Below are 115343 nucleotides of genomic sequence, written 5' to 3'. Positions count from 1 at the left end.
ATCATGGAGTATTGATGTGGCGCAGCTGCTGCTGGCATGGACCTGCTTTCTTGGGGCGGACGTTGCATTCCGCCGGAATAAACTGGTTGGCCTTGACCTGTTTACACGTAAGCTGCCGGAGAAGGTTCAAAAGGCAGTGACTCTGGTCATCCAGGTGATTATGCTGGGAGCCCTGGTGATCTTTATTGTATATGGCCTCCGCCTTAGTGTAGAAAGCTGGAAGCGGTCATTCCAGACCCTTACGATCAGTTACTCGTTTGTAACCCTCAGCTTGCCGGTATCCTCTGTTTTGATGAGCATAACCGCATTGCTGAAGATCAAAGAGTCTGTCAGCCAGCTGGTGGAAGCAAAGAAATAGAGTTTGGAGGTAGAAGTGTGGGAGTACTATTAATTACCTTTGTTGTCCTGTTAATCATAGGAATGCCGGTTTCTTTTGTGATCGGCCTGGCAGGTCTGGCCTTTTTTGCGGCAACTCCTGATATTCCCTTTTCCATTACAGTACAGAGGATCGTGGCCCAGACACAGTCCTACTCGTTCCTGGCCGTTCCCTTTTTTATCTTTGCAGGCAATCTGATGAATGAGTCGGGAATCACAAAAAGATTGTTGGGGCTGGCTTCTATGCTGACGCGCAGGATGTACGGGGGAATGGCGCAGGTGTCCGTAGTGATGAGTACCTTGATGGGAGGGGTTTCCGGTTCCGCCACAGCGGACGCTGCCATGGAGACCAGGATCTTGGGACCGGAAATGCTTAACCGCGGTTACTCAAAAGGATATATCACAGCGGTTAACTGCATGACCGGATTGATCACAGCTACAATTCCGCCCAGTTTGGGGCTGATCCTGTATGGTTTTATCGGTGAGGTATCCATCGGCCGTCTGTTCTGTGCCGGGATGATACCGGGAGTCCTGATGATGGTGGTGCTGATGGCTACCGTGAACATTACCTGCCGGATGCACGGCTTTGAGAAGCCGAATGCTGAGACACCTAAGCTGACGAAGGATGAGCTGATTACGAATCTCAGGGAATCCATATGGGCCTTGCTGTTCCCGGTCATCTTGATCGTGGGTATCCGTTTTGGCGTGTGCACGCCTTCGGAGGCCGGAGCATTTGCAGTATTTTACGCGATCATTGTAGGTGCGTTTGTATATCATGAGTTTACCTTTGACGGCTTTGTGAATGCGCTGTCCACCTCCATGATCGATACGGCGGCGGTTATGCTGATCGTCACCTTGTCAGGGCCGTTCAGCTATTCGGTAACTTATGTGAATTTGCCCCAGGCATTGTCTACACTTATTTTTGGAATCACGGAAAATCCTCAGCTGCTGCTGATCATTATCCTGGTGTTCCTCTTTGTGATGGGAATGTTCCTGGACAGCAATGTGAATTTCCTGCTGCTGACGCCCATTTTCCTGCCTATGGTGACAAGGCTTGGTGTTGACCCTGTCCATTTTGGCGTGCTGATGGCAACGATCGTAACAATGGGTGTTATGACACCTCCGGTGGGTTCAGCCCTGTATACGGTCTGCGGAATCCTGGAGTGTCCGGTGGAAGAGTATACCAAGGCGGCGATACCGTTCTTTCTGGCGATCATGCTGGAGATGATCGTACTGGTATTCCTGCCTGGAATTGTATTGTTCCTGCCGAATTTGATTTATGGGACCTATTAATGGCTGAGGTAAATGCTGCATGAAAACAATCTTATGCTTTGGCGATTCTAATACATTTGGAACAAATCCCAGCGGTGGGAGATGGCCTAGGGAGATCCGTTGGCCGGGAAGGCTTCAGCAGCTGCTGGGGAATGAGTTTTATGTGATCGAGGAGGGATGCGGCGGCCGCACGACCGTGTGGGAGGACAATCTGGAGCTTTACCGCAACGGACGTTCCTTTCTGCCAGTGGCCCTGGCCACCCACAAACCCCTGGACCTGGTGATCATCATGTTGGGTACAAATGATTTTAAAAGCCGGTTTAGGGTCCTTCCCTGTGATATTGCTGAGGGAATACGCCAGCTGGCTGAGCTTGTACAAAATTATACATATGGTCCTTATTATACGGTCCCCCAGATTTTGCTTGTTTCCCCAATTGTGATTGGGGAGGGGATTGAAAACAGTATCATGACAGGCTTTACCTCTGATGCGGCAGTGCTCAGCAGGAAGCTTGCGCCTCTGGTACAAAAGGCTGCAAAAAGGCAGGATTGTTTTTACCTGAACGCTGCCGAATATGCTGGTCCCAGTGCTGTGGACCAGCTTCATATGGAAAGAGAAGATCATATAAGGCTTGCAGAAGCCATGGCTTCAAAGGTCAGGACCATTTTATGACACATGTAAATGGCCGCGGATAAAAGCATCCCCGCCGGATTCAATGCCTATAGTATTGAAGATTCCGGCGGGGATGCTTTTTTGTGCGCCCATGGGCGCAGGTTATTTGCCCCAGTACAGATCAAAATTCGGATTGTTCTGAACAGAGGAAATACCTGAACTTTCAAGGGCAATGTCAGAGCACAATGTATAGATAGTTGGAAATATGTGGTAGGGACGGTACCCCAGGTAGCACATGTCAAGCATTTCCTTGGGAGAGTGCAAAATGGAATACCGTTCATTGATCTTTGTTAAATCATAATCTCGCTTCAGATCATCCACATATGTGTTACAAAACAGCAGCGGCATAAGGGACGGTGCTAAAAGCAGTCCTGGTAAGGTCCTAAAAACAATCCTGAAAACGGTTCAGAAAAGGGTTTTGAAACGGGTTCAGAAACGGGTTCAGAAAAAGGCTGCCGCATTTACGGTCATTCAACCGTTCAAGCGACAGCCTGGCTTATGTCTGTTAGTGGTACAGCTTTTTATGCTCATATACAGGTTCGGAGGTAAGTTCCACACCCAGCTTTTTAAATACTTTGATATCCACGTCCGACAGCATAACGGAGGTGTGTACCTGGCAGCCGCGCAGCTTGGGCAGCTGGGACAGGGCTTTTCTGGCAGTATCGTCCGTGGCCGCGCTCATGGACAGGGCGATCAGCACCTCGTCTGTGTGGAGCCTGGGATTCTTGCTGCCCATATACTGGATCTTTAAGGTCTGGATGGGCTCTATGGCCGAGGGGGCGATGAGATGCACATCATGGTGGATATTGCCCAGCACCTTGATGGCGTTCAGCAGCAGGGCGGCGGAGGCGCCCAGCAAAGCGCTGGTCTTACCGGTTACCAGCTGTCCGTCCTCCAGTTCCATGGCAGCGGCAGGGGAACCCAACTGCTGTGCCCGCTCCATACAGGGAGCGATCACGCGGCGCATGGCAGTGGTGATCTTTGCCTGGTTCATAAGAAGGTTGATCTTGTATACCTCATCTGAGCTGCCCTCCTCCTTGGCCAGACGGTTCAGGGCATGGTAGTAGCGGCGGATGATCTCCTGGTAGGATGCCTCCCTGCATGCCTCGTCATCTATGATACAGAAGCCGGCCATATTTACACCCATGTCCGTGGGTGACTTGTAAGGGCTGGTACCGTAGATTCCCTCAAATATGGCATTGAGCACAGGGAAAATATCCACATCCCTGTTGTAGTTGACCGTTGTCTTGCCGTAGGCTTCCAAGTGGAAGGGATCGATCATATTCACGTCATTCAGATCAGCGGTGGCAGCTTCGTAGGCCAGGTTTACCGGATGCTTCAGAGGCAGGTTCCAGATGGGGAAGGTTTCAAATTTGGCATACCCGGCCTTGATCCCCCGCTTGTTTTCATGGTACAGCTGGGACAGGCAGGTAGCCATCTTGCCGCTTCCCGGGCCAGGGGCAGTGATGATCACCAGGGGTCTGGTGGTTTCTATATAGTCATTCTTTCCAAATCCGTCATCGCTTACAATGAGGGGGATGTTGCTGGGATAGCCCTCAATGCAGTAGTGGCGGTATACCTTGATGCCCCGGTGCTCCAGCTTTATCTTAAACTGGTCAGCCCCGCCCTGGCCGCTGTACTGGGTGATCACAACACTTCCCACATACAGGCCCTTGTCGCGGAATTCCTGGATCAGACGGAGTACGTCCTCGTCATAGGTGATACCCAGGTCATGGCGCATTTTGTTTTTTTCAATGTCAGCCGCATTGATGACAATGACAATCTCAGCCTGGTCGGCCATCTGGAGAAGCATGCGAAGCTTGCTGTCCGGTTCAAATCCCGGAAGTACCCTGGAAGCGTGATAGTCGTCAAAGAGCTTGCCCCCGAATTCCAGGTACAGCTTATCCCCAAATTCCCCGATGCGCTTCTTGATGTGTTCTGACTGCATGGTCAGATATTTGTCGTTATCAAATCCGATTTTCATTTCCTTTGTAGTCTCCCTGTCCTTGGGCGTTATGAAAACACCCTGATTTAATCGCATACCTTTCAAGTATATCACAACTTGTTCATATGTGCCATAGATAGATTCCCATGATTATCAGTATTATTTATAAGAAGAGGCTGGATAAATAATTAAATATATTAATTTTACTAATCTATAATATTTGTGGTATGATAAGGACAGATAAAAGGGCGTCTGCCCTTTTTGTGCCGCGATAAATAAAAGAGGTCATGAAACAAGCAGGAGGTTGCTAAATGAGCGTAAGGCGAATATTTGTGGAAAAGAAACCGGATTATGCAGTTAAGGCAGGCGAGCTGAGGGAAGAACTGGAAAATTACCTGGGAATCAGCGATTTAAAAAATGTACGCGTTTTGATCCGTTATGATATTGAAAACCTGTCGGAAGAGATATATGAGAAGGCCCTGGTAACCATTTTCTCAGAGCCTCCGGTGGACGAGGTATATGAGGAAACATTTCCAAAGGATCCGGGGGACCTGATCTTCTCCGTGGAATACCTGCCGGGCCAGTTTGACCAGAGGGCGGATTCCGCGGAGCAGTGCGTAAAGCTTTTAAAGGAGGACGAGGAACCGGTCATCAGGTCTGCGGTCACCTATGTGATCACAGCACCTCTTACAAATGACCAGGAAGCCGCTATCAAGAGCTTTTGCATCAACCCGGTGGACAGCCGTGAGGCGGGAGAGGACAAACCAACCACCCTGGTAACTGAGTTTGAGGTGCCGGAGGACATAAAGTATTTTGACGGGTTAGCGGACTTTAAGGAGGAGGAATTAAAAGCCCTTTACGATACGCTGAACCTGGCCATGACATTTAAGGACTTCCTCCACATACAGAACTACTATAAGAATGAAGAACGCAGGGATCCCTCCGTCACGGAGATCCGTGTGCTGGACACCTATTGGTCTGATCACTGCCGCCATACCACATTTTCCACAGAACTTAAGAATGTGAGCTTTACGGATGGGGATTACAGGGAACCCATTGAAAATACCTACAGGCAGTATCTGGCTGACAGGGAAGTGATCTATAAAGGGAGGGATGACAAATACGTCTGCCTCATGGACCTGGCCCTCATGGCCATGAAGAAACTGCGCAGCGAGGGGAAACTGGAGGACATGGAGATCTCTGATGAGATCAATGCCTGCAGCATCGTTGTTCCCGTGGAGATCGATGGAATCACGGAGGAATGGCTGGTGAACTTTAAAAATGAGACCCACAACCATCCCACGGAGATCGAGCCTTTTGGCGGCGCGGCCACCTGTCTGGGCGGTGCCATCCGTGACCCGCTGTCAGGCCGCACCTATGTGTACCAGGCCATGCGCGTCACAGGAGCTGCAGACCCCACCAGACCGCTGTGCGAAACGCTTAAGGGTAAACTTCCCCAGCGTAAGATCGTCAACAGCGCTGCCCAGGGATATTCCTCCTATGGCAACCAGATCGGTCTGGCCACCGGATATGTAAAGGAGATCTATCATCCGGGCTATGTGGCCAAGAGGATGGAGATCGGTGCGGTGATGGGAGCTGCTCCCAGAAAAGACGTGATCCGTGAAAATTCCGATCCGGGGGATATCATCATCCTGTTAGGCGGCCGCACGGGCCGTGACGGCATCGGCGGGGCCACGGGTTCCTCCAAGGTACATACCACGGCTTCCATTGAGGTGTGCGGCGCTGAGGTGCAGAAAGGAAATGCTCCCACTGAACGGAAGATCCAGAGAATGTTCCGCCGTCCCGAGGTTAGCAGCATTATCAAAAAATGCAATGACTTTGGTGCTGGCGGCGTGTCGGTTGCCATCGGTGAGCTGGCGGCAGGGCTGAAGATCGATCTGGACCGGGTTCCCAAAAAGTATGCCGGCCTGGACGGCACGGAGATCGCCATTTCCGAGTCACAGGAGCGCATGGCTGTTGTGGTGGATCCCGCAGATGTGGAACAGTTCCTGGAGTACGCAGCAGAGGAGAACCTGGAGGCAGTGACCGTGGCAGTGGTGACAGAGGAGCCGCGTCTGGTCATGAGTTGGCGCGGGAAGACCATTGTGGATATCAGCCGCGGGTTCCTGGATACCAATGGCGCCCATCAGGAGGCGGATGTGACACTGGAGGTGCCAAGCCGTGAGGGAAATCCCTTTGAGCGCAGGGAAACAGGGGATGTCAAGGCAAAATGGCTGGAGGTGCTGTCCGGTCTCAATGTGTGTTCACAAAAGGGCCTGGTGGAGCGCTTTGACGGTTCCATTGGAGCCGGTTCCGTATTCATGCCTTACGGCGGAAAATATCAGCTGACAGAGACACAGTCCATGGTGGCCAAGCTTCCTGTGCTGAAGGGCCATACAGATGCCGTGACCATGATGAGTTACGGGTTTGACCCATACCTTTCCAGCTGGAGCCCGTACCATGGGGCCGTATATGCGGTGATGTCATCCGTGGCAAAGATTGTGGCTTCCGGGGGAGATTACAGGAAGATCCGTTTTACCTTCCAGGAATATTTCCGCAGGATGAATGCGGATCCCGCCAGATGGAGCCAGCCCTTTGCAGCCCTTTTAGGCGCTTACAATGCACAGATGGGATTCGGCCTTCCGTCCATTGGCGGAAAGGACAGTATGTCCGGCACCTTTGACACGGAGGATGGAGAGATCAATGTACCGCCCACCCTGGTGTCATTTGCAGTGGATGTGAGCAGCAGCAAGCACATCATCACTCCCGAGTTTAAGAAGCCGGGCAGCAAGATCGTGGAGTTCAGGATCGCAAAAGACCAATATGACCTTCCGGATTATGAACAGGTGATGGAGGGGTACGGAAAACTGTTTGAAGATATAAAGGCGGGCAGGATCATTTCCGCTTATGCGGTGGAAGGAAACGGCCTTGCAGAGGCAGTGAGCAAGATGGCGTTCGGCAATAAGCTGGGTGTGAAGATAGAGCACAGCCTGGATCCAAGGGATTTCTTTGGAGCAGGCTGGGGAAATATTGTGTGCGAGGCAGCGGACGGGAAAGTGGGAGAACTTTCTATATCCTATACGGTGATCGGTGAGGTGACTGAAAGCGGCGTATTGGAGTACGGAAGTACGTCAATTTCCATGGATGAGGCGCTGAAGGCATGGACAGGCACCCTGGAGGATGTGTTCCCAACAGTGACCGGCAAGGCGGAAATGGGTGACAAAGCTGTTATAGAGGAAAAGCTTTACCATACAGATGCGGTGTATATCTGCGACCACAAGATCGGCCGTCCCACCGTGTTCATTCCAGTGTTTCCGGGAACCAACTGTGAGTATGACAGCGCCAAAGCATTTGAGCGGGCGGGGGCAGCGGTGATCACCAAAGTGTTCAGGAACGTAAGCCCTGAGGATATCAGGCAGTCCGTGGATGAATACAGAAAGGCCATGGCCAAGGCGCAGATCGTCATGTTCCCGGGCGGCTTTTCCGCAGGTGACGAGCCGGAAGGCTCAGCCAAATTCTTTGCCACTGTTTTCCGCAATGAGGTGATGAAGGAAGAGATAGAGAAGCTGTTAAATGAGCGGGACGGCCTGATGCTTGGCATCTGCAACGGTTTCCAGGCGCTGATCAAGCTGGGATTGGTTCCGGAGGGAATGATCGTGGAGCAGGGACCGGATTCACCGACCCTTGCCATGAATACGATCGGACGCCATATCTCCAAGATGGTATACACCAAGGTGGTGACCGACAAGTCCCCATGGCTGGCCGGCGCCCGGCTGGGCGGCGTGTACTGCAATCCTGCATCCCACGGCGAAGGCAGGTTTGTGGCAAATGATGCATGGCTTCACAGGCTGATCGCCAACGGACAGGTGGCCACCCAGTATGTGGACGACAAGGGCAATGTGACCATGGACGAGTATTGGAACCCCAACGGCTCCTATATGGCCATAGAAGGCATCACCAGCCCTGACGGGCGTATCCTGGGCAAGATGGCCCACTCCGAGAGACGGGGAGAGGCAGTTGCCATGAACATTTACGGAGAGCAGGATATGAAGATATTTGAAAGCGGGGTTCAATATTTCCAGCTGTAAACAAGTACCCTGTGAAAAAAGCACAAAAAAGCAGGCTGTGTTTTCCTGCCGGTTCCCTCAATGGGACCGGCGGGATATTCATGGCCTGCTTTTGCTGGGCTGATTGGTAAACATCGGACCAATGGCAAGGCCCGGACCGGCCTTTTACAGCACCTTGTGATAGGCCAGCCTGGGGTCGCCTTTTTCCGTGCCCTCCGTGAGGGTGAGGCTGCCGCAGAGCGTGTATCCGCTTTTGGCAAGCGCCCGCTGCATGGAACGGTTGTCCGGATGGGTGTCGATGCGGATGTTGGTTAAGCCCATATGCCGCGCCAGGTCCTCAGACCGGCCAAACAGCTGTGCCGCAATGCCCCGGCCCTTGCATGATTCCTCCACGCAGACCCTGTGAAAGGCAGCATAGGGCTCTTGGTTTAACCAGGCGCCGTCAATCTGTGCATAGCTGGCTTCCGGCCCGGGGACCACTGTGATCATGCCCACGGCCTGTCCTTCCTGTTCCAAAACATGGATGGTCTTCTGTTCAATGGCGGCAGCAAGCCCCGGTCCGTCCGGATCGCCTTTCTGCCACTGATCAATGCCCCTGGCCCTGAATGATGCTTTTGCCTGATCCACCATATGGAGGAGCCTGGGCAGGTCCCTTTGTGTCGCTAACCGGTATATCATGTAATACCTCCCTGTCTGCAGCCAATCCTGCAATATCCGCCAATATAGGGCGGTTTTTTATCAGTATACATAATGGCGGGCGGTTTCGTCAACTTCCGGCTGAAATTGCAGGCATACTTGATTTTTTCCGCCTGGGTGCTATACTGAAATTAACATCATAAATATTACATATACCGCTGTGGTCCCATGGCGGAATGAAAGGGGATAATTGACATGGACACAAAACTTACAAGAGATCAGGCTTTGGAGACTCTTAAAAAATATAATACAGAGCCGTTCCACATCCTTCACGCGCTGACCGTGGAGGGAGCCATGAGATGGTTTGCAAAGGATCAGGGCTTTGAGGACGAGGAGGATTTTTGGGGACTTGTGGGGCTGCTCCATGACGTGGATTTTGAGATGTATCCCCAGGAGCACTGCATCAAGGCACCGGAACTGCTGAGACAGGCGGGGGCAGAGGAGGAACTCATCCGTGCGGTATGCAGCCATGGATACGGGATCATGGTGGATATCAAGCCGGAGCACCAGATGGAGAAGATCCTGTATGCGGTGGATGAACTCACTGGCTTGATCGGCGCAGCGGCCAGGATGCGTCCATCGGGAAGTGTGATGGATATGGAGGTGTCCAGCCTGAAGAAGAAATTTAAGGATAAACGGTTTGCGGCCGGTTGTTCCAGGGATGTGATCAAAAGCGGAGCTGAAAGCCTGGGATGGAGTTTGGAGGAACTGATGGAAAAGGCCATTTTAGCCATGCGTTCCTGCGAGGAGTCGGTGAATGAACAGATGGAAGCGTTGAAGTAAACGGACAGAAGTTTGAATGGAAGTAAACGGACAGAAGTTTGAACGGAAGTAAATGAACAGAAGTAAATGAACAAATAAAGGAGTTGAACTTGATCATGGTCCCCGATTGAATCTGACCGGGAAGTATCTGTTGCATATTCAGAAAGAAGGGGTGTTATGTATGCTATGTATTTCGTGGCAATTGGTTCACTGGCAGCGCTGGTCTTTGCAGCCTGCATGTTTGTCAGGGTAAAGAGGCAGCCCGGGGGCAGCCCGGAGATGCAGCGCATCTCCGGTTCGGTCCAGAAAGGGGCAAATGCTTATTTAAGGCGCCAGTACAAGGGCGTGGGGATATTTTTTGCCGTGGTTTTTGCGATCCTGGTTGTGATGGCATTCTGCGGCTTTTTGAGTTTTTTTACACCCTTTGCTTTTTTGACAGGGGGATTTTTCTCCGGCCTGTCCGGCTTTATCGGCATGAGGACGGCCACCATGGCCAACTGCCGTACGGCCCAGGGAGCTTCTGAAAGCCTGAACAAGGGGCTTAGAGTGGCGTTTTCCGCAGGATCGGTCATGGGATTTACCGTGGTTGGACTGGGACTTTTTGACCTGACTGTGTGGTATTTTATCCTGAACACGGCCTTTGGCAGTCTGCCTGAGGGGGAGCGGATCGCACAGATCACAGCCAACATGCTTACATTCGGCATGGGCGCCTCCAGCATGGCCCTGTTTGCAAGGGTTGGGGGAGGGATTTTCACAAAGGCCGCTGATGTGGGGGCGGATCTGGTTGGAAAGGTGGAAGCCGGAATCCCGGAGGATGACCCCAGGAACCCGGCAGTGATCGCCGACAATGTGGGGGACAATGTGGGGGATGTGGCCGGTATGGGCGCGGATCTGTACGAATCCTACGTGGGCTCCATTGTATCCACATCAGCCCTGGCAGTGGCGGCAGGGTATGGCGTCAGGGGCGTGGCTGTGCCCATGATGCTGGCTGCGCTGGGGGTGGTGGCATCCATTATCGGGACCTTTTTTGTGAACACAAAGGAGGATGCTTCCCAGAAGAATCTTCTTCAGGCACTGAGGACAGGAACCTATATCAGCGCGCTTTTAGTGGTGGCTGCGGCATTTTTTGCCATCCGTGTGCTGCTTCCCGGACACATGGGGATATATGCAGCCATCCTGTCCGGTCTTCTGGCCGGAGTGGCCATCGGGGCAATTACGGAATATTATACATCGGATTCCTATTCACCTACCAGAAAACTGGCAGGATCCAGCGAGACGGGAGGCGCTACCGTGATCATAAGCGGACTTTCCCTGGGCATGATGTCCACAGTGGCTCCTGTCATCATTGTGGGTGTTTCCGTGCTGGTGAGTTATTACTGCGCAGGCGGACAGGGGGATTTTAATGCGGGGCTTTACGGCGTGGGGGTGTCGGCAGTGGGAATGCTTTCCACTCTGGGAATTACCCTTGCAACCGATGCCTATGGACCGGTTGCGGACAATGCGGGGGGAATCGCCGAGATGACCCATATGCCCCCTGAGGTCAGACATAAGACGGACGCCCTGGATTCCCTGGGCAATACCACGGCTGCCACGGGAAAGGGATTTGCCATTGGTTCGGCGGCACTGACAGCCCTTGCTCTGATCGCTTCCTACATTGACAAGGTACGGCAGATCGCGCCGGATCTGTCCCTGGATCTTTCCATCACTAATCCCACGGTGCTCATCGGGCTCTTTATCGGCGGAATGCTTCCGTTCCTTTTTGCAGCCCTTACCATGGATGCGGTGGGGGAGGCGGCCCAGTCCATTGTGGTGGAGGTACGGCGTCAGTTTAAGGAGATCGCAGGGCTGATGGAGGGAAAGGCGGAGCCGGATTACAGCGCCTGTGTGGATATGTGTACCAAGTCCGCCCAAAGGCTTATGATCGCTCCGGCCATGGTTGCAGTGGCTGTTCCTGTGGCCGTGGGACTTCTTCTGGGGCCCCAGGGCGTTGCGGGACTTTTGGCCGGCAACACGGTGACCGGTTTTGTGCTGGCCGTAATGATGTCCAATGCAGGCGGTGCCTGGGATAATGCAAAGAAGTACATTGAAGGCGGTGCCCACGGAGGAAAGGGCAGTCCTGAACACAAGGCGGCGGTGATCGGAGATACGGTGGGCGATCCCTTTAAGGACACTTCAGGGCCATCCATCAATATCCTGATCAAGCTGACCTCCATGGTGTCCATTGTGTTTGCCGGGCTGGTGGTAGCGGTCCATTTGCTGTAATGCACAAAAACAAAAGAAATAAACCTGGATTTTCTGCAAAACAGTCCGCGGTATAAAAACATATGTCCTCTGTACGCAAATTTTTTCGTCTAAACCTATTGACATACTTGCTAAAGTAAGGTATCATTTGCACTTGTAACGCCATAGAGTATAAAAGCAGTTGATTTGTTAAGATATAAGCAGTGCAAAGTTAGAAGCAAGGGAGACGGATAAGATGAAAAAAGTGGTGAAGTTCGGCGGAAGCTCATTGGCCAGTGCGAGACAGTTCAAGAAAGTGGCGGATATCATAAAAGCTGATAAGTCCAGAAGATACGTGGTTCCTTCCGCGCCGGGCAAACGCAGTGACAAGGATGAGAAGGTTACGGATATGCTGTATGCCTGCTATGACGCTGTTGTGGAAGGCAGGTCCTACAAGAAGATCCTGGAGAAGATCAAAAGCAGATACCTGGATATCATTGACGGCCTCAACTTAAACCTGAACCTGGACCACGAATTCGAGAGGATTGAGGAGAATTTCCTGGCAAAGGCGGGAAGGGATTACGCCGCTTCCAGAGGAGAGTACCTGAACGGTATTGTGACCGCCAATTACCTGGGATATGAATTCATTGACGCAGCCGAAGTGATCTTTTTTGACGATAACGGAAACTTTGAGGCGGATCTGACCAACAGGGAGCTGTCTGAGCGCCTGGAGCATGTGGAGCGGGCGGTGATCCCAGGATTTTACGGTTCCAAACATGACGGCACGGTGAAGACATTTTCCAGGGGCGGCTCTGACGTGACCGGCTCCATTGTGGCCAAGGCGATCCATGCGGATATGTATGAGAACTGGACGGATGTATCCGGTGTCCTGGTGACAGACCCAAGGATCGTGGATGATCCTGAGGTGATCGAGACCATTACGTACAAGGAACTTCGGGAACTGTCCTACATGGGCGCAAGCGTCCTTCATGAAGATGCCATATTTCCGGTCCGCAAGGAGGGGATCCCCATCAATATCAGGAATACCAACCGTCCTGAGGATAAGGGTACGCTGATCGTGGAGAGCACCTGCCGCAAACCCCGCCATACCATAACAGGGATCGCGGGCAAGAAAGGATTCTGCTCCATCAACATTGAGAAGGCCATGATGAACGCCGAGGTGGGCTTTGGCCGCAAGGTGTTAAGCGTATTTGAGCAGTACGGCATTTCCTTTGAGCACATGCCCTCTGGCATTGATACCATGACGGTCTATGTGCACCAGTCTGAATTTGAGGAATATGAGCAGTCTGTGATCGCCGGGATACACAGGGCTGTGGAGCCGGATACCGTGGAGCTGGAGTCGGACCTGGCACTGATCGCAGTTGTAGGCCGGGGCATGAGGTCAAACCGGGGCACTGCGGGAAGGGTATTTTCCGCCCTTGCCCATGCCAGGGTGAATATTAAGATGATCGATCAGGGTTCCAGTGAGTGGAACATTATCATCGGGGTGAAGAATGATGACTTTGAGACAGCGATCCGTGCGATCTACGACATTTTTGTGATCACAGAACTGTGAGAAAGAACAAAGGATCCGGGATCGGGTCAATAACTTAAATATGCAACAAAAGAGTGGCACGGTAAAGCACCGTGCCATTTTTTCAGGAATATGTTGGAAAATCCATCCCCTTGTCATTATTTATTTTCTAATAGTAAAAAATATGGTATACTGGATAAAATAATAAGAGGTTGTCTGTCATCATGTGCCTGAGAACAAGGAGGATCTGCATATGTTGGAAAAAATTGATTTGAATAAAACCGTAGATAAGAAATCATACCGCAAGGTAATGGATGAGGCCTCTCAGAGACTGGGACTGCTGCAGCGGGAGTGCAAAGCTGCCGGGATTCCCGTGATCATTGTGTTTGAGGGAATGGGGGCTGCAGGCAAAGGGGTTCAGATCAACCGGCTGATCCAGGCCCTGGATCCCAGGGGATTTGACGTGTACGCATGTGACAGGCCCACTGAGGATGAGCAGATGCGCCCTTTCCTGTGGCGCTATTGGACCAAGACGCCGGCCAGGGGAAGGATCGCTATTTTTGACAGAAGCTGGTACCGCAGCGTGCAGGTGGACCGCTTTGACGGGCTGACGCCCGAGGATAAGCTGCCTGACGCATATCAGGACATACTGTCCTTTGAAAAGCAGCTGAGCGATGACGGCACGGTCATAATAAAGTTTTTCCTGTACATTGACAAAGAGGAGCAGAAAAAACGGTTTAAAAAGCTGGACGGGTCTAAGGAGACTGCATGGAGGGTCACCAGGGAGGACTGGGAGAGGAACAAGGAGTTTGAACGGTATCTCACCATGAATGAGGAGATGCTGGAGAACACGGATACGGATTATGCGCCATGGAGTATTATCGAGGCAGTGGATAGAGACTACGCTGCGCTGAAGATCGTGACAGCCGTCATGGACCGTCTGGAAAGCGAGCTGGAGGAGAGAAAGGCTGCCGGGGAGAAGCCGGCGGAGAAAACTCCTTTAAAGACAACCAGGGACCGCTTTAAAAACGGAGTCCTCTCAGGCATTGACCTGTCTAAAAGCCTGACGGAGGAAGAGTATAAGGAGCGGATGAAAAAGCTGCAGAAACGGCTTGCCCAGCTTCACAGTGAACTTTACCGGCTTCGGATCCCCGTGGTCATCGGATTTGAGGGCTGGGATGCCGGCGGCAAGGGCGGCGCCATCAAACGTCTGACAAGTCAGCTGGATCCACGGGGATACCGGGTGAATCCCACGGCAGCGCCCAATGACATAGAGAAGGTCCATCACTATCTGTGGCGTTTCTGGAACAATGTGCCAAAGGCCGGCCATATTGCCATTTTTGACCGCACATGGTACGGACGGGTCATGGTGGAGCGTATTGAGGGGTTCTGCACAGAGACCCAGTGGAAGCGGGCCTACCAGGAGATCAACGAGATGGAATCCCACATGGCCAATGCAGGCGCGGTGGTGCTTAAGTTCTGGCTCCATATCGACAAGGACGAGCAGGAGCGCAGGTTCAAGGAACGTCAGGCAGCCCCCTTAAAGCAGTGGAAGATCACGGATGAGGACTGGCGCAACCGGGAAAAGTGGGACCAGTACGAGGATGCGGTCAATGAGATGCTGGTCCGCACCTCCACCACCTATGCGCCCTGGATCGTGGTGGAAGGAAATGACAAGCACTATGCCAGGGTAAAGGTGCTTCAGACAGTGGTGGATGCCCTGGAAAAGAAAATCAAGAAAGTAAAAGAGAGCAGATGAGTGACACAAAAGAGATAATCGTAGTGGGAGGCGGGGCAGCCGGGATGATGGCTGCCATTGCCGCCGCAAAGGAAGGCGCCAAGGTGCACCTTTATGAAAAAAATGAGAAACTTGGAAAAAAATTATTCATCACAGGCAAGGGCCGCTGCAACATAACCAATGCGTGCGATATGGAGGAGCTTCTGGCATCGGTGGTGAGCAACTCCAAGTTCCTGTACAGCAGTTTTTTCGGCTTTACCAACCAGGATATGATGAACCTGCTGGAGCAGGCGGGGCTTAGGCTCAAGGTGGAGCGGGGGAACCGTGTGTTCCCTCAGTCGGACAAGTCGTCTGACGTAATAGCTGCCCTGACCTCGATCCTTAAAAGGGAGGAGGTCCGGATCCACCTTCAGCAAAGGGTGGAGGGCCTGGTGATAGAGGACGGTGTTTGTGTGGGAGTCCGTGTGGGCGGCCGCATTCACAGCGGGGAGGGCGTGATCGTGACCACAGGAGGCTTGTCCTACCCCACCACGGGTTCCACCGGTGACGGCTATGAGTGGGCCAGGGAAAGCGGGCACAAGATAACGGACCTGTCCCCTGCGCTGGCGGCCTTTGAGGTAAAGGAAGCGGATACTGTAAAGGAACTTCAGGGATTGTCCCTGAAGAACGTGGAGGCATGGATATCAGCTGGTAAAAAGGAGCTGTTCCGGGATTTTGGGGAAATGCTGTTTACCCATTTCGGAGTCAGCGGCCCCCTGCTTTTAAGCGCCAGCTCCTTTGGGGCAAAGGCAATCAGGAAGCAGCCCCTGGATCTGGTCATTGACTTAAAGCCTGCATTGTCCACGGAGCAGTTGGATGACAGGATCCTGCGGGACTTTACGGAAAGCATGAATAAACAGTTCCGCAATTCCCTGTCCCATCTGTATCCCTCCAAACTGATCCCCGTGATCATTGCGCGCAGCGGCATTGATCCGGATAAGAAGGTCAATGAGGTGACCAGGGAAGAACGGGCCAGGCTTGTGAAGGTGACCAAGGGGCTCACCTTCACCCTGACCGGTTTAAGGGACTACAAGGAAGCGATCATCACCCAGGGAGGCATCTCTGTCCGGGACATAAATCCCTCCACCATGGAATCCAAGCGGGTGCGGGGACTGTATTTTGCAGGAGAAATACTGGATCTGGATGCGGTTACCGGAGGGTTCAACCTGCAGATCGCATGGTCCACGGGATGGGCGGCAGGCAGGGGCGCGGCCCTGGCTTAGGGCCAGTCCGGCCAAGGCGCCGGAGGACGTTTGAAAACTCATTATAAGACAGGAGAGTAATGAAAGCATGAAGCATTTTAACATAGCAATTGACGGTCCGGCGGGAGCGGGCAAAAGTACCATTGCCAAATTGGTGGCAAAGAAGCTGGGATTTGTGTACGTGGACACGGGCGCCATGTACCGCACCATGGCCCTCCATTTTCTGAGAAAAGGCATTGATCCCGCGGATGAAGCATCCATTGCAGAGGCATGCCGTGATGTGGACGTGACGATCCGGTACGAGGACGGCGCTCAGCAGGTGATCCTGAACCGGGAAAATGTCTCAGACCTGATCCGCACCGAGGAGGTTGGCAGCATGGCCTCAGCCACCTCTGTTTACATGCCTGTCCGGGAAAAGCTGGTGGAACTTCAGCAGGAGCTGGCGCGAAAAACAAATGTTATTATGGACGGCCGGGATATCGGAACCTGTGTGCTTCCCGATGCGCCTGCCAAGATCTACCTCACAGCTTCGGTGGATGTAAGGGCAAAGAGGCGGTACGGGGAATTGGTGGAAAAGGGTGTGGAGTGCGACCTGGAGTCCATTGCAGAGGATATAAAAGAGCGGGATCACAGGGATATGAACAGGGAACATTCACCCCTAAAGCAGGCAGAGGACGCCGTGCTCCTTGACAGTTCCCTCATGACCATCAGCCAGGTGGCGGATGCCATCATTGCCATTGCCCGTGAACATGGGCTGGAGGTGTGACCATGGAGCGGGAAGTGGTGGTGGCTAAAAGCGCCGGCTTCTGTTTCGGCGTGGAGCGCGCCGTGGATCAGGTGTACCAGCAGATCCAGGCAGTGAAGGATGGGCGGGCAAAGGGGCCTATTTATACCTATGGACCCATTATCCACAACGAGGAAGTGGTAAAGGACCTGGAGAGCAAGGGCGTCCGGGTGCTGGAGACAGAGGCGGATCTATTGTCCCTGCCCAGGGGAGAGGGGACGGTCATCATCCGTTCCCATGGAGTCAGCCGTCACATATATGACATCCTCGGCCAGCGCCAGGTGGCGATTGTGGATGCCACCTGCCCCTTTGTGAAGAAAATTCACCGCATCGTGTCGGAACATTCCCAGGCAGGGGATGCGGTGGTGATCATCGGAAGCCCGGACCATCCCGAAGTGGAAGGAATCAGGGGCTGGGGAAATGAGTACACCACGGTCATAGAAGACGGGGAAGGGGTTGATAAATTTTCTCTTCTTAAGGGTCAGAAGCTGTGTATCGTGTCCCAAACGACATTTAATTACAACAAATTTAAAGAATTAGTTGAAAAATTTTCAAAAAAGGGTTATGATAGTAGTGTTTTAAATACGATTTGCAATGCAACACAGGAAAGACAAGTGGAGGCAGCGAGGATTGCTTCACAGGTGGAGGCCATGATTGTTATAGGTGGCAGGCATTCTTCTAACACCCAGAAGCTATATGAAATATGCCTCAAGGAATGTAAAAACACATGTTACATTCAGACACTCGGCGATTTAGATCCTGACAGTGTATCTTCTGTGCGCAGCGTAGGTATTACAGCTGGGGCATCCACCCCAAAAAAGATTATTGAGGAGGTTCATACCAGAATGGCAGAGCAGAGTTTTGCAGAGTTATTAAAGGAAGAGGAAGAATCAACCAAACCAATACGTACAGGAGAGATAGTTACCGGTCAGGTCATCGAAGTCAGCAAAGATGAGATTATTCTGAGTATTGCAGGGAATAAGTCGGAAGGCGTTATTACCCGTGATGAATACAGCAACGACAATAATGTAGATTTGACCACCAAAGTACAGATTGGTGAGGAGATGGAAGCCAAAGTCATTAAGCTGAATGACGGCGTGGGCATGGTTTCTTTATCCTATAAGCGTATGGCGGCTGACAGAGGCAATAAGCGTCTGGAAGAGGCGTTTGAGAACCAGGAGGTTCTGACCGCAAAGGTAGCACAGGTATTAGACGGAGGCTTAAGCGTTGAGGTTGAGGGCGCTAGGGTATTTATCCCGGCCAGCCTTGTATCTGACAGCTATGAGAAAGATCTGTCCAAGTATGCCGGACAGGACATTGAATTTGTGATTACAGAGTTCAATCCCAAGAGAAGAAGGATCATTGGCGACAGAAAGCAGCTGTTGGTTGCACAGAAGGCACAGCTGAAAGAAGAACTGTTCTCCAGAATCCAGATTGGTGATGCAGTGGAAGGAACTGTTAAGAATGTGACAGATTTCGGTGCATTCATTGACCTGGGCGGAGCGGATGGACTGCTTCATATTTCTGAGATGAGCTGGGGCCGTGTTGAGAACCCTAAGAAGGTATTCAAGGCCGGAGACCAGGTGAGGGTCCTGATCAAGGATATCCAGGGTGAGAAGATTGCCCTGAGTCTTAAGTTCCCTGAGGCGAATCCATGGGTACAGGCAGCAGAGAAGTATGCTGTTGGTAATGTTGTAGTAGGCCGTGTGGCGCGTATGACGGATTTCGGCGCATTTGTTGAGTTGGAGCCGGGCGTAGATGCTCTTCTTCATGTTTCCCAGATTTCCAGAGAACATGTTGAGAAGCCAGCAGACGTATTGAGGATCGGTGAAGAGATTGAAGCAAGAGTGGTAGACTTCAACGAAGCAGACCACAAGATCAGCCTGAGCATCAAGGCTATGATGGCTCCTGCGGCACAGGATCTGGATGTAGCTGACGTGGATATTGATGCGGTAGCACAGCAGGTAGAAGAATAATCGTATGTTATAAGACCGGTTGCAGACAGATGCCTGCAGCCGGTTTTTGTCTTTGGGCGGGAACTGGTTACCTGCGCCTTATAGTTACTTCATAAGCGGATTTAAAAGCAGGGATGCTTCAAAGATGCCTTCCTCGTAGGTGAATTTAAGGATTCCGTGATACCGGTCCACCAGGTAGCGCACCGATGATGTGCCGGTGCCCAGATCATCCCTTTTGGAGGACATGAAACGTCCGTCCTTCAGGCATATGACATGGGTGTAGGTATTGCGTACGGACAGGGCGATCATGGATTTGCCGGCCTGTCCGATATTGATGGCAATGGAGGCAGGGCCGCAGGTCTGGCGCATACAGGACTCCACCGCATTGGAGAGCAGGTTTCCAAGAATGGTGCAGAAATCGATCTCGGGAACGGGTAGGGAGGGCGGAAGCGAAATGGAGGTCTCCACATCGATTCCCTGATCCTGCGCCAGCTTGATGTAGTAATTGAGAAGGGCGTTGGAGGATACGTTGGAGCAGTATTGCACCATGGAAAGGGCTTCAAAGCTTCCCAGATATTCGTTGATATATTCCAGGGCCTGATCTGCCTTTTCTTCCTCCAGGAGTCCCTTGAGAGTGATAAGGTGGTGGCGGTAATCATGGCGCACTTTCTTAAGCTGGTCCAGGTTGTACTGAAGGGTCGCCATTTGGGAGGTCTGAACGCTGGCCAGGAGCCTGGTGGTCCGGTACTGTTCCTTGATGGCATAGCTTTGGGCCAGTCTGGAAAGGATTCTCAGGGTTACGTAATGCACCGCGTAAATACATACGGCCCAGCCCATAACAGAGAAGGCGGCATTGGGATGTCTGGCCAGGAATAGCTGGGCGGGAACACTTCCTGTATCAAAGTGATATACGATAAAGAACAGCACGGGAATGGAGACCAGATGCTTCCACACCGGCAGGGGGCGCGTGTAATCCACAGCTTCCAGCAGATAACAGTGGAGCAGATAGTAGGCGCTGCTGACCATGACAAAGAGCAGCAGCAGGCGGTAAGCCAGTTCTGCGTTGGCGATGTGGAGATTTCCTTTGGGAAGGTTCCTGGAAGCATAGATCAGGCTGGCGCAAAAGACAGCAATATCAGCGAAGTTTTTAAACAGAAACAGCGTGTACACCACCACCTGCCAGTCTGCCTTTGAAAGCCATCTGCACAGCAGTACATTGGCCGTCATGGTGATGCAGACCCAGGGAAGATAAATCTGATCCCTGGAAAAACGAAGGGATGCAAAGGTAAAAAGGCACACAAAAAAAAGGTATCCTGCAAGAATACCTGTAATTTTAGCCGCAGAAAATCTCCATTCTTTGCGGAATGTAATGATAAACGGAAGGATTACAAATAAAATCTCAGCCAGGATCGTACAGACCAGCTGAATATCGATAGAAACCATCAGATACCTCCATTTAGCTTTGAAAACTGATAGTCTGCATACTGCTGATGGATCTGGGACCGCAGATTCCTGGTGATGGGAAGCTGTTCTCCTGTGGTGAGCACAAATTCCGTCTTTTCAAGGGCGGAAACCTTATCCATGTTGATGATACAGTTCCTGTAACAGCATATGAACTGGGGATAACACAGCAGCAGACTAGAAAAGTCATGGAACCTCATATAGGTTCTCACGGTCTTATCCTCCAGGTGGATCTGGATGTAGTGGTTGCTGTAGTCCGTGTACAGGATATCGTCAATGGGCAGCTTGACCATGATGCGGCTTTCTTTTACTTCGATATAGTGGCTGCGCTTTTTCTGGGACACGGATCTGAAATAGTCCATGGTCTGGCTGAACTTTCCGTAGCGCAGGGGCTTTACCATGTAGTCCAGGGCACGGACTTCATACCCCTTCAGGGCAAAATCTGTGCTGCTGGTGGTAAAGATAAGGGCGCATTGGTCATCATCCTTGCGGATGCGTTCTGCAACACGGATTCCGGATGCCTCTCCTTTCAGAAAAATATCTATAAAAACAAGGTCAAATGCATTCCTGTGCCATAAATGAAGAAAGTCAGCGGCAGTGTTAAATATTGTCGTTTGCTGGCAGATATGTGCATCCGTAAAATACGTGTTTATATAACCGGCCAACTGACGCGCCTCATCAATGGAGTCATCAATTACTGCGATATTCACGTTGTGCTTCCTTTCTACATTTAACATGAAATATATAGCCGATAGATTATGTGAAAATTTCGTCAAAATATTGTATATAATGGGACAATAAATATAGATTCAGTATAATATACAACAAGTTAAAAAGCAAGAGTAATTGGAATTAGTTGTAAAGACCGTATAGGGGGGCCTGTGCATGGGCATAATCCTTTTGTACTTAATTGAAAGATATGAAAGGAGCTGTAAATTAGCATGGGAAAAGCAAAAAAGGGAGATCCCTTTGATCCTCATAACTTAAGTCCCCAGGACCAGCTGAAATTTGAGATTGCCCAGGAACTGGGACTGGAATCCAAGGTCATCGAAGGCGGATGGAGAAGCCTGACGGCAAAGGAGAGCGGAAGGATCGGAGGATTGATCACAAAGCGCAAGCGCGAGATGAAGCAGGAGGCATTGCAGCAGGATTAAATATCCGTTATACTGGAGCGGGGGTTGGGCAGCGGAGGAATACAGATGAAGATAGGAATTATCAGTTTTACAGCCAAGGGAAGCCGGCTGTGCAGCCGGCTGGCTAACGGACTGGCAGGGGAAATGCTGGAATGCACCGGATATGTACCGGAGCGTTTCCGGGACGGGGAATGTGAAAATATTAATATACAGTGCCGGGAACAGTCCCTTGACCAGTGGACCGCGGCCATGTTTGGCGACCACAGGGCCATGGTGTTTGTGGGAGCGGCCGGGATCGCTGTCAGGGCCATTGCCCCCTTTGTCCGGGATAAGATGGAAGATCCTCCCGTGGTAGTGGTGGATGAGGCAGGGCGTTTTGTCATACCCATCCTGTCCGGCCATGTGGGAGGGGCAAACCGTCTGGCCGTCCGGATCGCGCGTCTGTTGGGGGCTGTTCCCGTCATCACCACTGCCACTGACGTGAACGGCCTTTTTGCAGTGGATGTGTTTGCAGCCGAGAACCGGCTTGTGATCGCGGACAGGGAAGCTGCAAAGCAGGTATCCGTGGATCTGCTGGAGGGGACGCCGGTAGGCTTTTTCAGTGATTTTGACCTGGGGACCGGCCGGGTGCCGGCTGGATGTGTCCGGGATGTCTGTGAAAGAAATATTTGGATTACGGTGAATGATGAGAGAATATGGAAAGAACGGTATCAAACGTCCGGGGAGAAACAGGACAAGCCCGGGCTGTTAAGACTGGTGCCAAAAGCTGTGACAGTGGGCGTTGGATGCCGCCGCGGAGTGGAGGTCCATGCTCTGGAGCACCGGGTAAGGGAGTGCCTGGACAGACATGGGATCGATCCGGCTTCTGTAAAAACATTGGCTACCATTGATGTGAAACGGGACGAAGCGGCCGTGCTTGCGCTGGCCCGAGACCGTGGGTGGGAACTGGCGTTTTACAGCGCCTGTGAATTGTCCGGGGTGAAGGGAGAGTTTCGGGAATCGGACTTTGTCAGACGGACCGTAGGCGTGGGCAATGTGTGCGAGAGAGCCTGTCTGGCAAAGGGGGGAGGCCTGGCGTTTGGCCGTGAAGCCGGGGACGGGATCACGGTGGCTGCCGCCGTGCTTCCGGTCAAATTAAACATTGAGAAATACATATAGATATGGTATACTTTTAGCTTATAAGTCAGAGGTTGGACAGCAGGTGATACGATGGGAGACTCATACATCTATAAGAATCAGAAAAAATTGCGATGGGGATATACCACGGGTACTTGTGCGGCAGCGGCTTCTTTGGCGGCTGCCGTTATGCTGCTTGGCGGCAGGCGGACAGAGCAGGTGGCCATTACCACGCCTAAGGGGATAGGGCTGGATCTGGAGGTGGAGGACATTTCCATGGGACAGGCCTTTGTTTCCTGCGGGGTGAGGAAGGACGCGGGGGATGACCCTGATGTGACCGATGGGCTGACCGTATATTCCAGGATCACAGTTTGCGGGGAGAGGGACATTTGTAAAAGTGGGTTTTATGAATATAAAAATGACCAATTTTGCCTGAGATTAGTAGGCGGAGTGGGAGTTGGAACTGTTACAAAGGATGGATTGAACTGTGAGGTGGGAAAAGCAGCTATTAATCCTGTGCCCCGGCAGATGATTTTCCGGCAGGTGGCTGACCAGTGCATGGAATACGGATTCAAAGGTTTTCTGCAGATCGAGATCAGCGTACCAGGGGCAGTGGAAGTGGCAAAGAGGACCTTTAACAGCAAACTGGGAATACAGGGAGGCATTTCCATACTGGGGACCAGCGGTATGGTGGAACCCATGAGTGAATCGGCCCTTTTGGAAACCATACGCCTGGAGCTGAGGCAGAAGGTGCTGGCAGGATATGAAAGGGTTATCATTGCTCCCGGGAATTACGGGGAGGCGTTTTTAGAGCATTCCCTGGGGATCGGGCTGGACCAGGCGGTCAAGTGCAGTAATTTCATCGGCAGTACCATTGATATGGCGGTGGAGGAAGGGGTAAAGGCCCTGTTCCTGGTGGGACATGGAGGAAAGCTGCTGAAACTGGCGGCAGGTATTATGAACACCCACTCATCAGTGGCAGATGGGCGCATGGAGATATTGGCAGCATATGGAGCGGCCTGCGGAGCCGGCTGCTCTTTGGTAAACCTGATACTGGATGCCATCACCGTGGACGAAGGGCTTCGGCTGTTGGAAACCAGGGAAGGTCTTCGGGAACAGGTGATGGAGCGGATCATGGAACGTATAACGGAACATCTGAAACAAAGGGCGGCGGGCAGACTGGATATCCAGGCCCTGGTATTTACCAATGAACGGGGGATACTGGGAATGACACCGGGAGCGTCCGGGATGCTTGCACGTTTGAAGGCGAATCAATGAAGCGGAAGGTGATATGGATGATACATATAGTAGGAGCAGGTCCGGGAAGCCCGGATCTGATAACAGTGCGAGGACAAAAACTGCTTGGCAAAGCGGATGTGGTGATCTATGCAGGGTCCCTGGTGAATCCTGAGCTTCTTGACATGACCAGGGAAGGCGCGCTTATCTATGACAGCGCCAGGATGACCCTGGAGGAAGTGATGGGGATCGTGGAGCGGTCCTGGGAAGCAGGCCTTTGCGTGGTGCGCCTTCACACAGGGGATCCCTGTATTTACGGGGCGATCCGGGAGCAGATGGACTGGATGGATGAAAAGGGGATTGCATATGATATATGTCCGGGGGTAAGTTCCTTTTGCGGGGCTGCGGCAGCCCTTGGAATGGAGTATACACTGCCGGATGTGACACAGAGCGTGGTGATCACCAGAATGGCGGGCAGGACTCCGGTTCCGGAGCGGGAGTCCATACGCGGTTTTGCGTCCCACGGTGCAGCCATGGTGATATTCCTGAGCACGGGAATGGTGAAGGAACTGTCCCGGGAGCTGATGGAGGGCGGATATAAGGCGGATACGCCGGCGGCCATTGTCTATAAGGCCACCTGGCCGGAGGAAAAGGTGGTGCGCTGCACGGTGGGAACCCTGAAGGAAGCGGCGGAAAAGGAGCATATCACAAAGACGGCTCTGATCGTGGTGGGGGACAGCGTGGCCCAGAAGGGGTATGAGCGTTCTAAACTGTATGATCCTGGGTTTACGACCATGTACAGGGAGGGAAAGCGCGCCCCGGGCACCATGTATGTGGTGGGCATGGGACCTGGAAACGTGGGACAAATGACCGGGGAGGCTCTGGAAACCTTAAGGCGCTGCCAGGTCATTGCAGGCTATACGGTCTATGTGGATCTGGTGCGTGAGCATTTTCCTCAGAAAGAATTTCTGACAACAGCCATGACACGGGAGGAAGAACGGTGCCGTAAGGCCCTGGAGTGCTGTATGGAGGGAAAGGACACGGCTATGATATGCAGCGGGGATGCCGGCGTCTATGGCATGGCAGGCTTGATGCTGGAGCTGTCCAAGGAGTATCCCGGGATAGAGGTTAAGATCGTGCCGGGAGTTACTGCCGCATGTGCGGGAGGAGCTGTTCTTGGAGCTCCCCTCATGCATGATTTTGCAGTTGTCAGCCTCAGCGACAGACTGACGCCGCTGGATACGATCTGGGACAGGATCGAGTCAGCGGCCCGGGCGGATTTTGTCATGTGTATTTATAATCCTGCCAGCAAGGGGAGACCTGATTATTTCAGACAGGCATGCCAGCGGATCCTGAAATACAGGTCCGGGGATACGGTCTGCGGTCTGGTGGCCAATATTGGACGGGAGGGACAGTCCATGGAGGTGTTGTCCTTAGAGGAGATAAAGGACAGGCAGGTGGACATGTTTACCACTGTGTACATTGGAAACTCGCACACCAAACAGATCGGGCCGTATATGGTGACGCCCAGGGGCTACAGGCATGGAGAAAAGTGAAAGTAAAAAAAAGAAAAAGGCAGTGCTTTTTGCGGGCACCACGGAAGGCCGCCTGCTGGCCGGATATCTCGTATCCATGGGATGCGAGACAGTGGTATGCGTGGCCACGGAATATGGGCAGTATATAATGGAATCCTGCACAGTGGAGCCAGATGCGCAGCCGGACGCGCAGCCAGACGCGCAGCCGGGCATGCAGCCGGACGCGCAGCCGGACATCCGGCAGGGCCGCCTTGACCGGGCCGGGATGGAGGCATTGCTGGACCAGGTAAAGCCGGGGATGGTAATAGACGCCACCCACCCCTATGCGGTTGAGGTTACGCGGAACATACGAACGGCATGTGAGACACGGCCGTGGATCCGTCTTCTGCGGTGTCAGAGGGACAAAGGCAGGGAGCGTGAGAACGTGGTCTCCGTCCCGGATCTGGGGACAGCAGTTTCCTGGTTAAAGCACAGGGAGGGCAATATACTGGTGACAACAGGCAGCAAGGAGCTGGCTTCCTTCTGTGAACTTAAGAATTACCGGCAGAGGGTATATGCCAGGGTCCTGCCGTCTGTGGAGTCTGTGCAGATGTGCAGGAACCTGGGGTATGAAGGACGCCATATCATTGCCCTGCAGGGTCCCTTTTCCAGGGAAATGAACCTGGCTATGATCCGTGAATATGATTGCCGTTACCTTGTTACCAAGGACGGAGGCCGGGCCGGAGGGCTGGAGGAAAAGCTGGACGCGGCTTCCAGGGCCGGGATCACGGCCGTTTTAATAGACAGACCGGACAGCGGCCAGGGAATTTCACTGGAGGAAGTAAAAAAACAGATAAAGGAGTGGATGGACCATGAGGGATGACAATGCATATATGGATGAGCTGCGTCCAATTGTATATCTGGTGGGGATCGGCATGGGGGGCGAGGACCAGCTGACAGGCCGGGCCATGGATTGCCTGGAGGCAGCGCAGGTGGTTACGGGAGCGGAACGCATGCTGGAAAGTGTTCGCTCATATACGGAGGGAAAGCGTGTGTTTTCCGCCTATAAACCAAGCGAGATGGTGCAGTGGCTGGGCAGCTTTAAGTGGGAGGAGGCAGCGCTGGTGCTTTCCGGGGACACCGGCTTTTACAGCGGCGCGGAGGCGGCTGCCAAAGCCTTTATGAGAGAGGGCTGGGATGTGGAGTATGTTCCGGGCATATCCAGCTTATCCTACTTCTGCGCGCGTCTGGGGAAAAGCTGGCAGAATGTCCATGCTGTGAGCAACCACGGACGGGAGTGTGATGTGGTTGCCCATATAAGGAACCACAGGTCCTGTTTTGTCCTTCTGGGAGGACCGGGAAGCGTGCCTTCCCTCTGCCGCCAGCTGGTGAGCAGCGGCATGAGCCATGTGAGCGTATGGGCGGGAGAAAATTTCTCCTATGAGGACGAGCGGATTAGCTGGGAGATGACACCGGCGGAACTGATCATGGAGGATGAACATCATCCGTTCGGAAGCCTTGCCTGTGTTTTGGTGGAGAATGAGCAGGCGCTGGAGGGACAGCTCTATCCCGCAGCAGGGCCTGAGGACAGTGATTTCATCAGAGGGCAGGTGCCCATGACAAAGGCTGAGGTCAGACGGCTTTCCCTGGAAAAACTTCGTATAGGCGATGGCGCTGTGTGCTATGACATCGGCGCAGGCACCGGATCCGTGGCCGTGGAAATGGGGATGGAGATCAGGCGCAGGGGCGGCACCGGAGAAGTGTATGCCATTGAGCGAAGCGGGGAAGCTCTGCAGCTGATCCAATCCAATGCCCAGAAATTCCATGGGGCCTGGCAGGGCTTTCATATCGTGGAGGGGGAGGCTCCCGGGGCGATGAAGGAGCTTCCTGCTCCCACCCATGCGTTTATCGGGGGAAGCGGGGGCAGGATGAAGGAGATCGTGGAAACCCTTTTGGAAGCCAACCCTGAAACCCGCATTGTGGCCAATGCCATTACATTGGAGACCGTGGGGGAGATCCTGGACTGTATCCGCGAATTCGGATTCCGGGAAACGGAGCTGGTCCAGGTATGGGCAGCGCCGGTGGAATCCGTGGGCAGATATCACATGCCCAAAGCCCAGAATCCCGTGTATGTGGCAGCCATGCAGTATCCGGCCGATGCGGAGGAACCGGCCGGCGGCGGGGGTGAGATACAATGGCAGGAGTTATGATCGTTGCAGGGAAAAGCGGAAGCGGAAAGACCATGGTGACCTGCGGCCTGCTGTCCCTTCTTGAAAGAAAGGGATGGGATCCCTGGGGATTCAAATGCGGACCGGATTATATTGACGGCCTGTTTCACCGCAAGGTGCTGGGCGTGGAAAGCGGAAATCTGGACAGTTTTTTTGAGACACCGGAGCATATGCGCAGAAAGTATTCAGGCGCTGCCATGGACCACTTTGCCGTGGTTGAGGGAGTGATGGGATATTTTGACGGCCTGGGAGGTATTTGCGTAAAGGGCAGCTCCTATGAGGTGGCCGGTATCCTGGAGATCCCTGTGATACTGGTGGTGGATGCAAAAGGGGCCAGTCTGTCCCTGGCAGCCCAGATCCATGGGTTCATGGAATATATCCCGCCGTATGACCGGAGGGAGAGTCCCTCCTGCCATAATCATATTGCAGGCGTCCTGTTTAACCGTATGTCTCCCATGATATATGAACGGATGGGTAAACTGGTGGAGGAACAGCTTCATATACCTGTGGTGGGATATGTGCCTGAGCTGGACTTCCTTCAGGTCCAAAGCCGCCATCTGGGATTGATCCTTCCCCATGAGATAGAGGGACTCAAAGGTCAGATGGAGCAGCTGGCCGATGTGATGGAGAGGACAGTGGATATAAAAAAGCTGGCAGCGGTTTCCGGCTATGTTAACGGACAGGCAAAAATACGAGAAAAAAACTCGCGAGAAAAAAACTCAAAAAAAGAATGTATACAAAAAACAGATTCCAAGAAAAATATTGAGAGATTTTCTCTTGGAGTGGCTATGGATGAGGCGTTCTGCTTCTATTACAGGGACAACCTGGATGCCATGGAGCAGGCGGGCGCAAGGCTTGTGTATTTCAGCCCTGTCCATGACAGGGAGCTGCCGGATGGGCTGGATGGGCTTCTGTTTGGCGGAGGGTATCCGGAAAACCATGCCGGGCAGCTGTCTGAAAACGTGACCATGCGCCTTTCGGTGTCCGAGGCGGCTAAAAGGGGAATGCCCATATTGGGAGAATGCGGAGGATACCTCTATCTGTTGGATACACTGGAAGGGGCGGATGGACAGGATTATCCCATGGCCGGGGTGTTTTCCGGCCGCGGCTATAGGGGCAGGGAAAAAGGGCGTTTTGGATATATCACCCTGTATCCGGAAAGGGAACTCCCCTATATGCCCGCTGGCGGATGGATCAAAGGGCACGAGTTCCATTACTGGAACTGTGAGGTGAAAAAAGAGGACTGTGTAATGACTGCCAGAAAACCTGTAGGTGACAGGTCGTGGCCGTGTATGAGATCAGAGGGAAATGTGATGGCAGGTTTTCCCCACCTGTATTATCCCTCCTGTCCTCAACTGGTGGAACGGTTTGCGGCGAGGTGTATCAAATTTGGAAAGGAAACAAGAGCATGACAATGGAGGAAGCGATTCATTCGGTCAGGGGAGCGGACCGCGGCGCCCTGGAGCAGGCTTTGTCACATTGGGACAGGGTGGCAAAGCCCCTTAACAGCCTGGGCGTCCTGGAGGAGGATATTGTCCGTATTGCAGGAGCCTCGGGGTCCCATCACATTTCCATTGATAAAAAGGCAATTGTGGTTATGTGCGCGGACAATGGAATTGTTGAGGAAGGGGTGACACAGACAGGGCAGGAGGTCACTGCCATTGTGGCCGGAAACATGGGAAAAGGCTGCTCCTGCGTATGCCTGATGGCTGAAAAGGCAGGGGCGAAGGTGATACCTGTGGACGTGGGCATGAACTGCTGCGGGGAGATCCCCGGAGTCATACCGGAAAAGGTTTCCATGGGTACAAAGAATTTCCTGAGGGAACCTGCCATGAGCCGTGAACAGACGGTGATGGCAATGGAAGCGGGGATACGGATCGCAGAAGGTCTGAAAAGCAGGGGATACAATCTGGCGGGCTCCGGAGAGATGGGAATCGGGAACACCACCACCAGCAGTGCGGTGCTGTCCGTTCTGCTGGATCAGGATCCTGGGCAGATGACCGGGCGGGGGGCCGGCCTTACCGCCGAGGGGTACAAAAGAAAGATAAGGGTCATAAAGGATGGGATCGCCCTCCACAGGCCGGACAGGGAAGATCCCGTGGACGTACTTTCAAAGGTGGGGGGACTGGACCTGGCGGCGCTGGCCGGTTTCTACATAGGCTGTGGGGCGGTGGGCCTTCCCGTGGTGATCGATGGACTGATCACAGGAGCGGCAGCCCTGGCGGCGGTGGGCATCTGCCCGCCGGTAAAGGATTATCTTCTGGCCTCCCACATTTCAGCGGAACCGGCAGGGGCAATGGTGCTGAAAGCCCTGGGTTTAAAGCCTGCCATCCAGGCCGGGATGTGCCTGGGGGAAGGGACCGGGGCAGCGGCCCTGTTCCCCCTCCTTGACATGGCGGCGGTTGTGTATGACCGGATGAGCAGCTTTGAGGAAATTCATGTGGAGCAATATGAACATCTGAAGTGATGGAACCGGATATGGATCGGATCCGGAGGAATGGGAGGAAGGAAATGATCTACCTGGTCACAGGCGGCAGCGGCAGCGGAAAATCGGAATATGCAGAAGGCCTTATAATGGGCTCCCCTTGTTCCAGGCGCTATTATGTGGCGACCATGGAGGTGTTTGGGGAGGAGGGCAGGGCTAAGGTAAAGCGTCATCAGGAACTGCGCCGGGGAAAAGGATTTATCACTTTAGAATGCCGGCGGGACGTGGGGAACGTTTTTTCCGGCCATGGACCTGACCATGAACGTTACCGTCAATCTAACCATGGACTTGGTTGTGGACCCGGTCAGCAGCCGGATACGGGACTGGACCGGGCAGTGCTTTTGGAATGTGTATCCAATCTGGCGGCAAATGAGATGTTTGGCTCAGGCGGCGCTGACCGGACACACTCTGAAAGGCCGGATGCCTGTTCCCTGGCCGAAGTCCTGGCTGAGGACATAAGATGTCTCGCAGCCCAGGTAAAAGATATGGTGATTGTCACCAATGAGGTGGCAATGGACGGCATCCTGTATGATCCGGAGACTATGGAGTATATCAGGCTCATGGGATTGCTGAACCAACGTCTGGCGGAAATGGCGGACCAGGTGGTGGAGGTGGTTTATGGGATTCCCGTGTGGCTGAAGAGGTGCGGGAACAGTGTTGAGAGGAGCGGCAGCGTCAAATGAATGGAATTTATTCCTGTATCATAGCCATTTCCATGTATTCCAAGATCCCCATGCCCACAGTGGAATGGACCCAGGAGCGGATGCGCTATGTGATGTGTTTTTTTCCCATGGTGGGAATTGTGGAGGGACTGGTGGTGGGAGCGTGGTTTTATGCCGGTCTGGATGTACTTGGCTTTGCTCCCTGGACCACGGCCCTGGTGGGAACCTGCGTCCCTGTTCTGGTAACAGGAGGAATCCATATGGACGGTTTTCTGGACACCATGGATGCCCTTCATTCCTATGGCGACAGGCCAAAGAAGCTGGAGATCCTGAAGGATCCCCATTTGGGGGCGTTTGCAGTTATTTCCACAGCTGTTTATATGATGCTGTACCTGGGGGCGGCCAATGAATACGCACTTCTTTTGGCTTCCCGTCAGAAGGGGGCGGGAATGGTCCTGTATGCCGTGCCGCTGTTGTATTTTGTTACGGAGCGGGCTCTCAGCGGTCTGTCCGTGGTATGGTTTCCGCCGGCAAAAAAGGACGGACTGGCAGCCGGATTTGCCCGGACATCCAAAAAGAGGCTGGACAGGCTGGTCCTGGTCCTGTGGCTGGTCCTGTGTACTGCCCTGGCCGCGGCGGCATGTCTCACCGCGGGGAAGGAGGCCGGGATCCTGGCCGCGTCCGTGGGAGGGGTACAGCTTCTGGTCTTTGGATGGTATTACAGGATGTCGGTAAAAGAATTCGGGGGCATTACAGGTGATCTGGCGGGATGTTTCCTGCAGATCTGTGAACTGGCCAGCTTCTGGGCGCTGGTAATACTGGTAAGGACAGGAGGTTTTGTGCTGTGATCTTGGTGATCGGAGGAAGATGTCAGGGTAAAAAGGCGTTTGTTGAAAAATTCCTTTTGCCCTCCCTTGAGGAATCCGTAGTTTCCGGGCCGTCCGCTGCATCCGGGCAATCCGGTCCATCAGGAATGCCCGGTCCGCCCGTTATCTGGACCCATGGGGCCGGTGCGGACTGGGGGTCCTTTATGGATGGTATGTATTGTGATGATCTTCACCTGTTCATCAGGCGTCTCATGCTGGGAGAATCAGTCTGCGGGGAAGGAAGGGGAGCGGATGGAATAAGGGGGATGGCGGACGCCCTTATGAAGGCGAACCCGGACAGGATCCTGGTAACGGATGAGATCGGGTATGGGATTGTCCCGGTGGATCCCTTTGAACGCCAATACCGGGAGACGGCGGGAAGAATCTGCTGCCAGGCAGCCGGGTATGCGTCCCAGGTGTGGAGAGTGTGCTGCGGAATAGGGCAGAGAATCAAATGACAAGGAGCAGGAAAGAACATGGGATGGCTTGAATTGTGGAAATTTCACAGCACAGCGCTGCTGGCAGGATGCGCGCTGGACTGGATGTTTGGGGACCCGGTTTGCATTCCCCATCTTGTCCGCCTCATGGGCCGGATGATAGCCCGGCTGGAGCTGGAACTGAGAAGGCGCATGAGGGGGAGGGAGCTTGCTGCGGGAGCTGTTCTCACGTTTATCATGTGTGCCGTCTGGTGGATGGTCCCATGGGGACTTTTCCGCCTGGTCCGCAGCGCCGGATTTCCCGGATCCTTCCTGTTTCTCTTTTGCCTGGAAACCTTCATATGTTATCAGATGATGGCAGCCAGGGGGCTGTGCACGGAGAGCATGAAAGTGTGCCGGAGCCTGGAGGACGGGGAGGTGGAAATGGCCAGGCATCATGTGTCCATGATCGTGGGCAGGGATACAAGCGTCCTTGACAGGGACGGCATTGCCAGGGCTGCGGTGGAGACAGTGGCTGAAAATGCCTCGGACGGGGTGGTGGCGCCGTTCCTGTTCATGGCTTTATTGGGTCCGGCCGGAGGAACGTTTTACAAGGCGGTCAATACCATGGATTCCATGATAGGATATAAAAATGACACATATCGGTTCTTTGGACGTACGGCCGCTTTGCTGGATGACGTCCTGAACCTGATCCCGGCCAGGGTCACGGGCTGTCTTATGGTGCTGGCCGCTTTTTTCATTCCGGGGATGGACGGAATGAACGGATGGCGCATATTCCTGAGGGACAGGAAAAAGCATGCCAGTCCCAACTCGGCCCATGGGGAGGCGGCCTGCGCCGGAATCCTCCATCTGCGCCTGGCAGGAGATGCCTGGTATTTTGGGAGCCTGCACAAAAAGCCTTTCATAGGGGAGGATGACAGGCCCATTGTCCCGGCGGATATCAGAAGGGCCAATCAGCTGATGTTTGCCGCACAAGGGATTTTAGCCGCCGTGTTGGCCGCTGCCCTGGCAGCTGTTTGAAATCGTCCGATTTATAACCGGGCCAATTTATAACCGGCCCAATAAAAGAAAACATATCTGCCCTGTGTACCAAGGGTAAGGAGAGGAGAAGAAATACATGGAATACCAGCACGGAGGAGACATTTACAGCCGGGAAATAGATCTGGATTATTCTGCGAATATCAATCCCCTGGGCTTGCCTGAGGGGGTTAGACGGGTGCTGGCCGGTTGCCTGGACACAGATGTGTGCGGCCTGTACCCGGACAGCCAATGCAGAAAGCTGAGAAAAGCACTGGGCAGACACCACCAGGTCCCGGAACAGTGGGTCATCTGCGGAAATGGGGCGGCGGATCTGATCTTTGGACTGGTGTATGCCTTAAAACCCGGACGGGCCCTGGTGACAGCGCCTTCATTTACTGAGTATGAACAGGCGCTGAGAGCATGGGGCTGCTGCCCGGACTACCTGTTCCTGGAGGAACAGGCTGGCTTTGTCCCCGACATGGACCGGCTTGTATCCACGGTTTTGCAAGCAGGACAGGAAGGAGCCCCCTATGATATGGTGTTCCTGTGTAATCCCAATAACCCCACGGGTATCCCGGTGCCCTCCCGGGCTGTGGCAAAGGCGGCATCTGCCTGCAGACAGACCGGCACCCTGTTGGTGGTGGATGAGTGTTTCTGTGATTTCCTGGATCAGCCCCAGCTGTATTCGGTTATACCGGATCTGGGAGACTACGGGAACTTGTTTGTGCTCAAGGCATTTACCAAACTGTATGCCATGGCAGGGCTTCGCCTTGGCTACGGGCTTTGCTGTGATGGGGCATTGATGGAAGCCCTTCAGATGGTCCGACAGCCCTGGTCAGTGTCCGGTCTGGCCCAGATGGCTGGGGAGGCTGCCCTTAAGGAACAGGCATATGTAGAGAGGACGAGAAAACTGATGGGGACAGAGAGGGCGTGGCTTACGGAGGGGCTGAAAAAACTGGGCTGTACCGTGTATGATTCCCAGGCAAACTATGTGTTTTTTAAAACAAAACTGGGGGAGGAGCTGGGCCGCCGCCTATTGGAGAAAAGGGTCCTTATACGCAGCTGCGGCAATTATCCGGGCCTGGACGGTTCGTTTTACCGCATCTGCGTAAAAAACAGGGAGGAAAATAAAGATTTGCTGGGGCATATGAGGGCTGTTTTTGCAGAAGCATCCGGGTCACGGGAAAAAACAGACTTCGGGACACAGGAGAATACAGATTTAGGAACACAGGAAAATACAGATCTCATAGGGGGAAATTCATAATGGCAAGATCGATCATGATTCAGGGAACAATGTCCAATGCGGGAAAAAGCATCCTGGCAGCCGGCCTGTGCCGTATCTTTATGCAGGATGGATATAAGACCGCTCCCTTTAAATCACAGAACATGGCGCTGAATTCCTATATCACCTCAGAGGGGCTGGAAATGGGCAGGGCCCAGGTGGTCCAGGCCGAAGCTGCAGGCGTCCCTCCCTCCGTGGACATGAACCCTATTCTGCTCAAACCCACCACGGACGTGGGCTCCCAGGTGATCGTCCACGGCATTTCCAGGGGGAATATGAAGGCAAAGGACTATTTTGCCATTAAGCGCAGCCTGGTGCCTGACATTATGGCATCCTATGAGCGCCTGTCCAAGGCGTATGATATTATAGTGATCGAGGGGGCAGGGAGCCCGGCTGAGATCAACCTGAAATCAGATGATATTGTTAACATGGGACTTGCGGCCCTTGTGGATGCCCCGGTGCTTCTGGTGGGGGACATTGACAGGGGAGGCGTGTTCGCCCAGTTGTACGGCACCATCGCTCTTTTGGAACAGGAGGAACGTGACCGGGTCAAGGGTCTTGTGATCAACAAGTTCCGGGGGGACAAGTCCATACTGGATCCCGGAGTCCATATGCTGGAGGAACTTTGCCATATACCGGTGGCCGGAGTGGTCCCCTACATGGATGTGGATATTGAGGATGAGGACAGCCTGAGTACACGGCTGGACAGCAGCCGGGATTTGGACAGCGGGGAATCGGGTATGATAGACCTGGCTGTTATCCGTTTTCCACGCATATCCAATTTTACGGATTTTAATGTGTTTTCAAGAATCCCGGGAGTGTCCCTCCGCTATGTGGCCAGGGTCTCTGAACTGGGAGCCCCGGACATGGTGTTCCTTCCCGGCACTAAGAATACCATACAGGATCTGCTGTGGATGCGCCAGAATGGCCTGGAGGCGGCTGTGTTAAAGCTGGCGGACAGGCAGGTGCCTGTGTGGGGGATCTGCGGGGGATATCAGATGATGGGGGAACGATTAAAGGATTCCCAGGGAGTGGAGTCTGACGGGAACAGGGAGATTGCCGGAATGGGGCTGCTTCCCCTTGGGACCGAGTTTTATGAAGAAAAGGTGAGGACACAGGTGGAAGGCTCCTTTGGGGAACTGGACGGAGTGCTCCAGCCATTGTCAGGCGCATGTATTGAGGGATATGAGATCCATATGGGGAGAACCGCCATAGACAGGGAAAACGGAGCCATGGACACAGCGCGGCTGGTATCCTGGCGCCGGGAGCCGGAAATCTGCCGGCCCATGGTGTACCTGATGGAAAAACAGACAGGGGAGGCAGGGGGAGGCGACCGGAAAAAGGTAAAGACAGACGGATGGAACAGGGGAAATGTCTACGGCGCGTATGTCCACGGCGTGTTTGATGCGCCCGGTATTGGGGAGAACATTATTAGCTGCCTGGCAAAAAAGAAGGGCTTGTCCATGGAGACGGTAACCAACGGGGACTACAGATCCTACCGCGGGCAGCAGTATGACAAGCTGGCGGATATACTCAGGGCCAGTCTGGACATGGACGCTGTCTATGGGATCATGGGCCTGCCGCCAAGGGGCAGGAACTGAATGATTGGCTGAAGGAGCCGGAAAAGGAGAAATCACAAAATGTTAAACATACAGTTGGAACAGGTGCTTCCTTCCCAGATCGAGCGCCGCAGCTTTGAACTGATACAGCAGGAATTGGACCACATGGGGATCAGGCTGGATCCGGAGAATGAACTGGTCATCAAACGCGCCATCCACACCACGGCTGATTTTGAATATGCGGACAGCCTGGTATTTTCCAGCCATGCGGTAAAAAAAAGCATGGAAGCCCTGAAGCAGGGGGCGGTCATTATAACGGACACGAACATGGGAAAATCCGGGATCAATAAAAGGGCGGCTTCTGCTTTGGGAGCAGAGGTGCTCTGCTTTATGGCGGATGAGGATATTGCCAGGGAGGCAAAAGAAAGGGAGTGCACCAGGGCGGTTGCCAGCATGGAAAAAGCAGTCCGGCTGTTTGGGGCGCCGGAGGGTACGCGCCCCTGTATATTTGCCATAGGCAATGCCCCCACAGCCCTGATACGTCTCTATGAGCTGGTAAAGGAGGGACGGATAAAGCCCTCGCTGATCATCGGTGCTCCTGTGGGATTTGTGAATGTGGTGCAGTCCAAGGAACTGGTCCTCACATTGGAAGATACCCCCTATATTGTGGCCAGGGGAAGAAAGGGGGGCAGCAATGTGGCTGCCGCCATATGCAATGCCCTCCTGTACCAGATAAAATAATATTATTTTTTGCCGCTCCAGCAGTAGGTGCAGAGCTTGCAGGGGGAGATTCCGATGGCTTCCACCAGATCGTCCAGCCTGTGATAGCGCAGTGAGGTGAAGCCCAGATGGTTCCTGACCACCTCCACCATCTCCCGGTAATTCCTGCTGTCAGGGTCGGCGTAATCGGCAAGGAGCTGGTCGGATACGCAGTCGCCCTCCCTGTCCTTTATGATCCTCCTGGTGATCAGATCCAGTTCAGAGGAAGATCGGGAAAAGTTCAGATAGGGACAGCCGTACATCAGAGGAGGACATGCGGGACGGATATGCACTTCCTTGGCGCCGCTCTGATAGAGCAGCTGGGTGGTCTCCCCCAGCTGGGTGCCCCTTACAATGGAGTCATCGATCAGCAGCAGTTTTTTGCCGCGGATCAGCGCATTCACAGGGATCAGCTTCATGCGGGCAATGAGGTTTCTGTCCCCCTGGTTCTGGGGCATGAAGGATCGGGGCCAGGTAGGAGTATATTTGATAAAGGGACGGGCAAAGGGAATCCCTGACGCATTGGCATAACCAATGGCGTGGGCAATGCCTGAGTCAGGCACGCCTGCGACAATATCGGGCTGGGACTCGTCCCGCCGGGACAGAAGCTTTCCGCATTGGTAGCGCATGTTCTCCACATTGACTCCCTCGTAGGTGGAGGTGGGGTAACCGTAATACACCCACAAAAAAGCACAGATCTTCATGTCCTGCCTTGGAGGACTCAGGGTCTCCACGCTCTCTGGCGTGATGTATACGATCTCTCCGGGTCCCAGTTCCATATAGTCGGAATAGCCCAGATTGATATATGCAAAACTCTCAAAGGAAGCACAGAAGGCGTCCTCCTTTTTTCCAATCATAACAGGAGTCCTGCCGTACTTGTCCCTGGAAGCGTAAATTCCCTGGGGGGTCAGGATCAGTATGGTCATGGAGCCCTCGATCCGTTCCTGGGCATAGAGGAGCCCTTCCACAAGTGTGGCCTTCTGGTTGATCAGGGCTGCCACCAGTTCCGTGGCATTGATCCTCCCGTGACTCATTTCCATAAAATGGATATGACCGTTTTGGTAAGCGTCCTGTACCAGTTCCTGCAGGTTGTTGATCTTGCCCACGGTGGTGATGGCAAAACTGCCAAGGTGGGATTGGATCAGCAGGGGCTGGGGTTCGTTATCGGAAATACAGCCGATTCCCAGGTAGCCTTCCAGTTCAGCTAAATCTCCATCAAATTTCGTGCGGAAGGGAGTATTTTCAATATTGTGTATGGACCGGGTAAATCCCTGTTCGCCGTACACGGCCATTCCGCCCCGTTTTGTTCCCAAATGGGAGTGATAGTCCACTCCAAAAAATAAATCCAGCGTACAGCTGTTCTTAGATGCAACACCAAATATTCCGCCCATGCTAGTACCTCTTTATTTTTGGTCTATAATTCTGTCTGTTACAGGACTAATCATAACATATATTAGCAGTGAAGGACAATATGATTGATATATTATTTATACTTATCATACATCATAAGCAGCCCGGACATTTCCGGCAATTGCAAAATACAGGGACTCATTGTATAATTTGATAGGATACCCTTGTCTGCTGAGGGTACGATCGGTTTGATCACTACGAAGAAAAGGGGCGTTCATACATGGATTTATACAGGATCATTCTGGTGGATGACGAGGAGGAAGTCAGACAGAGTATTATAAGAAAAATAAACTGGACAGAGGCCGGTTTTAAGGTGGTGGGGGATGCGGAGAACGGAGAGGATGCCCTGGAAAAGGTGGAAGCCCTGGAGCCGGACCTGATCCTTACGGATATCCGCATGCCATACATGGACGGATTGACCCTGGCGGAACGGGTGCGCCAGAAATATCCCTCCATTAAGATCGTGATCTTTTCAGGGTATGATGATTTTGAATATGCCAAACAGGCCATTAAGCTGAACGTGACCGAGTATATACTTAAGCCGGTCAATGTGGAGGAGCTGACAGCCATCTTAAAGCGGATCAAAGCCAACCTGGATGAGGAGATCGAGCAGAAGAGGAATGTAAACCTTTTGCGGGAAAATTATATTAAAAGCCTGCCCATCCTCAGGGAGCAGTTCTTAAATGAACTGGTGAGTTATCCCATGCCTGAGACGGAGGTGGAGGACAAGCTGAGGGAGTATGCGATCCCCCTTTCCGGCGCCAAAAAGTGGGTGGCCGCGGCCATTGATATAGAGCCTGAGGAGATCCGGGACGGTGTCCTGCTTCCCCTGCACAAGGAAAAGGACCTGATCCCCATATCCGTGATGCAGCTTGTGGAAGAAAAGCTTAAGAATTACTGCCGGTGCGCCCTGGCCACTTCAGCGCGCACCGCGGAGTCTGAGATCGCGGTCATTGCGGCAATTGATGAGGAAAACAGCCAGACCGGACTGATCGATGTGCTGGGTGATGTGTGCAAGGAAACCAGGAAGATCCTGGAGGTGCCCATCACCATCGGCATAGGGCACGGATGCCAGAAGCTTTCCGATATCAGCAGTTCCTATAAGGCGGCTGTGGATGCCCTTGGATATAAAGCCATTGTGGGCAGCGGAAGCACCATCTATATCAATGACGTGGAGCCGGTGAGCAGCGGAAAACTCCAATTTGACGGCAAGGATGAGGCAGAGCTGATATCCGCCATCAAATTCGGACCAAGGGAAAAGATAGAGGCAGCGGTCCAGACCATTATTGACAAGATGAGCGATGCCAAAGTCCATTTCCGCCAGTGCCAGGCGTACATGCTCAGCGTGTCCAGCAGTATTGTACAGATGATACAGCAATATGACCTGGATATGGAACAGCTGCTGGAAGAAGGGTCTGAAAGGGAGGATACCTTTGCCATCATACCCAGGATGCAGAAACGGGAGGATTTCAGCCAATGGCTTTTGTCCGCGTCCCTGCGCATGAACCAGGTGATGAACCAGGAACGTGACAACACCATGAAGCAGGTAATCCAGAAGGCCAAGCAGTATATCATGGACAATTACCAGGATCCGGAGCTTTCAGTGGAAAAGATATGCCGCCATCTGCACATGAGCCCGGCCTATTTTTCCACCATGTTTAAGAAGGAAACAGGACAGGCCTACATTGCATACCTGACCGAGGTGCGTTTGGATAAGGCTGTGGAACTTCTGGGCAAGACCGATGACAAGACATATATCATTGCCGCCAAGGTGGGCTACCAGGAACAGAACTATTTCAGCTATGTGTTTAAGAAACGGTTTGGAATCTCCCCCACAAAGTTCAGGGGAACTAAATAAGGAGTAAGACCATGCTTTTTAAAAAGCAGCAACTCAATCTGCAAAAGGCCAGTATCCGGTATATCATATTCATATATTTTACCCTGACGGCCCTGGCGGCCAGCGTGTTTATCGGCGTCTCCCTGTACACCAGGCTGTCGGGCCAGATGGCGTCTACCATTCAGGAGGAGAACCAGATCCTGATCAACCAGATCAACCGTTCCATGGACTCCTATCTGCGCACGGTCATGAAGCTGTCCGATTCCCTGTATTACGGCGTCATAAAGAATGCGGACCTGTCGGACGGTTCCATTGGCAGCGAGATCACACTGCTGTATGACAATAATAAGGATAATATAGAAAATATCGCCCTGCTGTCCAAGGACGGGCAGATGCTGGAGGCCGTTCCCGCGGCCCGTTTAAAGACCAATGTGGATGTGAGGTCTGAAAACTGGTTTCAATACACCCTGGAAAAGACGGAGAACCTTCATTTCTCCACGCCCCATGTGCAGACTATTTTTGATGCCAGCGAAAACCAGTACCGCTGGGTCATTTCCCTTTCCAGGGCAGTGGAGATCACCCAGGGGCCTTCCACGGACCAGGGGGTCCTGCTCATCGATATCCGATACAACAGCCTGGAGCAGCTTTTTGACGGGGTGAACCTGGGAAACGGGGGCTACGTGTATCTGATCAGCAGTGACGGGGAGATCATCTATCATCCCAGGGCCCAGCTCATAGACTCAGGTCTGGCCCAGGAAAACAACCTGGAGGCAGCCGGGCTGAGGGATGGGAATTATGAGACCGTATTTGGCGGAGAAAAGCGGATCGTCACTGTAAAGACCGTTGGATATACGGGCTGGAAGATCGTGGGCGTCACACCCTTGGATGGGATGTCCCTTAACAATATCAAGACAAAGCTCCTGATCATTTTTATCATTGCATTTGTTTTGTTCATTCTTTCCATTATCAACTCCTACATCTCCACCAGGATCACGGACCCGATTAAGGAACTGGAAAAGGCAGTAAATGAGATCGAGGAGGGAAACCTGGAAGCGGAGGTGAAGATGGTGGGCTCTTATGAGATACAGCATCTGGGCACATCCATCCAGAACATGGCCAGGCAGATACGCCGCCTGATGAATGATATTGTGGCCGAGCATGAGTCCAAGCGCAAAAGCGAATTTGACACCCTCCAGTCCCAGATCAATCCCCACTTCCTCTATAACACACTGGATATCATTGTGTGGATGATTGAAAATGAAAAGCAGTCCGAGGCCGTCAAGGTGGTGACGGCCCTGGCCAGGTTTTTCCGCATCAGCCTGAGCAAAGGAAAAAGTATCATCCCTGTCAGGGATGAGCTGGAGCATGTGCGCAATTACCTGATGATCCAGCACATGCGGTATAAGAATAAATTCACCTACACCATAGAGGCGGATGAGGATGTGATGGATCTGGCCAGCCTGAAGCTGATGCTGCAGCCCCTGGTGGAAAATGCCATCTATCACGGGATGGAGTTCATGGACGGGGATGGGGAGATACGGATCCGGGCGTGGCGCCGGGAGGAGGATCTGTACATGAGCGTGTCCGACAACGGACTTGGCATGACAAAGGAGCAGGTGGAGCGCCTGTTCTCAGCAGCAGACCATGCGCCTTCCCGCAGAGGGTCCGGCATTGGGGTTAAGAATGTGAACGAGCGCATCAGGCTCTATTTTGGCAGCGGCTACGGGCTTGCGATCCGGTCGGAGCCGGATGAGGGAACCACGGTGACAGCCCACCTGCCTGCTGTGCCCTACGAGGACCTGAAGAAGGAGGTATGATATGTCAAATAAGGAAAAACTTCTTTGGTGCATCTATGCCGGCGTGCTGATCCTCCTTTTTCTCATGTCCTCCACGGACCTGATCATCAAGGAAAAAAAGGTGGAGATCCTGCCCATATCCGTGATCATAGAGGATGCCAGCGATGATTATTACGTTAATTTTAAGAAGGGAATGGAGATGGCGGCAGAGGAATTCCACGGTGATGTCAGCTTTATCACTCTTTATGCCACCAACGACCAGGAACAGCAGATGGAACTGGTCCAGAGGGAGATACGCGATGGGGCAAAGGCCATTATACTGTCCCCTGTAAATGAGGCGGAAACCGTGATGGCGCTGGATGCCATGAGCCCCAACTGCCCCATCATTCTTTTGGGGGCGCCGGTGCCCAGTGAAAGCGTGGTGGATACCATTGCGGCGGACAGCTTTGGGATGGGGCAGTTGGCGGCCCTGGCAGTGACGGCCCAGGCGCCTTCCGATGTGCCCGTATATCTTTTCACCGAGGGCCTGTCCTATGGGGATAATACCAATGTATATGATGGGGTGAGGTCGGTGCTGGACGACCACAGATTTACCTACAGGCTGGTGGAAAAGAGAACGGATGACACCTACAGGCAGGCCATTGAGGAGACCGTGTATCCGGGGGACGGGCGGATCACCGTCATAGCCCTGGACACCCAGTCCCTGAATGAGGTCAACCAGATCGTGGACGGAAGTACGGTGTACCAGGCTCATGTGGCAGGGCTTTACGGGGTTGGCAGCACCACCTCCATACTGGGGGGACTGGACAAGGGGATCATAGACGGACTTGCCGCATACAATCAGTTCGATATGGGGTATCTCAGCGTGAAACGGGCGGTGGAAGCCATTCAGGGCAGCAGGCAGAGAAAGCAGACGCAGCTGGATGCCGTCTATGTCAATAAGGAGAACATGTGGGATAAGCAGTATGAGAAAATGTTTTATCCCATTGAATGACAAGGTGTACTTCCGGAATGATTGAGAAGTATGCCAAGGAGCAGGGAGGATGTTATGAAAAAACACTGGTTTTACGGAGGCGCTGTCTGCCTTGTTGCTTTAGCTGTCCTGTGGGGGATATGGTCTTACAGCAAAGGGCAGGAGGCTAGTACGCAGAAAAAAACCTCCATGCGCATCGGCGTTCTGCTGTACAGGGGGGATGACACATTTATCAGCACCCTGCGTACGGCCCTGGAAAAGCAGGCAAAGGAATACGAACAGGGGACCGGGATCAAGGTGACGCTGGACATTATGGATGCAAAGAGCAGCCAGAATACCCAGAACAGCCAGGTGGAGCGCCTGATCTCCCTGGGCTGCGATGCCCTATGCGTAAATATCGTGGACCGGTCCGCGGCCTCCATTATCATTGACAAGGCCATGGCGGCCGGAATTCCCGTGGTGTTCTTTAACAGGGAACCGGTGGAGGAGGATATGAACCGCTGGGAGAAACTGTACTATGTGGGGGCGGACGCCAAGGAGTCCGCGGTCCTTCAGGGACAGATCCTGGTTGATGCATACAGGAAGAATCCGGAAACCCTGGATATCAATGGGGACGGCATGGTCAGCTACGTGCTGCTGGAGGGGGAGACCAGCCATCAGGATTCCCTGATCCGCACCGAGTGGTCCATCCAGACTTTAAAGGACGGCGGCGTCCCCCTGGAAAAGATCACAGGCGGGATCGCCAACTGGGAACGCAGCCAGGCATCTGCGCTGATGGACCAGTGGCTGGACGAATATCCGGGTCAGATAGAACTTGTGATCTGCAACAATGACGATATGGCCCTGGGAGCCATTGATGCCATGGAGCGGAAGGGGATTGTGGGAAATTCCATCAAGCTGGTGGGGATCGATGGCACGCCCGTGGGCCAGGAGGCGCTGGAAGAAGGAAAGCTCTTCGGCACCGTGGAGTCGGACAAGCAGAAATACGCAAGTGTGATCTTTGATATTGCCTCCAGCCTTGCCATGGGAAAGGACGTGAAGGACAAGGTGGACCTGGAGGACGGCAAATATTACTGGTGTCCCCAAATTGCATTGACAAAGCAAAGATAGGGGATATGGATGGGAACGTCTTGTGCAATATGGCATAAAAAACATATGCACAAGGCGTTTTTGGCAATATATGGAAGATAAAATGCGAAAAAAATAAGAGAAAATATAAAAAAAAACGAATCATACGCTAAAAATCAAAGAAATTTTATAATGGTTCTTAGAAAATCATATGGAAAAATGCATAATCCGGACGTATAATATGCTTGTCGTTAAGGAAAAACCACCAAACCCGCTTGCGGTTTACTCCATTGTGGATATTCCTGATCACGGCAAAATAATACTTTATGTAAGGGAGGATTTATAGCATGAGATTATTTAAGAAGGCAACAGCAGTTGCAATGGCATCCATGATGGTTCTGTCCATGGCAGGATGCGGAAGCAAACCGGCAGAAACCACAGCAGCCCCAACAGAGGCAAAGACCGAGGCAGCAACCGAGGCGGCTTCAGAAGCAGCCAGCGAGGCAGCTACCACAGCGGCAGAGGCGACTGGAGATGCAACAGATGTTGCTGATAAGAAGGTAGGCATCAGCATTTACAAGTTTGATGACAACTTCATGACACTGTACAGGACCGAGCTGGAGAGATATCTCACAGAGGATCTTGGATTCAAGAAAGAGAACGTAGTTATCCAGGACGGCAAGGGCGATCAGGCAGAGCAGACCAACCAGATCCAGAACTTCATCACACAGAAGTATGATGTTCTGATCCTGAACCTGGTGCAGGCTTCTTCCGCACCTGAGATCACCGATATGTGTAAAGATGCCGGGATCCCGGTTGTATTCATCAACCGTGAGCCGGATGTAGCTGAGGAAGAGAGATGGGCAAGCGAAAGCATCAACGCTACCTACGTTGGCTGTGACGCTAGACAGTCCGGTACATACCAGGGCGAGGAAATCCTTGAGACATCCAACAAGGGCGATATCAACGGGGATGGCAAAGTTTCCTACATCATGATCCAGGGCGATCCTGAGAACGTAGATGCTCAGTACAGAACCGAATTCTCCGTTAAGGCTCTTACCGATGCCGGCGTGGAAGTAGAAGAACTGTTAAAGCAGCGCGGTGACTGGGATCAGGCTAAGGCTCAGCAGATTGCACAGGATGCTCTGAACCAGTACGGCGATAAGATTGAAGTTATCTTCTGCAACAACGATGCTATGGCACTGGGCGCATTACAGGCAATCGAGGCAGCTGACCGCAAGGTTAACGAAGACATCTATCTGGTAGGTGTTGACGCTCTTACAGAGGCTGTTCAGAACGTACTGGAAGACAAGCAGACAGGTACCGTATTTAACGATCACTTCTCACAGGCTCGTATGGCGGCTGACAGCGCAGTTCAGTTCCTGAAGGGTGAGAAAGTAGAGCCGGTTAACATGGTAGACTATATCAAGGTTACCAAGGACAATGCTCAGCAGATTCTGGATCAGTTAAAGTAATAATTAACATCTAGTGATTGAAACCGGGTGTGTCCACCGACACACCCGATTTTTTGAAGAAGGACGGCTGTGGGGATGCGGCCATGTATATAAATTAGAATGTATTTGAAAGGAGTAACGGGATGGCAGATCAGTACAGACTGGAAATGGTAGGGGTCAGCAAGACCTTCCCTGGCGTAAAGGCACTGGATGGTATTAACTTGAAAGTACGTCCCGGAACCGTTCATGCGCTGATGGGTGAGAACGGAGCAGGTAAATCGACTCTTATGAAATGCCTATTCGGCATTTATAAAATGGATGAGGGGCAGATCTTCATCGATGGGGAGAAAGTGGAGATCACGAACCCGGATGACGCACTTCACAAAGGACTGGCAATGGTGCACCAGGAGCTGCAGCCCATACCGGAGCGTTCCATTGCAGAGAATATGTATTTGGGCAGATACCCTATGAAGGGAATTGGCCCCTTTAAGATGGTAGACCACAAGGTCATGAACAGCGAGGCCGAGAAGTGGTTAAAAGATGTTAAAATGAGTTTTAATCCCAAGGCAAAATTAGGGACACTTTCAATCGGACAGATGCAGTCAGTGGAGATAGCCAAGGCAGTGAGCCAGAGCGCAAAGCTTGTGATTCTGGATGAGCCGACCTCATCACTGACTGATAACGAAGTAGAAGCGCTTTTCCGTATCGTAAGGGATTTAAAGACCAGAGGCGTTTCTATGATATACATCAGCCATAAGATGGCGGAAATCCGTCAGATCGCAGATGACATCACCATCATGCGTGACGGTACCTACGTGGGTTCCTGGGAGGTAAAGGATATCTCGGATGATGAGATCGTTAAGCAGATGGTTGGACGTGAGCTGACTAATGTGTATCCTCCCAAGGATGATTACAGGACAGAGGAGACCGTGCTCAAGGTGGACCATCTGTGCAGCATTCATGAGCGTTCCTTCCAGGACTGTTCATTTGAACTGAAGCGCGGGGAGATCCTTGGCTTCGGCGGGCTGGTAGGCGCTCAGAGAACTGAGCTTATGGAAGCAATCTTCGGAATGCGCCACATTGCCAGTGGGCAGATTGAGATCCTGGGCAAAAAGGCAGCCATCAGGCGGCCTCAGGATGCCATCCACGACTCTGTGGGAATGATCACGGAGGACCGCCGCGGTACCGGGATCATCGGATGCCTGAGCATTGAGGACAATACAGCCATTGCCTCCTATAATAATTACACCCATCTGGGCAAGATCGATAAGAAAAAAGTGGATGAGGTAGTGAAAGACAGCATTGCGAAACTGAGTATCAAGACACCCAGCGGCAAGACACTGATCCAGTCCTTGTCTGGTGGTAACCAGCAGAAGGTTATCATAGCGAGATGGCTTGCCAACAACCCTGATATCCTGATTATGGATGAGCCTACCAGAGGTATTGACGTAGGCGCCAAATATGAAATCTACCAGATCATGATCGACCTTGTGAAACAGGGAAAATCCATTATCATGATTTCATCTGAAATGCCTGAGCTTATAGGTATGTCCAACCGGATCATCGTTATGTGCAACGGTCACATTACCGGGGAACTGGAAGGCGAGGAAGCGACCCAGGAGAGGATCATGTCCTATGCGACACAGTTTGATCTTCAGGGCAAATCAAAGAACGATTCCAAACAGGAGGTTTAAGTCATGACAGCTAAAAAATTTAATATAGTTGATTTTCTTATCAATAACGGTATTATTATGGTTCTGATCATTCTTGCCATTGTGACAGGTATTCTTCAGCCCACATTCTTTTCAACCGGAAACGCAAACAATATTGCCTTGAACGTGGCTCCCCGTTTTATCATTGCCTGCGGTGTATCAGGCTGTCTGATCACAAAGGGCACCGACCTTTCAGCAGGACGTATGGTAGGCCTTTCTGCGTGTATTGCAGGTACTCTGCTGCAGAAACCGGATTACAGTGGTAAATTCTGGGAGAATCTTCCTGACTTTGGTATTTGGTGGGTCTTTGTAGTGCTTTTGATCTGTATCGCCATCTGCGGTATTTTCGGATGCATCAACGGACTGGTGGTTTCCTTCCTTCAGGTTCCCGCATTCATCGGCACACTGGGCATGCAGCTGATCGTATACGGCGTCTGCCTTGTATATACGGATGCAACCCCCATCGGCGGTTACCGCGCAGCTTACACAGAGGTTGCCAAGGGCAAACTCTTTGGAATGATACCATACCTGTTCATCATAGCCCTTGTGGTGGGTATTGTGATGTGGTTCATCTACAATAAGACGCCTCACGGCAAATATATGTACGCCATCGGCGGCAATGAGCAGGCTGCGGAAGTATCCGGCGTGAACACCAAAAGAACTAAGATCGTCATCTACATCACGGCAGCGGCCCTTTACGCTCTGGGCGGTTTCCTGGTAGGCGCCAAGTCCGGCGGCTCCTCCGTTAACATGGGCCAAGGCTGGGAGCTGGAAGCCATTGCAGCTTGTACCATCGGCGGTGTTTCTGTAAACGGCGGTATCGGACGTGTGTCCGGTGTACTGATCGGCGTGCTTGTATTTGAAATCCTGAAAACCTGTCTCCAGTATCTGGGCGTTGACACTAACTACCAGTACATAGCACAGGGTATCGTTATCGTGGTTGCTATTGCCCTGGATATCAGGAAATACATTGCCAAGAAGTAATGAATATGGATGAAATGAAAAACCTGGAAGAACTGGCCGAGGAAAACCGGAGGCTGAAGGAAGAAAATGAACGCCTCCAGAATCTCTCGCCCAAAGAGCGCCTGTACGAACATATCCATGTGTCCGTAAGGACCATGAACATCATCATTGGCTGCTTGTGCGCCCTGTTTGTTTTGGTGATCATCCTGGGGATGATGAAATAATGATGATGAAATCAAATTGATAAAAGCGGAAAGAACGTGCCCTGCGAACCGGTTTGGAACAAGATCAAACCTGTTTGCAGGGTATGTTTGTATCTCCACAGGCCAGACGGCTGTTCTGGAACTCACCGGAAAAGGTGACATCTCTTCCGAACCATTCAGGCGCCTTAAAGGCCATGGCCTCCTCCTCTGTGGGGAATTCCACCTCGGCCAGGACAAGACCCTGGTATGAGCCCTCAAACACATCCATCTCAATGGTCAGATGGCCGGCGCCTTCCACGGGAATGAGATAGCGCTTTTTGGTAAGTATGATACCATCGGCTTTTGCCAGCAGATGGCGGTAGGCCTGCTCGTTCAGGGGCAGGTTGTATTCCTCCCTGGATAAAAGCCCTTTACCCTTGTACGTGAGATAATAACTGTCGTCCTCTCGGCGGACGCGCACCACCGGACCGGTGCACAGATAAGCCTGCTCAATGGCATGGCAGGGAAATGATTCATAGCTTTCAGGGACCTGCTTAACCAGATATTTCCGTTCGATTTCCATAAATACCCTCCTGATATTGTATACATAATGCAATTAGTGGATTTTACTAAGGAATTATATTTTTTCCATTTTACTATCATATCATTTATCAATTTTCAGGAAAAGGCTAAAATGATAAAATAATATGCATAGTGGTAAGAAAGGGAGATAATCATGGCAAAGGTTTATGCATTTCTTGCAGAAGGACTGGAAGAGGTTGAATGTCTTGCGGTAGTGGACGTGCTTCGCCGTTCTGAAGTGGATGTAACAATGGTTTCCATTACAGGAGCAATGGAAGTTACAGGTTCCCATGGGATCCGGTTTATGGCGGATGCGCTGTTTGAGGAAGTGAATCCCAATGTGGCGGACGTGCTGTTCCTGCCCGGGGGCATGCCCGGGACCAACAACCTGAAGGCCCATGAAGGCCTGAGAGAAGCGATCGAACGGGCCAACAAGCAGGGCAGAAGAGTGGCGGCGATCTGTGCAGCTCCCAGCGTCCTGGGGTCCATGGGGCTTTTAAAGGGCAGGACGGCAACCTGTTATCCCGGATTTGAAGAACAGCTCACCGGGGTATCCTACACAAGCCAGGGCGTTGTGACAGACGGGAACATCACCACGTCCAGAGGGCTTGGATATGCCCTGGATCTTGGCCTTGAACTGATCCGCTTGCTTCAGGGACCGCAGCAGGCGCAGAAAATAGCTGCATCCATCCAGCACAGCCGGGGATAGGGTGCGCACCAGAAAACTCCACTTCTTGCATTGCCCCGGTGTGGGGCCGGGGACAGAAGGGGAGTTTTTTTATGATATTTTCGTAACCGTACAGGACGGCGGGAAAATGGGTGCAAGAGCGGGAGTTAAGCTTGCTTATACGTCCGTTTTTGTACCCATTTTCACATCGGATGGACATCCGATTCTTCTTGACCGGCTTTTCCGGTCAAGAAGACGAGCCGTCCAGAACTGTTACATATTTTCAATGATTTTCAATGATATTGTAAAAAAATGCTGGTGTTTTTATTTTGAGCATGCTATAATGGTACATTGAAGTGTAGCGCCCTCAGGGATCATGGGCGAATCACATATATTTTAAGGAGGAACCCGTAAAAATGAGTGTACAAGTAGAAAAATTGGAAAAGAACATGGCCAAACTGACTATAGAGGTAGATACAGCGCAGTTTGAGGATGCAATGAAAAAAGCCTTCAATAAGAACAAGAATAAGTTCAATATTCCAGGCTTCCGCAAGGGCAAAGCACCAAGAGCCATGATTGAAAAGATGTATGGTGAGGGCATTTTTTATGAGGATGCTGCTGACGAAGCCATCAATGCAACCTGCATGCAGGCCATGAACGAGAGCGAACTGGAGATCGTATCCAGACCAGAGGTCTCCGTTGAGCAGATCGGCAAGGACAAGCCATTCATCTATACCGCAATTGTAGCCATCAGACCAGAGGTGACCCTGGGTGAGTACAAGGGCATTGAAGTGGAGAAGGCAGAAGCAGCAGTTGCAGCCGAGGATGTGGATGCAGAGCTTAAGAGAGTACAGGAGCAGAATGCAAGACAGATCACCGTGGAGGACAGACCGGTTGCTGACGGTGACCAGACTGTCATTGATTTCGAGGGATTTGTGGACGGCAAGTCATTTGACGGGGGCAAGGCAGAGGATTATGCTCTGACCATTGGTTCCCACTCATTCATCGATACCTTTGAGGAGCAGCTGATTGGCAAGAACATCGGAGAAGAGTGCGAAGTAAATGTAACCTTCCCGGAGGAGTATCATGCAGCTGAACTGGCCGGCAAGCCGGCTACCTTTAAGGTGACCGTAAAGGAGATCAAGGTAAAGGAACTGCCTGAACTGGATGACGAGTTTGCAGGTGAAGTTTCCGAGTTTGATACCCTGGATGAATACAAAAAGGATATTGAGGCAAAGATTCTTGAGAGGAAGCAGAAAGAAGCTGCCACTGAGAATGAGAACAGGGTGATTGAAAAGGTTGTTGCCAATGCAACCATGGAGATCCCGGATAAGATGGTTGAAGGTCAGATCGACAACATGGTTCAGGATACCGCCCGCCGTATGCAGAGTCAGGGCCTGTCCATGGAGATGTATATGAAGTATACAGGCATGACCATGGAATCCATGAGGGAGCAGATGCAGCCTCAGGCACTGAAGAGGATCCAGACCAGACTGGTTCTGGAAGAGGTTGCTAAGGCAGAGAACATCCAGGTTTCAGATGAAAGACTGGATGAGGAGATCGCCAAGATGGCAGCATCTTACCAGATGGAAGCTGACAAGTTAAAGGAATACATGTCAGATCATGATAAAGACCAGATGAAGGAAGATCTTGCTGTTCAGGAAGCAGTGGATTTCCTGGTAGCTGAAGCAAAACTGGTATAATTCACACTGGAAAGTCCACGATAGAACGAATCGTGGAAAGACTGGAAAGTCCACGATAAAAAGAATCGTGGAAAGATATGAAACGGGGGGTTTACGGCATGCTTTTTTTGTGCTGTAAATCTCCCGGGTTTCTGTAAGCATATAATAGTTCTAAGGACAGGAGGATGTTAATATGAGTTTAGTACCCTATGTCATTGAACAGACCAGCCGTGGAGAGCGTTCCTACGACATCTATTCAAGATTGTTAAAAGAGAGAATCATATTTCTGGGAGAGGAAGTAAATGACGTGTCCGCAAGCCTTGTGGTGGCACAGCTTTTATTTCTGGAATCTGAAGATCCGGGCAAGGATATCCATTTGTACATCAACAGTCCGGGAGGTTCTGTCTCCGCAGGCTTTGCGATCTATGACACCATGAATTACATCAAGTGTGATGTGTCCACCATCTGTATCGGTATGGCAGCCAGCATGGGAGCGTTCCTCCTGGCCGGCGGCGCAAAGGGCAAGCGTTTCGCACTTCCCAATTCAGAGATCATGATCCACCAGCCATCCGGCGGCGCAAAGGGCCAGGCCACAGAGATCAAGATCGTGGCGGAGAATATTTTAAAGACCAGGAAAAAGTTAAATGATATCCTGGCAGCCAACACAGGCAGGCCCATTGAGGTGATTGAGCGCGATACGGAGCGTGACAATTACATGTCTGCCGCGGAGGCGAAGGAATACGGTCTTATTGATGAGATCATTGAGCATCACTAAAAGACGGAAATGAATGAAAGGTTAGGTAAAGTATGCCGATTAGACCAGATGACACGATCCGCTGCTCCTTCTGCGGAAGGACTCAGGATCAGGTACGGAAGATGATTGCCGGAGCAGGCAACAACAATGTGTATATCTGTGACGAGTGTATTGAATTGTGCTCAGAGATCCTGGAGGAAGAGCTGGAGGGACAGGAAGATGCATCATCCCCCTCACTGGCAGACATCCGCCTTCTGAAACCCAAGGAAATCAAATCATTTCTGGATGAATATGTCATTGGACAGGACGAAGCCAAGAAAGTGCTGTCTGTGGCTGTTTACAACCATTATAAGAGAGTTACATCCTGCCAGAACATGGACGTGGATGTGCAGAAGAGCAATATTCTCATGGTTGGTCCCACTGGTTCCGGTAAAACTTACCTGGCCCAGACACTGGCCAAGATCCTGAATGTCCCATTTGCCATTGCGGATGCAACGGCTCTCACAGAGGCCGGCTACGTGGGCGAGGACGTGGAGAACATTCTCTTAAAGCTGATCCAGTCCGCTGATTATGATATTTCCCGTGCTGAGTACGGTATCATATACATTGATGAAATTGACAAGATCACCAAGAAGTCTGAGAACGTGTCCATCACAAGGGATGTATCCGGTGAAGGCGTTCAGCAGGCACTGTTAAAGATCCTGGAAGGAACCGTTGCCAGTGTTCCTCCTCAGGGAGGAAGGAAGCATCCCCACCAGGAGCTCCTCCAGATCGACACCACCAATATCCTTTTTATCTGCGGCGGTGCCTTTGATGGTCTGGAGAAGATCGTGGAACAGCGCCTCAGCGCCGGTTCCATTGGCTTTAATGCGGAGGTAGTCAATAAGAATGATATGAATATTGACGACCTGCTGAGAAAGGTTGAGCCAAAGGATCTTACCAAGTTTGGTCTGATTCCTGAGTTTATCGGCCGTGTTCCGGTAATGGTTTCCCTTCAGCAGCTTACCAAGGACGCCATGGTGCGAATCCTTTCCGAGCCGAAGAATGCTCTCACAAGGCAGTATCAGAAGCTGTTTGAGCTGGACAATGTAAAGCTGGAATTCACCAGGGAAGCCCTTGAGGAGATCGCACAGCTGGCAGTGGACCGCAAGATCGGCGCCAGGGGACTGCGTTCCATCCTTGAGTCCGTGATGATGGATCTGATGTACGAGATCCCATCGGATGATACCATCGGGATCTGTACCATTACCAGGGAGGTTGTAAAAAAGACAGGACAGCCGGAACTTGTGTACCGCGATATGCCGCCTGCTTCTGCCCGTAAGCCTCTGTCTGACAGAATGCGGGGAGACAACAAAACTGGTGAGATTGCCTGAGAAAGCCATCCCGGTCCCAGTGGACGGGAATAGGTGAGGTAAGTTTCTGTGACAATTTAGACAAAGAGAAAGGGCCGTTGCAAACCAGATATGACCCGGGGAGAGCGCTGATCTTGGCTCCGCCCGGCACCTGTATTGCAGCGGCTTTTTAGATGGTTTTAAATACAAGAGGTGAAGTTTAAGAATGGGAGAACAAGTGATTATAATGCCGGTAGTGGCCCTCAGGGGACTGACCATACTTCCGGGAATGGTACTGCATTTTGATGTCAACAGGCCTAAGTCAGTGGCAGCGGTGGAGAAGGCCATGGTGGGAGACCAGAGGCTCTTTCTCGTGGCACAGAGACATCCTGAGATCGTGGAACCGGAGCTGGGGGAGTTGTATCAGGTGGGCACCATTGCCGTTGTAAAGCAGTTGGTAAAGCTTCCCGGCAAAGTGGTAAGGGTACTGGTAGAAGGACTGGAACGGGGGGAACTGCTGTGTCTGGATTCCGAGGAACCTGCACTCATTGGCGAGATCGGCTCCATTGAAGTGGAGGAGGACGAGCTGGACCATCTGACCCAGGAGGCCATGCTGCGCATCGTAAGAGACAAATTAGAAGAATATGGAAGGGTGAATCCTAAGATCACAAAGGAAATCCTTCCCAATTTACTGGCGGTGGGCGGCCTGGGTGAAATGCTGGATCAGATTGCCATCCAGCTTCCGTGGGATTACACCATCCGTCAGACCGTATTGGAAAACAGTTCCCTGTCAGCCAGGTATGAGGTAGTGATGCATACCCTTATGACAGAGATGGAAATATATAGGATTAAGAAAGAGTTCCAGGAAAAGGTGAAGTCCGATATTGACCAAAACCAGAAGGAATACATCCTCAGGGAGCAGATGAAGGTCATCCGCCAGGAGCTGGGCGAGGACAATCCTCTCTCAGAAGCTGACGAGTACCAGAAAAAGCTGGACAACATAAAAGCCGACAAGGAAATGAAGGAAAAGCTACACAAAGAGATCGAGCGGTTCCGCACCATGCCGGCCGGAAGCCAGGAAGGCAATGTGCTGCGCACTTACATTGAAACCCTGTTAGACCTGCCCTGGAAAAAGATGTCCAGGGACAATGACGATATCCGACATGCCCAGAAGATACTCAATGAGGACCACTACGGCCTGGAGCAGGTCAAGGAAAGGATCCTGGAATACCTGGCAGTGAGGACTCTGACAAAAAAAGGCACCAGCCCCATTATCTGCCTGGTGGGACCTCCGGGAACAGGGAAGACATCCATTGCCCGCTCCGTTGCCCGTGCACTGAATAAGAAATATGTGCGCATCAGCCTGGGGGGCGTGCGGGATGAGGCGGAGATCCGGGGACATAGAAAGACTTATGTGGGCGCCATGCCGGGCCGTATTGTGGAGGGCATGAGACAGGCTGGTGTCAGCAATCCGCTGATGCTGCTGGACGAGATCGACAAGGTGAGCAGTGACTACAAGGGAGATACTTCATCGGCGCTTTTGGAGGTCCTGGACGGTGAGCAGAATGTAAAGTTCAGGGACCATTATGTGGAGGTTCCCATCGACCTGTCCCAGGTCCTGTTCATAGCAACTGCCAACACCACGCAGACCATTCCGGGACCGCTTTTAGACCGTATGGAGCTGATCGAGGTGAACAGCTACACGGAGAATGAAAAGTTCCATATTGCCAGGGATTACCTGGTGGGAAAACAGATGGAGCGCAATGGTTTAAAGGTCAGCCAGATCACATTTTCAGATAAAAGCCTGGGAAAGATCATCCACAACTATACCAGGGAGGCGGGCGTCCGCAATCTGGAACGGCGCATTGGGGATGTGTGCAGGAAAGCCGCCAGACAGTTCCTGGAGGACAACCGTAAATCCATCCGTATCACGGAGAATAATCTGGAGAAATACCTGGGCAAGGAAAAGGTCACCTTTGAGGATGCCAACGAGGAGGACCAGGTGGGCATTGTGAGGGGCCTGGCCTGGACCAGCGTGGGAGGCGACACCCTGCAGATTGAAGTGAATGTAATGCCCGGTAAGGGAAATCTCCTTATGACAGGACAGCTGGGGGATGTGATGAAGGAATCGGCCCAGACAGCCCTGACCTATGTGCGTTCCGTCTGCCCGCAGTATGGGGTGACGGACGACTATTTTGAAAAGCATGACCTCCATATCCATATTCCCGAGGGTGCCGTGCCAAAGGACGGGCCCTCCGCCGGCATCACCATGGCCACGGCCATGCTTTCCGCTGTTACGGGAAGGCGCGTCTTTGCCAAGGTGGCCATGACAGGTGAGATCACCTTAAGAGGCCGGGTGCTTCCAATCGGCGGATTGAAGGAAAAGATACTGGCCGCCAAGATGGCCCATATATCCAAGGTGCTGGTGCCGGATAAAAACAGGCCGGACATTGGCGAATTGTCCAAAGAGATAACAAAAGGCCTGGAGATCGTGTTTGTAAAGGCAATGGAGGACGTGGTCAAGGAGGCATTTCTGCCGGCGAATACCGCGTTGTAAAGAACATTTCCGGTTTCTGGGAATGGTGAGGAGATTAATATATGATTATTAGAGACGTAAATCTGGAAACTGTGTGCGGCGTCACCAGCAAGCTGCCGGAGAATACTCTGCCGGAATTTGCATTTTCAGGCAAATCCAATGTGGGAAAATCCTCTCTGATCAATGCGCTGATGAACCGGAAGGCATATGCCAGGACTTCCTCATCGCCGGGGAAGACACAGACCATAAATTTTTACAATATCAATGACGCCCTGTACTATGTGGATCTTCCAGGATACGGCTATGCAAAGGTCGCCCTGGAAGCCAAGGAAAAATGGGGCAAGATGATCGAACGGTACCTGAAAAACTCATCCATGCTCAAGATGGTGTTCCTGTTGGTGGATATCCGCCATGAGCCGTCTGCCAATGACAAGATGATGTATGACTGGATCATCTACAATGGATATCATCCAGTGATCATTGCCACAAAGCTGGATAAGATCAACCGCAGCCAGATCCAAAAGCATGTAAAAATGATCCGCCAGGGGCTTGGGATGGAGAAGGAGGGGATCCTTATCCCGTTTTCCGCAGAGACCAAACAGGGGCGGGATGAGATCTGGGATCTGATTGAGAGCAATCTGTAATTGAGGGGGAGAAATATGATATGAAATTTGCATTTATGATCATGGGTCAGTTTGACCCGGATACGGACAGGGCCCTTATGCATGGGGGAACGGTGCAGATGATCGGCGTGTCAAACATGGATGAGGCCTGCCGGACGGCCAGAGAGTTATGTGACCAGGGGGTGGACTGCATTGAACTCTGCGGCGCCTTTGAGGAAGAGGGAGCCCGCAGGGTGATTGAGGCAACAGGAAACAAGGTCCCGGTGGGATATGTGGTCCATCTGCCCTCCCAGGATCCTCTGTTCCAGGCACTGTTTGGGAAATGACCGGGAGGTACGATTGATGGAAGCGGGACCTATACGGGTGGCAGTCATGGCAGATACCCATGGCGTGCTCCGTCCTGAGGTGGAGAGGATCCTTGAGACCTGTGATATGGTCATCCACGCAGGTGATTTTGACAATCAGATGCTGTATCATAAGCTGGATGTCAGCCAGCCCCTGTTTGCGGTCAGGGGGAACAATGACAGGGGCTGGTCGGGAGGCCTTCCCAATGTGAAGCGGTTTGAGATCGGGGGAGTTAAGTTTATCATGGCCCATGAGAGGGTGGATATCCCCAGTTCCCTTCAGGGCGTGCAGGTGGCTGTCTTCGGTCATTCCCATATGTATTATCAGCAGGAGATCAGCGGAAGGCTTTGGCTGAACCCGGGAAGCTGCGGCTATAAGCGGTCCACCCTGCCTCTGTCCATGGCGGTGATGACCATTGAGGACGGAGCTTATGAGGTGGAGACTATCTGGCTGGAGAAGGGGTATGGAACTCCTGGAGCAGCCATGGCCCAGATGGAAAAGACCAAGGTGAGCAGGTACGAGAAACAGCAAAAGCGCTATAAGCAGAAGGCCTGTGAGAAGAAGGCGCCGGACCAGGACGGCCAAAAACAGAAAAAGCAAAAACAGGCAGATCCCGGAGAAGAGCGGGACCGCCTGTTCCTTATAGCCAAGATCCAGCGTTTGCGAAACGCCGGCCAATCCAGAACCTGGATTATAAAAAATCTTGGGACAGATTTAAAATACTGCGGTATGATCTATGACATCTGTGAGCGGAATCCGGATTTTAGTACACGGCAGATCCTGGACCTGCTCAAGGAGCATATCAGCTCCACCTAACATAGGACCGGCAGGATCATAAGACAAAGTCAGGATAGAAGAGAGCGCATTACATGCGCATAAATCTCCTGGCTTTTTGTTTTCCATGTATTGCACATGGATTCAGCCTGTTCTTTGTCGGGAACGGACAGATCCAGCCGTATAAGGGTGGTTTTGTTCTCGCGCACCTCGCAGTGTACAATGTAGTCCTGGTTGGTCCCTCTGTAAAAGTCGGCGGTGGTGCCCACCTCTTCCCTGAGACGGAACTTGTTTTCCTTCAGATACTGGTCCATGTCTTCTATGATGGCGGAGGAGATATTCTTGCCAAAGAAATTAAGGGTTTCCTCCCCTTCCTTGGTAATGTCATAGCGGGTGCTGTTGTGGCTGGCCTCCTTGCGGACCAGTCCGGCATCCTCCAGTTCGTTCAAGGCCTGTTGGAGTGTAAAATATGTGGTGTACTCATGCTCCGTAAAAAAGTTGGTCAGCTGAGCGTTGGTGAGAGGAAAATTCACCTGCTTTAACATATAAAGATTCATCAGTTTATATAAAGTCATAGGTTCAGTCAGCATATTATACACACTCCATCAGGTTATCCCTTATTCTCAGATATGATCCTTTACAGCCTGGCTTACCATGCGGGCAACCCTGGGGTCAAAGGCCTCAGGAAGGATATTGTCCTCATTCAGGTCCTTTTCATCCACCAGTCCCGCAATCGCGTTGGCGGCAGCCAGTTTCATCTCTTCCGTAATGGCAGTTGCCCGCCCCTCCAGGGCCCCCTTAAAGATCCCGGGGAATACGACCACATTGTTGACCTGGTTGGGAAAGTCGGAACGTCCCGTGCCAACCACCCGCGCTCCGGCAGCCTTTGCCAGGTCCGGCATGATCTCCGGAACAGGGTTGGCCATGGCAAATATAATGGCATCCTTGTTCATGGAGGCAACCATGTCAGAGGTCACAATACCGGGAGCTGAGACTCCGATCAAGATGTCCGCGCCCTTCATGGCATCTGCCAGAGAGCCTGTCCTGCGCTCCAGGTTGGTCACGTCCATCATCTTTTCCTGCATCCAGTTAAGGCCTTCGGCCCCCTTGCGCAGGATTCCCGATTTGTCGCACATGGTAATGTTGGGGAAGCCGTAGGTTAAAAGCAGCTTGGTGATGGCCACGCCAGCGGAACCCGCGCCGTTTACAACCACACGGCACTCTTCTTTTCTGCGGCCGGTTACCTTTAATGCATTGATGACACCGGCCAGGACCACAATGGCTGTTCCGTGCTGGTCATCGTGGAATACCGGGATATCCAGGCGTTCTTTTAAGGCTTCCTCGATCTCAAAGCAGCGGGGAGCAGCGATATCTTCCAAATTGATGCCTCCAAATGCAGGCGCGATGCGTACAACCGTCTCAATGATCTCTTCTGTATCCTGGGTGTCCAGGCAGATGGGAAACGCGTTGACTCCGCCGAATTCCTTAAACAGGACGGATTTCCCTTCCATCACAGGCATGGCGGCCAGGGGACCGATATTCCCAAGACCAAGGACCGCACTGCCGTCAGATACAACAGCAATGGTGTTGGACTTGATGGTGTAGAGATAGGCGGCCTCAGGGTCCTGGGCAATGGCCTTACAGGGCTCAGCCACACCGGGCGTATAGGCCAGGGCCAGGTCCTCCCTGGATGCTACCTTTGCTTTTGACACTGTTTCCAGTTTGCCTTTCCACTCTTCGTGAAGGAGCAATGCTTTTTCATTGGTTGTCATGATAAAATCCGTCCTTTTTCAATTTTATTTGTGGAATCAAAAAACACATTTTCCTATATCATAACAATTTTGACCAATAGAATCAAGTTCCTTTTCAGATAATAGCCAGTTGTTTTATTCAGATGACAAAGATTTGGAAGGAGCGGAGTCCGTGTCTGCAAGGAAGTCATAGGTGCTGTTTTTATAATAACGCCATACAAAGATAAAACCCAGCAGAGTCGCCAGGGTGGTGAGTATCCCTCCTTCAATCCCAAACATCCCGCCATTAAGCAGGTTGTTTGCGGTAAATTCCGTTTTCACCACTCCGGGAACCGTAAGTCCGCTGACCGGCATACCGTAGATGACGCCCTGAAAGGTATTCCATGTGAAATGATACCCCATGCACATCCACAGATTGCCTGACCGGATGAACATGTAGGAAAAGAGGATCCCCACCAGTATGATGTTTAAAATGGATAAAAAGGTCACATCCGGATTGGACAGATGGATCAGGCCGAATATGACAGAGGGCACCAGCGTGATGAAATAGAGATTCCGGCACCTGCGCAGGACTGCCATTAAGAATCCCCGGTTTAACAGTTCCTCGGCAGCGGCAACCAGAACAAAGACAAAGATCCACCAGAAGGTGAGGGCTGTGACATGGGGAACCCAGGATACCACGCGGCCATTGCCCACTGTAACGACCAGGAGAAAGACAATGGAACAGTTGATGATTCCAAGGGCCATGCCTGCCCATCCCTCACGCCTGCCCCGGTTACCTGTGGTAATCCCCATTTCTTTGCAGGGATGGCCCATGATCAGACGCCAGGAAATCAGCGGCACGGCGATCATGATGATTTCAGTGAGGATCTGCATGGCGATGGGCAGCACGGTATCATTGAGCCAGTTGGTAAAAGCAGACAGCTCGCCGGTGGCGGGATTGATATGGCCGGTTTGGACCAACAGGGCGCTGAGGGCCATAATGACCGCAGTACCGGAAAGAAACACAAAAACATAAAAGGCGGCCATTACCGCTAATATGATCCAACCGGAGCGGACCTCCCCGTACCGGTTCTTAAAAATTGGATTTCCATGATGAGTCATAATGAATTATCTCCTTTGATCAGTGTGATTTTAGTATATACGCAATCACTTCATGATACAAGTGCTGTTTGCATCCGGCCCGCCCAGCTTTCTAAGACAGTCCACCAGACGTGATGACAGGATAACGGTGGTGACTGTGAGAAATATTTCCAGGGCGCTGCTGACAATCCCTGCCACGGCCAGAAGCACGGCCGAGACCACTACGATCACGGCAAGGCCAAGGAGGAATGGCCGGTAAGCCCTGGGAGCGGAGGGATACTGGCTCCAGGAGACTAATGCTAAGAAGACCAGCAGCACCGTGGACACAAATGCAAATATAATGTGCAGAAATGATTTTAAGGGCAGCTGCTCCGGCAGATAGGGGGTGGTGACCGCGCAGAAAAGAAGGAGCAGGGCGGCGGGGAGCAGCCGGGCTGCCAGCGGTTTTAGGCGGATCTGTTTTCGGATCGCCCTGTAGATCATGTAATAGTATACACCTACCATCACACCCCACAGAAAAAAAGCAAGTTTCCGGTCAATCAGGTTGCCGATCACGGAAAAGTTGGTGGTAAACCAGTTATAACCCCTGGTAAAAAGAATGGTGTAGGCTGGGATCAAGAAATAAGCTAGTATTTTTATCATCATGGTTGTAATTGGCTGCTGCATGGGCGGCAGCGGATTCCTTTGCAAATATCCGTCAATTATAAAGTAGACAGAGTGCGTAGTCAAATAAAAAAATTATGAACCGCAAGGAGATACGGTCCATGGCCGGCAGGGGGAAGGTTACTGTCTGGAATTTTGATAGTATTTACATAAAGATTCAATTAAAACTTTTAAAACATATTAAAATGTGGTATCATGTTACGTAAGTGTGAACAATATACACATAAGGATAAAGATACAGGTGGTACTATGAGGGAACGGATTAACCGTCTGGCCAGGGGAATTATTGACAGCGGGATTCCGGAACTGGTGCTGGCTCCGGATCAGTTGGAGACAGTGGTTCCGGCGGGTGAGGTCATCCGTGGTGAGATTGTGGTGAGCAGCGCCAACAATCTGCATATCAAAGGACTGGTGTACTCCAGCCATGAGAGGGTGCAGGTGGTCAACAATGCATTTGGCGGGCTGCGAAACCGAATAATATACGAAGTCAACAGCAGATATACAGAGCATGGGGACGTCATTAAGGGATCTTTTTATCTTGTCACCAACGCAGGTGAGAGGGAGATTCCTTATTCTTTGTGCGTTCAGGCCGGAAATACAGGGGATGTGTACGGCGCCCTTGCCACACCCAGGGATTTTGGGCTGCTGGCAAAACGGGATCTGGAGTCCGCTCTGAGGATGTTTGAATACCAGGATTTTACAGAAGCTCCCTTTATGAAGGACGCCCGCGTCCGTACCATCTATGAGGGGTTAAAGGGCAGGGCGGGCAGGAGGAATCTTCTGGAAGAATTTCTGGTGGCCCTCCATGTAAAGGAGCCGGTAAAGCTGACACTGGACACCAGAGGCCGGGTATATGAGAACCCGCTGGAACCGGTGGGGGATTTTATTGATATTGCTTCCAGCGGCTGGGGGTATGTGTCCGCAGAGATCGATGCGGACGTGCCCTTTGTTGAACTGGTAAGCCGGAAGATAACGGACCGGGATTTTGTCAACGGCAGATGCCGGGTACATTACAGGATCGTACCCTCAAGGCTTCATAAGGGCCGCAACTTTGGCCGTATCAGGATACGGTCCCTGAGGGAAGACTTTATAATAGAGATAGAGGCTGAGGGCGATACCACGGTGGATATCACCGGGCGGGGCCTGAAAGAGGGGGACATGGACAGGGAAAGCCTGTTCCGGTATCTTTCCCTGCGCCTGAATTACGAGACAGGAATCTATGAGCCGGCTCTGATACTGAACCAGATGACAAAGGAGGCGGAGCACCTGCGCGCCGGTTTCCCGGATGACGAGAGGACACGCCTTCTTCAGGCGGAGCTTTTGATCCTCAACGGTAAGACGGACAGTGCATCCATGGTGTTGGACGAGGCCAGGGACAGTGTATTGAGAAGACGCGAGGAACGGGTGGATATCTACTGCTTTTACCAGTACCTGCGCCTACAGGTTAAGCCTGACCGGGAACAGAAGGATTCCCTGGTCCGCTACATCAGGAAACTGCTGTGGGAGGACGGGGCGGTCAGGCCCTACCTCTTCCTTTTGCTGATCAGGCTGGATGAGACCATGGCCCAGAATCCTCTGAAGCTTTATGAATCCATGGCCTCCCTGTTTGAGAACGGGTGCAGCAGCCCGTTTTTGTACACCGCGGCCTGCAGGCTTTTGGAGGAGCATCCGGACCTTTTGGTGCATTTGGGTGATTTTGAGATACAGGTCCTGTATCTGGGAATACAAAAAGGCATGGTAGGCCGTCAGACCGCAGTGAAGGCTGCGGGGATGGCCCTGGGTATCAAGCATTACAGGAAACTGGTGGAGCGCCTGATGGTAAAGTTATATGATGCCTATCCCCAGGTCTGCCTTCTGGAGGCGGTGTGCAGCATCCTGATCAAAGGGGAGCGCAAATCAGGGGAAGCGTTCCTGTGGTATGAAAAGGCGCTGCAGCAGGGAGTGAACCTGACCAGGCTGTATGAATATTTCCTGTACTCCCTGCCCGGGGATTACGGCCATCTTCTTCCCAAGGAAGTGCTGCTGTATTTCTCCTATGACAAGGATCTGGACAGCCACAGCCGTTCCGTGCTCTACAGGAATATTTTACTGTATATGAATCCGGCATCGGAGCTTTATCAGACTTATACAAGGCATATGGAACAGTTTGCCATGGAGCAGCTGTTCTGCTCCAAGATCAACAGCCGCATGGCGGTAATCTATGAGCATATGATCTACAGGGATATGATCGATGTCCGGGTGGCCAGGGTGCTTCCGGGGATCTTAAAGTCATGCCGCATCAGGTGTGATGACCCAAGGATGAAGTATGTGATCGTGCGCTATGAGGAACTGGAAGAGGAGGAGGCATATCTTTTGGAGGACCAGGCAGCTTATGTGCCTCTGTTTTCCGACAGGAATGTCCTGCTGTTCCAGGACTCATACGGCAACCGGTATCTGGATGTAAAGCACTGGAAGGTCCCGGTGATGGATAAGCCGGAACTTTTGGACCAGTGCTACAAGGTATATCCGGGCCATCCCATGCTCAGGCTCAGGGAGTGCAGGAATATACTGGACAAGGGCGTGGAGACGGACCGCCATGCAGAACTTTTGGAAGAGGCCATGGTGCAGATGGAACTGTCTCCCGTGTTTGAATCAGCCATCCTTCAGGCAGTGACGGACTATTACTGCAAACGGGCGGTTGGGGACAGGGAGGGGACAGGAGGATTTAACTGCACCTACCTGATCCAGCTGGATAAAAAACGGCTGGGGGTAAAGCAGAGGCAGCAGATCTGCGAGACACTGATCAGCCAGAACTATATGCGGGAAGCATATGACATGATACGGGAGTATGGAAGCCAGTATATAAGCCCCAACCGGCTGATGAAGCTGTGCGCCAAGACGATCCTGATGCGCTTGTTTGACCAGGACGACCTGCTGCTGCACATGGCTTACCAGGTGTTCCGGTCAGGCGCTTATGACAGCGTCATAATGGATTACCTCTGTGAGCATTTTAACGGAACCGGGTCCCAGATGTATGAAGTGCTTATACAAGGGGTAAAGGAACATGTGGAGACCTATGATCTGGAGGAGCGTCTGCTCTGCCAGATGCTGTTTACAGGCAACTGTGAACAGATGGATTCGGTCTTTGAACTTTATATGAAACGAAAGGCCACCAGGGAGATCATTGTAAAGGCATACTTTACCCAAAAAAGCGTGCAGTATTTCCTGGAAGGCCGGGAGATGGACCAGCGCGTGTTTGAGTACTTAAAGCATGCGGTGGCCGGTATCATTGAAAAGGACAGGATGCCCACTATTTATCTGCTGGCACTGACGCGCTATTTTTCAACCCTGGATCGGATCGATGAGGAGGATACGGCTCTGTGCAGGAGCATGATGTCCGTCTTGCTGGAGGAGAGCCTGGTATTCCCTTATACCAGGGAATTGTCCAGACATATTCCCATCCCTGAGGATATCATGGACAAGGCCATGGTGGAATACAGGGGCAAAAAGGACGGGCATCCCGAACTTCAGGTCAGGATCCTGCCCGAGGAGACGGATTGGCACGGCGAGGATTTCAGAAGGGTGTATCAGGGAATCTATGTAAAACAAAAAGTACTCTTTGAGGGTGAAACCATGGAGTACAGAATATATGACCATGTGGATGGAAAACGCATACTGGCGGCAGAAGGACAGGTGGAGTGCGACCATAAGCTGGAGGGCAAGGAGAACAGCCGTTTTGCCTGCCTCAACGAAATGGGGACCGCACTGAAGGAAAGGGACAGCAGCAGGCTGTCCGATGCAATGGAGGATTATCTCAAAAAATCAGCCGCACTTGGCAGGCTGTTCCCCATTGAGTAAGTGTTCCACACTGAATTTCAGGCACATCCCAGAGTAAAGTTATGGAGGAGTCGTCTATGGACGGGCTTGTGATTGGATTGGATCTGAATGATGATTACACTCAGATCTGTTGTTATGATAAAGAAAAGTCCTGGACCATTCCTACGGTGATCTGCCGCAGGAAGGAAGAGGAAACCTGGCTCTCAGGGGAGAACGCTTACGCAGCTACTCTCCTGGGGGAAGGGGTTATTGTAGATAAGCTTTTAAAGCTGGCTGCAAAGGATGGGACATCCACCATTGGAGGTATCTGCTACAGCGGAAGCACGCTTTTGAAGCTGTTTATCCAGAAGATGCTGGAATACCCCAAAAAAGAGTTTGGCAAGGACAAGGTGGCGCAGCTGGTCATCACGCTCCAGAATGTGGATGCAAGGCTTTTGGATACCCTGATGTACTGTGCGGATTTCCTGGGGATACCCAGGGAACGGGTTCATGTGATCAGCCATACGGAAAGCTTTATCTATTATGTGCTGAGCCAGAAAAAGGAACTTTGGACCAACCAGGTGGGGCTGTTTGAACTGTCCTCAGAACGTCTGTGTTATTATGAGATGAAGGTCATCAGAGGCATGAGAAGAAACATGGTACAGGCCGAGGCGCAGAACCAGGAGGAGGCATTTAACCTGGATATTCTGGATTCTCCCTCGGGAAGCAAGCTGGCTGACAAGATACTTTGTTCCTGCGGCGAAAAGCTTCTCAGCAGAAAGCTCTTTTCCACGGTGCTTCTCACCGGAAAAGGATTTGAGCGCCAGGACTGGGCCGGCGGTTTTATGAGACTGGCATGCAACAGGAGAAAGGTATTTGTGGAGTCCTATCTGTTTGCCAGAGGGGCTGCCTATAAGGGGGCGGATTACACCCACGAGGATACATCCTACCCCTATATATTCGTGTGCGAAGGCAGGCTCAGGGCTGAGGTGGCCCTGAAGGTACTGCGCCGGGGCAGGGAAAGCAATCTGGTAGTGGCCTCTTATGGGGATAACTGGTATGAGTCAAAAAGCTCCCTGGACCTGATCGTGGATGGGCAGAATGAGATTGAATTCACAATCACGCCCCTGGATTCCAAGAAAAAGAAACTGGTGCGGATCCCTTTAAGCGGATTTCCGGAACGGCCGCCCAGAACCACCAGAGTTGAGCTAAAGGTTGGATTTACTGATGAGGAAACCATGATGATGGTGATAGAAGATAAAGGATTCGGGGAACTTTTCCCGGCCACCAAAGCTGTGGTGAAACAAGAGGTAAGCTTATGAGTTTGATACTTTGCAGGCATGAGCCCGTAGAACATCCCTACTATATTGATGTGTTGGGAATCCATATCCACTCTTCCCAGGAACTGTGTTATGTGATCTACAACCATCCCATCCTTGTGATGGATGATTTTATGGATGAGCTTCTCATTGAATTCATACGCAGGGAGCTGGATGTGGATTATCTGGCAGGCAGGATGGAGAAGCTGATAGAGACAGGCAGCCGTTCAGAGGACGTGCTCATGCTGTTTTTGTCGGAATGCGATTATTACAGTGATAAGGAAATACAGAAGTTTAAGCAGACCGTGGCCGCTCTCCGGGCCCTGCATCCGGCGGAATATGAAAAGGAGAGGGCGGACTATATGTTCCGGGCCCGCCAGTACGGCAAGGCGGCCCAGAGATATACCAAGGTTCTGGAATATCCAAAGGACAAAAAGGTGGACGACCTATTCCTGGCCAGGGTCTACAATAACCTGGGTGCGTCCTACGCCATGATGTTCCAGTTCCGCAGGGCTCTTGCGTCCTACGATAAAGCATACGGCTTGGGAAAGGATCTGGATGTGCTGAAACGGATCTATTTCCTCTCTGTCTTTTCGCCGGAGCTGGATGTGAAGGAGCGCTACCAGTCCATTTTTACAGAGGAGCTGAGGAGCCGGTGGAAAAAGGAGATGGATGCGGCCAGCCTGGACGCCGGGCAGGATGAGGAGGTAAGGGCCCTGCGGGCTTTGTTTAAAAAGGATCCCATCAAGCGCATCAACGGGGCGGCCCAGATGGTGCAGCGGTGGAAGCAGGAGTACAGGATGATGGTTTAGGTCCCTGGTGATGCTGGTTTGACGGGACCGTATCGGATCAATGGAGGTAAAAGGACATGGCATTTGACATTGCAAAGGAACATCTTAAAAAAATGGGGCTGGAGGACAGGATTTATACCTTTGAGGTTTCCAGCGCCACGGTGGAGCTGGCGGCCTCGGCTGTGGGATGTGAACCGGCCCGAATAGCCAAAACGCTTTCTTTTATGGTGGAAGGCGGACCGGTGCTCATCGTGGCGGCAGGGGACGCAAAGGTGGACAACCACAAATATAAAGAACAGTTTAAGACAAAAGCCAAGATGCTCTCACCGGACGAGGTGACAGACCTGGTAGGACACAGCGTGGGCGGCGTATGTCCCTTTGGTGTGAAGGAGGGGGTAAGGGTTTATCTGGATGAGTCGTTAAAGCGCTTTGACGCAGTGTATCCTGCCTGCGGAAGCGCCAGCAGCGCGGTCCGGCTGTCCATACCGGAACTGGAAAAGGCCTCCGGTTATTTGGAGTGGATCGATGTGTGCAAAGCCTGGCAGATGGCAGTGATGGCCAGCTAAGCCTGCGGCTTAGTCTATCGCTGAGCTGCAAAGATGAAAACAGCTTGACAAATGGTAAAATAATCTTTATGATTGTTAAGTAAATCAATGAGATCAAAGGTTATGAGGAAGAGGAGTACACCATAACAGCCAACAGAGAGGGAGGCCCATGGGCTGAAAGGTATCCCGGGTGGATGGATGGTGGAAGGTAGCTTCTGAACTGGGACGGTGAAGGAACCGGGAGTTGTGGCTCCTGGGTTTTGTGTAACTGTCTGACGGGCGGCTCCGTTACAGGCTAAAGAGATTGCCGGATGAAGAGGTGCTTCCGGCAGAATAAAGGTGGTACCGCGAGTTATTCGCCCTTTGCACGGCTGATGCAGCCGAAGGAGCAAAGGGTGTTTTTTTATTTCATAGGGAAAAAGGAGATTAAAAGATGAAGGAACTGGAAAAAACCTATAATCCGGCGGCCATAGAGGACCGTCTGTACGAGAAGTGGTTAAAAGGAAAATATTTCCATGCAGAGGTGAACCGCAGCAAAAAGCCCTTTACCATTGTTATGCCCCCTCCCAATATCACAGGTCAGCTTCATATGGGACATGCCCTGGATAACACCATGCAGGATATATTGATCCGTTATAAGAGAATGCAGGGATATGAGGCGCTGTGGCAGCCCGGAACGGACCATGCAGCCATTGCCACCGAGGTCAAGGTCATAGACAAGCTGAAAAAAGAAGGTATTGACAAAAGAGATCTGGGACGGGATGGATTCCTGGAGGAGTGCTGGAAGTGGAAGGATGAATATGGGACCAGGATCGTGAATCAGCTTCATAAGCTGGGCTCCTCCGCAGACTGGGACAGGGAGCGGTTTACCATGGACGAGGGCTGCTCCGATGCGGTCCTGGAAGTCTTTGTAAAGCTTTATGAAAAGGGATATATCTATAAGGGATCCAGGATCATCAACTGGTGCCCGGTCTGCCGGACTTCCATCTCAGACGCAGAGGTGGAGCATGTGGAGCAGGACGGCTTTTTCTGGCATATCAATTACCCGGTGGCAGGTGAACCTGGAAGGTTTGTGGAGATCGCCACCACCAGACCGGAGACCATGCTGGGCGACACGGCAGTGGCGGTGAACCCGGAGGATGAGCGTTACAGCGACATTGTGGGCAAAATGTTAAAACTTCCTCTGACAGACAGGGAGATCCCCGTGATTGCCGATGCTTATGTGGACAAGGAGTTTGGAACCGGCTGTGTTAAGATTACCCCGGCCCATGATCCCAATGACTTTGAGGTGGGAAAGCGCCACAACCTGGAGGAGATTGTTATTTTAAACGATGACGCCACCGTGAATGTGGACGGGCCATATAAGGGAATGGACCGCTATGAGGCAAGGAAGGCCATTGTGGCCGACCTGGAAAAGCAGGGCTTGTTAGTGAAGGTGGTTCCCCACTCCCACAATGTTGGAACCCATGACCGCTGCAAGACCACGGTAGAACCCATGGTAAAGCAGCAGTGGTTTGTGAAGATGGAGGAGATGGCCAAGCCGGCCATAGAAGCCCTTAAGAACGGAAGCCTGAAATTTGTGCCCGAAAGCTTTGGAAAGACATATCTCCACTGGCTGGAAGGGATCCGCGACTGGTGTATTTCCCGCCAACTCTGGTGGGGACACAGGATTCCTGCCTACTACTGCCAGGAATGCGGCCGTATCGTGGTTGCAAGGGAAGCGCCCCATACCTGTCCGGACTGCGGGTGCACCGCCTTTAAGCAGGATGAGGATACCCTGGACACATGGTTCTCATCTGCCCTCTGGCCTTTTTCAACCCTGGGATGGCCGGAAAAAACAGAGGACCTGGATTATTTCTATCCCACGGATGTGCTGGTTACCGGATACGATATTATCTTTTTCTGGGTGATCCGCATGGTGTTCTCCGGCATTGAACAGACCGGCCGGAACCCGTTCCACACGGTTCTGATCCACGGCCTGGTAAGGGATTCCCAGGGCCGCAAGATGAGTAAGTCCCTGGGGAACGGCATCGACCCGCTGGAGGTCATTGACAAGTACGGCGCAGATGCCCTGCGCATGACCCTGATCACGGGAAATGCACCTGGCAATGATATGCGTTTTTACTGGGAGCGGGTGGAGAACAGCCGCAATTTTGCAAATAAAGTGTGGAACGCATCACGTTTCATTATGATGAATATTGAAAAGGCGCCGGATATAAGCGGCGTGGACGCGGACAGCCTTACCATGGCAGACAGATGGATCTTGTCCAAGGTGAATACGCTGACAAAGGATGTAACGGAAAACCTGGATAAATATGAGCTGGGGATCGCTCTTCAGAAGGTTTATGATTTTATTTGGGAAGAATTTTGCGATTGGTATATTGAAATGGTGAAGCCCAGGCTGTACAATGAAGAGGACGGGACAAAAGCAGCGGCGATCTGGACGCTGAGGACTGTCCTGATCCAGGCTTTAAAACTCCTTCACCCATTCATGCCATTTGTTTCCGAGGAAATATTCTGCAACCTTCAGGAAGAGGAGGAGACCATCATGGTTTCCCAGTGGCCCGCATACAGGCAGGACTGGGACTTCAGGGAGGAGGAAGGGTCCACGGAAACCATTAAGGAAGCGGTGCGGGCCATCCGCGGCGTCCGCACATCCATGAATGTACCGCCCAGCAAAAAGGCCACCGTGTACGTGGTTTCTGAGGATGAGGGACTGTTGTCCGTATTTGAGCACAGCAGAAGCTTTTTTGCAACCCTGGGATATGCGGGAGAAGTCATACTGCAGAGGGATAAGGCGGGAATCGCCGAAGACGCGGTATCTGCCGTGCTCCCCAAAGCGGTTATCTATATGCCTTTTGCCGAACTGGTGGATATTGAGAAGGAAGTTGAACGGCTCAGGGCTGAAGAAAAGCGCCTGGCAGGAGAACTTGCCCGGTCTAACGGCATGCTGAACAATGAGAAGTTCGTAAGCCGCGCACCGGAAGCCAAAATAGCTGAGGAAAAGGCAAAGCTTGAAAAATATACACAGATGATGGAACAGGTAAAGACACGTCTGGCACAGCTTCAGAAGTAGGAAAAGTACCAGACAGAGAGGGAGAACAAAGCATGATTGATACATCAGGAAACAATCCGGTGATCCAGGTGAACATGTTCGGAGGATTCACCATCACCATGGATAACAGAACCATGAGCGACAGCGATAACCGCTCCAGGAAAGCCTGGAGCCTGCTGAGCTATCTGATCGTCAACCGGCGCAAGGATGTGAGCATTAACGAACTGTTCAATGCCATATGGCAGGAAGGGATGCAGGACAATCCTTACGGGGCTTTAAAGACCCTGGTTTTCCGGGTGCGGAAGATGATGGAAGCTGCAGGCTTTCCCTCTCAGGAACTGATCCTGAACCAGAAGGGGGCCTATATGTGGAACCCCTCCTGGAAGCTGACCATTGACACGGACCGGTTTGAGTTTTTGTGCAAGCGCATATTAAACTCCCAGGATGACATGGGAAATCTGGAACCGGAGTGGAGGGATGCCCTTGGACTTTACAAGGGCACCTTTCTTCCAAAGTCTGCGGATGAAAGCTGGGTCAATCCCTTACATACATATTACCACTCCCTTTACCAGAAGCTGGTACGGGCTGTCTCGGAAGATCTGATGGAGCGGGGGGACTACGCACAGGTGGAGGAAATCTGTACACAGGCTGTTTCCATAGACCGGTTTACAGAGGATTTTCATTATTATCTGATCTATGCGGCTTACAAAAAAGGTGACCAGAAAAAGGCCCTCCAAAATTACAGGGATACCACGGAGATGTTCTACCGTGAGCGGCTGATGACCCCCTCGGAGCGTTTTAAGGAAATGTACCGGGTGATCAGTGACAGCGAACAGGAAGTGATCACGGACCTGAATGTGATCCAGGAGGCCTTGGACCGTAACAGTAGCTGCGGGGAGGAGAAAAACCGGGGCGCTTACCAGTGCGAATACGCCGTATTCAAACGTCTGGTGCAGCTGGAGAGGCGCGGGGTGGAACGCAGCGGCGATTCGGTTTATCTGTGCCTGCTCACCGTGGGTGACAGGAAGGGGCGCACCTTAAAGCCGGAGATACAGGCCAGGGCCATGGAACGTCTCAGGAATGTGATCAACAGTTCGCTGCGCTCCAGCGATGCATTTGCCCGCTATAGCGTCAGCCAGTTTATCATCCTGCTGCCCTCAGCCACCTATGAGAACGGGGAGCAGGTCATGCACCGCATCCTGTCAGCCTTTAACAAGGCCTATGTGCGCAAGGATGTGTCTGTTTCCTACAGCCTGAATGTGGTGCTGCCCCAGGAAGAAATCTTACAATAAAATTACAGCGAGGTTATAACTAACATGAAGATGAGAAATGCGGTCCTGCTGCTTTTGACAGCCACCATATGGGGAGTTGCATTTGTGGCACAGAGCGTGGGAATGGACTATGTGGGTCCGTTGACATTTAACTGTGTCCGAAGCCTGATCGGTGGAGTGGTTCTGCTGCCATGTATTTGGTATTTTGACAGGAAGCGGGCGAAAGCGCAACAGACCGTATCCATACCGGGAGCCGGAAAGACATTGGTGACCGGAGGCGTCTGCTGCGGTGTGTTCCTGTGTCTTGCCAGCAATTTCCAACAGTTCGGCATACAGTATACCACGGTTGGAAAAGCGGGATTTATCACCGCCTGCTACATTATCATTGTTCCGATCCTGGGACTGTTCTTTAAAAAGAAATGCAGCCCTGTGATCGTGGGCGCAGTGGCGCTTTCCGTGGCGGGATTGTACCTGCTGTGCATGACAGGAGGCGACCTGTCGGTGAACAAGGGCGACCTGCTGATGCTGGTCTGTGCCGCCCTTTTTGCAGTGCATATCATGATCATTGACTTTTTTTCACCGGTGGTGGACGGAGTTAAGATGTCCTGCATCCAGTTTTTTGTGTGCGGCATACTTTCGGGAATGGGAATGCTCCTGTATGAGACACCGGATATGGGGCAGATCCTGGCCGCATGGGCACCTGTGCTTTACGCAGGCGTCATGTCATGCGGTGTGGCTTACACCCTGCAGATCATCGGGCAAAAGGGAGCGGACCCCACGGTGGCGTCCCTGATCCTCAGCCTGGAATCCAGCATATCCGTACTGGCGGGATGGGCCATTCTCAACCAGAAGCTTACGGCCAAGGAGTTAACCGGCTGTGTCCTGATGTTTGCAGCCATTATCCTTGCACAGCTGCCCGTGGGCAGAAAGTCTGCGGCTAAGGCACAGGAGGCATGACGGCACGCGCCAAAGCAAGCAGATCCGTGAACATATAAAGCAAGGCTTGTCGGTTGGTGACGAACCCTGGCGAGAATATCCGGTTGATAATTACATAAAATTGGGTTAATATTATAAAAGCCTGTCTCTGGATGATCAATGGTCCATGGCAGGCTTATTAGAAAGAATGGTAATGAAATGGGAAGAGCAGAGGAATATTTGAATCAGATTCCTATGTGGACCAGAAAAAAGAATTCTCTGGAAGATGTCAGAAGCGTGCTGAATGCCATGGGCGCGCCTGACAGGGATATACCGGCCATCCATGTGGCAGGGACCAATGGCAAAGGCTCCGTGTGCGCCTTCCTTACATCCATGCTCAGGGAAGCAGGGTATCGGACAGGCACCTTTATTTCTCCTCATTTAGTGGAAGTAAGGGAGCGCTTTTTGATCAATGGGGCCATGGTGGGGGAACAGGACTTTGAGGAAGCCTTTGAGACTGTTCTCAGGGTCAGCCAAAGAATGGTGGAAACGGGCAAATGTCATCCCACTTTTTTTGAATTTCTTTTCTATATGGCAATGGAACTGTTTAAGAAACAGGAAGTGGATGTGATGGTCCTGGAAACCGGGATGGGAGGAAGGTTAGACACTACCAATGTGCTGGAGCACCCCTGTGCCTGTGTGATCACGTCCATCAGCTTAGACCACACCAAGTATCTGGGGGATACCCTGCAAAAGATTGCGGCAGAAAAAGCGGGTATTATCAAAAGCAGCGTTCCTCTTATATTTGACGACAACCAGCCCCAGGTATCCACGATCCTTGAGGGCTGCGCATTCCGCCGGGGCGCTGCCCGCTATCCTGTGGGCAGGGAAGACTACCGTGTGGAAGGTGTGGGGGAGGACGGGCTTACGGTCAGTGCCAGGATGAAGGATGATAAGCGGTTAAAGATCCAGATCCCTTTTGAGGCGTTTTATCAGGCGGAAAACGCCATGCTTGCCGTGCGTACCCTGGATGTGCTGAGACACACGGGGATGAGGTGCAGGAAGCACAGCCGGGTTTTAGGCCATAAACCTGAGGGAGCGGCCGGAGCCATTACGTGGAATATTACGGATGAGCAGATCGTCCGGGGGATCAAAAAGACCATGTGGCCGGGGAGAATGGAGCAGGCGGCCCCGGGCGTCTATCTGGACGGGGCGCATAACCCGGGAGGGATCGGCGCTTTTATACAGACTGCCCGGGAGATAGCAAAGCGGTTGGGGAAACATCCCTATCTGCTGTTTGCGGCTGTGTCGGACAAGGATTACGGGGAGATGGTGTCCCAGCTCTCCAAAGGAATTGCCTGGGAGACCATTGGAGTGGTTCATATGAACAGTGACCGTGGCTTGTCCTCGGAAGCGCTGGCCAGGGAATTTGAGAAAGACACGGACTGTCCCGTCCTGTCCTTTGAGGACACAGGGACAGCGGTGAGAAGAATGAGGGAGATCAGCGGGGAAGGGGTATTGTTCTGCGCAGGATCCCTGTACCTGATCGGGGAGATCAAAGCAGCTTTGGAGCGCCTGAAACAGAAGGAGGCCTGAAAGGAGTTGAACATACATGATTGATTTTGAAGAGGAAATTGAGCGTTTTAAGCCGAGCCTGGATGTGGAGGAAGTGGAGGACGCCATTGTAAAAAGTGATTTAACAGATATGACTGACATCATGATGGAACTGATTAAAGAGAGAGGCGAAAAGTAAGCGGTGAATATAGACTATGGAAGAAAGAACCAGCAGATCGCCAACAGCTTCTATAATCTGGGCCTGGAAAAGGCAAAGATCAGGGATCTGTCCGGCGCGGCCCAGTGTCTGAAGAAAAGCCTTCATTTTAATAAATTTCAGACGGACGCCCGTAATCTGCTGGGCCTTATATACTACGAGAACGGGGAGGTGGCCGATGCCCTGGTACAGTGGGTCATCAGCCTTAACCTCCAGCCTGAGGGAAACCTGGCCGACCATTATCTGGATGAGATCCAGAGAAAACCGGGACAGCTGGAGCGCGAGAGCCAGAATGTGAAGACATTTAACCAGGCCCTGTGGCACGCACAGAATGGAAGCGATGACCTGGCTATCCTGCAGCTGGCAAGGGTGGTGGAGTCGAATCCCCATTTTGTGAAGGCCCATCTGCTGCTGGCCCTGCTGTATATGAGCAGGGAGGATTACAACAAGGCGGGCCGCTCCCTGTACAAGATCCTTCAGATTGACAAAAGCAATCAGAAAGCCCTTTATTATATGTCCATTGTAAAGCAGAACACGGGCAGGGCGGACGCGGAAAAGAGGAAGATGGTAAAAGCGTTTTCCCACAGGCAGATGGAGGATGATGATGTGATCATCCCCAACAGCTACAAGGAGAGCACCGGGCTTTCCACCATCCTCCATATTATTATAGGCCTGTTTTTGGGGGTGGCGGTCTTCTTTGTCCTGATCCTTCCGGCCAGGACAAAGGCTCTTAACAGCGAGAAGAATCAGGAGATCATTGCCTACAGCCAGAAGCTGGGCAATGCCAACCAGCAGTACGATATGCTGAAATCAGAGTATGATAAGCTGGATGCCCAGGCCAAGGAAGTGCAGTCAAGGCTGGATGAGCTGACCAACGGCAATACCAGTGTCATGGCCCAGTACCAGGGGCTTATATGGATCCTCCAGAATTACAGGACAGGGGATATGGTGACGGCGGCCAAATCATTTGCTGAAGCCAGCTTTGACCTGATCGAGGATGAGAACATACAGGCCATTGTGGAAAGCATACGCCAGGATATGACGGCCAATATCTATCAGACCCTGGTGGAACGCGGCCTTACCCTTTGGAACGCGGGCAAGAAGACAGAGGCCATGGATTATTTCCAGGCCAGCCTTACCATCAGGCCGGACAACCCGGAGGCTCTTTTCTATGTGGGCCGTCTGTACCAGGATGCCGGTGATATGGACAATGCCAATACCATGTTTGACAAAGTGGTAAATGAATTCCCCAGTTCTGATTATGTGGACAGGGCAAGGAACGCCAGAGGATATTAACACAGTAAGATACTACAGAAGATAAGTTTTATACGTCTTTTGTAGTATCTTTTTTTATTATTACATCGCATAAGAAAGGAGTATGAGAGCATGGATCATACAATGTTTACCTATGAAGCCAGGGAACAGACGCTGGTCATCCATCTTCCAAAGGAATTGGACCACCACAATTGCAGGAATCTGAAAAGCGATACGGATCTGCTTCTTGACGAAAATTATATTAACAGGATCGTGTTTGATTTTACACACACATCTTTTATGGATTCCTCGGGGATCGGAGTGCTGCTGAGCCGTTACAAACAGATGGCCGCAAGCAGGGGGAAGGTGGCTTACTATGGGGCGGGAGCCCAGGTGAGGCGGATACTGGAAATGGGCGGGATGAACCGTCTGATACAGGGCTATGACGACAGGGAATCGGCCCTTAAGGGATGAAAGGGAAGAAGGAAGAATGGAGGATAAGAAAATGGAATCAATGATGGAAAGTCCCCGATTCAATCAATCAGGGAGCTGTAAGGAACATTTGAGGCTGGAGATGGACAGCCTTTCCCAGAACGAGGAGTTTGCCAGGGTCGTGACCGCTGTTTTCATGAGCAGGCTGAATCCTACCCTGGAGGAAGTGGATGATGTGAAGACCGCTGTGTCCGAGGCAGTGACCAATGCGGTCATCCACGGCTACCAGGGCCGGGGAGGGGTTATCCATATGGAAATCACGGCCGATACACAGGAAAATGTGCTGGAGGTGTGTGTAAAGGACACCGGGGTAGGGATCGCGGATGTAAAAAGAGCCATGGAGCCAATGTTTACCACGGATCCTGAGGGCGAGCGTTCCGGCATGGGATTTTCCTTTATGGAGGCATTTATGGATCAGGTGGATGTACAGTCAGAACCGGGTAAGGGAACCCTGGTATCAATGAAGAAATTCATCGGCAGGTGACGCAGATGGATGAGACCATGAAATTAATAGGTATGGCTCACGAAGGGGATAAAGCAGCCAGGGATCAGCTGGTGATGGACAATGTAGGGCTCATATGGAGCATTGTAAGGCGTTTTACAGGCCGGGGCTACGAGATGGAGGATCTGTTCCAGATCGGAAGCATTGGGCTTATAAAGGCCATTGATAAATTTGACACGGGATTTGACGTAAAATTCTCCACTTACGCGGTGCCCATGATAACCGGGGAGATCAAGCGCTTTCTCAGGGATGACGGAATGATCAAAGTAAGCCGCTCGATCAAGGAAATGGGGATACGGGTCAGGGCTGCCAGGGAGGAGATGACATACAGCCTGGGACGGGAACCCACCATTGAGGAGATCGCCAGGCATCTGGATACCAGCCGTGAGGAAGTGGCGGCATCCCTGGAGGCAGGCGCCGAGGTGGAATCTTTGTACCGGCCCGCGGGCAATGGGGATGACAATACCACGTTCCTGATGGACCGGCTGGAGGAGGAGAACAATGACCATGAGGAACTGCTAAACCGCATGGTGCTAAAGGAGCTCATGGAAGGCTTGAACGAGGAGCAGAGGGAGATCATTGTCAGAAGGTATTTTTACAACCAGACCCAGACCCAGATTGCCAAGGAACTGGGGATTTCCCAGGTACAGGTTTCACGTCTCGAAAAGCGGATCTTAAAAGAAATGCGAATGCGCTATGAAAAATAAAAAAGTATAAATTTAATTTTTCAAACCATACTAGTTATCAGAACCAATCAAACCAGTTTACGAAAAGGATGTGATCTATATGGGTTTTGGTAAGCGAGTATGTGAAATTCTGGCAGTTGTCGGGGCGCTTGTCCTGATAGGGGTCCTGGTGTGGTATCTTTCATCCGCCATGGGTGACAGGGGATATGAAAAGGAAGGAACCCTTGTGTGGGAGGAGCAGAATACGGTACCGGAAGAGGAGGCTTATCCGGCCTTTGTGACAGACCCTGCATCCAGGATGTACGGGGAGCAGGAACTGTCAAGGAGCGGACGGGGATTATGAAGCACACAGTCTATGTAAAACTTAGTCAGATAACAGAACTGACACACAAGGATGTGGTTTTAAAGGATGTGGCCCAGGTCTACTGTGATGACCAGAACGTAATGAACAAGTGCAATTCCATGAAGGTCATGACTGTAAAGCTGGATGAAAAAAGGCGCTATATTATGAGCGCCCTGGATGTGACACGCAAACTGATTGAGATGGATTCCACCCTGGATGTAAACCATGTGGGGGAAGTGGACTTTATCATTGCATATAAGCCGCCAGCACCTCCCACCTATGTCTGGGAATGGACGAAAACAATCTTTGTCTGCGGCATCTGCTTTTTCGGCGCAGCCTTTGCGATCATGACTTTTAACAATGACGTCAGCGTGACTGACGTGTTCAGCGAGATCTTTAAGCTTGTTATGGGATATGAATCAGGAGGATTCACCGTATTGGAGGCCAGCTACAGCATAGGCCTGGCAGTGGGGATCATCGGGTTCTTTAACCATTTTGCTTCTATAAAGCTGAATACGGATCCCACTCCTTTGGAGGTGGAAATGCGTCTTTATGAGGATAATATCAGTAAGACCCTGATTGCCGAGGACGGCAGAAAGGAGTCCAAAATTGATATTACTTAAAAAGATTCTGCTGGCTTTTTTCGGCCTGTGCGCCGGCGGCGTCATTGCAGCCGGCGTATATGCTTTTCTGGCTATTATCGGTGTATTCGTGCGCCTTATGGGAAAGACAGGCACCAGAAAACATATTATACTGTATGAGACAGTGATCGTGCTGGGAGGCGTGCTGGGAAATATTGTGGATATCTATGAGTTTCCCATCTATATGGGAAGCTTTATAGGCACCATTTTCCTGGCAGTGGCCGGCGTGTGCGTGGGGATCTTTGTGGGATGCCTGGTTATGTCCCTGGCGGAGACGCTGAAGGCGCTGCCGGTCATCAGCCGGAGGATCCATCTGGCCGTGGGGCTTCAGTACCTGATCTTTGCCCTGGCCGCCGGAAAACTTACAGGATCCCTGGTCTATTTCTGGTTCCGTATGGCCTCCATGGGATAAAGCGTACTCCCGGAGTCTCAGAGAGTGCACCAAAGTGAATGTGATGAAAAGGAGTGGGAAGCGATGGAAATTGATAAGCAAAAATATGGGGAATATGTAAAGGAGATCACACCGGTCCACAACCTGCCTAAAAGCATGGCATGCGCCTTTTTGGTGGGAGGCGTCATCTGTGTGATCGGGCAGTTTATCACCAATTTTCTGATGAACCGGATGGGGATGGAGCAGGAGCCGGCAGCCATATGGAATCTGCTGGCCCTGATCTTTCTAAGCATTGTGCTCACAGGGCTGAATATTTATCCCAAGATCGTAAAATTCGGCGGTGCCGGTGCACTGGTTCCCATTACAGGATTTGCAAATTCAGTGGTGGCACCAGCCATTGAGTTCCATGCAGAGGGGGAGGTGTTTGGCGTGGGCTGCAAGATATTTACAATTGCCGGACCGGTGATCTTATATGGGGTCCTTACCAGCTGGGTATTGGGACTGATCTACTGGGTTGGCGGATGGATGGGGATTTTCCAGCTATAACAATAGATATGGCGGTTGAAACAAGACAATGGGACGGAGTACGTTTGGTTGTCTTGTTTTTTTGTCTATATGCTGCTTAAGCCGCCCTTTAAAGCCACACCGGCCGTACATGCCATAACAGCCAGGCCTCCGCCTATGAGCAGGTACTGGATTCTGACCGCATCAGCCAGAGGGCCGAACACCATCATGCCCAGGGGAAGGGCACAGGAGGTGGATATCTGCATGAAGCTGAATACCCTTCCCTGCATGGAGGGCTCTACCCGTTCCTGGATGGACACGGTGACCGGAGATTGATAGCAGGGGGCGGTGATACCGATCATGGTGTTGAGCGCCAGATAGGCCCAGAAGGCGGAAGCCGTCCCCAGCCCCAGCATCAGTATGCCGTAAGCCGCACCGGCCATGAGGGTGGTGTTCAGCCGCTTTTTAAACCCGCCCCAGGAAGTGATGAGAAGCCCTCCCAGTACGGTACCAATGCTGTATGTCATTTCAGAAGCGGTCAGCCGCCAAACCTGGGAGCCGAATGTACGGCTTACCATCAGGGGAGTGAGGAAGGCGGAGGGGCTGATGAGGAAAAGGATTGCGATCTGGAACATCAGCAGACGGCGCACAAATGTATTGGAGCGCAGATACCGGAATCCTTCCTTTAAACTGTCAATTTGTGCATTTCCCTCAACCGTATTTTTACGGTACATGGGAATTGTCAGGGTGGATGTGATCCCCACGCCTATAAGCGCGGTGGCCACATCGATGAGCAGGGTGGCCTCCAGACCGGCTGCGGACAGAATGGCACCGCTGGCAGCCGGGGAGAGGAACATCATAAGGGAGGTTAAGGTGCTCTGGATACCGTTCACGCGCATCAGATGCCGCGGCGGAACGATTTGGGGGATAACGGCATTCACTGCCGGTGTCTGGATCCCTGTGCCCGCAGAACGCACAAAGAGCACGATAAAAAGCAGCCGTATTTCCCGGCAGCCGGATAAAAAGGCCGCAGCCAGGGCAAGGGTTGCAAGGGCAATCACCGCGTCCGATACCATGATCAGTTTTTTGCGGTCATACCGGTCAATCCATACCCCGGCAAACAGGGAGATGATAATCTGAGGCGCAAAGCCGCAGATGGTGGAGATGGTCAGCATCCTGCCCGAGGAGGTGGAGAGCGTGATGTACCATACAATGGCGTACTGCACCAGGGAGGAGCCGAAAAGCGATATGGTCTGCGCGGTCAAAAAGCGCGCAGTGGTCTGTTTCCAATGGGAATTCACGGTAATGATACCTCGTCTTTCTAAAATCCCATACTATCAGATATTCCCGGTTCTGTCAATTTCCTAAAGCCATTGGAATATCCTTTGGGCATCTCATGGATGATCATGACTAATTTTCAGGAAATGAGAGATACTGTTAATGAATATATCCTGTCAGAGGAAGGAGAATGCAAGAGATGGGACAGATGAAAGGAAAGGCTAGTATTGAATTTGAACATCCGCCGGTGATCATCAGCGCGGGTTCCGTAGTGGGAAAAAAAGAAGGTGATGGTCCGCTGGGGCAGATGTTTGACCAGGTGGAGCAGGACGACATGTTTGGCAAGGACAACTGGGAGCAGGCGGAAAGCGCCATGCAGAAAAGGGCGGCGGACCTGGTGATCGAAAAAGGGGGCGTCAGAAAAGGCGACCTGCGGTATCTGTTTGCCGGTGATCTGCTGGGGCAGCTGATCGCCACCTCCTTTGGCACCGTGGATCTGGAGATCCCCCTTTTTGGCCTGTATGGAGCCTGCTCCACCATGGGGGAGGCTTTAAGCCTTGGGGCCATGGCAGTGAACGGAGGATATGCCGATCAGGTCATGTCCATGGCATCCAGTCACTTTGCCACGGCTGAAAAGCAGTTCCGCTTTCCACTGGCTTACGGCAACCAGAGACCCATGTCCGCTACCTGGACCGTAACAGGCTGCGGAGCCGTGGTCATAGCCGGGAACAGAAAGGACGGCCTGGCCAGGATTGCGGGCATTACAACGGGACGGATGGTGGACATGGGAACCAAGGATTCCATGAACATGGGAGCTGCCATGGCTCCGGCTGCATTTCATACCATTGAACAGAACCTGGAGGACTTCCAGGTCAATGAGACATGGTACGATAAGATCATAACCGGTGACCTGGGCGAGATCGGAAGGACCATTCTGCTGGATTTTATGAAGAATAAGGGCAGGGATTTAAGCCAGATCCATATGGACTGCGGCATTGAGATCTATGATAAGGACCAGCAGGACACCCATGCAGGCGGAAGCGGCTGCGGGTGCAGTGCCGTTACCTTGTGCTCCTATATATTGCCCAGGGTCCAGGACGGTACATGGAAGCGGGTGCTGTTCGTGCCCACAGGAGCCCTTTTATCAACCGTAAGCTTCAATGAGGGACAGAGCATCCCGGGGATAGCCCACGGAGTCATCATTGAACACATTGACGATTAAGGAGGTAGAGGTCATGGATTATGTAAAAGCATTTTTGATCGGAGGCCTGATCTGCGCCCTGGTCCAGATCCTCATGGAAAAAACCAAGATGATGCCGGGCCGTATCATGGTTTTGCTGGTGGTAAGCGGAACCATACTGGGAGCGGTCGGAATTTATGAGCCCTTTGCAAAATGGGCCGGAGCCGGGGCAGGAGTCCCTCTTCTGGGATTTGGAAACACGCTGTGGAAGGGTGTCAAGGAGGCCATTGGAAAAGACGGGATCCTGGGGATCTTTAAGGGAGGACTTACGGCCAGTTCCGCCGGAATCTGCGGAGCTTTGGTGTTTGGATATTTGGCTTCCCTTGTGTTTAAACCTAAGATGAAGTAGGGTGTGGTATGCCCGGATATCAAAACAGCCGGAAACGGGGAGCTGCCGCCAGATGGTTATGGCCCGCAGCTTTGTTTCCGGCTGTTATTGCGTTCTTAATATGGGATATTACCCGGTCCATACCCTTCGGTTGTAGGGGATGGGGAGGTGGGGGACTGGTATCCTGGTCCAATGGGGGTCACCACAGGACCATCGCCGCCAGACTCATCGGGATTGGGGTTAATGATGGTGGACACATCGGTGTGGATGGGGCAGTAGCCCGGGATGGCAAATGCGGAATCATCCGTGGCATCATTTTCACCGTCCGGGAGCGCCATGCACACACGGGTTGTCTTAGTGGGGCAGTAGGGCGTTGGGCGCATGCCTGATTCAGCGCACACGGTCACGGCCACATGCTTGTCGCATACCTCGGTGGGAGCTGTGCCCTTTGCAAAGTATTCGGTGTACACCGCGTTGCCTCTTGGGTCAGCCGTACATACGCCTGCAACGGCACGTTTCCCTGACTTGCGGCAAATCTCCGCCGTCTCTATGCTGTCCGGGATGGTGAAGCCGGGATCCGACATTCCATTGTGGACACGGTTCATAATATTTCTCCAGATGTCCTTGTGGAAGCTGGTGCCTCCGTTTCCGTTGCTCAGTTTCTGGTTGCTGTCGCATCCGCCCCAGATTCCTGCCGTATAATAGGGGGTATATCCCACAAACCACACATCATTGTTGGCAGTGGTGGTACCGCTTTTACCTGCTGCGGACATGCCTGTGAGGGCAGCCCTTGTACTGGTGGAGTTGATGGAGATCCCCGACCGTGCAAACAGCCGGTTGCTCTTCATGGACTCTGACATGGCATCTGTTAAAAGGAAGGCGGTGGAATCCTTTAATACCTGCTTGGTTTCCGGTTCATTATCTATGAGCACCTTGCCGTTGTGGTCCAGTATCTTTGTAAAGAAACGTGGTTTTGTGTAAACACCCGCATTTGCAATGGAAGCATAGGCAGCGGTCAGCTCCAGGTTGGACACGCCCTTTGTAAGTCCGCCCAGGGCGGTTGCCGCGCCCAGGTCATCCTTGACCAGGGAGGAGATGCCCATATTTTCCGCGTACTCGATGCCCAGCTGGGGAGTAACGGTTTCCATCAGGGTCCTTACGGCCACAATGTTCATGGAGTAGATGATGCCGTCACGGATATTGTGGTAGCCCACAAACCCATACCCTTTATTCCACCAGTTCCTGAAGGTTTTGGTCCCGATGGTGTAGGGAGCGTCATAGTACACGGTTCCCAGGGTGGCGCCGCAGGCATCCATGGCCGGTGCAAAGGCTGAGATGACCTTAAAGGCGGAACCGGGCTGGCGGTATACGTTGCTGGCACGGTTTAGGGTAAGGCTGGCCTTTTTCTCGCCGCGGCCGCCGCAAAGGGCCTTGATCTCACCTGTATGCTGATCCATGAGCACAAAAGAGGTCTGGGGCTGAAGGATGAGGTTCTGCCGTTCACCGATGATCTCATCCCCGTCCTTTAACAGCCAGGCCTTGAACGCATCGATATCTGCCTGGACTGCCTCCTCGGTCTTATAAAGGCCGTCAAAGGAAGGATTGCCCAGTTCTGTTTTGTGGAAGGTCTTTAAGTTTTCCTCAGAGTAATGCTGGGTACTGCCGTCCGCATGGGTCACGGAAAGCCTGTATTCAACGGAGTACTTGGCAGCCGAATAGTTGTCCGGGTTGTTGATCTCCTCATCTACAATGGCCTGCAGGTCAGGGTCCTGGGTGGTGTAGATCTGAAGTCCGCCGGAATACAGCAGGTTGCTGGCCTGGCTTTCCGAATAGTCCAGCTTTTCCATCAGGGAGGAAATCACCTGTTCAATGAGCTCGTCCGTAAAATAGCTGTAATGGGTATTGCTCTCCTTGGTAGCTGTGTCCACATTCTGGATCCTGTCATAGACATCATCCGCCAGGGCTTCCTCCTGCTCCTCTTTTGAAATAAAACCCTGGTCATACATGTACTGGAGCACGATCTTGCGCCGCTCCGCATTGTTCTCCCTGCCGGAGATAGGGTTGAGCTTGGACGGATTCTTGGTAATGGATGCCAGCACCGCGCACTCGGAGAGGGTCAGGTCGGAGACATTCTTATTAAAATAGCGCTTGGCAGCTACCTTGACACCCAGGGTATTGTTGCCCAGGTTAATGGTGTTCAGGTAGTTGGTGATGATCAGGTTCTTTGTTTCCTCCTTGCTCATCCCGGAGTTTTTCTCCAGCTGGACGGCCAGGTACTGCTCCTGCAGCTTCCTCTCGATCTTGGCGCCCCATCCGGATTCCATACCGCCGGAGAACACATTGTTCTTAATCAGCTGCTGGGTAATGGTACTTCCTCCGCCCGCATAATCATCGCTGATCACGCCCCGCACGGCACGGGCAATGGAACGGATATCAATGCCGTTATGGCTCCTGAAACGGGAGTCCTCAATGGCGATAAAGGCATTGACCAGGTTCTGGGGCAATTCATCATAAGTGGCCGATTCGCGGTTGGAACCGCTGGTCACCAGGGTATCGGTCAGATTGCCCGCCGCGTCATAGACAGTGGTAGCAAAGCGGTCGGGCTGAATGTTTAAAATATCTACGGACGGGGCATTGTCAATGATGCCCTTAATCATACCAAAACCGATGGATGCACCCACTACTGCTAAAAACAAACACAGGACAAACAGGGCCTTAAAGATATTAAGGAAAAGCCGCGAGGCGTATTTGCCTGATTTGGAGTGGAGAGACTTGAGCCTGCGCTCCGTCTCGTACTTACCATAGTTCATAGATTCTCCTTTATTCAAGTAATGTCTACCCTTGTCCACTGAGGGTAAGCTTATCCTGTAGATTATACACCAGTTTTGTAAAAATGAAAAGGTTTAAATATTGCCTTGCCATCGCCGCTTTTCTATATTATGATAAAAAACAGGCGGAAACAGGTCGGATTGTGGGGAAGCTTGTCCACAAAACATGGCAAAGGAGCAACAGAAGTGGTAGAGAGTTACAAAATCGTGTATCAAGGCGGAAGCGGAGAGCTGGTGGAGAAGAAATCCAGGTTCATAGCAGACATAAGGCCGGTGTCCGGCGAGGAGGAGGCCCTGGCCTTTGTGGAGGAGATACGGAAAAAATACTGGGATGCAAGGCACCACTGTTTTGCCTATATCATAGGAGACAGGGGGCAGACAGCCAGGTGCAGCGATGACGGGGAACCGTCACAGACAGCGGGAAAGCCTATGATGGATGTGCTGGCAGGGGAGGGCCTTCATGACGTATGCGCCGTGGTAACCAGGTACTTTGGGGGAACCCTGCTGGGCACGGGCGGACTGGTGCGGGCCTATTCGGGAGCGGTCAAGGCAGGCCTGGAGGATTGTGTGATCGTGGAAAAAAAGCTGGCGGTCCGTCTGGAAGTGACGACTGATTATAATGGTTCCGGGAAAATACAGTACATTGCAGCCCAGGCAGGCATGGACACATTGGATGTGCAGTACACGGACAAGGTGGTTTTTGTGTTTCTTGTGCCCGTATCAGAGGAAGGGCGCTTCCGGTCCCAGATCACGGAGGGAACCAGCGGACGTGCCCATATAAAGAAAGTGGACGAGGTATACTATGGCATGGGACAGGGGGAACTGATTGTTTTTTAACGGAAAATGCCTGTACAGCCTGTATTTTCCGTCAAAAGCCCTTGCAATCTGTAAATAGCAATGCTATACTATAAAACCGTGGCTGTAGACGTGAACCAATGCATATATAATTAAGGAAGAGTAATCACTATGAAGATGAAAAGAGAAGATGTAAGAAATATCGCTATCATTGCCCATGTAGACCATGGCAAAACAACATTGGTAGACCAGCTGTTAAGGCAGAGCGGCGTATTCCGTGTGGGCCAGGAGGTTCAGGAGCGCGTGATGGATTCCAACGACATCGAGCGGGAGCGCGGCATTACCATTTTGTCCAAGAATACGGCTGTATTTTATAAAGATACAAAAATAAACATCATCGATACGCCAGGCCATGCCGACTTTGGCGGTGAGGTGGAGCGTGTGCTCAAGATGGTGAACGGGGTTGTTCTGGTTGTGGATGCCTATGAGGGTCCCATGCCTCAGACTAAGTTCGTGCTCCAGAAGGCGCTGGAACTGGATCTGGCTGTCATTGTGTGCATTAACAAGATCGACAGGCCCGAGGCCCGTCCCGCAGAGGTGATCGATGAGACCCTGGAACTGATGATGGATCTGGACGCCTCTGATGAGCAGCTGGACTGTCCCTTTATCTATGCCTCCGCCAGGGGAGGATTTGCAAGATATGATATGAATGATGAGAACATGGACATGAGTCCCCTGTTTGAGACCATCATTGAGCACATACCGGCCCCGGAGGGCGATCCTGAGGCAGATACCCAGGTGCTGATCAGTACGATCGACTATAATGAATTTGTGGGCCGTATCGGCATTGGTAAGATCGACAACGGCGGTCTTAAGGTGAATCAGGAATGCGTGCTGGTGAACCACCATGATCCTGACAAATTTAAAAAGATCAAGATAGGAAAACTCTATGAGTTTGACGGACTGAAGCGCGTGGAGGTACAGGAGGCGTCTGTGGGCTCCATTGTGGCCATATCCGGCATTGCCGAGATCCATATTGGGGATACCATCTGTTCCCCTGAGAATCCGGACGCGATCCCGTTCCAGAAGATCTCCGAGCCCACCATTGCCATGTATTTCATGGTAAATGACAGCCCGCTGGCAGGACAGGAAGGAAAGTTCATCACTTCCCGCCATCTGCGTGACAGGCTGTTCAGGGAGCTGAACACCGATGTAAGCCTTCGCGTGGAGGAGACGGATTCCGCCGACTGCTTTAAGGTGTCCGGACGAGGCGAGCTGCATTTGTCCGTGCTCATTGAGAACATGCGCCGGGAAGGCTTTGAGTTTGCGGTGAGCAAGGCAGAGGTATTGTACAAATATGATGAGAGAAACCGCAAATTAGAGCCCATGGAGCTGGCATATGTGGATGTCCCTGAGGAATACACAGGTGTGGTTATCCAGAAGCTTACCAGCCGCAAGGGAGCCCTGCAGGGCATGAGCCAGGCAGCCGGCGGCTACTCCCGTCTGGAATTCTCCATTCCGTCCAGGGGACTGATCGGATACCGCGGTGATTTCATGACAGATACGAAGGGGAATGGTATCCTCAACACCATCTTTGATGAGTATGCGGAGTACAAGGGTGACCTGTTCTACCGCCAGACCGGTTCCCTGATCGCTTTTGAGGCAGGGGAAGCCATTACCTACGGCCTGTTTAATGCACAGGAGAGGGGAACCCTGTTCATCGGACCGGGAACAAGAGTGTATTCCGGTATGATCGTGGGACAGAGCCCCAAGGCGGAGGACATTGAGATCAATGTCTGCAAGACCAAGAAGCTGACCAACACCCGTTCCTCCAGCGCAGATGAAGCGCTGAAGCTGACACCGCCCAAGATCATGAGCCTGGAGCAGGCGCTGGATTTTATTGATACGGACGAACTGCTGGAGGTAACCCCTGAAAGCCTTAGGATCCGTAAGAAGATTTTGGATCCCACCATGCGTAAAAGGGCGTCCTTTAAGAAGTAAAAAACGACAATTTTAAACACAAAAGGCGATTCCTGTCGAAATGTTCTGGCGGGAATCGCCTGTTTTTTTGGTCTATTATGGTAAATCTCCTCATAAACTATCAATGTGCCGTACAAAAGCAAGCATAAACAGGATAAAAAACATAAAACGGCAAAATGAGAATTTATAAGAAGCGAAGAGGAGATGTACTATGTCAGAAAAAATGATCGAAAACAACAAGGTAAGCGTTATTGGTGAGATTGTATCAGGCTTTACCTTTAGCCACGAGGTATTTGGAGAAGGCTTTTATATGGTAGATGTTGCTGTGAACAGATTGAGTGAGCAGGCTGATATCATACCGCTTATGGTGTCGGAACGCCTTCTGGATATCCATCAGGACTATACGGGTAACACCATTGAGGCTCTTGGACAGTTCCGCTCCTACAACCGTCACGAGGGCGTCAAGAACAGGCTGATGCTGTCCATCTTTGTCAGGGAGGTCCATTTCCTGGAAGAATTTACGGACTACACAAAAACAAACCAGATATTCCTGGACGGCTATATCTGCAAACCGCCAATTTACCGAAAAACTCCTCTGGGCCGTGAGATTGCCGATATCCTGCTGGCTGTAAACCGTCCCTATGGGAAATCTGATTACATACCCTGCATCAGCTGGGGCCGCAATGCGCGGTTTGCGTCCAGCTTTGAGGTGGGCGCAAGGGTGCGGGTCTGGGGACGCGTACAGAGCAGGGAGTACACGAAAAAACTCTCTGAAACCGAGTGTGAGAAGCGCATTGCCTATGAAGTTTCCATCAGTAAACTGGAATGCGATGAAGCCTGATTTTTTTGAATCTCTTTGGAAAATCTTTCGGAAGATGTAAGAAATATTTGCAAAGTTGTTCAAACTATGCTATTATGAGCGAAGTCTATGAATGACAGACCATTCAGAAGAAAAAGCGAATAAAGCATGAGGTGCATGATGATGAAAGAAAGCATGATACAGGTTATCTGCGGGCCAGGCAAGGGTAAGACAACAAGTGCGATCGGCAGGGGAATCAGTGCGCTGACCAAGGGCAGCAATGTAATCATGGTACAGTTTTTAAAGGGTTCCATGGATATGGATAACATGGAGATCATAAAGCGTCTGGAGCCGGAATTCAAGATTTTTAGATTTGAGAAATCGCCTGTCTTCTTTAATCAGCTGTCAGAGGAAGAAAAGGAAGAGGCAAGGATCTGCATCCGCAACGGAATCAATTTTGCGAAAAAGGTCCTGGTTACGGGCGAATGTGATATTCTGATCCTGGATGAGATCCTGGGAATCCTGGATGAGGGAGTGATCACGCAGGAAGAACTGTGTAATCTGATCAGTCAGGCCAGGCAGTCCGAGATACGCCTGATCCTCACCGGGAATGTATATCCCCAGACACTGGACCCTTATGTGGATGAGATCACCAAGATCCAAACCAGATATGAGCAGTAATGGGAAATGGGTGTAATACCCGGGATTTCCTGTTGACATCCTCCTCAGGGGATGATAATATAATACCAACAATCATAGAGTAGAGGTTGCGTTGATCAAGAGTAATCAAGCCCGATGTGGCAGGCACAGGGGAGGGTTTGATGAAAGGGAAAGACGCCGAAGAAGGAGAACGCCTGAATCAGTTATCCTTCTGGGCACATGGTGAACAACCATGTGACTGTCATCCGGGTGGATGGAGAGCTACCAAAGAACGTGGATTCGCAGTAGTGCGAAGTTGAAACGCATGGGAAGGGCTGACATTTACCTCAGCTCTTTTTTGCTATTCTGGCACAGCTTTTCTGGGAACATGGCTGTGAATGGTTTTTACGGGAAGGGAAGCATACTGTGATTGAATCAAGAAAAAAGGAGAGAATAAAAGTATGGCTATTTTTGAAGGAGCAGGTGTTGCGCTGGTCACACCGTTTAAGGAAAATGGGGAAGTGAATTATGAGAAGCTGGAGGAAATCGTGGAGGAGCAGATCGCAGGAGGCACAGATGCCATCATTGCCTGTGGGACCACGGGAGAGGCTTCCACCATGTCCCATGAGGAGCACCTGGATGTGATCGGATATGTGTGCAAGGTATCCAATAAGCGGGTTCCTGTAATTGCAGGAACAGGTTCAAACTGTACGGAGACGGCGGTCTATCTTTCAGGTGAGGCTGAGCGCAGGGGGGCTGACGGGCTTTTGGTGGTGTCCCCTTATTATAACAAGGCCACGCAGAAAGGGCTTATGGCCCATTTCACGGCGGTTGCGGACGCGGTAAAGATTCCGGTCCTTCTTTATAATATACCGGGAAGAACAGGCGTGAACATTCTTCCCCAGACCATCGCCACCCTTTGCAAGGAGGTGGATAATATTGTGGGAGTGAAGGAGGCCAGCGGCAATTTTTCAGCCATCGCCACCCTGATGAACCTGTCCGATGGCAAAGTGGACCTGTATTCAGGCAATGACGACCAGATCGTGCCCCTCCTTTCCCTGGGCGGAAAGGGCGTTATCTCAGTTTTATCCAATGTGGCGCCCCGCCAGACCCACGATATCTGCGCAGCCTATCTGTCCGGGGATGTAAAGCGCAGCGCAGAACTTCAGCTGGCTGCGATCCCTCTGATCACAGAACTGTTTTGCGAGGTAAACCCCATTCCCGTTAAAGCGGCCATGAACATAATGGGGAAGAATGTGGGACCCATGCGCATGCCTCTAACTGAGATGGAGCCTCAGAACCAGGCGAAGCTGAGAGCGGCCATGATCGCCTACGGCATTCTGTAAGACAGTTAAGAAAGGACGGTAAGATAAATGGTCAGGATGATAATGCACGGCTGCAACGGGGCCATGGGCCAGGTGATAACAGGCCTTGCAGCAGATGACAAGGACATTGAGATCGTGGCAGGCATTGACCTGCGCCAGGGAACAGACTGCGGCTATCCCGTATTTACCTCCCTTGGGGAATGCAATGTAAGCGCGGACGTGATCGTGGACTTTGCATCCGCAAAAGCGGTGGACGGGCTTTTAAAATTCAGCGCCGAGACAGGGACCCCGGTGGTCCTGTGTACCACGGGACTTTCCCAGGAACAGCTTGCGGCTGTAAAGAGGACCAGCGCCAGTGCGGCTGTACTGCGTTCAGCCAATATGTCCCTGGGCGTCAACCTGCTCCTTAAGCTGGTCCAGGACGCCGCCAGAGTGCTGGCTGGTTCCGGCTTTGACATTGAGATCGTGGAAAAGCACCATAACCAGAAGATGGATGCCCCCAGCGGCACTGCCATTGCCCTGGCCGACTCTATGAATGGAGCCATGGGGGATTCCTATGAATATGTCTATGACAGAAGCGGGAAGCGGGAAAAGCGCAGCCCCAAAGAGATTGGGATCAGCGCTGTCAGAGGCGGATCCATAGTAGGGGAGCATGATGTGATATTTGCGGGCAGGGATGAGGTGGTGACATTCAGCCATACGGCTTATTCCAAGGCTATTTTCGCCAAGGGCGCCCTGGAAGCGGCCAAGTTCCTGGCAGGCAAGGGTCCCGGGCTTTACACCATGGCGGATGTGGTCCGGCTCTGATTAGCTGCATTTTTACATTTAATTCCATAGATGGCAGGATGTTCCACCATAATCTATTCTCGAAACGCACATAATAAAGATAGAAATCGAAAGGAGAATGCGATTATGAAAAAAATCAGACCTGCTATCTTAGCTATGTTACTGTTAGTCATGGTTTTATCTGTTACGGCCTGTGGAAGCAGTAATAACGAGACCCAGTCCACGACAGGTACCAGCCAGTCTTCCTCATCAGCAGCCACCTCTACCACTGGGGCAGAGAGCGGTATGTCCGGTTCTGCAGAGACCAATGAGGGCATTATCGATGGACTTGTAGATGATGTGGAGAAGGGTGTGGATGACGTAGGCAACGGCGTTAAGGACATCACAGGTGAATCAGGCAACATGTCTGAGTCAACCACCAACACATCCACCACAGAGGCTACACGATAATATAAAGAGTATATGGCGGTGAATACAAAGAGGACCCTTTCTCAGCCGGTGAGGCCAGGAAAGGGTCCATTTGGTCTTTTGGTCTTGCGGCCCGGTGCGGTTTGAATTATAATGAGTCCATAAAGTTATGGGGGAAATAACTGCAAATGAGGCTGTTGTATTATGTTAATGGGGTACGAATCCGTTTTGCCAGGCGCCAGGCTGTGAAAGGGTGGGCTAAGAGGCTGAAACTCTGTAAAAGGGAGCGGGGACCCGGGAAACAGGCCCTGCGCCGAGGGCTGCTTTTTCTGGCGGCAGGCGGAGTCATGTGGGGGATTTACAAAGGGGGATATATTGGTTTAATCCTTAAGGATATGACAGGGTTCCATATCATTGAGGAACGTGTTACAGGCGGAGACATGTTCCGGGAAGGGGAGCCTACGGTAAAAACAGGGCTGAACTTTCGTTTGGAGGATGGAAATTTCACTATTTTCAGGGTCCGGACCTATGAGGAATCAGGGAGTGATTAGCTGGGAAGAAAGAATTCATTAGGAATTTTAATGATTGTCCTGCTTGTATTCATATTCATATTGTATTATAATTTCTTCTGAAATGGTATTCTTTTATAGCGTCAGCTTATAAATCTATATCTACGTAACCATATGAATAAAAGAAAAGGACAGGTGGATACCCATGGAAAAGAAAGAGATGCTCTATGAAGGAAAAGCTAAAAAAGTCTATACAACCGAGGATCCGGATTTATTGATCGTATCCTATAAGGATGACGCTACGGCATTCAACGGATTAAAAAAAGGAACCATTGTAGGTAAGGGCGCTATCAATAACCGCATGACAAACTTTATCTTTAAGAAGCTGGAAGAAAAGGGAGTACCCACCCACCTGGTTGAAGAGTTAAACGACAGGGAGACGGTTGTGAAAAAGGTTGAGATCGTACCTTTGGAGGTAATCATCCGCAACTATTCCGCAGGCAGCTTTGCCAAGAAGATGGGAATGGAGGAGGGGATCAAGTTCAAATGCCCCACCCTGGAATTCAGCTACAAGAACGATGATCTGGGAGATCCTTTCATCAACAGCTACTATGCGCTGGCGCTGGACCTTGCAACCCAGGAAGAGATTGATGATATCACCAGATATGCATTCCTGGTAAATGAAGTACTTCAGGAATATTTCGGCGGTCTGAACATTGACCTGATCGACTTTAAGATCGAATTTGGACGTTACCACGGAAAGGTGATCCTTGCCGATGAGATTTCCCCTGATACCTGCCGCCTCTGGGATAAGGACACCCATGAGAAACTGGATAAGGACAGGTTCAGAAGGGACATGGGCAATGTAGAGGATGCCTATGAGGAAGTTTTCCGCAGACTGGGTATCCAGTAATCAATTTACATATAACGCCTGGGCTGATACCCAGGCGTTACCTTCTTTAACAGCGTGAACCGATGGACATAGGAAGAGAAAGGGACATGACTTCATGGATCAGAATCAGATGGACTTTGATATTGGGGCAGACAAGCTGCGCGAAGAGTGCGGGGTTTTTGGTATATATGATTTTGATGGGAATGATGTGGCATCTACGATCTATTACGGGCTGTTTGCCCTGCAGCACAGGGGGCAGGAAAGCTGCGGGATCGCGGTAAGCGATACACAGGGACCAAAGGGGAAGGTGGGCACACACAAAGGCATGGGCCTTTGCAATGAGGTATTTACCACAGAAATATTGGAACAGATGCACGGCAACATCGGGGTAGGACATGTGCGGTATTCCACGGCGGGCAGCAGTACCCGGGAGAATGCGCAGCCTCTGGTGCTCAACTATATAAAAGGCACCCTGGCCCTGGCGCATAACGGAAATCTGGTCAATGCACCGCAGCTGCGCCATGAACTGGAGTACACGGGAGCCATTTTCCAGACCACCATTGACTCTGAGGTCATTGCCTACCATATTGCCAGAGCCAGGGTGAACACCCCCAGTGTGGAGAGCGCCGTGTCCCTGGCCATGAAGAAACTGAAGGGCGCTTATTCCCTGGTGATCATGAGCCCGCGAAAACTCATAGGAGCAAGGGATCCCTTTGGTTTTAAGCCTCTGTGTATCGGTAAGCGGGACAATGCCTATATACTGGCATCTGAGACCTGCGCATTGGATACCATTGGAGCGGAGTTTGTCCGGGATGTGGAACCCGGGGAGATCGTTACCATCACAAAGGACGGGATCGTGTCCGACCGGGAGATGTGTCCCAAGGATCCCGCCAGAGAGGCCAGATGCATTTTTGAGTATATCTATTTTGCAAGGCCGGACAGTGTCTTTGACGGGGTGAGCGTGTACCATGCCAGGATCCAGGCGGGCCGTTTCCTGGCCATGGATGCACCTGTGGAGGCAGACCTGGTGGTAGGGGTTCCGGAATCCGGAAACGGCGCTGCCCTGGGCTATTCCATGGAATCCGGGGTCCCTTACGGAACTGCGTTTGTAAAGAATTCCTATGTGGGACGCACCTTTATAAAACCCAAGCAGAGCAGCCGGGAATCGGCAGTGCGCATTAAGCTGAATGTGCTCAGGGAAGCGGTGGCCGGAAAACGGGTGATCATGATCGATGATTCCATTGTCCGGGGCACGACCAGTGCATTGATCGTGAACATGCTCAGGGACGCCGGCGCCATCCAGGTCCATGTGCGCATCAGCGCGCCGCCTTTTCTGCATCCCTGCTATTTCGGCACGGATATTCCATCGGAGGACCAGCTGATCGCCCATGGACATACGGTGGATGAGATACGAAGGATCATAGGGGCGGATTCCCTTTCCTTTTTACAGACAGAACGCCTTCATGAGATGGCGGCCGGAAAGCCCGTATGTATGGCCTGCTTTAACGGTGTTTATCCCATAGAACCGCCTTCCGCAGACATCAGGGGAACCTACGAAAAGTAAACAGCAGTTGAATACAGGACCCTGTTATGATAAGATAAAGACCACGAAATGATTGAATATGGAGGAAATGACATGAGTGACACAGACAGATACGTAAGCCCTCTTTCCGAGCGCTATGCCAGCAGGGAGATGCAGTATATCTTTTCACCGGATATGAAGTTCAGGACCTGGAGGCGTCTATGGATTGCCCTGGCTGAGACAGAGAAGGAGCTGGGACTGGGGATCACGGATGAGCAGATTGAAGAGCTGAAAGCCCATGCCCGGGATATTAACTATGATGTGGCAAAGGCACGGGAAAAGGAAGTACGCCATGATGTCATGAGCCATGTCTATGCCTACGGGACGCAGTGCCCAAAGGCAAAGGGCATCATCCATCTGGGGGCTACCTCCTGTTATGTGGGGGACAACACAGACATCATCATTATGACCGAAGCACTGAAGCTGGTGAGAAAAAAACTGCTCAATGTGCTCTCTGAGCTGTCACGCTTTGCCGATAACTATAAGGATCTTCCAACCCTGGCCTTCACCCACTTCCAGCCGGCCCAGCCCACCACGGTAGGCAAGAGGGCCACCCTGTGGATGATGGAACTGAAGCTGGATCTGGATGATCTGGACTATGTGATCCGTTCCATGCGCCTGCTTGGCTCCAAGGGCACCACAGGCACCCAAGCCAGTTTCCTGGAGCTTTTTGACGGAGACCATGAAAGGTGCCGCAGGCTGGACCAGCGCATTGCCGAGAAAATGGGATTTGAGGGATGCTATCCTGTGTCGGGGCAGACCTATTCCAGAAAGATCGACAGCCGCGTCATAAGCGTGCTGGCCGGCATTGCCCAGAGCGCCCACAAGTTTTCCAACGATATCCGCCTGCTCCAGCACCTGAAGGAAGTGGAAGAGCCGTTTGAGAAAAAGCAGATCGGTTCCTCGGCCATGGCGTACAAGCGCAACCCCATGCGCAGTGAGCGCATCGCCTCACTGGCAAACTATGTGATGAGCGACATGATGAATCCCATGCTGGTGGCATCCACCCAGTGGTTTGAGAGAACGCTGGATGATTCCGCCAACAAGCGTCTCTCCGTTCCCGAGGGATTCCTGGCAATCGATGGTATCCTGGACCTTTATCTGAACGTGGTGGACGGTCTGGTGGTGTATCCCAAGGTGATCGAAAAGCACCTGATGGCCGAACTTCCCTTCATGGCAACGGAGAATATCATGATGGATGCGGTAAAGGCAGGGGGAGACCGCCAGGAGCTTCACGAGAGGATCAGGGAGCTGTCCATGGAAGCAGGCAGGAATGTAAAGGAAAAGGGGCTGGATAACAATCTGCTGGAGCTGATCGCAGCTGACCCGGCCTTTAACCTTTCACCGGATGATCTGAAGGCAGCCATGGATCCGTCCCGGTACGTGGGCCGTTCACCCAGGCAGGTGGAGGAATTTCTGGAGGAGGTCATTTCCCCGATCCTGTCAGAAAATGCGGACGAGCTGGGAATGCGGGCTGAGATCAATGTGTAGGCCCCACCAGTGATATAATACAATACACAGCCGGAAACAGGGGCGCAGGGTCAGCAAATGCTGGCGGCGGACCGGTTTCCGGCTGTGCTGCCGTATGATGTGAAAGTGGATCCGCATCAGTTTGTTTCCTTAGCGTGACCCAATCTTGGTATTGTGGTTAAAATGGAAGAATGGTATAGTTGAATCAGGATACGCGTGTTGCTGAAAATGGATGCTAAAAGGATTCCATTGGAAGGAGAGGAATGGATGAATGTAAATCTGGAATACTATAAAGTGTTTTATTATGTGTGCGCCCACGGAAGCCTGACCGCGGCGGCCAGGCAGCTGTGCATTTCCCAGCCGGCGGTCAGCCAGGCTGTGCGGCAGCTGGAAAAGGAAACCGGCATCAAACTGTTTCTGCGCACCTCAAAAGGGGTTCAGCTCACAAAGGAAGGAGAACTTTTGTACCGCTACGTGAAAGCGGGAGTGGAGAGCCTTCTGGAGGGGGAAAAGATGGTGGAACGCGTGCTCGGCATGGATATGGGGGAAGTGCGGATCGGTGCCAGTGATATGACGCTGCAATTTTTCCTGCTTCCATATCTGGAGGAGTTTCACAAAGAGTATCCCAAAATCAAAGTGAATGTATCCAATGCCCCCACGCCGGAAACCATAAAAAGCCTGGAGGAGGGGAAGATTGATTTTGGGGTGGTGACCACGCCCTGTGAGTGCAGGGGAACCATGAACCAGATTCCGGTAAAAGCCATACGGAACGTTTTTATTGCAGGCAACAGTTTCAGCGGACTCAAAGGGAAGATCCTGGATTACCATGCCCTCTCCGGCTTGCCCTGTATTTTTCTGGAAAAAAATACCAGCACCAGGACTTTTATGGATGATTTCCTTTTAAAGCAGGGGATTGAACTGAAGCCGGAGTTTGAGCTGGCGATCAGTGACATGATCGTGCAGTTTGCAAAGCGCAACATGGGAGTGGGATGCGTGATGGAAGGGTTTGCCAGAGATGCCGTGGATGCAGGGGATGTGTTTGAACTGAAATTCAACATGGAGATGCCTTCCCGCCATATCTGTGTGGTGACAGGGGAATCCGGCCTGATCTCCATGCCCGGGCGAAAACTGCTGGAGATGATAACAGGACAGAAAATGGATGAAAACGGGATCTTACATTAGAGCGCGTGAAAATTCATTCCCGCAAAACACGCTCTAGTCTCAGATGGGTATAAGTAGTCATTATGGGAATCATAATAAAGAACGTCTTTACTTATAACGCATGATGTAGTAAAGTAATTATTGTTTTTTAATGAGCATGTACGGGAGATACCCGAAGGAGGATTTTAGTATGGTCAGAGCAATTGTAGGCGCTAACTGGGGCGATGAAGGAAAAGGCAAGATCACAGACATGCTTGCCAAGGAATCTGACATTATAGTACGTTTTCAGGGCGGAAGTAATGCAGGTCATACCATTATCAACGACTATGGCAAATTTGCCCTTCATCTTCTTCCATCCGGAGTGTTTTACCAGCACACCACAAGTGTCATCGGCAACGGTGTGGCGCTTAACATCCCATATCTGGTGAATGAGATCCAGGCACTGGTGGACAGAGGCGTTCCAAAGCCCAGGGTTTTGGTTTCCGACAGGGCCCAGATCCTGATGCCGTACCATGTGCTGTTTGACACCTATGAGGAAGCCCGCCTGGCCGGCAAGTCCTTTGGTTCCACAAAATCGGGCATTGCTCCCTTTTATTCAGATAAATACGCAAAGATCGGTTTCCAGGTCAGTGAACTCTTTGACCAGGAGCTTTTAAAGGAAAAGGCATACAGGGTGTGCGAGCAGAAGAATGTGCTGCTGGAGCACCTGTATCATAAGCCCCTTCTGGATCCCCAGGAGATCTACAATGAACTTTTAAGCTACCGCGGCATGATCGAGCCATATGTGTGCGACACCTCCGCATATCTGTATGAGGCCATCAGAGAGGGAAAGAAGGTTCTGTTGGAGGGACAGCTGGGCTCCCTTAAGGATCCGGACCACGGTATCTATCCCATGGTTACATCTTCCTCCACACTGGCTGCTTACGGAGCAATCGGAGCAGGAATACCTCCCTATGAGATCAAGGATATCACCACGGTTGTAAAAGCTTATTCCAGCGCAGTGGGAGCAGGCGCTTTTGTAAGCGAGATCTTCGGGGATGAGGCCGAGGAGCTGAGACACCGCGGAGGAGACGGCGGAGAGTATGGCGCAACCACAGGCCGCCCAAGGCGTGTGGGCTGGTTTGATGCCGTGGCTACCAGGTACGGATGCCGGATCCAGGGCACCACGGAGGTGGCGTTCACCGTGCTGGACGTGCTGGGATACCTGGATGAGGTGCCGGTATGTGTAGGGTACGAGATCGATGGCCAGGTAACCAGGGATTTCCCCACCACAGCCAGGCTGGAAAAGGCAAAACCTGTACTTACCAAGCTTGCGGGCTGGAAGTGCGATATCCGGGGAATCAGGAAGTATGAGGACCTTCCTGAGAACTGCCGTAAGTATATCGAGTTCGTGGAAAAGGAGATTGAGGCTCCTATCTCCATGGTTTCCAATGGACCGGGACGGGATGACATTATCATGCGCCGATGAAATAATGCAATGAGCATAAAACAGAGTGATCAGGATCGTTGATTCTGATTGCTCTGTTTTATTTTTGTCTTGTTCTTTTCAGGTGATTTTTTAAAGTAGAGTTGACTTAAAAAAAAATGTGGAATAAAATGATACTATGTTATTACCATAAAAGAAGCAGGTTGAATGAATGAAGCTGACAGAAACGGATAGGAAAATACTTAAATCATATGACACTGTGCTGGATGGATTGGCTGATTACCTGGGAGAGGGATGTGAAATCGTACTTCACAGTCTTGAGAACCTGGAACAGTCAGTTATTAAAATTGTCAATGGACATCACACAGGAAGACGGGTAGGGGCCCCCATCACCAACCTGGCACTGGAAATGCTGGATGAGATACAGAAAAATAAAAACCAGACAGGCATTTCGTATTTCACACAGAATAAAAAGGGAGAACCTTTAAAGTCTGCGACTATCGTGATACGCGGAGAGAATGACCGAACCATTGGACTTTTGTGCATTAATTTTTATTTAAACATGCCGTTGGCTGATTTCCTCTCTGTCTTTACTCAGGGAAATGGCTCCGGCGCGGGAGCGCAGGCAGAGGTCTTTTTGGACAGCAGCCATGGCCTTCTGGAGGATGCGGTAGCTAGCGCCAGGCAGGCAGTATCATGTAATCCCTCTATCTTACCATCTCTGAAAAACCGGAATATTATCCGTATGTTATATAATCAGGGAATATTTAATATGAAGAATTCAGTGGATTATGTTGCCAGCCAGCTGAATATTTCAAAAAATACGGTGTACATGCACCTTAGGTATATAAAAGATGAACATAGGTAAAGTTTAAAAGAGAGCAAAGATTTGATCCAGGGAATCCTTGCTCTCTCTTTTTTTACCAAATTAATAAAAAAAAATTTATTAAATCTGTAGATTGACTAAACTAAAATTCATTGTTATAATAAAAATAGATAAAAATAATTAATAAAATATAAACAAAATATAAATAATTCATAAAGGAGGAAAAAGATGAAAGTAATTTCCACAACAAAGGCACCAGCAGCAATTGGCCCGTATTCACAGGCATATGAGGTAGGGAATCTCGTGTATGCATCCGGTCAGATTCCAGTGGATCCCGTTACCGGACAGGCGCCTGATGGAATTAAAGCCCAGGCAGAACAGAGCTGCAGGAATGTAGGCGCTATATTGGAGGCAGCGGGCCTAACCTATGAAAATGTCGTGAAGACAACCTGCTTTTTGGCGGATATGAATGACTTCCAGCAGTTTAATGAGGTTTATTCTGAATATTTCACGTCTAAGCCAGCCAGGAGCTGTGTGGCAGTCAGATCCATTCCCAAGGGGCTTTTGTGTGAGATAGAAGTGATTGCTGAAAAGTGAACAGTTAAAGTAAAAGGATGAGGAGGAATACGATGAACAGCTTTACAAACAGTGAAGTTAATTTGGAGGTCCTGAAAAAGCGCGCATACAACATGAGATGGGCGGAAGTGGAAGAGGGGATGATTCCGCTGACAGCAGCAGATCCGGACTTTCCGGCTCCCAGGGAGATTGCGGATTCATTGATCGAATATATAAAAGGCGGGTATTTTTCTTATACTCCCAAAAGAGGGTTCCCTGAATTTGGGGAGAGTCTGGCAAGAGCAGTAAAAAACAGAAAGAACGAGGATATTGACCCAAAGCTGGTACTGCCGGTGGACAGTGCTGCGCGTGGAATGCACATCATTGCTCAGGCTGTTTTGACCCCGGGAGATGAGGCCCTTGTGTTCGACCCGGTTGATTTTCTGTTTAAGACAAGTATGGAAGCAGCCGGTGCAAAGGTAAATCTGTTCCCCATGAAATTTCGTGAGGATGGCACCATAGATTTCAGCGATATTGAAAGCTATATCACACCAAAGACAAAGATGCTGGGACTTTGCAATCCCCACAATCCCCTTGGAAAGGTTTATCCGGTAAAGGATTTGGAATACCTTCTGGATCTGTCAGAGAAGTATGGTTTTTACATTATGAATGATGAGATCTGGTCGGATATCGTGTATTCTGATGCAGAGTTTAACAGCATTTGTTCCCTTGGAAAGGCAAGGAATAAGAGGACACTTTCCGTATTTGGCTTTTCAAAAAGCTTTGGGATTGCCGGCTTACGTGCAGGCTGCATTTATTGTCAGGATGAGGATATTTTTGAAAAGCTGGTGGAGGCATCCCTGGTTGATACCACTATAGGCGGCATCTCTTCACTGTCCCAGATTGCGGCAATTGCCTGCCTGGATAAGTGCTACGGATGGCTGGACCAGTTTGTAGCCCATCTTCAGTCCAACCGGGACTATGCATTGGAACGCCTCAATCAGATACCGGGAGTAAAATGCTATAGGCCTCAGGCTACATTTGTTATATTCCCGGATGTATCAGAACTTCCCATGAGCTCAGAGGAACTGGTGGAATATTTAAAGAAAGAGGAGAAACTGGCAATTGTTCCCGGCGGAAAACAGTTCTTTGGACCTGGGTCGGAAGGGCATGTAAGAATATGCCTGGCTACCAGCAGAGAAATCCTTAAAGAGGGCCTTGACCGTATGGAGCGGGGGATTCGTAAACTTGTGAAGGAGGCGTAATATGGCGAAAGTTCTTGTTGCATTTATTTACATGGTTGCTATCTTGGTCATAGGATTTGTCAGTGCCAAGCGGGTAAAGACAGCAGAAGATTTTGCTACGGCAGGAAAGAAAATTCCATTTTGGACTAATGTGTACTCCATGGCATCTGCACAGATTGGAGCCGGCGCCACTATGGGCGTGGCCAGTATGACCTATATGTATGGTTTTTCCGGCATGATCCTTGGATTCGGAGCAGCCACAGGGGCTATATGTTCAGGACTTATCTTTGCCAAAAAGATCAGGGAAGCCAATGTCACAACGATACCTGAACTTATAAGGAACCGTCTGGGTGAGCGAGTTGCAAATATGATCTGTATACTGACCATCATACAGGTATTCGGAATACTGGCAGGACAGGTACGCTCCCTTGGAACCATTCTTCAGATTTTCATACCGTCCCTCAGCCTGTTGAATGCAATTATTATCATGAGTGTCATTATGATGATCTATTCGGTAGTAGGCGGAATGGTAGCTGCCACGAATACGGATAAACTGAATGTCAGCATTATGATCATATCAGTTATGGTGATCACGCCTATTATTGCCATGATGAAGATCGGCGGTACCCATGGACTTGCTCTTAATCTGAGCGCGGATCAGAAGAGCCTGACCACCATGGGTATAGTCCCCATGATTTCCACCTTTTTATACTTCGGTCTGGTGGGTATGATCAACAATGAAAACTTCCTTAGAATATGCGGTGCCAAAAATGCACATGAGGCAAAGGGAGCAACCCTGACAGCCGCTCTTTTGATCTACCTTCCATATATGATTTTTGCCGGTCTGATCGGTATCATGGGCATTCTTTTGATCCCAGAACTGGGGACTTCCGATTCCATTATCCCTGCAATGATCGATAAGATGACAGGGGATTTAACAGGTGCATTCCTTCTTTCAGGACTTCTGGCAGCTGTTATGGGAACCGCGGCATCGGTTGCCATGGCTACCAGCGTAACATTTACCAGGGATGTGGCAGTACGTCTGAAACGTGACATGAGTGGTTCTGATGTGCTGAAGATTCAGCGTATTTCATTGATCGTATTTACAATTCTGGCCATTATTGTGGGATATCAGGGAACTTCCATTGTTACAATCATGGAAGATGTAGGTGCACCATGCGTGGCTGCATTGATCCCCATTTTCCTTGGAATGTTTTTTTGGAAAAAGACAAACCCCAGAGGAGCAGCCATTACGATCGCAGTTGCTGTGATATCCACGGTCGGCTACTGGTTAATGGGTTCACCTCTGGGAATCAGCCACTTCCTGTTTGGGCTGGCTTGCTCCACCATAGCCTTGTTTGTAGCCTGCCCATTAACTTACAGGGGAGAAGATGATAAGTAGGAGGTGAAATGATGCTATATACAGTACTTGATGTGATAATCATTGGAGGGGGATGCGGCATTGCTGCTTATCTTCTCTATAACATGCTAAGAGAGACATTTAGGAAAAAATAAAAAACAGGAGAACATACCAGATAGGGGATTCCCCCCTGTATGTTCTCTTGTTTTTTATTCTCGTGCGCCCGGCGGCGCACGTTTTTAACCGGTGAAAGTCTGGAATCCGCCCGGTAGTGGGAAGGATATAGCTGAAGGCAAGGGTGTCCATCGTGAGGTGGAATCTGAAGGAAGCCGGATGTGGGGAATATACTAACCCGCGGGCAAATCTCTGGTCTGACGAACAGAAATCACATCAGGCTATGCATGAGGGTAAGACTGCGAGCCAAGCCGAAGCCCAATAACTACACGGAATCATGTATGGTAAATGTGGCAGATGGATGGAGAGAAAGAAACGTGTGGTACCCGGGGAGGTCTGTACGGAATGTCCTGAAAGGGATAACCACTATCGAGAGATAGCGCGGAACGTGAAGGGGATGTGAGAGCGCACCGTTCTTTCCGCCGGATATGGAAGGAAAGGGACAGTGCACAGCCGGAACTTTTGGAAAAGATACTGGACAAGGATAATCTAAACAGAGCTTATAAGAGAGTGAAGGCAAACAAGGAAGCGCCGGGAATCGATGGTATGAGCGTGGAGGAAATAGGCGCGTACCTTCGAGAAAATCAGAAAGAACTTATCGAGAGAATCAAAGGTGGGAAATACACTCCTGACCCGGTAAGACGAGTAGGGACTGGCTGTCTCCGATTGTCGGGCTTTTACGGAAAAGACTTCTGGAACAGGGATACCTGCACATTGACGAGACGCCGGTACAGGTGCTGGGTGAAGCCGGAAGGAAGAACACCACAGATGCTTATAAAGGCTATGAAAAAGTATCCGGGATTACCAGATGTTACTGTTGGACACACCTTCGCAGATACTTTGTGGATGCTCTTGCGAACGATACGGAAAGCCGGGAAACAACGATTCCGGCACAGGCCATCAGCTACATCAATAAGGTGTTTGAGATTGAGAAAAAACTGGAAGTCCTGTCTCCCCAGGGCAGGAAGGAACAGCGTCTGATACAGGAAATGCCTGTATTAGAGGCCTTTTGGTCGTGGGCGGAAGAGGCATTTGCCGGAATCCTTCCAAAATCCAAACTTGGAGAGGCATTTAGCTATGCCTTCAACCAGAGAAACGGATTGATGAATTATCTGCTGGACGGGAACTGCGCTGTCTCAAACAATCTTGCTGAAAACTGCATCCGTCCCTTTACGATAGGGCGTAAGAACTGGCTGTTTTCTGGAAGCCCCAAAGGAGCCGAAGCCAGCGCAGGGATTTATACACTGTACTTAATTATAGTGCTTTATATGCGGAATACAAAAAAACAAAAGGAAAAGCATCGTACATCTAGACTGAAAACCTTATCGTTAGACAGTCTGACGCACGGTGGTGTGAGAGGACGGCGGTCAATCACCGCCTCCTACTCAATTGTAAGGTCTTCCTCCTGCTTTGGCTCCCCGTCTGGTCCATCCAATGGTTCCGGAGGATCGGAGGGTTTTAAGACCCGTGTCATCAGTCCCATGGAAAACATGATGATGGGTATGAACACCATGGAAAAAATTACTGCCATCAGGTGGTTTTTGGGGGCGCCTGTCACTGCCAGGACAATGGCAAGCACAAACAGTCCCACTAAAAGCACCACTCCGGCCAAAGCAAACATCCGTTTTAATTTCATAATATGACTCCCTTCGCCTTTCCTTCCGATCAAGGCTCCCGCCTCTTTTGGCGGTGAGCCGTCCGTGTTTTTAATCCTCTGCCAGTTCTTCCCAGCGCTGGTACAATTCCTCCAGCCGGGATGCGATCTCCTCCTTTTCCCTGTTCAGCTCCATCAGCCTGGCCACATCGGTATAAACCTCCTCCTGGGCCAGAAGACCGTCAATCTCGCTGTCCCTGGTTTCCAGGGCATGGATGGAATCCTCTGTTTTCTTAAGCTCATTCTGGCGTTTGCGGATCCTGGCCTGTTCCTCCTTCTGGGCTTTCCAGTCCATTTTCACATCGCTGGCAGGGGAGCCGGCAAAAGGTGCCGCTTCCGGACCTTCCTTTGAAGGTGAGGCAGGGGATGGGTTCCTTGCAGCAAATGCAGCTTCCACATCCTCTTTTTTCTCCAGGTAATAATCGTAATTTCCAATGTAATTGATCAGGGACCGGCTGGTCAGATCCAGGATTCTGGTGGCCGTCCGGTTGATAAAATACCTGTCATGGGACACATAGAGCACGGTTCCTGTATACCGGCACAGGGCGCTCTCCAGTATCTCCTTGGAGGTGATGTCCAGATGGTTGGTAGGCTCATCCAGTAAAAGGAAATTGGCATCGGAGAGCATCAGCTTTGCAAGGGATACGCGCCCCCGTTCGCCGCCGCTTAAGTCTTTGATCAGCTTAAACACATCATCTCCGGTAAAGAGGAAGGAGGCCAGGGTGTTGCGGATCTGTGTATTGTTCATGTTGGGATAGGTGTCCTGTATTTCCTCAAACAGCGTCTTTTCCATGTGAAGGACCTGGTGTTCCTGGTCATAGTAACCCACATGGACTTTGGAGCCCAGGCGGATCTCACCGCTGTCAGCGTCCAGGAGGCCGTTGATAATCTTTAAAAGGGTGGTCTTGCCCGTACCGTTATTGCCGATAATGGCAACCCGCTCCCCGCGTTTTATCTCAAAATCCACATTGGAAAATAAGGTCTGGCTGCCAAAGGATTTGCTCAGGTCAGTGACGGACAGAACATCATTGCCGCTGACCACATCCGGTTCCAGGCGGATATCCATGGAATCATCAATATCCACCGGCTTTTCCAACCTCTCTATCTTTTCCAGCATTTTTTCCCGGCTTTCAGCCCGGCGGATGGATTTCTCCCGGTTAAAGGATTTGAGCTTTGTGATCACCTCTTCCTGGTGTTTGATCTCCTGCTGCTGATTTAAGTATGCCCGGATTCTGGCATCCCGAAGCATGGCTTTTTTATCGCTGTAGGCAGAGTAGTTGCCTGAGAATACGGTCGCTGTTCCATTGTCCAGCTCCACGATCTTTGTGACGACCCGGTCCAGGAAATACCGGTCATGGGCCACGATAATGACGCTGCCGCTGTAGCTTTTAAGGTATGTCTCCAGCCAGGCGATGGATTCCATATCCAGGTGGTTGGTAGGCTCATCCAAAAGCAGGATATCCGGCTTGGTGAGAAGCAGCTTGCCCAGGGAAACGCGGGTTTTCTGTCCTCCGGAAAGGGTGTTGATGTGTTTGGTGAATTCCTCCTCCTCAAATCCAAGGCCCTTTAATACACCGGTAATCTCACTCCTGTAGGCATAGCCGTTGGCCAGCTCAAAGGAGTGGTTCAGGCGGCTGTATTCGGACAGCATGGACTCCAGTACATCGCCGGTGGCGGATTTCATCTCCAGCTCCAGGCTGCGGATCCGTTCCTCCATCTGGATGATGGGGCGCTTTACCTCTAAGAGTGCGTCATAGATGGTGCTTTCGCTGTCCAGATCCTGATGCTGCGCCAGATAGCCGATGGAGGTGCCTTTGCCAAGGGCTGCCACGCCCTGGTCTGCGGACAGTTCTCCGATGATGATCTTAAGCAGGGTGGATTTGCCCGCGCCGTTGATGCCCACAATGGCGGCCTTTTCATGTTCCTCCAGGTGGAAGGATACCTGCTTTAAAATATGTTTTTCTCCAAATGATTTGGTTATATTGCTGCATGATAAAATCATGGGTAACTCCTTTGTGCCAGACACTCAGCGCCTGGGTTGGGGCGCCTGTATGCGAAAATGTTTCGCTGTATGTTGTGAGGTTTTTAGGCTTTTTATTATCAAAAATTCTTTATTTTGCACTCATCAGTATAATATAAGAGGATATTTTTTTCAAGAACATACTTAAACGTGTTTGACATTTTTTTGACGCTTGTTTATAATAGAACCATTAGGTATGATTTAGATACTGTTATCTGGATCATTTTGATGTATCAGAGAAACGCGTAAGGGGAAGGTGGAACACGATGGAACGCAAAGAGATATCGAAGGCGGTAATTTCAAGATTGCCCCGCTATTACCGCTATTTGGGAGAGCTGATTGAAGAGGGTGTGGAGCGCATATCTTCCAATGAGCTGAGTGCCAGGATGAAGGTGACGGCATCACAGATCCGCCAGGATCTTAATAATTTCGGAGGATTCGGACAGCAGGGATACGGATATAATGTAAAGTACCTGTATGCTGAGATAGCAAAGATTCTGGGAATTGACCAGCAGCACAACCTGATTATTATCGGTGCCGGAAACCTGGGCCAGGCTATTGCCAACTATACGAATTTTGAGAGACGTGGATTTGTTATCAAGGGTATGTTTGATATCAATCCAAAGCTCATTGGTCTTGTGATCCGCGGAATTGAGATCCGGTCTGTGGATGATCTGGAGTTTTTTATCAAGGAGAACGAAATTCAGATCGCAGCCCTGACCATTCCAAAGACAAAGGCGTCTGAGATCGCAGACCGTCTGGTAAAGGCCGGCATTAAAGCTATCTGGAACTTTGCCCATACTGATCTGGTGGTTCCGGACGATGTGGTGGTGGAGAATGTACACCTGTCCGAAAGTCTGATGCGTTTGTCATACAGGGTTTGCAGTATGAACGATCAGGCGGAAATCGAAGGGAAAACGTCAAAGTAAGAAACAGCCGGCAAGCAAAGGAGAGTACCTTTTTGCTTGCCGGTTTTTGATTTCCGGGAGACCCCAATACGGTCTCTAAGTGCTCATAGCGAGCCACTCCACTAGGTTCGTGAGGGACCTTACCAAGTGGAGATGACATGCATCGCACGTAAGAGACCCCAATACGGTCTCTAAGTGCTCATAGCGAGTCACTCCACTAGGTTCGTGAGGGACCTTACCAAGTGGAGATGACATGCATCGCACGTAAGAGACCCCAATACGGTCTCTAAGTGCTCATAGCGAGGAGGTAAGCGGGGATGAGAACTTTGGTAACGGCAAAACAGATGAAGGCGATTGACGCCTATACGATCAACACCATTGGAGTGCCCTCCATGGTGCTGATGGAACGGGCGGCCATGTGGGTGGCCCGGGCGGTTGAGGAGACTGCCGGGAAAGCGGATGTGATCTGGGCCGTGTGCGGCACGGGCAACAATGGGGCGGACGGTGTGGCGGCTGCCAGGATGCTGCACCTGAAGGGATATAAGACCAGCCTGTTTGTGGTGGGGGATCCGGACCGTGGGACTGCGGAATTTCTGGCCCAGTCCGCCATTGCCCGGAACCTGGGAATGCAGATGAGGCCGTGGCAGGAAGCGGCGGGAGAGGACTGCGTTGTTTTGATCGATGCGGTATTCGGCGTTGGACTGAGCCGCCCCATTGAGGGGGAATACAGGCAGTGTATGGAAATGCTGGAGGCCCGGCATGCCGCCCATACAGTGGCGGTGGATATTCCCTCCGGGATCCATGGAGACACAGGCCAGGTCATGGGGATGGCACTGAAGGCGGATGTGACAGTGACCTTTGGATGGGAGAAGATGGGAACCGCCCTCTATCCGGGCCGTGCCTATGCGGGAACCGTCAGGGTCTGCGACATCGGTTTTCCGGAAAGCGCCCTGGATGCCGTGAGGGATCAGGAGGAGGGATACGGGTATGGGCTTACTTATGAAAGCAGCGACCTGTGTCTGATTCCGGACCGCCCGGCCTATTCCAACAAGGGGACGTTTGGGAAGGTCCTGATCGCAGCAGGGTCCAAAAATATGTGCGGTGCAGCGTATTTAAGCGCCCTGGCAGCTTACCGCACCGGTGCGGGGCTTGTGAAACTGCTCACAGTGGAGGAAAACCGCCAGATCCTTCAGGAACGGCTGCCGGAAGCCATCATTGCCACCTACACCTCGGACCAGCTGATCCAGGGAAGGGAAGAGTTTAAGAAGATGATAGAGGAACAGATGAACTGGGCTGATGTGGTGGTGCTGGGGCCCGGGCTGGGAAGCGAACCTTATGTGGAGTATCTGGTGGAAGATATACTGACCAGTGCCTTTGTGCCGGTCATTATTGACGCGGACGGCCTTAATGCCATTGCAGGACATCCATACCTCACCACTTATTTTACGGAAAATATCATCATCACCCCCCACTTGGGAGAGATGGCCCGCCTCATCGGTGAGAGTATAGATGCCGTCAAAGAAAACCTCACAGGAGCCGCCCTGGAATACGCGGGACGTTACGGGATCACCTGTGTGCTCAAGGATGCGGCCACCGTGGTGGCGGGAAAGGACGGCACCCTCTATGTGAACTCCAGCGGCAACAGCGCCATGGCAAAAGCCGGTTCCGGTGATGTGCTTACCGGAATCATCGCCGGACTGGCCGCCATTGGGATGGAGGAGGAACAGGCCGCGCTTATGGGGGTGTATCTCCATGGGCGTGCGGGTGATCAGGCAGCAGGGAAAATAGGACAGCACAGCCTTCTGGCTTCCGATCTGGCAGATTGTATCGGAGCAGCCATGAAGTCCGTGGCGCATGAATAACAGGAGGCATTGAAAATGAAACCATACAGCAGAGTATATGCGGCCATAAACCTGGATGCAGTGACAGCCAACATGAAGGCCATGAGGGATAACCTGCCTCCGTCCACTGCCATGATGGGTGTGGTCAAGACGGACGGATACGGCCATGGGGCAGTACCCGTGGCCAGGACCATTGACCCGTATGTGGAGGGATATGCGGTGGCATCCATTGATGAGGGCATTATACTGCGCCGTCATGGGATCCGGAAAATGATCCTGATACTGGGTGTGACCCATGAGAGCCGTTTTGAGGAACTGGTCCACTATGATATCCGTCCGGCTATGTTCCGGTACGAGGAGGTGAGGAAGCTTTCCGACACCGCGGTGAAGATGGGAAAAAAGGCCAATATCCATCTGGCAGTGGATACGGGGATGAACCGGATCGGCATGAAGCCCGATGAAAGGTCCGCGGACATGGTGTACAGGATGAGCAGGCTGGGAGGAGTCTGTATCGAAGGGATGTTCACCCACTTTGCAAAGGCGGATGAGCTGGATAAGACCGCATACACCGCCCAATACAGGGCATATACGGATTTTGTGGACATGCTCTCGGCCAGGGATGTGACCATCCCCATCCGCCATTGCTCCAACAGCGCCGGGATTGTGGAATCCCTGGAATCCAACGGACTGGACATGGTGCGGGCCGGGATTTCCATCTACGGGCTCTACCCTTCTGATGAGGTGGGCAGGGACGCGGTAAAGCTTATGCCCGCCATGGAACTAAAAAGCTTTATCACATACATAAAGACCATTGAGCCCGGAGACCAGGTGAGTTACGGGGGAACCTTTGTGGCCGACAGGACCATGCGCGTGGCCACCATACCGGTGGGATACGGGGATGGCTACCTTAGAAGCCTTTCAGGCAAAGGATCCGTGCTGGTTCGGGGGCAGAGGGCCAGGATACTGGGACGTGTGTGTATGGACCAGTTTATGGTGGACGTGACGGATATCCCCGATGCTTCGGAGGATGATAAGGTGACGCTTATTGGAAGGGATGGGGAGGAATGTATTTCCGTGGAGGAACTGGCAGAAATAAGCGGCGGTTTCCATTATGAGATCATCTGCGGCATTGGAAAGCGCGTGCCCAGAGTTTATCTGAGAGACAATCGGATCATTGGCAAAAAAGATTATTTTAATGATATTTATGAAGGCTTTGGATATATGTAAAAGCCTACCATGCTCCAAATGAAGGTCTGAATCATATTATATCAGTGTGCAGCTGCAGTGCACTGGAAGAAATGTATACACAAGTCAAATATGGTCAATACTAAGGTTGAATAAATTGACGGAGTGTGAATGATGTGATTATCAGACGTGGAGATATTTATTATGCTGATTTAAGGCCCGTGGTGGGTTCCGAGCAGGGAGGGGTCCGTCCGGTGCTGATCATCCAGAATGATGTGGGCAATAAACATAGTCCAACAGTGATATGTGCGGCTATTACATCCAGGATGAACAAAGCCAAGCTTCCCACCCATGTGGAGCTGAATACCAGGCGGTGTGCCATGATCAAGGACTCCGTTATTCTTTTGGAACAGCTGAGGACTATTGACAAGCAGCGGCTGAAGGAGAAGATATGCCATATAGACGAGGAGCTGCAGCACAGGGTGGATGAGGCTCTGATGATAAGCCTGGAACTGCATACATAGGCAGGCGGTTCCAGACGGGGATGGCTGCATTCCCCGGTGCCGGGAGGGGCATTTCCCAAACACGCCCGGGCGCCATTGACGAAATATAAGAAAAATGTTATGATAAGCAGAGTTATGCCGTGAATTTAAGGGGCGTTGCTCTGTTTTTTCATTTCCGTGAAAGGCATTTTGGGAATGAAAAGCGGATGCAGCATGAGTATGAAAGGAGTCTTACTACAATTATGGACGATGGTTATTCGCCTGTCAGTATACTGGTTTTAATTGGTTTTATCCTGCTGGAGGCCGTGTTTTACGGTTTCGGCGCAGCGATCCAGAATGTAAACGAAGGCAGACTGGAGGATGAAGCTGAGGAGGGGAATAGGAAGGCGGCCCGTTTGCTTGAGATTGTCAACCGGCCGGGGCGTTTTGTGCACACCATTCAGATCACGACCCATCTGATCGGAATGATCACAGGAGCAGTTATTCTCCCTGTCCAGGTCAATGGTCTTATGAGACATGTCCATATATTCAAGCCTCTGGCCTGGTGGAAACCAGGTACGGCTGCAACCCCGTGGTATCTGGATTCCGCGTGGTGGGAGCAGATCCTGTTTATGGCTGTGGTGACCGTGATACTGCTGCTGATCATCATCAGTTTTGGTATTATCATCCCCAAGCGTCTGGCTGCAAAGGAGCCGGAAAAATGGGGCTATCATATGCTTCCCATTGTCCTCTTTACCGCAGGGATATTTCTGCCCCTGACCAAGCTGATCACACTTTTATCCACCCTGGTGCTGAAGCTCTTTGGGGTGGAGATCACGGATGATGATGACAATGTAACTGAGGAAGATATTATGTCCATGGTAAATGAAGGCCATGAGCAGGGGGTCCTGGAGGCGGACGAGACGGAGATGATCACCAACATCTTTGAACTTGGGGACAAGGAAGCATCGGATATCATGACCCACCGCACCAACATGACGGCGCTGGACGGAACCATGCCCCTTAAGGAGGCAGTGGATTTTATACTGAACGAGGGGATTAACACACGCTACCCGGTGTACAGGGAAGATATTGACGACATTATCGGGATCCTCCATATGAGGGATGCAATGGTCTGCGTGGAGAAGGCAGAATACAAGGACAAGCCGCTGATGGAGATCCCCGGACTTTTAAGGGAGGCTAACTTTATCCCTGAGACAAGGAGCATTGATACCCTGTTTAAGGAGATGCAGTCAGGCAAGATACACATGGAAATCGTGGTGGATGAATATGGGCAGACTGCCGGACTTCTCACCATGGAAGACATCCTGGAAGAAATCGTGGGAAACATCCTGGATGAGTATGATGAGGAGGAAGATTTCATCACGGCAGCAGAGGACGGCTCCTATATTATGAGCGGCCTGACGCCTCTGGATGATGTGATGGAGGTACTGGACATTGAATTTCCTGAGGAGGACAGCGATACATATGATACCCTGAACGGGTACCTCATATCACGTCTGGACCGGATCCCTCAGGAGGGGGAGAATCCACGGGTGGATTTCGGCAGATATACCTTTGAGGTGATAAAAGCCGGCAATAAGATGATCGAGAGCGTCCTGGTGTTTAAGCGCCTGTCCCAGGAGCGTGGAGACAGTGAGAAAGAAAAAGAAAATCCCCGATCAGACAGATTGGGAAAAGGTTTGGTGGAAGATAAGTATGAGAGGCCTGACAGAGAGCACGAAGGAGATGTTTCGTGACAGCAGATTTTTGAGAAAGGCCCTTATGATCGCCTGCCCGGTGGCTTTGCAGGGCATGCTGAACACGGTGGTGAACCTGGTGGACACACTGATGATCGGCACCCTGGGAGCCACGGCCATAGCGGCCGTGGGACTGGCTAATAAGGTCTTTTTTGTATTTTCCCTTCTGGTGTTTGGAATTGTAAGCGGAAGCGGAGTTTTGGCAGCCCAGTTCTGGGGGAGCGGGGATGTAAAGAACATAAGAAAGGTATTGGGACTTTCCCTGCTTTTGGCAATGGGGGGAGCCTTGTTTTTTGTGGTGCCGGCCATTGCCGCCCCGCAGTTTGTGATGCGCATTTTCACCACCAGTCAGGACAGTATCGCGCTGGGGGCAAAATATCTTAGGCTGGCCGCCCTTACATATCCCTTTATTGCCCTGACCAACGTATATGTGGCAATGCTGCGGGCCGTGAACAAGGTGGTATTCCCTGTGATCAGCAGCTGTATTGCCATTGCCGTGAATATCTGCCTTAACTATGTGCTGATCTTTGGAAAGTTCGGGGCTCCGGCCCTGGGGGTGGAGGGCGCTGCCATAGCCACCTTTATTGCCCGTGTGATTGAGATCGGCCTGGTGCTGGGGTATGTGTACATTAAGAAAATGCCCATTGCCTGCGGGTTTACCCAATTATTTGGATGGCCGGCTGCCTTTGTCAGGAAGTTTGCAGCCACCTCGGCTCCTGTGATCGCCAATGAGTTCATGTGGGGGCTGGGAACCACCATGTATTCCCTGGCCTATGGCCGTATGGGGGATGAGGCGGTGGCGGCCATTACCATTGCCACCACCATACAGGACATTGTGGTGGTCCTGTTCCAGGGGCTCAGCGCGGCAACGGCCGTTATCCTGGGCAATGAGCTGGGGGCAGGCAAACTGAAACGGGCTGAGAAATATGCGACCCAGTTTTTTATTTTGCAGTTTATTGTCACCATGGCCGCAGCCATGGTGGTGATCGGGATCCGATGGCCCATTATCAGCCTTTACAATATTACGGCAGAGGTGGGGCGGGACGTGAATATGTGCATCCTTATTTTTGCCGCTTATATGCCTGCCAAGATGTTTAACTATGTGAATGTGGTGGGTGTGCTGAGAAGCGGCGGCGATACAAAGATGTGTCTTTTCCTGGACACCAGCGGCGTGTGGGTGATCGGAGTTCCCCTGGCCTTTCTGGGAGCCCTGGTGTGGCATCTGCCCATCTACGCGGTGTATGGCCTGGTGATGCTGGAGGAAGTGTATAAGGCAATCCTGGGATATATACGGTACCGGCAGAAAAAATGGCTGAGGAACCTGGCGGTGGAAGTACCGTAAAAGTGAAGACATCCATGAAGCTATGAGTGAGGATATATGCGAAGGCACACATGAGGCCGGGGCCCGGGATTTTTTGCTTGCCATATAAAAAAAATCATGTTAAGATAGAAAAGATGTGTATAAGATACGGCTTGGGCTGTATTTTCAAGTAGAAGAACCGATAAAAAGAAGAACAAGGAAAGGGTGTTTTACCAATGTCAGGACATTCAAAATTTGCCAACATTAAACATAAGAAAGAGCGTAATGACGCTGCTAAAGGTAAGGTTTTTACAGTGATCGGACGTGAGATCGCCGTTGCCGTAAAAGAAGGAGGAGCGGATCCTGCCAACAACAGCAAGCTGCGCGATGTGATCGCAAAGGCAAAAGCCAACAACATGCCCAACGATACCATTGACCGCGGTATTAAGAAGGCTGCCGGAGATGCCGCTTCCGTTAACTATGAAATCCTTACATATGAGGGATATGGACCAAGCGGGGTAGCCATCATCGTGGATACACTGACTGACAATAAGAACCGTACGGCTGCCAATGTAAGAAGCGCTTTTACCAAGGGCGGCGGCAATGTAGGTACTCCGGGAAGCGTGTCCTACATGTTTGACAAGAAGGGACAGATCATCATTGATAAGGAAGAGTGCGAGATGGATCCTGATGAGCTGATGATGATTGCTCTGGACGCAGGCGCAGAGGATTTCGCCGAGGAGGAGGACAGCTATGAAGTGATCACGGCACCGGATGATTTCAGCGCTGTGCGCGAGGCTTTGGAAGCCCAGAACATTCCCATGATGGAAGCCTCCGTGACCATGATCCCCCAGACATGGGTGGAGCTGACTGATGAGGAAGATATCAAAAAGCTGAATAAGACCCTGGATCTGCTGGACGAGGATGATGATGTCCAGGCCGTATATCACAACTGGGATGAGTGATTGAGAAATATGGAAATAAATGGAAGTATTGAAATAGGCTGATATAAAAGGCAGGGAACGCGCGGCAAATGCTGTGCGGGTCCCTGCCTTGTTGTGTCACAGTAAAAATAAACCACCTGCTCTGCAGGTGGAGGGAATATCTTCA

General features: G+C 51.5%; 99 protein-coding genes, 3 pseudogenes, 1 riboswitch and 1 other annotated feature (1 of these 104 running past the window's edge). Of the genes and pseudogenes, 88 read left to right on the top strand and 14 right to left on the bottom strand.

All coding sequences use genetic code 11. From position 1 onward, the window contains the following. The 3 genes in view from CLFS41_RS20290 to CLFS41_RS20280 are tightly spaced (at most 19 nt apart) and all read left to right on the top strand, a layout consistent with a single transcriptional unit that may run on beyond the window. A protein-coding gene (locus CLFS41_RS20290; RefSeq protein ID WP_007863942.1) for a TRAP transporter small permease crosses the window boundary here: on the top strand, positions 1-358 show its 3' portion. It extends 119 nt beyond the left edge of the window; the window shows 358 of its 477 coding nt (coding positions 120-477); its start codon lies off the left edge, out of view; its stop codon occupies positions 356-358. A gap of 17 nt (positions 359-375) precedes the next feature. Continuing rightward, positions 376-1668, top strand: coding sequence for a TRAP transporter large permease (locus CLFS41_RS20285; RefSeq protein ID WP_007863943.1), 1293 nt, complete (start codon positions 376-378; stop codon positions 1666-1668). A 19-nt stretch (positions 1669-1687) separates the two neighbouring features. Further along, on the top strand, positions 1688-2317 hold the full coding sequence (locus CLFS41_RS20280; RefSeq protein ID WP_007863946.1) for an SGNH/GDSL hydrolase family protein: 630 nt from the start codon (positions 1688-1690) through the stop codon (positions 2315-2317). A gap of 505 nt (positions 2318-2822) precedes the next feature. Here CLFS41_RS20280 and CLFS41_RS20270 read toward each other — a convergent pair. Next, on the bottom strand, positions 2823-4301 hold the full coding sequence (locus CLFS41_RS20270) for a DUF1846 domain-containing protein (protein WP_007863947.1): 1479 nt from the start codon (positions 4299-4301) through the stop codon (positions 2823-2825). Between the two features lie 272 nt (positions 4302-4573). On the opposite strand from CLFS41_RS20270, the gene CLFS41_RS20265 reads away from it, so the two are divergent. After that, positions 4574-8350 carry a phosphoribosylformylglycinamidine synthase gene (locus CLFS41_RS20265; protein ID WP_045093292.1) on the top strand — a complete coding sequence of 1259 codons (3777 nt, stop codon included), beginning with the start codon at positions 4574-4576 and terminating at the stop codon, positions 8348-8350. 144 nt (positions 8351-8494) lie between these two features. On the opposite strand, the gene CLFS41_RS20260 is transcribed toward CLFS41_RS20265, so the two are convergent. Next, positions 8495-9007 (bottom strand): GNAT family N-acetyltransferase, encoded by a 513-nt coding sequence (locus CLFS41_RS20260; RefSeq protein WP_007863951.1) that lies wholly within the window; start codon positions 9005-9007, stop codon positions 8495-8497. A gap of 213 nt (positions 9008-9220) precedes the next feature. Between CLFS41_RS20260 and CLFS41_RS20255 the strand changes: the two genes are divergently transcribed. The 7 genes from CLFS41_RS20255 (at position 9221) to CLFS41_RS20225 (ending at position 19280) form a co-directional block, all read left to right on the top strand. Next, entirely contained in the window at positions 9221-9808 is a 588-nt protein-coding gene (locus CLFS41_RS20255) for a hypothetical protein (RefSeq protein ID WP_007863953.1), read from the top strand. Positions 9809-9964: 156 nt separating this feature from the next. Continuing rightward, a complete protein-coding gene (locus tag CLFS41_RS20250; RefSeq protein ID WP_045093291.1) occupies positions 9965-12049 on the top strand; it encodes a sodium-translocating pyrophosphatase in 2085 nt (694 codons plus the stop codon). A gap of 214 nt (positions 12050-12263) precedes the next feature. Beyond that, positions 12264-13583, top strand: a complete 1320-nt coding sequence (locus CLFS41_RS20245; RefSeq protein WP_007863957.1) for an aspartate kinase — start codon at positions 12264-12266, stop codon at positions 13581-13583. A 211-nt stretch (positions 13584-13794) separates the two neighbouring features. Next, positions 13795-15300, top strand: a complete 1506-nt coding sequence (pap, locus tag CLFS41_RS20240) for a polyphosphate:AMP phosphotransferase (RefSeq protein ID WP_045093290.1) — start codon at positions 13795-13797, stop codon at positions 15298-15300. Then, on the top strand, positions 15297-16541 hold the full coding sequence (locus tag CLFS41_RS20235) for an NAD(P)/FAD-dependent oxidoreductase (protein WP_045093289.1): 1245 nt from the start codon (positions 15297-15299) through the stop codon (positions 16539-16541). Before pap ends, CLFS41_RS20235 begins: the two co-directional genes overlap by 4 nt. A gap of 67 nt (positions 16542-16608) precedes the next feature. Beyond that, complete coding sequence (gene cmk, locus CLFS41_RS20230) at positions 16609-17286, top strand: (d)CMP kinase (RefSeq protein WP_007863961.1); 678 nt, start codon at positions 16609-16611, stop codon at positions 17284-17286. Between the two features lie 2 nt (positions 17287-17288). Continuing rightward, positions 17289-19280, top strand: coding sequence for a bifunctional 4-hydroxy-3-methylbut-2-enyl diphosphate reductase/30S ribosomal protein S1 (locus CLFS41_RS20225; protein WP_045093288.1), 1992 nt, complete (start codon positions 17289-17291; stop codon positions 19278-19280). An 84-nt stretch (positions 19281-19364) separates the two neighbouring features. Here CLFS41_RS20225 and CLFS41_RS20220 read toward each other — a convergent pair whose 3' ends face one another. Next, a complete protein-coding gene (locus CLFS41_RS20220) occupies positions 19365-20702 on the bottom strand; it encodes a GHKL domain-containing protein (protein ID WP_007863964.1) in 1338 nt (445 codons plus the stop codon). Further along, positions 20702-21430 (bottom strand): LytTR family DNA-binding domain-containing protein, encoded by a 729-nt coding sequence (locus CLFS41_RS20215; protein WP_007863967.1) that lies wholly within the window; start codon positions 21428-21430, stop codon positions 20702-20704. Before CLFS41_RS20215 ends, CLFS41_RS20220 begins: the two co-directional genes overlap by 1 nt. 231 nt (positions 21431-21661) lie before the next feature. Here CLFS41_RS20215 and CLFS41_RS20210 point away from each other — a divergent pair, with 231 nt between their 5' ends. The 16 genes and pseudogenes from CLFS41_RS20210 to CLFS41_RS20140 all read left to right on the top strand — a co-directional run bounded on the left by CLFS41_RS20210 (position 21662) and on the right by CLFS41_RS20140 (position 36999). After that, positions 21662-21874: a small, acid-soluble spore protein, alpha/beta type gene (locus CLFS41_RS20210; protein ID WP_007863968.1), complete on the top strand. Its 213-nt coding sequence runs from the start codon at positions 21662-21664 to the stop codon at positions 21872-21874. Positions 21875-21919: 45 nt separating this feature from the next. Further along, positions 21920-23011 (top strand): cobalt-precorrin 5A hydrolase, encoded by a 1092-nt coding sequence (locus tag CLFS41_RS20205; protein ID WP_045093287.1) that lies wholly within the window; start codon positions 21920-21922, stop codon positions 23009-23011. Positions 23012-23062: 51 nt separating this feature from the next. Beyond that, positions 23063-24247 carry a cobalt-precorrin-5B (C(1))-methyltransferase CbiD gene (cbiD, locus tag CLFS41_RS20200; protein ID WP_045093286.1) on the top strand — a complete coding sequence of 395 codons (1185 nt, stop codon included), beginning with the start codon at positions 23063-23065 and terminating at the stop codon, positions 24245-24247. Positions 24248-24264: 17 nt separating this feature from the next. Next, positions 24265-25014, top strand: a pseudogene (cobM, locus tag CLFS41_RS31210) (precorrin-4 C(11)-methyltransferase); the annotation flags it as partial. Further along, a complete protein-coding gene (gene cobJ, locus CLFS41_RS31205; protein WP_347468729.1) occupies positions 25000-25761 on the top strand; it encodes a precorrin-3B C(17)-methyltransferase in 762 nt (253 codons plus the stop codon). The pseudogene cobM and the gene cobJ, both read left to right, overlap by 15 nt. Further along, positions 25748-26602, top strand: coding sequence for a precorrin-6A reductase (gene cobK, locus CLFS41_RS20190; protein ID WP_045093285.1), 855 nt, complete (start codon positions 25748-25750; stop codon positions 26600-26602). Before cobJ ends, cobK begins: the two co-directional genes overlap by 14 nt. Beyond that, entirely contained in the window at positions 26592-27929 is a 1338-nt protein-coding gene (locus CLFS41_RS20185) for a bifunctional cobalt-precorrin-7 (C(5))-methyltransferase/cobalt-precorrin-6B (C(15))-methyltransferase (protein ID WP_007863975.1), read from the top strand. Before cobK ends, CLFS41_RS20185 begins: the two co-directional genes overlap by 11 nt. Continuing rightward, the gene (locus CLFS41_RS20180) at positions 27914-29359 is read left to right on the top strand and encodes a cobyrinate a,c-diamide synthase (protein WP_045093284.1); all 1446 of its coding nucleotides are present in this window, start codon (positions 27914-27916) and stop codon (positions 29357-29359) included. Before CLFS41_RS20185 ends, CLFS41_RS20180 begins: the two co-directional genes overlap by 16 nt. Then, complete coding sequence (gene cobT / locus CLFS41_RS20175) at positions 29356-30414, top strand: nicotinate-nucleotide--dimethylbenzimidazole phosphoribosyltransferase (RefSeq protein ID WP_045093283.1); 1059 nt, start codon at positions 29356-29358, stop codon at positions 30412-30414. Before CLFS41_RS20180 ends, cobT begins: the two co-directional genes overlap by 4 nt. 44 nt (positions 30415-30458) lie before the next feature. Continuing rightward, positions 30459-31115: a bifunctional adenosylcobinamide kinase/adenosylcobinamide-phosphate guanylyltransferase gene (locus tag CLFS41_RS20170; RefSeq protein WP_007863979.1), complete on the top strand. Its 657-nt coding sequence runs from the start codon at positions 30459-30461 to the stop codon at positions 31113-31115. Next, positions 31112-31942, top strand: coding sequence for an adenosylcobinamide-GDP ribazoletransferase (locus tag CLFS41_RS20165; RefSeq protein WP_045093282.1), 831 nt, complete (start codon positions 31112-31114; stop codon positions 31940-31942). Before CLFS41_RS20170 ends, CLFS41_RS20165 begins: the two co-directional genes overlap by 4 nt. Then, positions 31939-32418 carry a bifunctional adenosylcobinamide kinase/adenosylcobinamide-phosphate guanylyltransferase gene (locus CLFS41_RS20160; protein ID WP_045093281.1) on the top strand — a complete coding sequence of 160 codons (480 nt, stop codon included), beginning with the start codon at positions 31939-31941 and terminating at the stop codon, positions 32416-32418. The genes CLFS41_RS20165 and CLFS41_RS20160 overlap by 4 nt, the downstream gene beginning before the upstream one ends. Before the next feature lie 18 nt (positions 32419-32436). Next, entirely contained in the window at positions 32437-33417 is a 981-nt protein-coding gene (gene cbiB / locus CLFS41_RS20155; RefSeq protein ID WP_007863986.1) for an adenosylcobinamide-phosphate synthase CbiB, read from the top strand. A 97-nt stretch (positions 33418-33514) separates the two neighbouring features. After that, positions 33515-34681, top strand: a complete 1167-nt coding sequence (locus tag CLFS41_RS20150) for a threonine-phosphate decarboxylase (RefSeq protein WP_045093280.1) — start codon at positions 33515-33517, stop codon at positions 34679-34681. Next, the gene (locus CLFS41_RS20145) at positions 34681-36300 is read left to right on the top strand and encodes a cobyric acid synthase (protein WP_007863990.1); all 1620 of its coding nucleotides are present in this window, start codon (positions 34681-34683) and stop codon (positions 36298-36300) included. The genes CLFS41_RS20150 and CLFS41_RS20145 overlap by 1 nt, the downstream gene beginning before the upstream one ends. Positions 36301-36339: 39 nt before the next feature. Further along, on the top strand, positions 36340-36999 hold the full coding sequence (locus CLFS41_RS20140; RefSeq protein WP_045093279.1) for a precorrin-8X methylmutase: 660 nt from the start codon (positions 36340-36342) through the stop codon (positions 36997-36999). A gap of 2 nt (positions 37000-37001) precedes the next feature. On the opposite strand, the gene CLFS41_RS20135 is transcribed toward CLFS41_RS20140, so the two are convergent. After that, on the bottom strand, positions 37002-38408 hold the full coding sequence (locus tag CLFS41_RS20135; protein WP_007863992.1) for an amidophosphoribosyltransferase: 1407 nt from the start codon (positions 38406-38408) through the stop codon (positions 37002-37004). Between the two features lie 239 nt (positions 38409-38647). Here CLFS41_RS20135 and CLFS41_RS20130 point away from each other — a divergent pair, with 239 nt between their 5' ends. From CLFS41_RS20130 to CLFS41_RS20095, 8 genes are all read left to right on the top strand, one after another. Beyond that, on the top strand, positions 38648-40285 hold the full coding sequence (locus CLFS41_RS20130) for a response regulator (RefSeq protein ID WP_007863993.1): 1638 nt from the start codon (positions 38648-38650) through the stop codon (positions 40283-40285). A gap of 11 nt (positions 40286-40296) precedes the next feature. Continuing rightward, positions 40297-42081 (top strand): sensor histidine kinase, encoded by a 1785-nt coding sequence (locus CLFS41_RS20125; protein ID WP_045093278.1) that lies wholly within the window; start codon positions 40297-40299, stop codon positions 42079-42081. Between the two features lies 1 nt (position 42082). Continuing rightward, positions 42083-43054: a substrate-binding domain-containing protein gene (locus tag CLFS41_RS20120; RefSeq protein WP_045093277.1), complete on the top strand. Its 972-nt coding sequence runs from the start codon at positions 42083-42085 to the stop codon at positions 43052-43054. A 54-nt stretch (positions 43055-43108) separates the two neighbouring features. Next, complete coding sequence (locus CLFS41_RS20115) at positions 43109-44143, top strand: galactose ABC transporter substrate-binding protein (protein WP_007863996.1); 1035 nt, start codon at positions 43109-43111, stop codon at positions 44141-44143. 305 nt (positions 44144-44448) lie between these two features. Next, positions 44449-45576, top strand: coding sequence for a galactose ABC transporter substrate-binding protein (locus CLFS41_RS20110; RefSeq protein WP_045093276.1), 1128 nt, complete (start codon positions 44449-44451; stop codon positions 45574-45576). Between the two features lie 122 nt (positions 45577-45698). Continuing rightward, positions 45699-47249, top strand: coding sequence for a sugar ABC transporter ATP-binding protein (locus CLFS41_RS20105; RefSeq protein ID WP_045093275.1), 1551 nt, complete (start codon positions 45699-45701; stop codon positions 47247-47249). Between the two features lie 3 nt (positions 47250-47252). After that, positions 47253-48251: a hypothetical protein gene (locus tag CLFS41_RS20100; protein ID WP_045093274.1), complete on the top strand. Its 999-nt coding sequence runs from the start codon at positions 47253-47255 to the stop codon at positions 48249-48251. Between the two features lie 5 nt (positions 48252-48256). After that, positions 48257-48454 carry a hypothetical protein gene (locus CLFS41_RS20095; protein ID WP_227161075.1) on the top strand — a complete coding sequence of 66 codons (198 nt, stop codon included), beginning with the start codon at positions 48257-48259 and terminating at the stop codon, positions 48452-48454. A gap of 64 nt (positions 48455-48518) precedes the next feature. Here the strand turns inward: CLFS41_RS20095 and CLFS41_RS20090 are convergent, their stop codons facing one another. Next, complete coding sequence (locus tag CLFS41_RS20090; RefSeq protein ID WP_045093272.1) at positions 48519-48995, bottom strand: CYTH domain-containing protein; 477 nt, start codon at positions 48993-48995, stop codon at positions 48519-48521. A 153-nt stretch (positions 48996-49148) separates the two neighbouring features. On the opposite strand from CLFS41_RS20090, the gene CLFS41_RS20085 reads away from it, so the two are divergent. From CLFS41_RS20085 to CLFS41_RS20045, 8 genes are all read left to right on the top strand, one after another. Continuing rightward, positions 49149-49703 (top strand): DJ-1 family glyoxalase III, encoded by a 555-nt coding sequence (locus CLFS41_RS20085; RefSeq protein WP_007864002.1) that lies wholly within the window; start codon positions 49149-49151, stop codon positions 49701-49703. 374 nt (positions 49704-50077) lie between these two features. Next, positions 50078-51364 carry a trigger factor gene (gene tig / locus CLFS41_RS20075; RefSeq protein ID WP_007864003.1) on the top strand — a complete coding sequence of 429 codons (1287 nt, stop codon included), beginning with the start codon at positions 50078-50080 and terminating at the stop codon, positions 51362-51364. Positions 51365-51536: 172 nt separating this feature from the next. Next, positions 51537-52118, top strand: a complete 582-nt coding sequence (clpP, locus tag CLFS41_RS20070; RefSeq protein ID WP_007864005.1) for an ATP-dependent Clp endopeptidase proteolytic subunit ClpP — start codon at positions 51537-51539, stop codon at positions 52116-52118. A 32-nt stretch (positions 52119-52150) separates the two neighbouring features. Continuing rightward, positions 52151-53470 (top strand): ATP-dependent Clp protease ATP-binding subunit ClpX, encoded by a 1320-nt coding sequence (gene clpX / locus CLFS41_RS20065; protein ID WP_007864007.1) that lies wholly within the window; start codon positions 52151-52153, stop codon positions 53468-53470. Between the two features lie 184 nt (positions 53471-53654). Continuing rightward, complete coding sequence (gene lon / locus CLFS41_RS20060) at positions 53655-55985, top strand: endopeptidase La (protein WP_007864010.1); 2331 nt, start codon at positions 53655-53657, stop codon at positions 55983-55985. Positions 55986-56026: 41 nt separating this feature from the next. Beyond that, positions 56027-56608, top strand: coding sequence for a ribosome biogenesis GTP-binding protein YihA/YsxC (gene yihA, locus CLFS41_RS20055; RefSeq protein WP_007864012.1), 582 nt, complete (start codon positions 56027-56029; stop codon positions 56606-56608). 20 nt (positions 56609-56628) lie between these two features. Continuing rightward, positions 56629-56913 carry a DUF6506 family protein gene (locus tag CLFS41_RS20050; protein WP_007864014.1) on the top strand — a complete coding sequence of 95 codons (285 nt, stop codon included), beginning with the start codon at positions 56629-56631 and terminating at the stop codon, positions 56911-56913. Between the two features lie 16 nt (positions 56914-56929). Then, positions 56930-57748 carry a metallophosphoesterase family protein gene (locus tag CLFS41_RS20045; protein ID WP_045093271.1) on the top strand — a complete coding sequence of 273 codons (819 nt, stop codon included), beginning with the start codon at positions 56930-56932 and terminating at the stop codon, positions 57746-57748. Positions 57749-57777: 29 nt separating this feature from the next. Here the strand turns inward: CLFS41_RS20045 and CLFS41_RS20040 are convergent, their stop codons facing one another. The 4 genes from CLFS41_RS20040 to CLFS41_RS20025 all read right to left on the bottom strand — a co-directional run bounded on the left by CLFS41_RS20040 (position 57778) and on the right by CLFS41_RS20025 (position 61206). Further along, positions 57778-58296 (bottom strand): DUF4364 family protein, encoded by a 519-nt coding sequence (locus tag CLFS41_RS20040; protein ID WP_007864018.1) that lies wholly within the window; start codon positions 58294-58296, stop codon positions 57778-57780. 33 nt (positions 58297-58329) lie between these two features. Continuing rightward, positions 58330-59478 carry a malic enzyme-like NAD(P)-binding protein gene (locus CLFS41_RS20035; protein ID WP_007864020.1) on the bottom strand — a complete coding sequence of 383 codons (1149 nt, stop codon included), beginning with the start codon at positions 59476-59478 and terminating at the stop codon, positions 58330-58332. A gap of 114 nt (positions 59479-59592) precedes the next feature. After that, the gene (locus CLFS41_RS20030) at positions 59593-60561 is read right to left on the bottom strand and encodes a CPBP family intramembrane glutamic endopeptidase (RefSeq protein ID WP_045093270.1); all 969 of its coding nucleotides are present in this window, start codon (positions 60559-60561) and stop codon (positions 59593-59595) included. 45 nt (positions 60562-60606) lie between these two features. Continuing rightward, positions 60607-61206: a hypothetical protein gene (locus CLFS41_RS20025; RefSeq protein WP_200895102.1), complete on the bottom strand. Its 600-nt coding sequence runs from the start codon at positions 61204-61206 to the stop codon at positions 60607-60609. A gap of 246 nt (positions 61207-61452) precedes the next feature. On the opposite strand from CLFS41_RS20025, the gene CLFS41_RS20020 reads away from it, so the two are divergent. From CLFS41_RS20020 to CLFS41_RS19945, 17 genes are all read left to right on the top strand, one after another. Further along, positions 61453-65040, top strand: coding sequence for a DUF5717 family protein (locus CLFS41_RS20020; protein ID WP_007864026.1), 3588 nt, complete (start codon positions 61453-61455; stop codon positions 65038-65040). 56 nt (positions 65041-65096) lie between these two features. Next, positions 65097-66320 (top strand): DUF5716 family protein, encoded by a 1224-nt coding sequence (locus CLFS41_RS20015; protein ID WP_045093269.1) that lies wholly within the window; start codon positions 65097-65099, stop codon positions 66318-66320. Continuing rightward, a complete protein-coding gene (locus tag CLFS41_RS20010) occupies positions 66317-67129 on the top strand; it encodes a hypothetical protein (protein WP_045093268.1) in 813 nt (270 codons plus the stop codon). The genes CLFS41_RS20015 and CLFS41_RS20010 overlap by 4 nt, the downstream gene beginning before the upstream one ends. A gap of 56 nt (positions 67130-67185) precedes the next feature. Further along, on the top strand, positions 67186-67674 hold the full coding sequence (locus tag CLFS41_RS20005; RefSeq protein ID WP_045093267.1) for a YbaK/EbsC family protein: 489 nt from the start codon (positions 67186-67188) through the stop codon (positions 67672-67674). Positions 67675-67767: 93 nt separating this feature from the next. Next, positions 67768-68020, top strand: a binding site (T-box leader). A 66-nt stretch (positions 68021-68086) separates the two neighbouring features. Further along, positions 68087-70729 (top strand): valine--tRNA ligase, encoded by a 2643-nt coding sequence (locus CLFS41_RS20000; RefSeq protein WP_007864032.1) that lies wholly within the window; start codon positions 68087-68089, stop codon positions 70727-70729. Between the two features lie 32 nt (positions 70730-70761). Beyond that, positions 70762-72000: a BTAD domain-containing putative transcriptional regulator gene (locus CLFS41_RS19995; RefSeq protein ID WP_045093266.1), complete on the top strand. Its 1239-nt coding sequence runs from the start codon at positions 70762-70764 to the stop codon at positions 71998-72000. Between the two features lie 24 nt (positions 72001-72024). Then, entirely contained in the window at positions 72025-72936 is a 912-nt protein-coding gene (locus CLFS41_RS19990) for a DMT family transporter (RefSeq protein WP_045093265.1), read from the top strand. Positions 72937-73113: 177 nt separating this feature from the next. Then, entirely contained in the window at positions 73114-74490 is a 1377-nt protein-coding gene (locus tag CLFS41_RS19985) for a folylpolyglutamate synthase/dihydrofolate synthase family protein (RefSeq protein ID WP_045093436.1), read from the top strand. Between the two features lie 16 nt (positions 74491-74506). Further along, positions 74507-74647 (top strand): hypothetical protein, encoded by a 141-nt coding sequence (locus tag CLFS41_RS30475; RefSeq protein ID WP_007864040.1) that lies wholly within the window; start codon positions 74507-74509, stop codon positions 74645-74647. Between the two features lie 3 nt (positions 74648-74650). Then, positions 74651-75961 (top strand): tetratricopeptide repeat protein, encoded by a 1311-nt coding sequence (locus CLFS41_RS19980; RefSeq protein ID WP_007864042.1) that lies wholly within the window; start codon positions 74651-74653, stop codon positions 75959-75961. A 90-nt stretch (positions 75962-76051) separates the two neighbouring features. Beyond that, positions 76052-76393, top strand: a complete 342-nt coding sequence (locus CLFS41_RS19975; RefSeq protein ID WP_007864043.1) for an anti-sigma factor antagonist — start codon at positions 76052-76054, stop codon at positions 76391-76393. A gap of 40 nt (positions 76394-76433) precedes the next feature. Then, positions 76434-76895 carry an anti-sigma F factor gene (spoIIAB, locus tag CLFS41_RS19970; RefSeq protein WP_347468727.1) on the top strand — a complete coding sequence of 154 codons (462 nt, stop codon included), beginning with the start codon at positions 76434-76436 and terminating at the stop codon, positions 76893-76895. Between the two features lie 5 nt (positions 76896-76900). Beyond that, positions 76901-77620 carry a SigF/SigG family RNA polymerase sporulation sigma factor gene (locus tag CLFS41_RS19965; protein ID WP_007864045.1) on the top strand — a complete coding sequence of 240 codons (720 nt, stop codon included), beginning with the start codon at positions 76901-76903 and terminating at the stop codon, positions 77618-77620. Positions 77621-77699: 79 nt separating this feature from the next. Then, positions 77700-77942, top strand: a complete 243-nt coding sequence (locus CLFS41_RS19960; RefSeq protein ID WP_007864047.1) for a hypothetical protein — start codon at positions 77700-77702, stop codon at positions 77940-77942. Further along, on the top strand, positions 77939-78565 hold the full coding sequence (locus CLFS41_RS19955; RefSeq protein ID WP_007864049.1) for a stage V sporulation protein AA: 627 nt from the start codon (positions 77939-77941) through the stop codon (positions 78563-78565). The genes CLFS41_RS19960 and CLFS41_RS19955 overlap by 4 nt, the downstream gene beginning before the upstream one ends. Next, positions 78552-78995, top strand: a complete 444-nt coding sequence (locus CLFS41_RS19950; protein ID WP_007864051.1) for a stage V sporulation protein AB — start codon at positions 78552-78554, stop codon at positions 78993-78995. Before CLFS41_RS19955 ends, CLFS41_RS19950 begins: the two co-directional genes overlap by 14 nt. Before the next feature lie 63 nt (positions 78996-79058). Then, complete coding sequence (locus CLFS41_RS19945; protein WP_007864052.1) at positions 79059-79520, top strand: SpoVA/SpoVAEb family sporulation membrane protein; 462 nt, start codon at positions 79059-79061, stop codon at positions 79518-79520. Positions 79521-79585: 65 nt separating this feature from the next. On the opposite strand, the gene CLFS41_RS19940 is transcribed toward CLFS41_RS19945, so the two are convergent. Further along, a complete protein-coding gene (locus tag CLFS41_RS19940) occupies positions 79586-80779 on the bottom strand; it encodes an MFS transporter (protein WP_007864053.1) in 1194 nt (397 codons plus the stop codon). 167 nt (positions 80780-80946) lie between these two features. Between CLFS41_RS19940 and spoVAD the strand changes: the two genes are divergently transcribed. Together spoVAD and CLFS41_RS19930 are read left to right on the top strand one after the other, a co-directional pair. Next, positions 80947-81978, top strand: coding sequence for a stage V sporulation protein AD (gene spoVAD / locus CLFS41_RS19935; RefSeq protein ID WP_347468676.1), 1032 nt, complete (start codon positions 80947-80949; stop codon positions 81976-81978). A 13-nt stretch (positions 81979-81991) separates the two neighbouring features. Beyond that, on the top strand, positions 81992-82345 hold the full coding sequence (locus CLFS41_RS19930) for a SpoVA/SpoVAEb family sporulation membrane protein (protein ID WP_007864056.1): 354 nt from the start codon (positions 81992-81994) through the stop codon (positions 82343-82345). 95 nt (positions 82346-82440) lie between these two features. Here CLFS41_RS19930 and CLFS41_RS19925 read toward each other — a convergent pair whose 3' ends face one another. Next, positions 82441-85134, bottom strand: coding sequence for a transglycosylase domain-containing protein (locus CLFS41_RS19925; RefSeq protein ID WP_045093264.1), 2694 nt, complete (start codon positions 85132-85134; stop codon positions 82441-82443). 204 nt (positions 85135-85338) lie between these two features. Between CLFS41_RS19925 and CLFS41_RS19920 the strand changes: the two genes are divergently transcribed. From CLFS41_RS19920 to CLFS41_RS19835, 19 genes and pseudogenes are all read left to right on the top strand, one after another. Further along, on the top strand, positions 85339-85989 hold the full coding sequence (locus CLFS41_RS19920; protein ID WP_007864062.1) for a YigZ family protein: 651 nt from the start codon (positions 85339-85341) through the stop codon (positions 85987-85989). A gap of 129 nt (positions 85990-86118) precedes the next feature. Continuing rightward, complete coding sequence (gene typA, locus CLFS41_RS19915; RefSeq protein WP_045093263.1) at positions 86119-87948, top strand: translational GTPase TypA; 1830 nt, start codon at positions 86119-86121, stop codon at positions 87946-87948. Between the two features lie 190 nt (positions 87949-88138). Then, positions 88139-88768: a single-stranded DNA-binding protein gene (locus CLFS41_RS19910; RefSeq protein WP_007864064.1), complete on the top strand. Its 630-nt coding sequence runs from the start codon at positions 88139-88141 to the stop codon at positions 88766-88768. Between the two features lie 138 nt (positions 88769-88906). Further along, a complete protein-coding gene (locus CLFS41_RS19905) occupies positions 88907-89407 on the top strand; it encodes a cob(I)yrinic acid a,c-diamide adenosyltransferase (protein WP_007864066.1) in 501 nt (166 codons plus the stop codon). A 72-nt stretch (positions 89408-89479) separates the two neighbouring features. After that, positions 89480-89658: riboswitch (Lysine riboswitch) on the top strand. A 168-nt stretch (positions 89659-89826) separates the two neighbouring features. Next, positions 89827-90711 carry a 4-hydroxy-tetrahydrodipicolinate synthase gene (gene dapA, locus CLFS41_RS19900; protein WP_007864067.1) on the top strand — a complete coding sequence of 295 codons (885 nt, stop codon included), beginning with the start codon at positions 89827-89829 and terminating at the stop codon, positions 90709-90711. Positions 90712-90738: 27 nt separating this feature from the next. Next, positions 90739-91497, top strand: a complete 759-nt coding sequence (gene dapB / locus CLFS41_RS19895; protein ID WP_040416635.1) for a 4-hydroxy-tetrahydrodipicolinate reductase — start codon at positions 90739-90741, stop codon at positions 91495-91497. 105 nt (positions 91498-91602) lie between these two features. Continuing rightward, positions 91603-91926 (top strand): hypothetical protein, encoded by a 324-nt coding sequence (locus tag CLFS41_RS19890; protein ID WP_007864073.1) that lies wholly within the window; start codon positions 91603-91605, stop codon positions 91924-91926. A 146-nt stretch (positions 91927-92072) separates the two neighbouring features. Further along, entirely contained in the window at positions 92073-92435 is a 363-nt protein-coding gene (locus CLFS41_RS19885) for a hypothetical protein (protein ID WP_045093262.1), read from the top strand. 163 nt (positions 92436-92598) lie between these two features. Beyond that, complete coding sequence (purC, locus tag CLFS41_RS19880; protein WP_007864078.1) at positions 92599-93306, top strand: phosphoribosylaminoimidazolesuccinocarboxamide synthase; 708 nt, start codon at positions 92599-92601, stop codon at positions 93304-93306. Positions 93307-93400: 94 nt separating this feature from the next. Next, positions 93401-94849 carry an amidophosphoribosyltransferase gene (gene purF, locus CLFS41_RS19875; RefSeq protein WP_007864080.1) on the top strand — a complete coding sequence of 483 codons (1449 nt, stop codon included), beginning with the start codon at positions 93401-93403 and terminating at the stop codon, positions 94847-94849. A 72-nt stretch (positions 94850-94921) separates the two neighbouring features. Continuing rightward, complete coding sequence (purB, locus tag CLFS41_RS19870) at positions 94922-96358, top strand: adenylosuccinate lyase (RefSeq protein ID WP_045093261.1); 1437 nt, start codon at positions 94922-94924, stop codon at positions 96356-96358. A gap of 246 nt (positions 96359-96604) precedes the next feature. Continuing rightward, a complete protein-coding gene (locus CLFS41_RS19865; RefSeq protein ID WP_045093260.1) occupies positions 96605-97519 on the top strand; it encodes a LysR family transcriptional regulator in 915 nt (304 codons plus the stop codon). A gap of 169 nt (positions 97520-97688) precedes the next feature. Further along, on the top strand, positions 97689-98966 hold the full coding sequence (locus CLFS41_RS19860; RefSeq protein WP_007864087.1) for an adenylosuccinate synthase: 1278 nt from the start codon (positions 97689-97691) through the stop codon (positions 98964-98966). Between the two features lie 169 nt (positions 98967-99135). Further along, on the top strand, positions 99136-99792 hold the full coding sequence (locus CLFS41_RS19855; RefSeq protein WP_007864088.1) for a PAS domain-containing protein: 657 nt from the start codon (positions 99136-99138) through the stop codon (positions 99790-99792). A gap of 186 nt (positions 99793-99978) precedes the next feature. Continuing rightward, positions 99979-100347 (top strand): RidA family protein, encoded by a 369-nt coding sequence (locus CLFS41_RS19850; protein ID WP_007864090.1) that lies wholly within the window; start codon positions 99979-99981, stop codon positions 100345-100347. 32 nt (positions 100348-100379) lie between these two features. Beyond that, the gene (locus tag CLFS41_RS19845) at positions 100380-101570 is read left to right on the top strand and encodes a pyridoxal phosphate-dependent aminotransferase (protein WP_007864092.1); all 1191 of its coding nucleotides are present in this window, start codon (positions 100380-100382) and stop codon (positions 101568-101570) included. Between the two features lies 1 nt (position 101571). Further along, positions 101572-102951, top strand: a complete 1380-nt coding sequence (locus CLFS41_RS19840; protein WP_045093259.1) for a sodium:solute symporter family protein — start codon at positions 101572-101574, stop codon at positions 102949-102951. Positions 102952-103482: 531 nt separating this feature from the next. Further along, positions 103483-103731 (top strand): annotated as a pseudogene (locus tag CLFS41_RS29550) (group II intron reverse transcriptase/maturase); the annotation flags it as partial. Next, positions 103731-104330 (top strand): annotated as a pseudogene (locus tag CLFS41_RS19835) (transposase); the annotation flags it as partial. The pseudogenes CLFS41_RS29550 and CLFS41_RS19835, both read left to right, overlap by 1 nt. Before the next feature lie 134 nt (positions 104331-104464). Here the strand turns inward: CLFS41_RS19835 and CLFS41_RS29545 are convergent. Then, complete coding sequence (locus CLFS41_RS29545; RefSeq protein ID WP_007864098.1) at positions 104465-104719, bottom strand: hypothetical protein; 255 nt, start codon at positions 104717-104719, stop codon at positions 104465-104467. Positions 104720-104789: 70 nt separating this feature from the next. After that, on the bottom strand, positions 104790-106739 hold the full coding sequence (locus CLFS41_RS19830; RefSeq protein WP_007864100.1) for an ABC-F family ATP-binding cassette domain-containing protein: 1950 nt from the start codon (positions 106737-106739) through the stop codon (positions 104790-104792). Positions 106740-107023: 284 nt separating this feature from the next. Between CLFS41_RS19830 and CLFS41_RS19825 the strand changes: the two genes are divergently transcribed. From CLFS41_RS19825 to CLFS41_RS19795, 7 genes are all read left to right on the top strand, one after another. After that, on the top strand, positions 107024-107686 hold the full coding sequence (locus CLFS41_RS19825) for a redox-sensing transcriptional repressor Rex (protein ID WP_007864102.1): 663 nt from the start codon (positions 107024-107026) through the stop codon (positions 107684-107686). 296 nt (positions 107687-107982) lie between these two features. Next, on the top strand, positions 107983-109527 hold the full coding sequence (locus CLFS41_RS19820) for a bifunctional ADP-dependent NAD(P)H-hydrate dehydratase/NAD(P)H-hydrate epimerase (protein ID WP_007864104.1): 1545 nt from the start codon (positions 107983-107985) through the stop codon (positions 109525-109527). 15 nt (positions 109528-109542) lie between these two features. Continuing rightward, positions 109543-110733: an alanine racemase gene (gene alr, locus CLFS41_RS19815; RefSeq protein WP_007864106.1), complete on the top strand. Its 1191-nt coding sequence runs from the start codon at positions 109543-109545 to the stop codon at positions 110731-110733. Between the two features lie 134 nt (positions 110734-110867). Continuing rightward, complete coding sequence (locus CLFS41_RS19810) at positions 110868-111215, top strand: type II toxin-antitoxin system PemK/MazF family toxin (RefSeq protein WP_007864109.1); 348 nt, start codon at positions 110868-110870, stop codon at positions 111213-111215. Positions 111216-111436: 221 nt separating this feature from the next. Next, a complete protein-coding gene (locus tag CLFS41_RS19805) occupies positions 111437-112933 on the top strand; it encodes a hemolysin family protein (protein ID WP_045093433.1) in 1497 nt (498 codons plus the stop codon). After that, positions 112893-114275: an MATE family efflux transporter gene (locus tag CLFS41_RS19800; RefSeq protein WP_007864114.1), complete on the top strand. Its 1383-nt coding sequence runs from the start codon at positions 112893-112895 to the stop codon at positions 114273-114275. Before CLFS41_RS19805 ends, CLFS41_RS19800 begins: the two co-directional genes overlap by 41 nt. Before the next feature lie 194 nt (positions 114276-114469). Further along, positions 114470-115198 (top strand): YebC/PmpR family DNA-binding transcriptional regulator, encoded by a 729-nt coding sequence (locus CLFS41_RS19795; protein WP_007864116.1) that lies wholly within the window; start codon positions 114470-114472, stop codon positions 115196-115198. Positions 115199-115343: the final 145 nt, after the last annotated feature.

Origin of the sequence: Clostridium sp. FS41, from assembly GCF_000954015.1 — a bacterium.
Classification (GTDB): domain Bacteria; phylum Bacillota; class Clostridia; order Lachnospirales; family Lachnospiraceae; genus Enterocloster; species Enterocloster citroniae.
The sequence above is the reverse complement of the archived record's forward strand: the minus strand, read 5'-3'. Positions and strand labels throughout refer to the sequence as shown.

What these genes read in the sequence shown, in the direction of transcription:
- CLFS41_RS20280 (WP_007863946.1), top strand. Translation starts at nt 1,688, where the DNA reads ATGAAAACAATCTTATGCTTTGGCGATTCTAATACATTTGGAACAAAT.
- CLFS41_RS20270 (WP_007863947.1), bottom strand. Translation starts at nt 4,301, where the DNA reads ATGAAAATCGGATTTGATAACGACAAATATCTGACCATGCAGTCAGAA.
- CLFS41_RS20265 (WP_045093292.1), top strand. Translation starts at nt 4,574, where the DNA reads ATGAGCGTAAGGCGAATATTTGTGGAAAAGAAACCGGATTATGCAGTT.
- CLFS41_RS20260 (WP_007863951.1), bottom strand. Translation starts at nt 9,007, where the DNA reads ATGATATACCGGTTAGCGACACAAAGGGACCTGCCCAGGCTCCTCCAT.
- CLFS41_RS20255 (WP_007863953.1), top strand. Translation starts at nt 9,221, where the DNA reads ATGGACACAAAACTTACAAGAGATCAGGCTTTGGAGACTCTTAAAAAA.
- CLFS41_RS20250 (WP_045093291.1), top strand. Translation starts at nt 9,965, where the DNA reads ATGTATGCTATGTATTTCGTGGCAATTGGTTCACTGGCAGCGCTGGTC.
- CLFS41_RS20245 (WP_007863957.1), top strand. Translation starts at nt 12,264, where the DNA reads ATGAAAAAAGTGGTGAAGTTCGGCGGAAGCTCATTGGCCAGTGCGAGA.
- pap (WP_045093290.1), top strand. Translation starts at nt 13,795, where the DNA reads ATGTTGGAAAAAATTGATTTGAATAAAACCGTAGATAAGAAATCATAC.
- CLFS41_RS20235 (WP_045093289.1), top strand. Translation starts at nt 15,297, where the DNA reads ATGAGTGACACAAAAGAGATAATCGTAGTGGGAGGCGGGGCAGCCGGG.
- cmk (WP_007863961.1), top strand. Translation starts at nt 16,609, where the DNA reads ATGAAGCATTTTAACATAGCAATTGACGGTCCGGCGGGAGCGGGCAAA.
- CLFS41_RS20225 (WP_045093288.1), top strand. Translation starts at nt 17,289, where the DNA reads ATGGAGCGGGAAGTGGTGGTGGCTAAAAGCGCCGGCTTCTGTTTCGGC.
- CLFS41_RS20220 (WP_007863964.1), bottom strand. Translation starts at nt 20,702, where the DNA reads ATGGTTTCTATCGATATTCAGCTGGTCTGTACGATCCTGGCTGAGATT.
- CLFS41_RS20210 (WP_007863968.1), top strand. Translation starts at nt 21,662, where the DNA reads ATGGGAAAAGCAAAAAAGGGAGATCCCTTTGATCCTCATAACTTAAGT.
- CLFS41_RS20205 (WP_045093287.1), top strand. Translation starts at nt 21,920, where the DNA reads ATGAAGATAGGAATTATCAGTTTTACAGCCAAGGGAAGCCGGCTGTGC.
- cbiD (WP_045093286.1), top strand. Translation starts at nt 23,063, where the DNA reads ATGGGAGACTCATACATCTATAAGAATCAGAAAAAATTGCGATGGGGA.
- cobJ (WP_347468729.1), top strand. Translation starts at nt 25,000, where the DNA reads ATGTACAGGGAGGGAAAGCGCGCCCCGGGCACCATGTATGTGGTGGGC.
- cobK (WP_045093285.1), top strand. Translation starts at nt 25,748, where the DNA reads ATGGAGAAAAGTGAAAGTAAAAAAAAGAAAAAGGCAGTGCTTTTTGCG.
- CLFS41_RS20185 (WP_007863975.1), top strand. Translation starts at nt 26,592, where the DNA reads ATGAGGGATGACAATGCATATATGGATGAGCTGCGTCCAATTGTATAT.
- CLFS41_RS20180 (WP_045093284.1), top strand. Translation starts at nt 27,914, where the DNA reads ATGGCAGGAGTTATGATCGTTGCAGGGAAAAGCGGAAGCGGAAAGACC.
- cobT (WP_045093283.1), top strand. Translation starts at nt 29,356, where the DNA reads ATGACAATGGAGGAAGCGATTCATTCGGTCAGGGGAGCGGACCGCGGC.
- CLFS41_RS20170 (WP_007863979.1), top strand. Translation starts at nt 30,459, where the DNA reads ATGATCTACCTGGTCACAGGCGGCAGCGGCAGCGGAAAATCGGAATAT.
- CLFS41_RS20165 (WP_045093282.1), top strand. Translation starts at nt 31,112, where the DNA reads ATGAATGGAATTTATTCCTGTATCATAGCCATTTCCATGTATTCCAAG.
- cbiB (WP_007863986.1), top strand. Translation starts at nt 32,437, where the DNA reads ATGGGATGGCTTGAATTGTGGAAATTTCACAGCACAGCGCTGCTGGCA.
- CLFS41_RS20150 (WP_045093280.1), top strand. Translation starts at nt 33,515, where the DNA reads ATGGAATACCAGCACGGAGGAGACATTTACAGCCGGGAAATAGATCTG.
- CLFS41_RS20145 (WP_007863990.1), top strand. Translation starts at nt 34,681, where the DNA reads ATGGCAAGATCGATCATGATTCAGGGAACAATGTCCAATGCGGGAAAA.
- CLFS41_RS20140 (WP_045093279.1), top strand. Translation starts at nt 36,340, where the DNA reads ATGTTAAACATACAGTTGGAACAGGTGCTTCCTTCCCAGATCGAGCGC.
- CLFS41_RS20135 (WP_007863992.1), bottom strand. Translation starts at nt 38,408, where the DNA reads ATGGGCGGAATATTTGGTGTTGCATCTAAGAACAGCTGTACGCTGGAT.
- CLFS41_RS20130 (WP_007863993.1), top strand. Translation starts at nt 38,648, where the DNA reads ATGGATTTATACAGGATCATTCTGGTGGATGACGAGGAGGAAGTCAGA.
- CLFS41_RS20125 (WP_045093278.1), top strand. Translation starts at nt 40,297, where the DNA reads ATGCTTTTTAAAAAGCAGCAACTCAATCTGCAAAAGGCCAGTATCCGG.
- CLFS41_RS20120 (WP_045093277.1), top strand. Translation starts at nt 42,083, where the DNA reads ATGTCAAATAAGGAAAAACTTCTTTGGTGCATCTATGCCGGCGTGCTG.
- CLFS41_RS20115 (WP_007863996.1), top strand. Translation starts at nt 43,109, where the DNA reads ATGAAAAAACACTGGTTTTACGGAGGCGCTGTCTGCCTTGTTGCTTTA.
- CLFS41_RS20110 (WP_045093276.1), top strand. Translation starts at nt 44,449, where the DNA reads ATGAGATTATTTAAGAAGGCAACAGCAGTTGCAATGGCATCCATGATG.
- CLFS41_RS20105 (WP_045093275.1), top strand. Translation starts at nt 45,699, where the DNA reads ATGGCAGATCAGTACAGACTGGAAATGGTAGGGGTCAGCAAGACCTTC.
- CLFS41_RS20100 (WP_045093274.1), top strand. Translation starts at nt 47,253, where the DNA reads ATGACAGCTAAAAAATTTAATATAGTTGATTTTCTTATCAATAACGGT.
- CLFS41_RS20095 (WP_227161075.1), top strand. Translation starts at nt 48,257, where the DNA reads ATGGATGAAATGAAAAACCTGGAAGAACTGGCCGAGGAAAACCGGAGG.
- CLFS41_RS20090 (WP_045093272.1), bottom strand. Translation starts at nt 48,995, where the DNA reads ATGGAAATCGAACGGAAATATCTGGTTAAGCAGGTCCCTGAAAGCTAT.
- CLFS41_RS20085 (WP_007864002.1), top strand. Translation starts at nt 49,149, where the DNA reads ATGGCAAAGGTTTATGCATTTCTTGCAGAAGGACTGGAAGAGGTTGAA.
- tig (WP_007864003.1), top strand. Translation starts at nt 50,078, where the DNA reads ATGAGTGTACAAGTAGAAAAATTGGAAAAGAACATGGCCAAACTGACT.
- clpP (WP_007864005.1), top strand. Translation starts at nt 51,537, where the DNA reads ATGAGTTTAGTACCCTATGTCATTGAACAGACCAGCCGTGGAGAGCGT.
- clpX (WP_007864007.1), top strand. Translation starts at nt 52,151, where the DNA reads ATGCCGATTAGACCAGATGACACGATCCGCTGCTCCTTCTGCGGAAGG.
- lon (WP_007864010.1), top strand. Translation starts at nt 53,655, where the DNA reads ATGGGAGAACAAGTGATTATAATGCCGGTAGTGGCCCTCAGGGGACTG.
- yihA (WP_007864012.1), top strand. Translation starts at nt 56,027, where the DNA reads ATGATTATTAGAGACGTAAATCTGGAAACTGTGTGCGGCGTCACCAGC.
- CLFS41_RS20050 (WP_007864014.1), top strand. Translation starts at nt 56,629, where the DNA reads ATGAAATTTGCATTTATGATCATGGGTCAGTTTGACCCGGATACGGAC.
- CLFS41_RS20045 (WP_045093271.1), top strand. Translation starts at nt 56,930, where the DNA reads ATGGAAGCGGGACCTATACGGGTGGCAGTCATGGCAGATACCCATGGC.
- CLFS41_RS20040 (WP_007864018.1), bottom strand. Translation starts at nt 58,296, where the DNA reads ATGCTGACTGAACCTATGACTTTATATAAACTGATGAATCTTTATATG.
- CLFS41_RS20035 (WP_007864020.1), bottom strand. Translation starts at nt 59,478, where the DNA reads ATGACAACCAATGAAAAAGCATTGCTCCTTCACGAAGAGTGGAAAGGC.
- CLFS41_RS20030 (WP_045093270.1), bottom strand. Translation starts at nt 60,561, where the DNA reads ATGACTCATCATGGAAATCCAATTTTTAAGAACCGGTACGGGGAGGTC.
- CLFS41_RS20025 (WP_200895102.1), bottom strand. Translation starts at nt 61,206, where the DNA reads ATGCAGCAGCCAATTACAACCATGATGATAAAAATACTAGCTTATTTC.
- CLFS41_RS20020 (WP_007864026.1), top strand. Translation starts at nt 61,453, where the DNA reads ATGAGGGAACGGATTAACCGTCTGGCCAGGGGAATTATTGACAGCGGG.
- CLFS41_RS20015 (WP_045093269.1), top strand. Translation starts at nt 65,097, where the DNA reads ATGGACGGGCTTGTGATTGGATTGGATCTGAATGATGATTACACTCAG.
- CLFS41_RS20010 (WP_045093268.1), top strand. Translation starts at nt 66,317, where the DNA reads ATGAGTTTGATACTTTGCAGGCATGAGCCCGTAGAACATCCCTACTAT.
- CLFS41_RS20005 (WP_045093267.1), top strand. Translation starts at nt 67,186, where the DNA reads ATGGCATTTGACATTGCAAAGGAACATCTTAAAAAAATGGGGCTGGAG.
- CLFS41_RS20000 (WP_007864032.1), top strand. Translation starts at nt 68,087, where the DNA reads ATGAAGGAACTGGAAAAAACCTATAATCCGGCGGCCATAGAGGACCGT.
- CLFS41_RS19995 (WP_045093266.1), top strand. Translation starts at nt 70,762, where the DNA reads ATGATTGATACATCAGGAAACAATCCGGTGATCCAGGTGAACATGTTC.
- CLFS41_RS19990 (WP_045093265.1), top strand. Translation starts at nt 72,025, where the DNA reads ATGAAGATGAGAAATGCGGTCCTGCTGCTTTTGACAGCCACCATATGG.
- CLFS41_RS19985 (WP_045093436.1), top strand. Translation starts at nt 73,114, where the DNA reads ATGGGAAGAGCAGAGGAATATTTGAATCAGATTCCTATGTGGACCAGA.
- CLFS41_RS30475 (WP_007864040.1), top strand. Translation starts at nt 74,507, where the DNA reads ATGATTGATTTTGAAGAGGAAATTGAGCGTTTTAAGCCGAGCCTGGAT.
- CLFS41_RS19975 (WP_007864043.1), top strand. Translation starts at nt 76,052, where the DNA reads ATGGATCATACAATGTTTACCTATGAAGCCAGGGAACAGACGCTGGTC.
- spoIIAB (WP_347468727.1), top strand. Translation starts at nt 76,434, where the DNA reads ATGATGGAAAGTCCCCGATTCAATCAATCAGGGAGCTGTAAGGAACAT.
- CLFS41_RS19965 (WP_007864045.1), top strand. Translation starts at nt 76,901, where the DNA reads ATGGATGAGACCATGAAATTAATAGGTATGGCTCACGAAGGGGATAAA.
- CLFS41_RS19960 (WP_007864047.1), top strand. Translation starts at nt 77,700, where the DNA reads ATGGGTTTTGGTAAGCGAGTATGTGAAATTCTGGCAGTTGTCGGGGCG.
- CLFS41_RS19955 (WP_007864049.1), top strand. Translation starts at nt 77,939, where the DNA reads ATGAAGCACACAGTCTATGTAAAACTTAGTCAGATAACAGAACTGACA.
- CLFS41_RS19945 (WP_007864052.1), top strand. Translation starts at nt 79,059, where the DNA reads ATGGAAATTGATAAGCAAAAATATGGGGAATATGTAAAGGAGATCACA.
- spoVAD (WP_347468676.1), top strand. Translation starts at nt 80,947, where the DNA reads ATGCAAGAGATGGGACAGATGAAAGGAAAGGCTAGTATTGAATTTGAA.
- CLFS41_RS19930 (WP_007864056.1), top strand. Translation starts at nt 81,992, where the DNA reads ATGGATTATGTAAAAGCATTTTTGATCGGAGGCCTGATCTGCGCCCTG.
- CLFS41_RS19925 (WP_045093264.1), bottom strand. Translation starts at nt 85,134, where the DNA reads ATGAACTATGGTAAGTACGAGACGGAGCGCAGGCTCAAGTCTCTCCAC.
- typA (WP_045093263.1), top strand. Translation starts at nt 86,119, where the DNA reads ATGAAGATGAAAAGAGAAGATGTAAGAAATATCGCTATCATTGCCCAT.
- CLFS41_RS19910 (WP_007864064.1), top strand. Translation starts at nt 88,139, where the DNA reads ATGTCAGAAAAAATGATCGAAAACAACAAGGTAAGCGTTATTGGTGAG.
- CLFS41_RS19905 (WP_007864066.1), top strand. Translation starts at nt 88,907, where the DNA reads ATGATGAAAGAAAGCATGATACAGGTTATCTGCGGGCCAGGCAAGGGT.
- dapA (WP_007864067.1), top strand. Translation starts at nt 89,827, where the DNA reads ATGGCTATTTTTGAAGGAGCAGGTGTTGCGCTGGTCACACCGTTTAAG.
- dapB (WP_040416635.1), top strand. Translation starts at nt 90,739, where the DNA reads ATGGTCAGGATGATAATGCACGGCTGCAACGGGGCCATGGGCCAGGTG.
- CLFS41_RS19890 (WP_007864073.1), top strand. Translation starts at nt 91,603, where the DNA reads ATGAAAAAAATCAGACCTGCTATCTTAGCTATGTTACTGTTAGTCATG.
- CLFS41_RS19885 (WP_045093262.1), top strand. Translation starts at nt 92,073, where the DNA reads ATGAGGCTGTTGTATTATGTTAATGGGGTACGAATCCGTTTTGCCAGG.
- purC (WP_007864078.1), top strand. Translation starts at nt 92,599, where the DNA reads ATGGAAAAGAAAGAGATGCTCTATGAAGGAAAAGCTAAAAAAGTCTAT.
- purF (WP_007864080.1), top strand. Translation starts at nt 93,401, where the DNA reads ATGGATCAGAATCAGATGGACTTTGATATTGGGGCAGACAAGCTGCGC.
- purB (WP_045093261.1), top strand. Translation starts at nt 94,922, where the DNA reads ATGAGTGACACAGACAGATACGTAAGCCCTCTTTCCGAGCGCTATGCC.
- CLFS41_RS19865 (WP_045093260.1), top strand. Translation starts at nt 96,605, where the DNA reads ATGAATGTAAATCTGGAATACTATAAAGTGTTTTATTATGTGTGCGCC.
- CLFS41_RS19860 (WP_007864087.1), top strand. Translation starts at nt 97,689, where the DNA reads ATGGTCAGAGCAATTGTAGGCGCTAACTGGGGCGATGAAGGAAAAGGC.
- CLFS41_RS19855 (WP_007864088.1), top strand. Translation starts at nt 99,136, where the DNA reads ATGAAGCTGACAGAAACGGATAGGAAAATACTTAAATCATATGACACT.
- CLFS41_RS19850 (WP_007864090.1), top strand. Translation starts at nt 99,979, where the DNA reads ATGAAAGTAATTTCCACAACAAAGGCACCAGCAGCAATTGGCCCGTAT.
- CLFS41_RS19845 (WP_007864092.1), top strand. Translation starts at nt 100,380, where the DNA reads ATGAACAGCTTTACAAACAGTGAAGTTAATTTGGAGGTCCTGAAAAAG.
- CLFS41_RS19840 (WP_045093259.1), top strand. Translation starts at nt 101,572, where the DNA reads ATGGCGAAAGTTCTTGTTGCATTTATTTACATGGTTGCTATCTTGGTC.
- CLFS41_RS29545 (WP_007864098.1), bottom strand. Translation starts at nt 104,719, where the DNA reads ATGAAATTAAAACGGATGTTTGCTTTGGCCGGAGTGGTGCTTTTAGTG.
- CLFS41_RS19830 (WP_007864100.1), bottom strand. Translation starts at nt 106,739, where the DNA reads ATGATTTTATCATGCAGCAATATAACCAAATCATTTGGAGAAAAACAT.
- CLFS41_RS19825 (WP_007864102.1), top strand. Translation starts at nt 107,024, where the DNA reads ATGGAACGCAAAGAGATATCGAAGGCGGTAATTTCAAGATTGCCCCGC.
- CLFS41_RS19820 (WP_007864104.1), top strand. Translation starts at nt 107,983, where the DNA reads ATGAGAACTTTGGTAACGGCAAAACAGATGAAGGCGATTGACGCCTAT.
- alr (WP_007864106.1), top strand. Translation starts at nt 109,543, where the DNA reads ATGAAACCATACAGCAGAGTATATGCGGCCATAAACCTGGATGCAGTG.
- CLFS41_RS19805 (WP_045093433.1), top strand. Translation starts at nt 111,437, where the DNA reads ATGGACGATGGTTATTCGCCTGTCAGTATACTGGTTTTAATTGGTTTT.
- CLFS41_RS19800 (WP_007864114.1), top strand. Translation starts at nt 112,893, where the DNA reads ATGAGAGGCCTGACAGAGAGCACGAAGGAGATGTTTCGTGACAGCAGA.
- CLFS41_RS19795 (WP_007864116.1), top strand. Translation starts at nt 114,470, where the DNA reads ATGTCAGGACATTCAAAATTTGCCAACATTAAACATAAGAAAGAGCGT.